Origin of the sequence: Rhodococcus sp. 852002-51564_SCH6189132-a (assembly GCF_001665495.1) — a bacterium.
GTDB classification, from domain to species: domain Bacteria; phylum Actinomycetota; class Actinomycetes; order Mycobacteriales; family Mycobacteriaceae; genus Rhodococcus; species Rhodococcus pyridinivorans.
Map to the genome: position 1 here is coordinate 1 of NZ_LZMJ01000070.1, position 112,469 is coordinate 112,469.

The 112,469-nt window shown below is 67.8% G+C and carries 114 protein-coding genes, 2 pseudogenes and 1 riboswitch; of the genes and pseudogenes, 55 read left to right on the plus strand and 61 right to left on the minus strand.

The genetic code is table 11. From position 1 onward, the window contains the following. The 11 genes from A5767_RS24190 to A5767_RS16605 all read right to left on the minus strand — a co-directional run. The coding region (locus tag A5767_RS24190; protein WP_156665171.1) for an alpha/beta fold hydrolase at window positions 1-376 on the minus strand (376 nt) is incomplete at its 3' end. Next, a complete protein-coding gene (locus A5767_RS16565; protein WP_064852727.1) occupies window positions 373-1,482 on the minus strand; it encodes an alpha/beta fold hydrolase in 1,110 nt (369 codons plus the stop codon). The genes A5767_RS16565 and A5767_RS24190, both read right to left, overlap by 4 nt. After that, window positions 1,482-1,940 (minus strand): 2-oxo acid dehydrogenase subunit E2, encoded by a 459-nt coding sequence (locus A5767_RS23400; protein WP_197483265.1) that lies wholly within the window; start codon window positions 1,938-1,940, stop codon window positions 1,482-1,484. Before A5767_RS23400 ends, A5767_RS16565 begins: the two co-directional genes overlap by 1 nt. 305 nt (window positions 1,941-2,245) lie before the next feature. Further along, a complete protein-coding gene (locus tag A5767_RS23405; protein WP_064852729.1) occupies window positions 2,246-2,467 on the minus strand; it encodes a phosphopantetheine-binding protein in 222 nt (73 codons plus the stop codon). Next, window positions 2,464-4,398 (minus strand): HAD-IIIC family phosphatase, encoded by a 1,935-nt coding sequence (locus tag A5767_RS16580; RefSeq protein WP_082937727.1) that lies wholly within the window; start codon window positions 4,396-4,398, stop codon window positions 2,464-2,466. Before A5767_RS16580 ends, A5767_RS23405 begins: the two co-directional genes overlap by 4 nt. Then, entirely contained in the window at window positions 4,395-5,435 is a 1,041-nt protein-coding gene (locus A5767_RS16585; protein ID WP_064852730.1) for a 3-oxoacyl-ACP synthase III family protein, read from the minus strand. Before A5767_RS16585 ends, A5767_RS16580 begins: the two co-directional genes overlap by 4 nt. Beyond that, window positions 5,432-8,428 (minus strand): type I polyketide synthase, encoded by a 2,997-nt coding sequence (locus A5767_RS16590; protein WP_064852821.1) that lies wholly within the window; start codon window positions 8,426-8,428, stop codon window positions 5,432-5,434. The genes A5767_RS16585 and A5767_RS16590 overlap by 4 nt, the downstream gene beginning before the upstream one ends. A gap of 5 nt (window positions 8,429-8,433) precedes the next feature. After that, on the minus strand, window positions 8,434-8,697 hold the full coding sequence (locus A5767_RS16595; protein WP_064852731.1) for an acyl carrier protein: 264 nt from the start codon (window positions 8,695-8,697) through the stop codon (window positions 8,434-8,436). Between the two features lie 37 nt (window positions 8,698-8,734). Continuing rightward, complete coding sequence (locus A5767_RS16600) at window positions 8,735-10,360, minus strand: acyl-CoA dehydrogenase (protein WP_197483266.1); 1,626 nt, start codon at window positions 10,358-10,360, stop codon at window positions 8,735-8,737. Then, window positions 10,357-12,129, minus strand: coding sequence for an acyl-CoA dehydrogenase family protein (locus A5767_RS22745; RefSeq protein WP_082937730.1), 1,773 nt, complete (start codon window positions 12,127-12,129; stop codon window positions 10,357-10,359). Before A5767_RS22745 ends, A5767_RS16600 begins: the two co-directional genes overlap by 4 nt. Further along, the gene (locus A5767_RS16605; protein ID WP_064852732.1) at window positions 12,126-13,877 is read right to left on the minus strand and encodes a fatty acyl-AMP ligase; all 1,752 of its coding nucleotides are present in this window, start codon (window positions 13,875-13,877) and stop codon (window positions 12,126-12,128) included. The genes A5767_RS22745 and A5767_RS16605 overlap by 4 nt, the downstream gene beginning before the upstream one ends. A 331-nt stretch (window positions 13,878-14,208) precedes the next feature. Between A5767_RS16605 and A5767_RS16610 the strand changes: the two genes are divergently transcribed. Further along, window positions 14,209-14,763: an SRPBCC domain-containing protein gene (locus tag A5767_RS16610; protein WP_064852733.1), complete on the plus strand. Its 555-nt coding sequence runs from the start codon at window positions 14,209-14,211 to the stop codon at window positions 14,761-14,763. 64 nt (window positions 14,764-14,827) lie between these two features. On the opposite strand, the gene A5767_RS16615 is transcribed toward A5767_RS16610, so the two are convergent. Both A5767_RS16615 and A5767_RS16620 read right to left on the minus strand, forming a co-directional pair. Continuing rightward, window positions 14,828-15,826: a ketoacyl-ACP synthase III family protein gene (locus A5767_RS16615; RefSeq protein WP_064852734.1), complete on the minus strand. Its 999-nt coding sequence runs from the start codon at window positions 15,824-15,826 to the stop codon at window positions 14,828-14,830. Continuing rightward, complete coding sequence (locus A5767_RS16620; protein WP_230809775.1) at window positions 15,823-17,139, minus strand: cytochrome P450; 1,317 nt, start codon at window positions 17,137-17,139, stop codon at window positions 15,823-15,825. The genes A5767_RS16615 and A5767_RS16620 overlap by 4 nt, the downstream gene beginning before the upstream one ends. Before the next feature lie 199 nt (window positions 17,140-17,338). Between A5767_RS16620 and A5767_RS16625 the strand changes: the two genes are divergently transcribed. Then, window positions 17,339-18,616, plus strand: coding sequence for an FAD-dependent monooxygenase (locus A5767_RS16625; protein WP_064852735.1), 1,278 nt, complete (start codon window positions 17,339-17,341; stop codon window positions 18,614-18,616). Between the two features lie 53 nt (window positions 18,617-18,669). On the opposite strand, the gene A5767_RS16630 is transcribed toward A5767_RS16625, so the two are convergent. Genes A5767_RS16630 through A5767_RS16640 form a run of 3 tightly spaced genes read right to left on the minus strand, consistent with a single transcriptional unit; the run spans window position 18,670 to window position 20,469 of the window. Then, window positions 18,670-19,350, minus strand: a complete 681-nt coding sequence (locus A5767_RS16630; RefSeq protein ID WP_064852736.1) for a DUF2332 family protein — start codon at window positions 19,348-19,350, stop codon at window positions 18,670-18,672. Window positions 19,351-19,356: 6 nt separating this feature from the next. Beyond that, window positions 19,357-19,566, minus strand: coding sequence for a hypothetical protein (locus A5767_RS16635; protein WP_060652022.1), 210 nt, complete (start codon window positions 19,564-19,566; stop codon window positions 19,357-19,359). A gap of 12 nt (window positions 19,567-19,578) precedes the next feature. Continuing rightward, the gene (locus tag A5767_RS16640) at window positions 19,579-20,469 is read right to left on the minus strand and encodes an SPFH domain-containing protein (protein ID WP_064852737.1); all 891 of its coding nucleotides are present in this window, start codon (window positions 20,467-20,469) and stop codon (window positions 19,579-19,581) included. A gap of 131 nt (window positions 20,470-20,600) precedes the next feature. Here A5767_RS16640 and A5767_RS16645 point away from each other — a divergent pair, with 131 nt between their 5' ends. The 10 genes from A5767_RS16645 to A5767_RS16690 all read left to right on the plus strand — a co-directional run bounded on the left by A5767_RS16645 (window position 20,601) and on the right by A5767_RS16690 (window position 30,933). After that, entirely contained in the window at window positions 20,601-21,731 is a 1,131-nt protein-coding gene (locus A5767_RS16645) for an NAD(P)-binding domain-containing protein (RefSeq protein WP_064852738.1), read from the plus strand. Next, on the plus strand, window positions 21,728-22,801 hold the full coding sequence (locus tag A5767_RS16650) for a S1C family serine protease (RefSeq protein ID WP_033096767.1): 1,074 nt from the start codon (window positions 21,728-21,730) through the stop codon (window positions 22,799-22,801). Before A5767_RS16645 ends, A5767_RS16650 begins: the two co-directional genes overlap by 4 nt. A 117-nt stretch (window positions 22,802-22,918) precedes the next feature. Beyond that, window positions 22,919-24,268, plus strand: coding sequence for an MFS transporter (locus A5767_RS16655; protein WP_064852739.1), 1,350 nt, complete (start codon window positions 22,919-22,921; stop codon window positions 24,266-24,268). A 68-nt stretch (window positions 24,269-24,336) separates the two neighbouring features. Then, on the plus strand, window positions 24,337-25,974 hold the full coding sequence (locus tag A5767_RS16660; protein ID WP_064852740.1) for an ABC-F family ATP-binding cassette domain-containing protein: 1,638 nt from the start codon (window positions 24,337-24,339) through the stop codon (window positions 25,972-25,974). Next, a complete protein-coding gene (locus A5767_RS16665) occupies window positions 25,975-26,352 on the plus strand; it encodes an RNA-binding S4 domain-containing protein (RefSeq protein ID WP_006551630.1) in 378 nt (125 codons plus the stop codon). Window positions 26,353-26,421: 69 nt separating this feature from the next. Continuing rightward, window positions 26,422-26,694 (plus strand): helix-turn-helix transcriptional regulator, encoded by a 273-nt coding sequence (locus A5767_RS16670; RefSeq protein ID WP_033096769.1) that lies wholly within the window; start codon window positions 26,422-26,424, stop codon window positions 26,692-26,694. Between the two features lies 1 nt (window position 26,695). Further along, on the plus strand, window positions 26,696-27,232 hold the full coding sequence (locus A5767_RS16675) for a hypothetical protein (protein WP_064852741.1): 537 nt from the start codon (window positions 26,696-26,698) through the stop codon (window positions 27,230-27,232). Continuing rightward, a complete protein-coding gene (locus tag A5767_RS16680) occupies window positions 27,229-28,119 on the plus strand; it encodes an ABC transporter ATP-binding protein (protein WP_006551633.1) in 891 nt (296 codons plus the stop codon). Before A5767_RS16675 ends, A5767_RS16680 begins: the two co-directional genes overlap by 4 nt. Beyond that, window positions 28,116-29,309 (plus strand): ABC transporter permease, encoded by a 1,194-nt coding sequence (locus tag A5767_RS16685; RefSeq protein WP_039587530.1) that lies wholly within the window; start codon window positions 28,116-28,118, stop codon window positions 29,307-29,309. The genes A5767_RS16680 and A5767_RS16685 overlap by 4 nt, the downstream gene beginning before the upstream one ends. Window positions 29,310-29,427: 118 nt before the next feature. Beyond that, window positions 29,428-30,933, plus strand: coding sequence for a carboxyl transferase domain-containing protein (locus tag A5767_RS16690; RefSeq protein WP_033096773.1), 1,506 nt, complete (start codon window positions 29,428-29,430; stop codon window positions 30,931-30,933). Window positions 30,934-30,949: 16 nt separating this feature from the next. On the opposite strand, the gene A5767_RS16695 is transcribed toward A5767_RS16690, so the two are convergent. Continuing rightward, on the minus strand, window positions 30,950-31,624 hold the full coding sequence (locus A5767_RS16695) for a GOLPH3/VPS74 family protein (protein WP_064852742.1): 675 nt from the start codon (window positions 31,622-31,624) through the stop codon (window positions 30,950-30,952). Window positions 31,625-31,754: 130 nt separating this feature from the next. On the opposite strand from A5767_RS16695, the gene A5767_RS16700 reads away from it, so the two are divergent. Continuing rightward, window positions 31,755-33,647, plus strand: coding sequence for a propionyl-CoA synthetase (locus A5767_RS16700; RefSeq protein ID WP_016694977.1), 1,893 nt, complete (start codon window positions 31,755-31,757; stop codon window positions 33,645-33,647). An 85-nt stretch (window positions 33,648-33,732) separates the two neighbouring features. Here the strand turns inward: A5767_RS16700 and A5767_RS16705 are convergent, their stop codons facing one another. The 3 genes from A5767_RS16705 to A5767_RS16715 are packed head-to-tail and all read right to left on the minus strand — an operon-like array spanning window position 33,733 to window position 35,512. Then, window positions 33,733-33,975: a DUF3618 domain-containing protein gene (locus A5767_RS16705; RefSeq protein WP_064256960.1), complete on the minus strand. Its 243-nt coding sequence runs from the start codon at window positions 33,973-33,975 to the stop codon at window positions 33,733-33,735. Beyond that, the gene (locus A5767_RS16710) at window positions 33,972-34,394 is read right to left on the minus strand and encodes a phage holin family protein (protein WP_006551639.1); all 423 of its coding nucleotides are present in this window, start codon (window positions 34,392-34,394) and stop codon (window positions 33,972-33,974) included. Before A5767_RS16710 ends, A5767_RS16705 begins: the two co-directional genes overlap by 4 nt. Then, window positions 34,391-35,512, minus strand: a complete 1,122-nt coding sequence (locus A5767_RS16715; protein WP_006551640.1) for a YihY/virulence factor BrkB family protein — start codon at window positions 35,510-35,512, stop codon at window positions 34,391-34,393. The genes A5767_RS16710 and A5767_RS16715 overlap by 4 nt, the downstream gene beginning before the upstream one ends. 98 nt (window positions 35,513-35,610) lie before the next feature. On the opposite strand from A5767_RS16715, the gene A5767_RS16720 reads away from it, so the two are divergent. The 4 genes from A5767_RS16720 to A5767_RS16735 are packed head-to-tail and all read left to right on the plus strand — an operon-like array spanning window position 35,611 to window position 37,972. Beyond that, on the plus strand, window positions 35,611-36,120 hold the full coding sequence (locus A5767_RS16720) for a flavin reductase family protein (protein WP_006551641.1): 510 nt from the start codon (window positions 35,611-35,613) through the stop codon (window positions 36,118-36,120). A gap of 37 nt (window positions 36,121-36,157) precedes the next feature. Then, on the plus strand, window positions 36,158-36,934 hold the full coding sequence (locus tag A5767_RS16725; protein WP_024103101.1) for a pyrimidine reductase family protein: 777 nt from the start codon (window positions 36,158-36,160) through the stop codon (window positions 36,932-36,934). Further along, the gene (locus A5767_RS16730; RefSeq protein WP_006551643.1) at window positions 36,924-37,415 is read left to right on the plus strand and encodes a CinA family protein; all 492 of its coding nucleotides are present in this window, start codon (window positions 36,924-36,926) and stop codon (window positions 37,413-37,415) included. The genes A5767_RS16725 and A5767_RS16730 overlap by 11 nt, the downstream gene beginning before the upstream one ends. Before the next feature lie 44 nt (window positions 37,416-37,459). Beyond that, complete coding sequence (locus A5767_RS16735) at window positions 37,460-37,972, plus strand: hypothetical protein (RefSeq protein ID WP_064852823.1); 513 nt, start codon at window positions 37,460-37,462, stop codon at window positions 37,970-37,972. Here the strand turns inward: A5767_RS16735 and A5767_RS16740 are convergent. Next, window positions 37,955-39,754: an acyl-CoA dehydrogenase gene (locus tag A5767_RS16740; RefSeq protein ID WP_064852743.1), complete on the minus strand. Its 1,800-nt coding sequence runs from the start codon at window positions 39,752-39,754 to the stop codon at window positions 37,955-37,957. The genes A5767_RS16735 and A5767_RS16740 overlap by 18 nt on opposite strands. 104 nt (window positions 39,755-39,858) lie before the next feature. On the opposite strand from A5767_RS16740, the gene A5767_RS16745 reads away from it, so the two are divergent. Continuing rightward, window positions 39,859-40,539: a TetR/AcrR family transcriptional regulator gene (locus A5767_RS16745; RefSeq protein WP_052039992.1), complete on the plus strand. Its 681-nt coding sequence runs from the start codon at window positions 39,859-39,861 to the stop codon at window positions 40,537-40,539. Window positions 40,540-40,609: 70 nt separating this feature from the next. Here A5767_RS16745 and A5767_RS23805 read toward each other — a convergent pair whose 3' ends face one another. From A5767_RS23805 to bla, 4 genes and pseudogenes are all read right to left on the minus strand, one after another. Beyond that, the gene (locus A5767_RS23805) at window positions 40,610-40,975 is read right to left on the minus strand and encodes an FKBP-type peptidyl-prolyl cis-trans isomerase (RefSeq protein WP_039958015.1); all 366 of its coding nucleotides are present in this window, start codon (window positions 40,973-40,975) and stop codon (window positions 40,610-40,612) included. 6 nt (window positions 40,976-40,981) lie between these two features. Further along, a pseudogene (locus A5767_RS23810) lies at window positions 40,982-41,332 on the minus strand (FKBP-type peptidyl-prolyl cis-trans isomerase); the annotation flags it as partial. 50 nt (window positions 41,333-41,382) lie between these two features. After that, window positions 41,383-42,681, minus strand: coding sequence for a citrate synthase (locus A5767_RS16755; protein WP_006551650.1), 1,299 nt, complete (start codon window positions 42,679-42,681; stop codon window positions 41,383-41,385). 271 nt (window positions 42,682-42,952) lie between these two features. Then, on the minus strand, window positions 42,953-43,897 hold the full coding sequence (gene bla, locus A5767_RS16760; RefSeq protein WP_064852824.1) for a class A beta-lactamase: 945 nt from the start codon (window positions 43,895-43,897) through the stop codon (window positions 42,953-42,955). A 200-nt stretch (window positions 43,898-44,097) separates the two neighbouring features. On the opposite strand from bla, the gene A5767_RS16765 reads away from it, so the two are divergent. Both A5767_RS16765 and A5767_RS16770 read left to right on the plus strand, forming a co-directional pair. Continuing rightward, complete coding sequence (locus A5767_RS16765) at window positions 44,098-44,973, plus strand: LysR family transcriptional regulator (protein WP_006551653.1); 876 nt, start codon at window positions 44,098-44,100, stop codon at window positions 44,971-44,973. Next, window positions 44,970-45,917 carry a serine hydrolase gene (locus tag A5767_RS16770; RefSeq protein ID WP_019289918.1) on the plus strand — a complete coding sequence of 316 codons (948 nt, stop codon included), beginning with the start codon at window positions 44,970-44,972 and terminating at the stop codon, window positions 45,915-45,917. Before A5767_RS16765 ends, A5767_RS16770 begins: the two co-directional genes overlap by 4 nt. On the opposite strand, the gene A5767_RS16775 is transcribed toward A5767_RS16770, so the two are convergent. Next, window positions 45,900-47,168 (minus strand): MFS transporter, encoded by a 1,269-nt coding sequence (locus A5767_RS16775; RefSeq protein WP_006551656.1) that lies wholly within the window; start codon window positions 47,166-47,168, stop codon window positions 45,900-45,902. The genes A5767_RS16770 and A5767_RS16775 overlap by 18 nt on opposite strands. Then, the gene (gene pdxH / locus A5767_RS16780; RefSeq protein ID WP_197483271.1) at window positions 47,165-47,851 is read right to left on the minus strand and encodes a pyridoxamine 5'-phosphate oxidase; all 687 of its coding nucleotides are present in this window, start codon (window positions 47,849-47,851) and stop codon (window positions 47,165-47,167) included. The genes A5767_RS16775 and pdxH overlap by 4 nt, the downstream gene beginning before the upstream one ends. 184 nt (window positions 47,852-48,035) lie before the next feature. Here pdxH and A5767_RS16785 point away from each other — a divergent pair, with 184 nt between their 5' ends. The 4 genes from A5767_RS16785 (at window position 48,036) to A5767_RS16800 (ending at window position 52,195) form a co-directional block, all read left to right on the plus strand. After that, window positions 48,036-49,163: a citrate synthase 2 gene (locus A5767_RS16785; protein ID WP_019289920.1), complete on the plus strand. Its 1,128-nt coding sequence runs from the start codon at window positions 48,036-48,038 to the stop codon at window positions 49,161-49,163. A gap of 104 nt (window positions 49,164-49,267) precedes the next feature. Then, window positions 49,268-50,389, plus strand: a complete 1,122-nt coding sequence (gene serC, locus A5767_RS16790) for a phosphoserine transaminase (RefSeq protein WP_006551659.1) — start codon at window positions 49,268-49,270, stop codon at window positions 50,387-50,389. A 220-nt stretch (window positions 50,390-50,609) separates the two neighbouring features. Beyond that, window positions 50,610-51,479, plus strand: coding sequence for a septation protein SepH (sepH, locus tag A5767_RS16795; protein ID WP_197483268.1), 870 nt, complete (start codon window positions 50,610-50,612; stop codon window positions 51,477-51,479). 14 nt (window positions 51,480-51,493) lie between these two features. Further along, window positions 51,494-52,195, plus strand: a complete 702-nt coding sequence (locus tag A5767_RS16800) for a DUF6928 family protein (protein ID WP_064852744.1) — start codon at window positions 51,494-51,496, stop codon at window positions 52,193-52,195. Between the two features lie 33 nt (window positions 52,196-52,228). Here A5767_RS16800 and A5767_RS16805 read toward each other — a convergent pair whose 3' ends face one another. From A5767_RS16805 to A5767_RS16840, 8 genes are all read right to left on the minus strand, one after another. Continuing rightward, a complete protein-coding gene (locus A5767_RS16805) occupies window positions 52,229-53,812 on the minus strand; it encodes an alpha/beta hydrolase (RefSeq protein WP_064852826.1) in 1,584 nt (527 codons plus the stop codon). A gap of 127 nt (window positions 53,813-53,939) precedes the next feature. Beyond that, on the minus strand, window positions 53,940-54,365 hold the full coding sequence (locus tag A5767_RS16810; protein WP_019289924.1) for a DUF7144 family membrane protein: 426 nt from the start codon (window positions 54,363-54,365) through the stop codon (window positions 53,940-53,942). 210 nt (window positions 54,366-54,575) lie between these two features. Continuing rightward, window positions 54,576-54,992 carry an SHOCT domain-containing protein gene (locus tag A5767_RS16815; protein WP_019289925.1) on the minus strand — a complete coding sequence of 139 codons (417 nt, stop codon included), beginning with the start codon at window positions 54,990-54,992 and terminating at the stop codon, window positions 54,576-54,578. Between the two features lie 312 nt (window positions 54,993-55,304). After that, a complete protein-coding gene (locus A5767_RS16820) occupies window positions 55,305-55,730 on the minus strand; it encodes a DUF7144 family membrane protein (RefSeq protein ID WP_019289926.1) in 426 nt (141 codons plus the stop codon). A gap of 101 nt (window positions 55,731-55,831) precedes the next feature. Further along, window positions 55,832-56,104 carry a DUF2537 domain-containing protein gene (locus A5767_RS16825; RefSeq protein ID WP_064852745.1) on the minus strand — a complete coding sequence of 91 codons (273 nt, stop codon included), beginning with the start codon at window positions 56,102-56,104 and terminating at the stop codon, window positions 55,832-55,834. Continuing rightward, window positions 56,101-56,907, minus strand: a complete 807-nt coding sequence (locus A5767_RS16830; RefSeq protein ID WP_024103089.1) for a TrmH family RNA methyltransferase — start codon at window positions 56,905-56,907, stop codon at window positions 56,101-56,103. Before A5767_RS16830 ends, A5767_RS16825 begins: the two co-directional genes overlap by 4 nt. 90 nt (window positions 56,908-56,997) lie before the next feature. After that, window positions 56,998-57,429: a MarR family winged helix-turn-helix transcriptional regulator gene (locus A5767_RS16835; RefSeq protein ID WP_006551668.1), complete on the minus strand. Its 432-nt coding sequence runs from the start codon at window positions 57,427-57,429 to the stop codon at window positions 56,998-57,000. 44 nt (window positions 57,430-57,473) lie between these two features. Next, on the minus strand, window positions 57,474-58,943 hold the full coding sequence (locus A5767_RS16840) for an NCS2 family permease (RefSeq protein WP_033096781.1): 1,470 nt from the start codon (window positions 58,941-58,943) through the stop codon (window positions 57,474-57,476). An 80-nt stretch (window positions 58,944-59,023) separates the two neighbouring features. Here A5767_RS16840 and A5767_RS16845 point away from each other — a divergent pair, with 80 nt between their 5' ends. Further along, the gene (locus A5767_RS16845) at window positions 59,024-59,275 is read left to right on the plus strand and encodes a DUF2530 domain-containing protein (protein ID WP_006551670.1); all 252 of its coding nucleotides are present in this window, start codon (window positions 59,024-59,026) and stop codon (window positions 59,273-59,275) included. 39 nt (window positions 59,276-59,314) lie between these two features. Here A5767_RS16845 and A5767_RS16850 read toward each other — a convergent pair whose 3' ends face one another. The 3 genes from A5767_RS16850 to A5767_RS16860 are packed head-to-tail and all read right to left on the minus strand — an operon-like array spanning window position 59,315 to window position 63,589. Beyond that, window positions 59,315-59,854: a phosphatase PAP2 family protein gene (locus A5767_RS16850; RefSeq protein ID WP_064852746.1), complete on the minus strand. Its 540-nt coding sequence runs from the start codon at window positions 59,852-59,854 to the stop codon at window positions 59,315-59,317. After that, window positions 59,851-62,661, minus strand: a complete 2,811-nt coding sequence (locus A5767_RS16855) for a sacsin N-terminal ATP-binding-like domain-containing protein (protein WP_064852747.1) — start codon at window positions 62,659-62,661, stop codon at window positions 59,851-59,853. Before A5767_RS16855 ends, A5767_RS16850 begins: the two co-directional genes overlap by 4 nt. A 1-nt stretch (window position 62,662) precedes the next feature. Beyond that, entirely contained in the window at window positions 62,663-63,589 is a 927-nt protein-coding gene (locus tag A5767_RS16860; RefSeq protein ID WP_064852748.1) for a DUF3027 domain-containing protein, read from the minus strand. 135 nt (window positions 63,590-63,724) lie between these two features. Between A5767_RS16860 and A5767_RS16865 the strand changes: the two genes are divergently transcribed. From A5767_RS16865 to A5767_RS16875, 3 genes are all read left to right on the plus strand, one after another. After that, window positions 63,725-64,540, plus strand: coding sequence for a glutaminyl-peptide cyclotransferase (locus A5767_RS16865; protein WP_006551674.1), 816 nt, complete (start codon window positions 63,725-63,727; stop codon window positions 64,538-64,540). 91 nt (window positions 64,541-64,631) lie between these two features. Further along, window positions 64,632-66,308: an MFS transporter gene (locus A5767_RS16870; protein WP_064852749.1), complete on the plus strand. Its 1,677-nt coding sequence runs from the start codon at window positions 64,632-64,634 to the stop codon at window positions 66,306-66,308. A gap of 1 nt (window position 66,309) precedes the next feature. Beyond that, window positions 66,310-66,798: a DUF2771 domain-containing protein gene (locus A5767_RS16875; RefSeq protein ID WP_064852750.1), complete on the plus strand. Its 489-nt coding sequence runs from the start codon at window positions 66,310-66,312 to the stop codon at window positions 66,796-66,798. 68 nt (window positions 66,799-66,866) lie between these two features. Here A5767_RS16875 and A5767_RS16880 read toward each other — a convergent pair whose 3' ends face one another. After that, window positions 66,867-67,274, minus strand: coding sequence for a cold-shock protein (locus tag A5767_RS16880; protein WP_006551677.1), 408 nt, complete (start codon window positions 67,272-67,274; stop codon window positions 66,867-66,869). A 193-nt stretch (window positions 67,275-67,467) separates the two neighbouring features. Here A5767_RS16880 and A5767_RS16885 point away from each other — a divergent pair, with 193 nt between their 5' ends. The 3 genes from A5767_RS16885 (at window position 67,468) to A5767_RS16895 (ending at window position 69,153) form a co-directional block, all read left to right on the plus strand. Further along, on the plus strand, window positions 67,468-67,710 hold the full coding sequence (locus tag A5767_RS16885; RefSeq protein WP_024103084.1) for a hypothetical protein: 243 nt from the start codon (window positions 67,468-67,470) through the stop codon (window positions 67,708-67,710). After that, the gene (locus A5767_RS16890; protein WP_006551679.1) at window positions 67,707-68,099 is read left to right on the plus strand and encodes a YccF domain-containing protein; all 393 of its coding nucleotides are present in this window, start codon (window positions 67,707-67,709) and stop codon (window positions 68,097-68,099) included. The genes A5767_RS16885 and A5767_RS16890 overlap by 4 nt, the downstream gene beginning before the upstream one ends. 321 nt (window positions 68,100-68,420) lie before the next feature. Continuing rightward, window positions 68,421-68,561, plus strand: a riboswitch (cyclic di-AMP (ydaO/yuaA leader). A 10-nt stretch (window positions 68,562-68,571) separates the two neighbouring features. Beyond that, complete coding sequence (locus tag A5767_RS16895) at window positions 68,572-69,153, plus strand: transglycosylase family protein (RefSeq protein ID WP_006551680.1); 582 nt, start codon at window positions 68,572-68,574, stop codon at window positions 69,151-69,153. A gap of 159 nt (window positions 69,154-69,312) precedes the next feature. Here the strand turns inward: A5767_RS16895 and A5767_RS16900 are convergent, their stop codons facing one another. Continuing rightward, window positions 69,313-69,501 carry a hypothetical protein gene (locus A5767_RS16900; RefSeq protein WP_006551681.1) on the minus strand — a complete coding sequence of 63 codons (189 nt, stop codon included), beginning with the start codon at window positions 69,499-69,501 and terminating at the stop codon, window positions 69,313-69,315. 59 nt (window positions 69,502-69,560) lie between these two features. Here A5767_RS16900 and A5767_RS16905 point away from each other — a divergent pair, with 59 nt between their 5' ends. Next, a complete protein-coding gene (locus tag A5767_RS16905; protein ID WP_006551682.1) occupies window positions 69,561-71,840 on the plus strand; it encodes a helicase-associated domain-containing protein in 2,280 nt (759 codons plus the stop codon). A 70-nt stretch (window positions 71,841-71,910) separates the two neighbouring features. Here A5767_RS16905 and A5767_RS16910 read toward each other — a convergent pair whose 3' ends face one another. The 4 genes from A5767_RS16910 to A5767_RS16925 are packed head-to-tail and all read right to left on the minus strand — an operon-like array spanning window position 71,911 to window position 75,920. Continuing rightward, window positions 71,911-73,266 (minus strand): LLM class flavin-dependent oxidoreductase, encoded by a 1,356-nt coding sequence (locus A5767_RS16910; protein WP_064852751.1) that lies wholly within the window; start codon window positions 73,264-73,266, stop codon window positions 71,911-71,913. A gap of 28 nt (window positions 73,267-73,294) precedes the next feature. Next, window positions 73,295-74,020 (minus strand): ABC transporter ATP-binding protein, encoded by a 726-nt coding sequence (locus tag A5767_RS16915; RefSeq protein WP_064852827.1) that lies wholly within the window; start codon window positions 74,018-74,020, stop codon window positions 73,295-73,297. Beyond that, window positions 73,996-74,859: an ABC transporter permease gene (locus A5767_RS16920; protein WP_064852752.1), complete on the minus strand. Its 864-nt coding sequence runs from the start codon at window positions 74,857-74,859 to the stop codon at window positions 73,996-73,998. The genes A5767_RS16915 and A5767_RS16920 overlap by 25 nt, the downstream gene beginning before the upstream one ends. Next, entirely contained in the window at window positions 74,856-75,920 is a 1,065-nt protein-coding gene (locus A5767_RS16925) for an ABC transporter substrate-binding protein (RefSeq protein WP_064852753.1), read from the minus strand. Before A5767_RS16925 ends, A5767_RS16920 begins: the two co-directional genes overlap by 4 nt. A 188-nt stretch (window positions 75,921-76,108) precedes the next feature. Here A5767_RS16925 and A5767_RS23190 point away from each other — a divergent pair, with 188 nt between their 5' ends. The 4 genes from A5767_RS23190 to A5767_RS16930 all read left to right on the plus strand — a co-directional run bounded on the left by A5767_RS23190 (window position 76,109) and on the right by A5767_RS16930 (window position 78,702). Next, window positions 76,109-76,546: a hypothetical protein gene (locus tag A5767_RS23190; RefSeq protein WP_144376970.1), complete on the plus strand. Its 438-nt coding sequence runs from the start codon at window positions 76,109-76,111 to the stop codon at window positions 76,544-76,546. Between the two features lie 15 nt (window positions 76,547-76,561). Then, window positions 76,562-76,729, plus strand: a complete 168-nt coding sequence (locus A5767_RS23410; RefSeq protein WP_019289942.1) for a hypothetical protein — start codon at window positions 76,562-76,564, stop codon at window positions 76,727-76,729. A gap of 23 nt (window positions 76,730-76,752) precedes the next feature. After that, on the plus strand, window positions 76,753-76,911 hold the full coding sequence (locus A5767_RS23415) for a hypothetical protein (RefSeq protein ID WP_019289943.1): 159 nt from the start codon (window positions 76,753-76,755) through the stop codon (window positions 76,909-76,911). Window positions 76,912-77,043: 132 nt separating this feature from the next. After that, on the plus strand, window positions 77,044-78,702 hold the full coding sequence (locus tag A5767_RS16930; protein WP_064852754.1) for a DNA repair helicase XPB: 1,659 nt from the start codon (window positions 77,044-77,046) through the stop codon (window positions 78,700-78,702). Between the two features lie 40 nt (window positions 78,703-78,742). On the opposite strand, the gene A5767_RS16935 is transcribed toward A5767_RS16930, so the two are convergent. From A5767_RS16935 to A5767_RS16945, 3 genes are read right to left on the minus strand one after another with little or no spacing between them, the layout of a single operon-like run. Then, a complete protein-coding gene (locus tag A5767_RS16935; RefSeq protein WP_006551688.1) occupies window positions 78,743-79,405 on the minus strand; it encodes a response regulator in 663 nt (220 codons plus the stop codon). Then, the gene (locus A5767_RS16940) at window positions 79,387-81,057 is read right to left on the minus strand and encodes an ATP-binding protein (protein WP_064852755.1); all 1,671 of its coding nucleotides are present in this window, start codon (window positions 81,055-81,057) and stop codon (window positions 79,387-79,389) included. Before A5767_RS16940 ends, A5767_RS16935 begins: the two co-directional genes overlap by 19 nt. A 49-nt stretch (window positions 81,058-81,106) precedes the next feature. Continuing rightward, window positions 81,107-82,477: a CitMHS family transporter gene (locus tag A5767_RS16945; protein ID WP_024103076.1), complete on the minus strand. Its 1,371-nt coding sequence runs from the start codon at window positions 82,475-82,477 to the stop codon at window positions 81,107-81,109. Window positions 82,478-82,749: 272 nt separating this feature from the next. On the opposite strand from A5767_RS16945, the gene A5767_RS16950 reads away from it, so the two are divergent. Further along, complete coding sequence (locus A5767_RS16950; RefSeq protein WP_064852756.1) at window positions 82,750-83,418, plus strand: DUF3239 domain-containing protein; 669 nt, start codon at window positions 82,750-82,752, stop codon at window positions 83,416-83,418. 101 nt (window positions 83,419-83,519) lie between these two features. On the opposite strand, the gene A5767_RS16955 is transcribed toward A5767_RS16950, so the two are convergent. Next, window positions 83,520-84,506, minus strand: a complete 987-nt coding sequence (locus tag A5767_RS16955) for an LLM class F420-dependent oxidoreductase (RefSeq protein ID WP_016691292.1) — start codon at window positions 84,504-84,506, stop codon at window positions 83,520-83,522. Window positions 84,507-84,671: 165 nt separating this feature from the next. Between A5767_RS16955 and A5767_RS16960 the strand changes: the two genes are divergently transcribed. Further along, window positions 84,672-85,721: a patatin-like phospholipase family protein gene (locus A5767_RS16960; RefSeq protein WP_037217041.1), complete on the plus strand. Its 1,050-nt coding sequence runs from the start codon at window positions 84,672-84,674 to the stop codon at window positions 85,719-85,721. A 3-nt stretch (window positions 85,722-85,724) separates the two neighbouring features. On the opposite strand, the pseudogene A5767_RS16965 reads toward A5767_RS16960, so the two are convergent. The 3 genes and pseudogenes from A5767_RS16965 to A5767_RS16975 form a co-directional block, all read right to left on the minus strand. Beyond that, window positions 85,725-87,004 (minus strand): annotated as a pseudogene (locus tag A5767_RS16965) (MFS transporter). Window positions 87,005-87,298: 294 nt separating this feature from the next. Beyond that, a complete protein-coding gene (gene trxA / locus A5767_RS16970; RefSeq protein ID WP_016691289.1) occupies window positions 87,299-87,673 on the minus strand; it encodes a thioredoxin in 375 nt (124 codons plus the stop codon). 31 nt (window positions 87,674-87,704) lie between these two features. Continuing rightward, complete coding sequence (locus A5767_RS16975; RefSeq protein ID WP_064852757.1) at window positions 87,705-89,084, minus strand: MBL fold metallo-hydrolase; 1,380 nt, start codon at window positions 89,082-89,084, stop codon at window positions 87,705-87,707. A 139-nt stretch (window positions 89,085-89,223) separates the two neighbouring features. Between A5767_RS16975 and A5767_RS16980 the strand changes: the two genes are divergently transcribed. From A5767_RS16980 to A5767_RS17005, 6 genes are all read left to right on the plus strand, one after another. Further along, window positions 89,224-89,493 carry a metal-sensitive transcriptional regulator gene (locus A5767_RS16980; RefSeq protein WP_064852758.1) on the plus strand — a complete coding sequence of 90 codons (270 nt, stop codon included), beginning with the start codon at window positions 89,224-89,226 and terminating at the stop codon, window positions 89,491-89,493. A gap of 116 nt (window positions 89,494-89,609) precedes the next feature. Further along, a complete protein-coding gene (locus A5767_RS16985) occupies window positions 89,610-90,206 on the plus strand; it encodes a rhodanese-like domain-containing protein (protein ID WP_064852759.1) in 597 nt (198 codons plus the stop codon). 2 nt (window positions 90,207-90,208) lie between these two features. Further along, window positions 90,209-91,087, plus strand: coding sequence for a sulfite exporter TauE/SafE family protein (locus A5767_RS16990; RefSeq protein WP_064852760.1), 879 nt, complete (start codon window positions 90,209-90,211; stop codon window positions 91,085-91,087). 57 nt (window positions 91,088-91,144) lie between these two features. Beyond that, on the plus strand, window positions 91,145-91,459 hold the full coding sequence (locus A5767_RS16995; protein WP_064852828.1) for a rhodanese-like domain-containing protein: 315 nt from the start codon (window positions 91,145-91,147) through the stop codon (window positions 91,457-91,459). Window positions 91,460-91,538: 79 nt separating this feature from the next. Next, the gene (locus tag A5767_RS17000; protein WP_016695659.1) at window positions 91,539-91,808 is read left to right on the plus strand and encodes a metal-sensitive transcriptional regulator; all 270 of its coding nucleotides are present in this window, start codon (window positions 91,539-91,541) and stop codon (window positions 91,806-91,808) included. A 32-nt stretch (window positions 91,809-91,840) separates the two neighbouring features. Further along, window positions 91,841-92,254, plus strand: a complete 414-nt coding sequence (locus A5767_RS17005) for a DUF302 domain-containing protein (RefSeq protein ID WP_019289964.1) — start codon at window positions 91,841-91,843, stop codon at window positions 92,252-92,254. Between the two features lie 54 nt (window positions 92,255-92,308). Here A5767_RS17005 and A5767_RS17010 read toward each other — a convergent pair whose 3' ends face one another. Continuing rightward, complete coding sequence (locus A5767_RS17010) at window positions 92,309-93,535, minus strand: oxygenase MpaB family protein (protein ID WP_064852761.1); 1,227 nt, start codon at window positions 93,533-93,535, stop codon at window positions 92,309-92,311. Between the two features lie 289 nt (window positions 93,536-93,824). On the opposite strand from A5767_RS17010, the gene A5767_RS17015 reads away from it, so the two are divergent. Beyond that, window positions 93,825-94,427 (plus strand): TetR/AcrR family transcriptional regulator, encoded by a 603-nt coding sequence (locus tag A5767_RS17015; protein WP_082937732.1) that lies wholly within the window; start codon window positions 93,825-93,827, stop codon window positions 94,425-94,427. On the opposite strand, the gene A5767_RS17020 is transcribed toward A5767_RS17015, so the two are convergent. Further along, a complete protein-coding gene (locus A5767_RS17020) occupies window positions 94,409-94,903 on the minus strand; it encodes an NUDIX domain-containing protein (RefSeq protein WP_064852762.1) in 495 nt (164 codons plus the stop codon). The two genes, A5767_RS17015 and A5767_RS17020, sit on opposite strands and share 19 nt — an antisense overlap. Then, on the minus strand, window positions 94,903-95,544 hold the full coding sequence (locus A5767_RS17025) for a GyrI-like domain-containing protein (protein WP_006551712.1): 642 nt from the start codon (window positions 95,542-95,544) through the stop codon (window positions 94,903-94,905). Before A5767_RS17025 ends, A5767_RS17020 begins: the two co-directional genes overlap by 1 nt. Before the next feature lie 102 nt (window positions 95,545-95,646). On the opposite strand from A5767_RS17025, the gene A5767_RS17030 reads away from it, so the two are divergent. Further along, window positions 95,647-96,573 (plus strand): sigma-70 family RNA polymerase sigma factor, encoded by a 927-nt coding sequence (locus A5767_RS17030; protein WP_024103063.1) that lies wholly within the window; start codon window positions 95,647-95,649, stop codon window positions 96,571-96,573. A gap of 3 nt (window positions 96,574-96,576) precedes the next feature. Here the strand turns inward: A5767_RS17030 and A5767_RS17035 are convergent, their stop codons facing one another. Beyond that, complete coding sequence (locus A5767_RS17035; RefSeq protein ID WP_006551714.1) at window positions 96,577-97,161, minus strand: carboxymuconolactone decarboxylase family protein; 585 nt, start codon at window positions 97,159-97,161, stop codon at window positions 96,577-96,579. Between the two features lie 112 nt (window positions 97,162-97,273). On the opposite strand from A5767_RS17035, the gene A5767_RS17040 reads away from it, so the two are divergent. From A5767_RS17040 to thpD, 3 genes are all read left to right on the plus strand, one after another. Further along, window positions 97,274-98,467: a pyridoxal phosphate-dependent aminotransferase gene (locus A5767_RS17040; protein WP_064852763.1), complete on the plus strand. Its 1,194-nt coding sequence runs from the start codon at window positions 97,274-97,276 to the stop codon at window positions 98,465-98,467. Beyond that, entirely contained in the window at window positions 98,468-99,472 is a 1,005-nt protein-coding gene (locus A5767_RS17045) for an AraC family transcriptional regulator (protein WP_006551717.1), read from the plus strand. A 193-nt stretch (window positions 99,473-99,665) separates the two neighbouring features. Next, entirely contained in the window at window positions 99,666-100,556 is an 891-nt protein-coding gene (gene thpD / locus A5767_RS17050; protein ID WP_006551718.1) for an ectoine hydroxylase, read from the plus strand. A 64-nt stretch (window positions 100,557-100,620) separates the two neighbouring features. Here the strand turns inward: thpD and A5767_RS17055 are convergent, their stop codons facing one another. The 3 genes from A5767_RS17055 to A5767_RS24195 form a co-directional block, all read right to left on the minus strand. Then, a complete protein-coding gene (locus tag A5767_RS17055; protein ID WP_064060235.1) occupies window positions 100,621-101,505 on the minus strand; it encodes a glycosyltransferase family 2 protein in 885 nt (294 codons plus the stop codon). 81 nt (window positions 101,506-101,586) lie between these two features. After that, a complete protein-coding gene (locus A5767_RS17060) occupies window positions 101,587-102,684 on the minus strand; it encodes a 3-deoxy-7-phosphoheptulonate synthase (protein ID WP_006551720.1) in 1,098 nt (365 codons plus the stop codon). A 233-nt stretch (window positions 102,685-102,917) separates the two neighbouring features. Continuing rightward, window positions 102,918-103,124, minus strand: a complete 207-nt coding sequence (locus A5767_RS24195; protein WP_082937737.1) for a GPR1/FUN34/YaaH family transporter — start codon at window positions 103,122-103,124, stop codon at window positions 102,918-102,920. Between the two features lie 99 nt (window positions 103,125-103,223). On the opposite strand from A5767_RS24195, the gene A5767_RS17065 reads away from it, so the two are divergent. Together A5767_RS17065 and A5767_RS17070 are read left to right on the plus strand one after the other, a co-directional pair. Beyond that, the gene (locus A5767_RS17065; protein WP_064852764.1) at window positions 103,224-103,628 is read left to right on the plus strand and encodes an SRPBCC family protein; all 405 of its coding nucleotides are present in this window, start codon (window positions 103,224-103,226) and stop codon (window positions 103,626-103,628) included. 23 nt (window positions 103,629-103,651) lie between these two features. Then, window positions 103,652-104,113: a PPOX class F420-dependent oxidoreductase gene (locus tag A5767_RS17070; protein ID WP_006551722.1), complete on the plus strand. Its 462-nt coding sequence runs from the start codon at window positions 103,652-103,654 to the stop codon at window positions 104,111-104,113. Here the strand turns inward: A5767_RS17070 and A5767_RS23815 are convergent. Next, on the minus strand, window positions 104,055-104,234 hold the full coding sequence (locus A5767_RS23815) for an ANTAR domain-containing protein (RefSeq protein WP_228044897.1): 180 nt from the start codon (window positions 104,232-104,234) through the stop codon (window positions 104,055-104,057). The genes A5767_RS17070 and A5767_RS23815 overlap by 59 nt on opposite strands. Before the next feature lie 148 nt (window positions 104,235-104,382). Further along, entirely contained in the window at window positions 104,383-105,567 is a 1,185-nt protein-coding gene (locus A5767_RS17075; RefSeq protein ID WP_183079167.1) for an acyl-CoA dehydrogenase family protein, read from the minus strand. A 125-nt stretch (window positions 105,568-105,692) separates the two neighbouring features. On the opposite strand from A5767_RS17075, the gene treS reads away from it, so the two are divergent. Beyond that, window positions 105,693-107,516 carry a maltose alpha-D-glucosyltransferase gene (treS, locus tag A5767_RS17080; protein WP_064852765.1) on the plus strand — a complete coding sequence of 608 codons (1,824 nt, stop codon included), beginning with the start codon at window positions 105,693-105,695 and terminating at the stop codon, window positions 107,514-107,516. Between the two features lie 56 nt (window positions 107,517-107,572). Continuing rightward, on the plus strand, window positions 107,573-108,907 hold the full coding sequence (locus tag A5767_RS17085; RefSeq protein WP_228045099.1) for a maltokinase N-terminal cap-like domain-containing protein: 1,335 nt from the start codon (window positions 107,573-107,575) through the stop codon (window positions 108,905-108,907). A gap of 65 nt (window positions 108,908-108,972) precedes the next feature. On the opposite strand, the gene A5767_RS17090 is transcribed toward A5767_RS17085, so the two are convergent. Then, the gene (locus A5767_RS17090) at window positions 108,973-111,402 is read right to left on the minus strand and encodes an ATP-dependent Clp protease ATP-binding subunit (RefSeq protein ID WP_064852766.1); all 2,430 of its coding nucleotides are present in this window, start codon (window positions 111,400-111,402) and stop codon (window positions 108,973-108,975) included. 150 nt (window positions 111,403-111,552) lie between these two features. On the opposite strand from A5767_RS17090, the gene A5767_RS17095 reads away from it, so the two are divergent. Continuing rightward, entirely contained in the window at window positions 111,553-112,017 is a 465-nt protein-coding gene (locus tag A5767_RS17095) for a MarR family winged helix-turn-helix transcriptional regulator (RefSeq protein WP_064852767.1), read from the plus strand. Next, a complete protein-coding gene (locus A5767_RS17100; RefSeq protein WP_006551727.1) occupies window positions 112,014-112,436 on the plus strand; it encodes an organic hydroperoxide resistance protein in 423 nt (140 codons plus the stop codon). Before A5767_RS17095 ends, A5767_RS17100 begins: the two co-directional genes overlap by 4 nt. Window positions 112,437-112,469 lie beyond the last annotated feature (33 nt).

Sequence of the window (112,469 nt, forward strand, 5' to 3'; positions counted from 1 at the left end):
ACCGGGCTATGTCTCCTGGGGTATTCTGGGGTTGGGTCACCCCGGGGGGGTCCAGTGGGGGGGTATCCCCCCCACCAACTACCACCCCCCGCCCAACCGGGGGGTGGGGGCCACCCCCCCCAACCCCCAACTCGTAAGCGATCGTCCCACCCATGCTGTGCCCGAAGAGGACATGCTCGGTGGCGAGTAGCTCACCGAGCTCGTCGTCGAGTTGCTCGACCAGCGAGTCCATGGACGTCGGCGACGGTTCGTTCCGCCGTCCGTCCCGCCCGGGCAGGCACACCGCATGGATACGGAGGTCGTGCTCGGATCCCCAGTCCCGGTATGCGGCAGCGCTTCCTCCGGCGTGATGGAAACACACCACCGTCGGGGTCATGCCGGCACCCTCCTGCCCAGATCGACGGGCGATACGAGCGAAACCCGTTCACCTGCCATCAGCACTGCAGACAACGTCCGGGCAGACAGGGAGCCGGGACGGATCATCTCGAGCAGCGCGGACAACGAGCGCATCCTCACCGCGTCGGCGTGATGGGGCGATCCGTGCACATCGTCGAAATCGACGACCGCTGCCCGAGCGAGATGGGCGATCAGCACATTCGCGTCCGCTGTCGGCACGATCTCGTCCCGCAGACTTCGGATGTAGTGGACCGGAATCATCAAACGGCCGAGGTGCTGCCGATCGAGCGCAAGTTCCGGCAACAGCGACGGGAGGTCCTGTGCGCCGGTGACCGACTCGAGCGTACGACGGGTGATCGCCGGCATCGCCTTCTGCACCCAGGGATCGACGAAGGTGTACTGCGTGGGAGATCCGACCGCAACAACCCCTCGGATTCTCGGGTCGGCCGCCGCCGCACGAAGCATCACCGTGCCCCCGAAACTCATGGCCAGGCCGTAGACACCGGACAGTCGCATGCGGGTCGCCGCGGCATCGACGACAGCCGAAACGTAGCCTTCGGAGTCCGGTCCGTAGAGCGCGCTCCGGTGTGCGCCCACCCCCGGCAGATCGATCACGACGGCTGCGATGCCGAGTTTCCGGAAATGAGGAAGCAATCGCCCCCACTGCTCTTTGGGACTGACGATGCCCCCGAGTACGACCACCAGAGGGGCCGGTCCGTCGGTGTCCACGGAGCCGAACCATGCGGTCGTCCGGGAGCCGTTGTACTCCACCGCGAGGTTCTCCGCGACCCCGGACGAACGTGCCCATTTCCCGAACTCGAATACTGCACGGGCCGATGCGTTCTCCTGCATTTCCGTCGCTGCGAACGGAAATCGTGCCAGATTGTCGCGAGCGATCGCATCCAGCGCACGTCCCCGCTCACGATACTTCGAGGCCTCGGCCGTCCACCGTGATGCCCAGCCGTGTTCATCGTCCTCGAGCGTTCGGATCGTACCGAGGACCCTGCGACATTCCGCCGCATCGATACCCTGCGCGCGACCGTGGAGCAGGACGTGCGTTTTCACTTCGTCGAGGTAATTCATCATCACACTTCCGATCGGGTGTGGGAGGCGGGTACCGTGCACCGCTCCAAATGCCGAACGAGGTCTCCCAGAATGTCGGCCGCGAGCGCGCCGTCGATGACCCTGTGATCGAAGGTCATCGACAGTGGAAGAACGCTCCGAATCTCGATGCTGTCGTCCTGCACGGTGGGACGCCGATGCGCATGCCCCACCCCCACGGTCACTGTCGTGCCACCATCAGAGAAGAACGTACCGACGCGACGGTGTGCCAGCGACGTCACCGCAATCGTGCCCAGGAAACGATGTCGCACAGGCGCAATCGTCATCGACGCGAACACACTGCGGCCGACGGACCTCGGTAGGGCCGACAGGAGGCGTGTACGCCCACGGCCGTTCTGCATCCGACTGCGCGTGTGCTGCATCCATTCGTGGATCTCGCTCGGCGTCCGCCGATCGGCTCGCATCAGCACGTCGGACTGCACTGTCCGCACACCGTCGACCTCCACGTCGAATGCGACCTTCACCGAGACGTCGCGAGGGCGCGACAGCATGGGGAACGGCAGCCGGTGGAATGTGCAGTTGGCGTCCGGATGCTGCGCCACGGTCTCGGCGATCGCTCGTATCACGTGCGCGGTCGCCGAAGCGGCAGGACGGCGACCGGACCGGTCGAGCAGTCCGCTCACGTCGGCTTCTGTTCCGAGGTGAACGAGAGGCCGCCCTGCCATGGCGGTCGAGAAGTATTCGGTGTGCCTGCGCGGTTTCGGAAAAGGCAGGAGATCCACGCTGTTCATGCGCCCACGAGGTTTCGCAGCTGCCCCAGTGATGCGCATTCGAGCGCGTCCGCCACGTTCAACGAACGACCGGTGCGCGCCTCGACAGCAGTCGCAACCGTGAGCAGATACATCGAGTCCCAGGCAGGAAGGGCGTCGAACGGCAGATCGAGATGATCCGTGCCGACGTGCATTCCGGTTTGTGCGCATACGAGTTCGACGAATTCTTCGGCGTTCATGACGGACTGTCCTCTCGCGTCAGACGGACGTAGGGGGAAGGGGGGACGGAGTCGCCGGCCGTCAGCACGAAGTGCTGCCGGCCCTCGGCATCGGCATCGGCCGAGCAGAACCCGTTCTCGGAGTACAACGTCGCCACGATGCCGTTCTTCGGGGAGGGTCGATACCATCCGACAACGCTGTGCGCGCCCTCCGACCATGCCGCGTCCACCACGGATCCGAGAATCGCCGTTTCGACACCTCGGGCGAGCACCCGGCACGACAATGCGAAGTTGCGGATGTGCAGCTCCGCTCCGTCGCGCTCGAGGAACAGGCATCCGACCATCCCGTGATCACCGAATCGGTCCGAACACCACACCGCAGCAACAGATGTCGACGGACCGTTCATCCATACCGTCACCGCAGCCTCGTCCATCCGCACCGTGGTCAGGTTGAACTGGTTGGTCCGCTGCGTGATCTGGGAAACCCGCGGGATCTCCGTGATGCGCGGCGCCCTGACGACCACGGCGGTGTCGAGCGCAGCGAGGTAGTCCTCGACGCTCCCGGCTGTGGCGCGTAGTTCGTGCCTGCCGATTTCGCGGCGGTACCGGACCGGACGCGCACGGTCTTCCTCGGTCACGTGCGCCGTGGTGAACCAACCGTCGCGGAGTATCCGCGGCACGTGCAGGGCCGGTTCGTCCGCGTCCACCCGAATCACCTCGACCTCCGGTCGGGCGGTACGCATCGACCCGCACTCGGACGCGGAGTCGTCGACGAACACGAACGAATCCGTGCCGATGTTGAGCCGTCCGGCCAATTCACCGAGGTTGAGAGGCTTCGGATCCCAGTTCGCGATTATCGCAACGAAGTCGTCCTCCGTCAGACCCATGGCGTCGTTCGTGGCGAACACTTCGCGGACCGCCGCGTCGTCGTTCTTGCTCAGCGCCGCAACGAGGACGCCCTGGGCAGCCAACTGTCGCACCACGTCGTGGACGGCGTTGAAGGCCGCTCCGCGAGGCCCGTCGCGCAGCACGATGCCGTGTGGTCCCGCCTCGGCGAGAATGCCACCCCAGAGAGTGCCGTCGAGGTCGAGGGCGAGGCACTTTCGCGTCATGCCCCGGGTGCTCCGTACGATGTGCCCGACCTGCCGGGCGACCTCCGCAAGGAACGCGTCACCGAGTTCGACCCGGGCATAGGCTGCCATGCGCTCGTCGGACAACGGACCAGTGACACACAGGATCGACTCCGAATCGACGACGTGCAGTCGAGACCTGTCGAGAGCGAGTTCCGCGAGTGCGGTGTTGAAGCGACGCCATGCCGCGGCCGCACGTCCCCGCGACTCGAGATCGACCAGCATCGCGAGGATTCGTGGTGGGAGCGGCACCGTGTTGACGACCAGAGTCCGGGCGTCGCCGTGCGTGTCGACAGCGACCACCAGGTCCGCATATGCGTCGTCGAGGGCCTCGAGGAGATCGTCGACCGTCCACGGTGCCCGGAGCCGATCGGTGACGATCGACGCGTCCAACAGGCACAGAGTCAGGTGCGGGCCGTGCTCGAAGACCGTTGCGGAGGGATCGCGCAGTTCGAGGCTCCAGCGGCCGAATCCTCCCACCCTCACCGCGGGAACCAGGCCATGGCGGAGCATTTCTGCCGTCAAGGCTCCCGTCACGCCGCGGACCGTCGTACTGCCGAGCACTGCGACACCGACGACGCGGTGCGCCGAGCCTGCGTCGACGGATCGGCCCTCGAACGACGACAACAACCGAGATGCGGCCGGACGGTCGGTCTCAGGAAGAGCCGCGAGGACGGACTGCAGTTCGACGACCTCACTCTCGAGCCGTCCGTCGCGCTTCAGTTCGACAATGCGCTCGAGGCCCGATACATCCGGCGAGGATGGTCGGATGTCGCCGTTCACGTTCTCGTCGGCGATCGGTGTCGACACCAGGTCGGTCACGGATTGACTCCTTCCACTGCGAAGCCACCCTTGATCCAGCGACTCGATTCGATCGCGACCGCAATTGCGCGCTGCCCGGGTTCGATGCACCGGGCGAGACGGTCGAGCTGAAGGAAGGAGAGGGCGTTGCCGCTGTTGCCCGTCTCGGCCACGCAGCTGATCTCTGTTGCACGATCGGCACCCAGCGCAGCCCGGATACGAGGGGACATCTTCCCCGAGAGTTGCGGGGGCAGAACGTAGTCGACCTCTTCGACCTTCCACCTCGCGAGGCGCAGCAGATCGGTGAACATCTCGCCGGCCATGTGCGGCACATACAGTTCGATTGCCTTGTAGTCCTCGGTGACGGCCTGCCGGTCCGTACCTGTCTCGGTGCGAATCCACCGAGACAGGTCCGCATCGCCGAACCACTCGATGACCTGACCGGGCAGACGGTTCCGTCCCTCGAATCGGGAGACGACCCGCCCCAGTCGCATGAGCGCGCCGTCCGGGTCGGCCGAGATGACCACGGCGCCGGCCCCGTCGCCGAAGAGCATGTAGTTGACCAGTTTCGAAGGCGGCATGGCTCCGGCCCCACGATCGAGGACCATGTGCTTGGCACACACATCGGCCCCGATGACGAGACCTGTTCGATGATCGTCGTCGAGCAACCGGCGCCCCACGTCCAACGCCTGGACTGCGCCGGCGCAACCGGATTGCACCTGGTATGCGGGGATGAGGTCGAGACCGAGCCGATCGGCGACCCCGGTGGCGGCGGTCGGCATGAGCGTGTCGGGCGTGGCCGTCGCAAGAACGATGAAGTCCAGATCCACCCGGTCGATCCCGGCCGCACCGATCGCAGCCTCCGCTGCCTCGGTACCGAGGTCGACGACACCGTGGGTCTGCTCACCGGAGTCGAGATCGACACCGAAGTAGCGGGTCCGTGTACCCACGAAATGGTCGACCCACTGCGCATTGATCCCGAAGGTCTCGTGGAGGAGAGTGTTGTCGACGGGATCGTTCGGGAGCGCCGTGCCGGTTCCGAGTATGAACGTATTCATCGTTTCCCTTCCGACCGGCGAACCGCGAACTCGATGAGGGTGTCGACGGTGACCAGACTTTCGACGAACTCGGTGATCTCGGGCGGTTCGTCGAATCGCACACGCTCCGCCAGCCGATCGGCGAGCTGCATCGCGAGGATCGAGTCGAATCCGAGATCCTCGCGCAGTCGCGCGCCCTCCTCGATCACGCTCGTCGCGTATCCGCTGATCTCCCCGATGGTTTCGCGCACGATCAGCGCAATGTCGCGGGTGTCGATCGATACGACACCGACCGGTTCCGGAGAGTCGTCACGAGAGATCCCGGTGGCGGACGGTGGGACTACCTGTTCCACCGAAGTGTCCCGAGCGGAACGATCGTCCTCGGACACCTCCGGTCCGCGGGACTGCGGCAACCGGCCCCCGGGGTAGAGCGGCAGAACGTGCTGGTCGTGGTCGAACTCGTAGACGGGCATGCGCACCGGCACCACATCTTCGGGCCGGTACAGGCCGTCCCATCGAACATCTGCGCCGTCCTCGTAGAGACGTGCAACCGAGTAAGCGAATTCGATGCCGGTCGATCGTTCTCCGTCCAGCGGTGCCAGTCGGGTGATTCTCGCACCGCCTTGTTCGGCGGCAAGCGATGTCAGCACGGCCCGTGGCCCGATCTCGAGCAGATGGGTGGGCTCTGTCGCAAGCAGTTCCGCGAGCGCGGTCCGGAATTGCACCGGCGCGGAGATCTGCTCGCTCCAGTACACGAGGTCGAGTGCCTCCGCGATCTTCGCACCCCGCAACGTCGAGAAGAACGGAATCCCCGGAACCCCTCGGCCGATCCTTCCTTCCATGGAGCGAGCGAACGCAGCCCCTGCCCCCGCCACGAGAGGCGAGTGGAACGCATGGGTGACCGCGAGCCGCCTCGGCGACCTGCCGTCCAGTGCGCGTTCGGCCTCTTCGATCGCGGCCCCCGTCCCGGCCAGCACGACCCGAGCGGGACCGTTGTCTGCGGCGATCACGACGTCGGTGCGCGAACCGATCCACTCCCGGGCGGCATCGACCGACATCTCGACGCTCGACATCGCCCCGGTTTCGGGCAGGTCACGCATCGCGCGTCCGCGGGCCAGGACCAATTCCGCTGCGGCCTCCGGGGGGAGGGCGCCGGTGATCGTCGCGGCGGCGATCTCTCCGATGCTGTGCCCGAGCACAGCGGCGGGCCGGATCCCGAGATCCGAGTACGCCCCGGTCAGGGCATACTGCAGAACGAACATCGCCGGCTGGCTCGACGCGGAATCCGTCTCGACGACACGAACGGTCTCCTCCGTGGGCGGACCGAGGAGAAGTTGCTCGACGGTCGCTGCAACGTCGTCGGGGAACAAGGTCAGTGCTCGGTCCACATGCGTGCGGACGGCGGGAATCGACGATGCGAGGCGCCGGGCGACCCCTGCGGTGAGCGACCCCTGGCCGGTGAACAGGAAGGCGACGCGGGGACGCACCCGATTCGGTGGAAGGCCGGACGCCACATGGTCTCTGAGCCGGGTCCGAAGCTGCGCGACCGCCGTCCGCCGATCCGGAGCAGCCACCGCGAGCCGCACGCGGCGATCCGACTTGACGAGATTCGTGCCTCGGGAAACACGCGCGAAGTCGCTGTCCGACACCCCGTCGAGGTACTCCGCGACACGCGCGATATTCACGGACAGCGCGGCGGGGGTGGCGGCGGAGACGGTGACCACCCCTATCGACGACCCACTCGGTCGTAGTCGCGGGGTGGGCACCCCCCGCAACAGCATGTGCACATCGGTGCCGCCCATGCCGAAGCTGCTCACACCGGCGATCGCACGTGCAGGCAGCCGGGTGGGGCCGGTGGCAAGCGAGAGGCCTTTGTCGGCAAGCCCCAACTTCGGATTCTCGTCGACGGCGAACAGGGACGGGGGCAGAATCCGATGCTCGAGGGCGAGACACGCCTTGATGGCGCCGGCGATGCCGGCGGCGCCTTCGAGGTGCCCCACGTTGCCTTTGACCGAACCCATGAGGCAGGGGGCCGCTCTGCCGGAGAACACTTCGCCCAAGGCATTGGCCTCGATCATGTCACCGAGCGTCGTTCCGGTACCGTGCGCTTCCAGGAAGTCCACGTCGCCTGCACAAACGTCTCCGGCGTCGAGTGCACGACGGAGAACATCGACCTGCGCCCACTTGCTGGGGGCCGTCAGACCGTTGCTGCGACCGTCGTGGCCGACCCGGCCTCCGAGTACTTCCGCATACACCGTCCCGGAGGCCTCGACCTGGTCGTCGAGGACACGGAGCACGACGACACCCACTCCCTCCCCGCGCCCGATCCCGTTCGCGCCGGCCGAGAACGGTTTCGATCGCCCGTCCGGTGCCGACAATCCGGTAGAGCTGTAGAAGGCGGGGAGTGCGGGCGACAGCATGACGTTGACCCCGGCCACCAACGCGACGTCGCAGTCGCCCGCCCGGATCGCCTGCGCGGCCAGGTAGAAGGCCACGAGCGAGGACGAGCACGCGGTATCGACGGACATGCTGGGCCCGCGCAGATCCAGGTGGTAGGACACCCGGTTCGCGATCATGCACTGCCCGCTTCCCGCGCCGAGATGCGGTGACATCGCGGCGGGATCCGCGACGTTCAGGGCCGTCCAATCACTGGACATCACACCGGCATACACGCCGGTGGAGGTTCCGGCGAGACTCGCCGGAGCGATCCCGGCATCCTCGCACGCGCGCCACGCTGCTTCGAGAACGAGTCGCTGCTGCACATCCATTCCCGAAGCTTCGGTGGGGTTGATTCCGAAGAACGAGCAATCGAATCCGGCCGGATCGTCGATGTAACCCGCAGGCGGCACGCTGCCGGGTGCGTCCGGCACCAGCCAGCGCGTGGAGGGGATCTCGGAGATACCGTGTTCGCCTCGGACGAGCAACTCCCAGAACTGTTCCCGCCCGGAAGCCCCGGGGAATACACAGTCGATGCCGACCACACCGACCCGACGATGCCTCGAATGTGTGTCCATCGCGGTCACGATGCCGACGTCCGTGTGGTCTGTGTCTCGAGGAATCGGGCCATCGCGGCGATCGTCGGGTGGTCCCATGCCAGCGTCGGCTCGACCTCGATCTCGAAGGTGTCCTCGATCTCGCCGCAGAGGGTCAGCGCGTAGACGGAATCCAATCCGTACTCGGCCAGGGGTCGGTCGATGTCGATCGAATCGATGTGTCGGTCGAGGAATCCGGCCACCCGCGAGGAGAGCCAGTCGGCGATCTCGACGTGTCCGATGTTGTCCATTGTGTCCTCCGCTGATCGGTGGAGTCGGCTTCAGGTGTTACGGAAGGCGGCGAGCGACCGGCCTGGCGGCCAGGTCGAAAGCCCGGCCGTGTTCGGCACGTCCGAGGAGTTCGGTGAGCACGGTCCCGTCGTCCGGGGCCGGTATGCGCTGTCTGTACAGCCTGGCCACGAGGCGACGTTTCGCACGACGCGCCCACGCGTCCTTCCCGTCGGATGCGAGCGTCACCGCGCCCGCGGCGACGAGCAGCGCGTAGCGCTCGGTCAGGCGCAGAGCGGAAGGGGTGGTGGCGACTCCTGTCGCGGCAGGTCCCAGGGCCCGGGCGCCGTGAGAAAGCTCACCGAGCGCATGTGCGAGAGCTCGATCGATGTCGTCGACCGGATCGAGTCGTGCCCGCAAGCCGAGCAGCATCGGATCCGCCGATCGCCCGACGAGGGCCAACTCGTCGAACCTCACAGGGGGTAGGACATCTGCCGTGTCGGAATCAGGCAGATCCGCACCGTCCAATCTGGTGATCCGTGCCAGTTGTGAGAGGATCGTGAGCTGACAGCTGACGCCTCCGGCGTGTCCGATCGCCAGTGCGGGGATGTCACGGAAGTGCTTGCCGAACATCGCGTACGGTCCGCGGCGCAGATAGAAGCGTGCGCCGAGGAGCACCGACAGCGATCGCATGGTGTCCTCGAGCATGCGCGGGACGAGATACTTCGTCGCTGCGCACAGCGCTCCCGCCCCGGCAGGCGAAGTATGGAGGGCACGTGCCGTTTCGCGAACCATCGCCTCGGCGACGAGCAGATCGACGAAGGCGTCGCCCAGGACGGCGCGGGCATGTGGAAGTTCCACGAGCCGTCGGCCGTAGAGACACCGTTCCCGGGCGAACTTCAGTACGAGGAACAACGCTTCGTCGACGGGTCCCAGTGCAGCGCCCGCTGCGATGCATCGGCTCACCTGGAAGGAACGCAGTGCAATCTCGACCGCCGCCCCACGCGCACCGATGCGGTCGGTATCGAGGAGCGAGACTCCGCCGAAATCGACACCCCCGAGCCGGCAGCCCCTCAAGCCCAGCGTGCGGTAGCGCGTGGTCCGGTCGATCACCGGATCGTCCAGCGGCACGAGGAAGAGCGAGTGTGCACGCGGCCCCTCGACCCGATCGGTCCGAGCGAACACCACAGCGCTGTGTGCGCGCTCGATGTTGTTGATCAACTGCTTTCCACCTCGTAGGCGGAGGATGTCCTCGTCCTGGACGGCGGCGCATTCGTTGGACGTGAAGTCGTTGCCGTGATCGAGTTCGTGATATGCGACCGAAATCTTGTTCCCGGCGAGTACCGAATCAGCGATTTCTCTCTTCTGCCGCCCATCTCCGGCTGCGTAGACGTTGAGCGCCGCCATGAAGGTGGTGATTCCGTAGCCCAGTCCGAGAGCTGCGTCGCGCGCGAACACCGGCCGGAGCGTGTCGACGAGGGCCGGGACCGATTCGAACCTGCCACCCAGGTCCGCCGGAACGAAGTGTGCATCGAAACCGGCTCCGAGAAGAGCATTTTCGGCATCAACGAGTATCTCGTCCCGCTCGTCCGCTTCGACGATGCGGTGGGCACCGAGCGGATTGTCGATGTCGTAGGGATCGCCGAACAGCGATTCGATGTCGCTCGTGGGGTGGGCAATCGTCATGATGCCTCCGCATCCGTCGAGTTCGTGTTCACCCCGTGCCCCGACCCGCCGGGAAGCAGTGTGATCTTGTGTCCGAAGGCCGTCGCGTCCGCGAACACCATGACCGCCTCGTCGGTGAGGTGATCCGGCCTGTCCGTCGGCATGCCGAGTGCGTCCGCCACCGCATGCAGCGCGAGTCGCAACCACAACGCGTTCTGCCACAGCGGGTTGCCGTCCCCTGCCCGGGTATCGCAACCGTGCACCCATACCGCGACCGCTGCAGCGCCGGCGATGCACGCGGCAAGGCGTTCGGCCGCATCGAACGCCTCGACCGAGGTCTCCACCGAGGCGCGTGGCTGCGAATGCACCTGTGCGGTCAATCGGTCCAGCTCGGCGGCGAGTCCGGTGACACCGGTGCGCACTTCGTCGGCGACAGGGCCACTCAGCCCGCGGCCGGCAGAGCCGTCCGTTGCCACCCGGCGCAGGAATCGCAGCACCGACAGCCCGCGTTTCGGCAACAGGGACAGACGTTCCGGACGGAACTCGGGTAGCTCGGCGTTCGGATCGGCCGCGACCCGGAGGGCGTCGTCCTCGCCGGCACCGGCCTCACCTCTCCGCCCCAGCAGAACGGGGAACTGACTCACGAGAGTCGTGAGGTTGACGATGGTGTTGCCGTCGAACAACGAGACGATGCGGTGGTCACGTTCGATCTTCGAGAACGTCCCGTGGTCGGTGGAACCGACGACGAGCGATCGCGCCCCCACCAGACGGCGGACGGAAACCATCGAATTTTCGACGAGCGTCGGCACGAGGTACTTCGCGGCCGCGGCGATCGCGGAGTGCTCCTGCGGCAGCGCGTGGACACTGCGCGCAGCGAAGGTGGTGAAGGCCTCGGCCAGCACGTGGGCTGCCACTGCATCGGCGACGACCGCGCGGGCTGCGGGCAGCTCGAGGAGCGCACGTCCGTAGAGTTCCCTGCCCAGTACGAAACCACCCGCGATCGCCAGCGCATGGTCGGACGCCCCGAGTGAAAGATAGCAGCACATGGTGCGGGTGAGCTGCATGGCCGAGAGCACGATCTCGAGGCCGCGCCCCACACCGCCGACGATCGCGTCGGCGGGGACGGATGCCTGGTCGAAGCGGATCCCGCTGATGTCCGCGCCACGAATACCGTGAGTGAGTTCCTTCGGGAGGGTCTGCCAGCTGTCCGGGGTCAGCTCCGCCTTCTCGACCAGCACCAGGCTGTACGCTCTCGGCCCGGCATCGGACGACGTGCGTGCCAGGACGCAGAGTGCGGCGCCTCGCGTCGCATTGTTGATCAGCCATTTCTCCCCGGTGAGCCGGAAGCGGGTGACGGCGTCGACGTCCGTCGCTTCCGCGACGACCTCTCCGGCGAGGAGATCGCTGCCGTGGCCTCGCTCGGTCAGCGCCCAGGAGACCGCACCGCCCGCGCCCACGATCTCGGCCAGACGGGCCCGTTGGGCGGGAGAACCGGCGATCCACACACAGACCGCGCCGAGATAGGTCTTGCCGTGTGCCACCGCGAGGGTCACGTCGAACGACGCGACTTCGCGCATCAACCTGCCGGTGCGGTCGTAGTCGACGAGCTCACCGCCGTCGGCGACCGGAATGTAGTGGCGCTGCAGGCCGATCGCGTCGAACGCTGCGATGGTCCGCTCGGGGAAGGCATCCCGCGCGTCGAGAGTCTCGCATGCTGCCGGAGACAGTCCGTCGAGCACGGCGCGCAGCGCGACCTCGACGGGAACATCGTTCGACGACCGTGGACTCATGCGTTCACGCGCCCGAGTACCGATCCGATCGCGATCTCGTCGAATGCTCCGTCGAGGAATCGCGTCCGCATCTCTGCGCGGCGGATCTTGCCGCTCGTGGTGCGCGACACAGTTTTCCGTGGCGTCAGGATTATCGCGGCCACGGCGGCTCCGTGGTCGAGTCGAATCCGCTCGCGTATGCAGGACCGGACGTCGGCCCAGTTCGCGTCGCCGCCACCGTCTGCGACTTCCTGCACGACGACGATGCGACCGTCGTTCTCCCCCGTGCCGAACGCGGCTGCCAGTCCCCCGGCCAGGGCCGGGTGCGCTTCCCGCGACGAATGCTCGATGTCCTGGGGGTAGAGGTTGCGCCCGTTGACGATGATGACGTCCTTCGCGCGGCCCGTGACGTACAGCCGTCCGTCCACGAAGGCACCGAGATCACCTGTGCAGAGATAACCTCCCAGACCGTCCACGGTCCGCTCGAAGGTCTCGGCGGTGGCGGCAGCGTTGTTCCAGTATCCGGCAGCGACGCTTGCTCCTCTCACACGGATCTCCCCGATCCGGCCGTCGACCATTCGCGCCTCGGTCCGTGGATCGACGATCGCGACGTCGAGACCCTCCGCGCGGCCACAGCTCACGAGGCTTCTGAGACCATCTGCGACCGCTGGTACCACGCGGTTCTCCGCCAACGCATCCTCGTCCACCTCGAGGACATGGAACGGCTCCGGGTCGTCGGAGGTCACCATGAGCGTGCTCTCCGCCAACCCGTAACAGGGACACAGTGCTTCGACCGCGAGCCCGGCACCGGCGAAACGGTCCGCGAACGCGCGAAGCGTCTGGGCTCGGATCGGTTCCGACCCGTTGAGGACCGTCCGGATCTTGCTCAGATCGAGGTCGCGGATCTGCTCCTCGGTCACCCGCCGCACACACATGTCGAAAGCGAAATTCGGTGCGACCGTGCCGGCCGCACGGAAATCGCTGAGCATCTTCAACCACAGATGGGGACGCTTCAGGAAGGTCGCGGGTGACATGTGCACGCCGCGGTGACCGCCGAACAGCGGGTACAGGATCTGCCCGATCAGACCCATGTCGTGGAAGTGAGGCAGCCAGCCGGCCACCGTCGAGCTGTCGGGCAGACGGCTGGCCCGGTCGATCACGGCAAGGTTGTGGGCCAGGTTGCGACGGGTGACCATCACACCTTTGGGGTCGCTCGTGGAACCGGAGGTGTACTGGAGGAAGGCGATGGCGTCCGGGGAATGGAAGGGCTGGGCATGGGACGGGGATCCCAACGTTTCGTCGGGCACGGCGGTCTCGATCACTCCCACCGACGGGCAGTTGTCGGACATCGACTCGCCGAGCCATCCTTCGACCACAGGAGCGAGATCCGTAGTGGTGATGATCTCGGAGACTCCAGCGTCCGTCACGATGCGGGCGAGCCGGCTCATCCCCTTCTCGTCAGTAGGGAGCGGTGCCGGAACCGCGATCATTCCCGCGTAGAGACATCCGAGGAAGGCGTTGAGGAAGCCGAGCCCGGGGGCCGTCAGGATCAGCACACGATCGCGCGGGTCGTGTCGGGCGAGCAGGTCCGATCCGGTCGCCGACGCCGTGCGATGCAGTTGCGACCAGGTCCGCGTCTGTTCCTCGATCACATGTCCGCGATCGTCGACGTACTCCACGGCGATCGCGTCGGGACGCGTGGTCGCGAAGTACTCCAGCCGCGCGACGAGATCCGGTGTCGTCGGTGCGGCCGCGTGAGTGTCGGGCATATCTCTCCCACCAATCCGGTCATCGATCGAGACGGGGCGCAGCGCTGGCGAAGACCCTGTTCGCGCAACCCTTACGGAACCGAAACTGTACTTCTCGCAGCTTTTTTCGAACTTCGCTGCCGCTAAAGAACCGCCATATGACGGGGCGCACAGTCGGTGCGGCGAATGCACGGGTCACCGTTGCCGTAATGCAGCGTTCTGTCCATGTCGCCGTAACCGACTGCATGTAGCCTCGACGACTCCTGCCCTCGGTGATCGCACCGCGCAGGCGGCCGGATCCGGCGGCCCGACAATCACGGGCAGGTACCTCGGAACAGAAAGGGCACGACATATGACGGCCGGTTCCCTCATGGCCACCCGACGGGGGCGCGTACTCAAATGGGTCGGGATAACACTCGCAGTAGTCTTCGTTCCGCTCGCGGTCTACGCGGCATGGGCGTCCACCAAGGAATACACGCTCGTCGCACGCACCGAGATCGACGGTACGGCCGACGAGGTGTGGGCCGTGCTCACCGACCGTGAGTCGTATCCGTCGTGGAATCCGTTCATCGTGTCCTCGGTGGGCGAGCTCGCAGTCGACGGCACGATCACCAACGTCCTCGTCGGAGCCGGCGGCGGAGAATCCACCTTCACGCCGAAGCTCCTCACCGTCGATCCAGGCGAAGAGCTGCGATGGAAGGGAACCGTGGGCGTTCCGGGAATCTTCGACGGCGAGCACTACTTCAGGATCGAGGACACCGGCAACGGCCGCGTCGTGCTCGAGCACGGTGAGATCTTCTCGGGGATCGCGGTACCGCCGATGATGGGTTACCTGCGCGACGACACCTATCCTCAGTTCGTTCTCATGAACGAGGCTCTGGCCGAGCAGGTTTCACTACGGCGCTAGAAGTCGGCGGCACACAGGTGCGGCCCGGACGGAATGTCCGGGCCGCAACCGTTCGTTCCTCTTCTCAACCTCGGAATTCGAGGACCGCAGATGTGCACGTGAAGCCTGCACCGCCCCCGACGAGCAGGATCCGGTCCCCCGGCTCGAGACCGCCCTCGGCGCACATGCGCTCGAGGCCCACGAATTGGTCTCCGGCCCCCAGATGCCCCATCTGCCTGGCGAACCGCCAGTTCGTACGATTGATGTCGACAGGTATGAGAGCCTGAAGTTGCCAGTCCAGCTTGGTTTTCCCCACCGCAGGGACGATCACCCGAGTCATATCGCCGATCTCCGATTCGGCGTCCGCCAGGGCCCGGCCGACGGAAGTCGTCACCGCGTCGACGAGTCTGCCTGCCGCCGCACGCATCCCACCCGTCGAGATGAAGTAGTCGAAGCGCGCACCGATGTCGATCGTCGTCGTGCTCGGACACGTCGCGAACTGCGGTCCGCGCACCACCTTCTCGAGATCGTTGGCTGCTTCCGTGTGCGTCGAGACGAGTTCGAACTTCCCACCGGTCGACGACAGCACCACAGCACCTGCACCGTCCCCGTAGACGACACCGGATTCGGTTCGCCACCGGTCGACGGGGCCACCATCGAAGCGGTCGGCCGTCGTGAGCAGGATGTGGCCGTTCACAGAGGGCAACAGAGCGGCGGCGAGTTCGAGCCCACTCAGTCCGACATTGCACTGCTGTTGCAGGTCGAAGGCACGTGCACCCGGACGGGCGGCGTGCGCTGCCACGTAGGAGGCCGCGGGCCACATGTCGACACCCTGGAACCAGATACCGCTGTGGAAGACGATGTCGATGTCGTTCGAATCGATCCCGGCATCGGTGACAGCCTTCCCGGCGGCCTCGACTGCCATCTGCGGCGGGACCAGCTCGCGCTCGATGCTCGCACCCTCGAAACCGTCGGCCTCACGCGATTCCTCGCTGTAGAGCCCCTGGTCGACCGCAGAGGAGGTCGTCACGGAGCTCGGCACGTACGCTCCGACACCGGCGACGAACGTGTTGTTCCATTTCATGGGGCTTCTCCTGAAGTCGAACGGGTGGATTCCGATAGCGGTCGGGAGGGCACTGCTCGGGCAGCATCGGCATCCCAGGTCACCGGAAGAGACGACACGCCGTTGACGAGCAGCCCTTCCGGTCGGGGCACGTCGGCCGCGGGGATCGCGAGCGCCAGTCCGGGAAGACGACGCAGGATCTCGTTGAAGGACACCCGAAGCTCGGCGCGGGCAAGCGCCGCGCCGATGCAGAAGTGCGGACCGTGGCTGAAGGACAGATGCGGGACGTCCTTTCTTTCCAGATCGAGGTGTTCCGCTCCGGGATATCGATTCTCATCGCGGTTCGCTGCGATGAGGCTCGGCAGAACAGCACTTCCCGCAGGGATCCTCACGCCCGAGAGTTCCACATCCTCCGCCGCGATCCGGAGCAACCCTTCCGTTCCCGGACCGAACAAGCGGAGGAGTTCCTCGACCGCGGTGTCGACGATTTCGGGTCGGGAACGGAGCAGTTCCGCAGCGGCAGGATCCAACATGAGCGCGAACACACCGTTGGCGATCATGTTGACGGTGGTCTCGTGTCCGGCGACCAGGAGACTGACCCCGAGGAAGGTCAGTTCAAGTTCCGAGATCGCACCTTTCGCGTCGTTCTGCACGACCAGGTCGCTGAGGATGTCGTCCTGCGGGTTTGCACGCTTGCTCGCGATGAGCTCGGTGAGGTAGACGAACAACGCCCCCTGCGCTTGTTGAACTTGCTCTGCGGTGTATTCCGCGGTTGTGGTGGCGAGGAATGCGCGCGACCATGCTCCGAACTGTTCCCGATCGCTCATCGGCACACCGAGCAGTTCGCAGATTACCTGGACGGGCAGTCGACTTGCGAACATCTCGACGAGATCCGCGGTCGGACCGGCTTCGATCATCTCGTCGAGGTACTGCTCGACGAGACCGGTGACGTGCGGCTCGAGTACGGCGACGCGGCGGGAGGTGAACGTCCCCGAAATCATCTTGCGTACCCGGTTGTGGTCGGGAGGGTCCATATTGAGGAGGGTCGGGAAGTTCTGCGGGGCCGGCCCGAGGCGAGGCGCTCCTTCGGCCAGGGTGGCGGCACGTGAGAAGCGGGGATCGGACAGAACCGTCCTCACGTCGTCGTATCGCGTGACGAGGTAGGCGCGATCACCCGACGGCATCTGCACCCGTCCGACCGCCTCATGTTCCTGGATCTCGCGGTATTCACGCGCGACACCCATCGCCGACGGGCGATCGAACGGATAGCTGTACGGACATCGCCCCGTATGCTCGCTCGTGTCGCCGGTCGATTCTGCTGCTGTCGAAGTCACTGGTTCCCTTTCCTGCATGCTGCGGCGATCGGAACTCGACGGTAAAGAGAGACAGTCTGTGGGACAACCGGATTCAGCAATACTTTAGGAATTCCCACAGCGGTTCGAAACGGTCGCTTCAGACGCGTGCCCCCCAGGAGTTTCGGGCGTATTCCTAGGCTTCTCACCGAACGTGTCGATCACACCGAAAGAGCAGCCGATGACGGAAATCTCCGAACGCCCCGAGCAGTACGACGTGGTCGTCGCCGGTGCAGGTCCGGCCGGAATGATGACAGGATTGTGCCTGGCGCTCCAAGGCGTCGCGGTTGCGGTTCTCGAGACAGCTCCCTCTGCCGCCCGCACGTTCCGTGGTGAGTCGATCTCCCCCGACTCGGTGACCGCGCTCCGGCGCCTCGGGGTACTCGATCAGCTGCCGGCCGATCGCACGATGCCGGTGTCGGGCATACGAATTGTCGATGCCGGCCAGGAGGTACTCACCGTCCGCTTCTCCGAACTCGCAGACGCTGAGGAGAGCCCTCTGGAGATCCCGCAGGATTCGCTACTCGACGCCATCGACGCTGCCGCTGCACGGTTTCCGTCATTTCGGCTGATTCGAGGCGCATCGGTTCAGGAGCTGATTCGTCGCGGACCACGCATCGTGGGGGTGCGCTACCGGATCGGAGAGGACGAGAACACGATCACCGCACGGGTGGTGGTCGCCGCGGACGGACGGTACGGCAAGCTGGGTGCTGCGGCCGGCCTCGTATCCCGTAAGCAGCCGATGCGCCGGGATTTCTTGTGGTTCAAGGTGGACCCACCTGCGGGATGGGATCTGACCCGCTACCAGGTCCACCTCGCCGACGACGCCCACGTGATGTGCATACCGACAGTTCCGGGGATCCTCCGGCTCGGCGTGAACATCCCTCCCGGAGGCCTGAGCAGGATCCGCAAGGCCGGTCTGCCGTCCTTGTACAGCAGCGTCGCCCGGATAGTCCCGGACCTCGGCGAGGCAACAGAACACTCCGTCCGAACGTGGCGTGATACGTCGATGCTCGAGATCTTCAGCAGCCGATGCCCCCGATGGAGCATCCCCGGCCTGGTCCTCGTCGGCGACGCGGCGCACACCCTCACACCGGTCCTGGCCCAGGGGGTCAATCACGCGATTCTCGATGCGGTCGTTCTGGGGGATCAGCTCGGGCCGGCACTCCGCGCCGAGGAGTCCGACATCTTCGTCGACGAGCGGTGCAGAATCTTCCAGGAACTGCGCGAACCCCACGTGGATCAGGCACGAGCACTGCAGTTCCGGCAGGAGAGTGCGTTCGCGCAGTCCGGCGCATTACCCACACTTGCCCGGCGTTCGCTGTACCGCACGATCGACCGGCTACCCGTCACGAAGAATGCCATCTGGGGTCGCTTGTACTACAGCCTGGCCGGCGGCCGAAATCCCGCCGCAGAGGCCTTGGACCGCCTGGTCGCGCGGATACCGCAAACGGTGTGACGCCGCACCGCCGAACGGCGTTCGCGGCATACGAATCGGCGGCACCACAAGAATCAGGGGAACCAATCGAGCATCCGTCCCCGCGACCAGCAGCGGCCGACTGCATCCACGTGCTGCTCGGATCCGCGGTACACGGCCACGCCCACGATGCTGTGGCCGGAGGCCGGACGGTCACCGAGCGTCGGGACCGACGGTGCGGCGCCGACCCCCTCGGCCGACACCCACGCGACCGTCCGTCCCGCGGCCGCCTCGCGAAGACTGTCGACGAACGACGGGCGCCGCGGAATTGCCAGGCGCGACAACGCCCAGGTCGTCGTCACGACGGGCAGAGCACCCTCGGGTACCGCCGCGATCCCCTCGGGCAGCAGTTCCACGACGTCGCCGCAGAACCGGACGGGCGGATCCTCGGCGAGCAGGGCGTCCTCGACGTCGGGCCGGCGCCGCGTCACGGCGACGCGCGCGACCACCGGAGGCATCGCCCGGTCGGGAACCGTCCCGCCGTGGACGATCGAACAGCTCTCCTGCACAGGAGAATCCGGGTCACCCAGGAACACCCCGTCGCTGTAGGTAATGCCCACGCGGTCGACGCACAGGTTCAGCGCCGCGGGGCGCCCCACGTCGATCAGGCCGATCGCGGTCGCCCCCGCGCGGTGGGCCGCTTCGGCGATCGCCGGGTGGAGCACTGCGTAGCGTCCCGCCTCGTCGACGGCGGCCCTCCTCGGAGGATCTGCCATGTCAGCTCACTCCTCGTCGTCGGCATCGGCGCGCGGACGACCGGGCCCGCGTATGCGCCCCACCTCGCGCGGCATCCGGCCGGCCTCGGTGAGGGCCCGCCGGAGCAGGAACTCGATCTGGGCGTTGGTGCTGCGCAACTCGTCGGCAGCCCACCGCGCGAGCGCGTCGTGGACTGCCGGGTCGAGGCGCAGCAGCACCTTCTTACGTTCGGCCATGCCGCATGATCCCTACTGGTACAGCGATCCCGTGTTGAGGACGGGCTGAGCACTCTGGTCTCCACACAACACGACGAGGAGATTCGAGACCATCGCGGCCTTGCGTTCCTCGTCGAGCTCGACGGTGTGCTCGGCCTCGAGGCGGGCCAGGGCGGTGCCGACCATCGAGACGGCGCCTTTGACGATCTGCTCGCGGGCGGCGATGACGGCGCCGGCCTGCTGACGTCGCAGCATCGCCTGGGCGATCTCGGGTGCGTAGGCGAGCTGGTTGATGCGGGTCTCGATGACGCGGATACCGGCGGACTGCACGCGGTCGTGGACCTCGGCCGAGAGCTTGGTGGTGATCTCGTCGGCGTTCTGACGCAGCGACATCACTTCCGGCGCAGCGTCGTACGGGTACGAGCCGGCGATGTGACGGACCGCGGCCTCGGTCTGCACGGCGACGAACTCCTCGAAGTCGTCGACGTCGAAGACGGCGCGCGCGGTGTCCTCGACCTGCCACACGATGACCGCCGATATCTCGATGGGGTTGCCGTCGGCGTCGTTGACCTTGGCTCTGCCCGTCTCGTGGTTGCGGATGCGGGTGGAGATCTTGCGGCGGGTGTTGAGCGGGTTCATCCAGCGCAGACCGGGTTCGCGCAGGGTGCCGGTGTACGAGCTGCCGAGGAGCTGGAGGACGCGGGCCTCGTTCGGTTCGACGAGGACGAGTCCGGCGAGCGGCACGAGGGCGAGCACCACGATGACGGCGCCGACGATGATCAGCGGGACCGTGACATCCACCGCTCCCCAGCCGATCAGCCCGGCGCCGACGGCGATTGCGACCAGAGCGGCGATCAGCACCGGCCAGCCGTTGGACGAGGGGCCCGGCCGCTCGACGGTCACGGGCGACTGCACGACATCCATGTTACTACCTCCCAGAGTCAAAGCGATATTAAAGTGATATCACATTTCTACGGCTGCGGACAGCGTTCCTTCCGCGCACCGGCCGCGATCGCGGCATGATGAAGGACAACGATCCGAGAGGGAGGCTCGCGATGCTCGCCGACGAGGCACTCGATGCGGCCGAGGTACAGACCGCCGATGCGACGCCGGTCGACATCGTCGTGATCGGCGCCGGGCAGGCCGGCCTGTCGACCGCCTACTTCCTCACCCGCTTCGGAGTCGCACCCGAAACAGGATTCGTCGTCCTCGACCGCTCATTCGGCCCCGGCGGGGCATGGCAGGACCGCTGGCCATCACTGACACTGAGCACCGTCAACGGCGTCCACGACCTGCCCGGCCTCGCGTTCGCGGACGTCGTCGACACCTCCGCGGGCGAGGTTCCGGCAGCCTCTGCGGTACCGCAGTACTACGCCGCCTACGAGAAGGAGTTCGACCTTCCCGTCCACCGCCCCACCACCGTGCGGGTCGTGTGCGACCGCGGCGAGCGACTGCGGGTCGAGACCGAATCGGCCGTCTACGCGGCACGCGGCATCATCAACGCGACCGGCACCTGGGAGCGCCCCTTCGTCCCCTGGTATCCCGGCGCCGCGCGGTTCACCGGACGGCAGCTGCACACCAAGGACTACCGAACGGCCGAGGAGTTCACCGGGCAGCACGTGCTCGTCGTCGGTGGCGGCATCTCCGCGGTCCAGCTCCTCGACGAGATCTCCCGCGTCACCGAGACCACCTGGGTGACGCGACGCGAACCTGCTTGGAGCGAGGAACCTTTCACGGCCGAGCGCGGTCACGCCGCCGTCGCTCTCGTGGAGGATCGGGTACGACGCGGACTGCCACCCGGATCGGTCGTCTCCGTCACCGCGCTCCCGCTCACCCCGGCGCTTCGGGCCGCGCGCGAACGCGGCGCGCTGGAGCGGTCCCCGATGTTCTCCGAGATCACCGAGACCGGCGTCCGCTGGAGCGACGGCCGGACACTCGACGTCGATGTCATCCTGTGGTGCACCGGATTCCGGAGTTCCCTCGACCATCTCGCACCGCTGTCGTTGCGCAACGCCGGTGGCGGCATCACGATGGACGGCCGGCTCGCGACCCGCGTCGCGAAGGATCCGCGCATCCATCTCGTCGGCTACGGCCCGTCGGCGTCCACGATCGGAGCGAACCGCGCCGGTCGCGCCGCGGCCCGGGAACTGGTCGACCATCTCACCGGCGAGGTGCCGCAGCAGTGAGCGGGCGGGGCGGATCGGTGCTGCTGGTCGCGCTCGCGACCACCGCCAGTCTCGTCGCATCGGCACCGGCCCTGGTCGACGTCGCACTCCCTCCCCCACCGCCGGCGCCGGTCGCTCCTTCCCCGACACCGCTGACCGCCGACGAACTCACCGCGCGCACCCTGCCGGTCGTCGTGACGATCGACGCGAGCGCGGGATGGACGGGCATGACGGGCACCGGGATCGTGATCACCCCCGACGGCACGGTCGTCACGAACCATCATGTGGTGAGCGGAGCCACCGATATCAGCGCGGTGAGCGGCGCGGACGGTCTGATCTACGACGCGGAGGTCCTCGGCTACGACCGCGAGCGCGATCTCGCCGTCCTGCGGCTCGGCACCGCGAGCGATCTTCCGGCCGCCGCGATCGCCGAGGACCTGCCGCCGGTGGGCAGCCGGGTCACGGCCTTCGGCAATTCCCAGGGCGGTGGGGTCGTCGTGGCGACCCCCGGCACCATCGTCGAGTTCGACCGCAATGTGGTGGTGCGCGACGCCACGGACGGTTCACGTCACCGCCTCACCGGGATGATCCGCACCGATGCCCCGATCCGGCCGGGTGATTCCGGCGGGCCGCTCGTCGACGAGTACGGAACGGTCGTGGGGATCAACACCGCGGGTGCGGTGCAGCGGAACATCGACACCTCGCCCGATACGACCCCCGAGGCGTACGCCGTGCCCATCACCGAGGCGATCACCGTCGTCGAGCAGGTGCGGACGGGAGTGAGCGAAGGGTCGGTGCACGTGGGCCCGACGCCCCGGCTGGGCGCGAGCGTCACCACCGCCCGCAAGGACGGGCAGGATCTCGGGGCCGAGGTGCTGTGGGTGTCCTACGACAGTCCCGCCTATCACGCCGGTCTCGACGCCGGCGACGTCGTGGTGTCGTTCGACGGGGAGCGCGTCTCGTCGACCGGAGAACTCGAGGAACGTCTGCTCCGTCACCGTCCCGGCGACGTCGTGTCGATCGAGTGGACCACCGAGAACGACGAAAGGCGTTCCGCAGACATCGTTCTCGAAGTCGGACCCGCACGCTGACGGCGACGCTCACGGAAAAATCGGTTGATCGGTCACCCGGGGGGCGAAGACACTTGACCTCGAGTCGCCTCGAGGTCGCAAGATCTCATCGGACCGTCCGACGACCGGGGGAACGCGATGAGCAACCACACCGCATCACCGACGCACCGGCGTCCGCGCCTGGCGCGCGGACCCGTGCGGCCGTTCGCTCATCCGCAGTACCGCCTGCTGATCCTGGCGCTCGCCGCGGGACTGCTGTCCGTGGGCACCTGGCTCATCGCGGTGGTGTGGCAGGTCGTCGAGATGGGTGGCGGTCCGGCCGAACTGTCCTCGGTCGCAGTGGGGCCTGCCGTGGGCATGCTCCTCGTCGCACTTCTCGGGGGTGTGCTCGCCGATCGGATCCCGCAGCGCACCCTGCTCCTCGCGACGTACATCGTCCGGGCGGTGCTGGTCGCGGTGACGGCTGCGCTCGCCGTGAACGGATCGATCGCCTTCTGGCATCTCACCGTCGTGGGCTTCGCACTCGGGTTCGCCAACGGCGTCCAGTTCCCGGCCTATTCGGCGCTGTTGCCGTCCATCGTCCCGCCGCAGGACCTGCTCGCCGCCAACGGTGTCGAGGGTGTGCTCCGGCCGACGCTCGTGCAGGCGGCCGGTCCGGCGGCGGCGAGCGCCGTCGTGGCGGCCTCGTCCCCCGCCGTCGCCATGTGCACCGTCGCGCTCCTCGAGGTGGTCGGGGCATTGTGCATCCTCGCGATGCACCCGACCGTGGTCCGCTGCGACGACACGCGGACCGGAGGGTCGAGCGGATTCCGTTCCGTGCTCGACGATCTCGCGGAGGGTGTGCGGTTCACCGTGCGCACGCGATGGTTGCTCGGAACGCTCCTGTTCGGGTCCGTCGCGGTCTTCTGCGTGCTGGGACCGATCGAGGTGCTGATCCCGTTCGCGATCCGCGAGGCGACCGGGGGCGGGCCGTTGCAGCACGCGATGGTGATGGCCGGTTTCGGTGTCGGTGGGGCAGTCGGGTCGATGCTCGTGGCGTCGCTGCGGCTGCCGAGGCGCTATCTCACCGTCCCGCTTCTGATGTGGGGGCTGGGCTGCGTCCCCCTCGCCGTCATCGGGGTCTCCGGGTCGGTACCAATCATGATCGCCGCGGTGTTCGTCGTCGGCGCGCTGTTCAACGCCGGATCCGTCGTGTGGGGAACGCTGCTGCAACGGCGGGTGCCCGCGCACCTGCTCGGTCGGGTCTCGAGTCTCGACTTCTTCGTCTCGATCGTGTTCATGCCGCTGTCCATGGCCGTGGCCGGGCCGCTGGCCCTCACGGTCGGGCTCGCGCCGACCTTCGCGATCGCCGGGTTGGTGCCGGCCGTCGCCGCGGTGATCGTGATCGTCGCGGCCCGGACGGCGCGCGACGAGATCGACAATCCGCTCGATCTCGTCCCGGTGGACGGGCAGGACGAGGAGATCGTCCCCGCGGAGTGCCGGAGCTGACGAGTGGTTCCGTGGCACGGAGGACCCGCGCCGGAACCCGGCTCCACCTCGCCCGGGATACTCGGAGCGTGAGCGCAACACTTCGTATCAACGGCCTGTCGGCCTCCCGCGGGGAACGTGTCCTGTTCGACGGACTCGATCTCACCGTCGCACCCGGCGATGTGATCGGCCTCGTGGGGGCCAACGGCGCCGGGAAATCGACGCTGCTCACGACCCTCGCGGAGATCGGTGACGCCGATGTCACCGGCTCGGTGGTCCTCAGCCCGCCCGACGCCACCATCGGCTATCTCGCCCAGGAACCCGAACGGGTGCCGGGCGAGACGATCCTCGGTTTCCTCGCACGTCGCACGGGTGTCGCGGCGGCAGAACACGTCATGAACGCCGCTGCCGAGCGACTCGGCGACTCCGACGAGGACGAGTACACCCCGGCGCTCGAACGGTGGCTGGCGCTCGGCGGGGCCGACCTCGCCGAGCGCGCCGAGAAGGTGATCGACGACCTCGGCCTGGAAGCGGGCCTCGACGCTCCGATGACGGCGCTCTCCGGTGGCCAGGCCGCCCGCGCCGGGCTGGCGGCACTGCTGCTGTCGCGCTACGACGTGCTCCTGCTCGACGAACCGACGAACGACCTGGATCTGGCCGGCCTCGAACGACTCGAACGCTTCGTGGACGAGACACGCACGGCATTGGTGGTCGTCAGCCACGACCGCGAATTCCTCGCGCGCACGGTGACGGGCATCGTCGAACTCGATCCCGTGCAGCAGCAGATCTCGGTCTACGAGGGCGGGTACGAGGCGTATCTCGTCGAGCGCGAGGTGGCGCGCCGACACGCGCGCGAACAGTACGAGGAGTTCGCCGACACCAAGTCGCAGCTCGAGGAACGCGCCCGGATGCAACGCAACTGGCTCGAACACGGCGTCCGCAACGCGCGCCGCAAGTCCAAGGACAACGACAAGATCGGACGCAAGCACCGCGCGGAGGCCACCGAGAAGCAGGCGGCGAAGGCGCGTCAGACGCAGCGGCGCATCGAGCGGCTCGACGTCGTCGAGGAGCCGCGCAAGGAATGGGAACTGCGCATGTGCATCGCCGCCGCCCCGCGCAGCGGCACGGTGGTCGCGACCCTCGGCGAGGCCGTCGTCCAGCGGGGCGACTTCGTCCTCGGGCCGATCACCACGCAGGTCGAGTGGGGCGACCGCATCGTCGTCACCGGCCCGAACGGCGCCGGGAAGTCTACGCTGCTCCGGTTGCTGCTCGGCACGATCGAACCGGATACCGGTCGCGCGTCGCTGGGGTCGGGTGTTCTCGTCGGCGAGATCGATCAGGCCCGCAGCCTGTTCGAGGGGGACGAACCGCTGGTCGAGGCGTTCGGGCGCAACGTGCCCGACTGGCCGGACGCCGACGTGCGGACCCTGCTGGCGAAGTTCGCCCTCAAAGGGCACCACGTCCTGCGGACGGCGTCGTCGCTGTCGCCGGGCGAACGCACCCGCGCGGGACTCGCACTGCTGCAGGCACGCGGCGTCAATCTGCTGGTGCTCGACGAACCCACCAACCACCTGGATCTGCCGGCGATCGAGCAACTCGAGCAGGCCGTCGACAGTTTCGAGGGAACCCTGCTGCTGATCACGCACGATCGCCGCATGCTGGAGACCACACGGACGACACGTCGGTGGATGCTCGACGACGGGAAGCTGAGCGAGGAGTTGATGTAGATGGGTGGAAGCGTGCGCGTGGACAGCTGGACGTGGTCGGTCCGGCTGTTCAAGACCCGGTCCGCCGCGGCGAGCGCGTGCCGCGCCGGGCACGTCCGCGTCGACGGTGTGACGGCCAAGCCGTCGACGCCGGTGACGATCGGAGCCGAGGTCCGCGTACGCGCGCACGGAACGGAGAAGATCGTCGAGGTCACCCAGCTCGTGAACAAGCGCGTGGGTGCACCGATCGCCGCGACCGCCTACATCGATCACAGTCCCCCGCCTCCACCGAAGGAGATCCTCGCGGCGCTCCCCCGCCGCGACCGCGGGGCGGGCCGCCCGACGAAGAAGGAACGCCGCGAACTCGACCGTCTCCGCGGTTTCGCCGACGACGACTGACAACACTACGACATATCGATCCATCCTCACCCATTGACAAAGCGTTGGGTTTTCACAACACTTTGTTACATGAGTCCGGTACGTCGTGGGGAAGCTCTCCCCATCTACAACCGCATCCGCGTCCTGCGCGCGGAGCGTGGCATGAGCCGCGCACAACTGGCCGCGCTCATCGATGTGAACCCGCAGACCGTCGGAGCACTCGAACGCGGCGACCACTATCCGAGCCTCGATCTCGCCTTCCGCATCTGCGATGTCTTCGGACTACCGGTTGAAGCCGTCTTCTCCCGTACCGAGTTCACGCCGTTGTCGACCGAGCTGTACAAGCCTCGAAAGGAGGCCTGACGTGTCCACCGCCTCGCTGCTCGACCGTTACGAGCACTACCGCACCCGCCGGTTCCTCGAGAACGAGAAGCTCACCTCCGGGTGGCTGCCGAACTGGCGCACGCAACATCGCCGGCGCATCCTCGCCGGCACAGTCGTCGCACTCATCGGCGCCATGTTCGTGACCGCCGTCGCGTCGTACTTCACGATCGTGGCCTCCCTGGTGTGGCTGCCGATCGTTCTCGCGTTCCTTCCCGCGTGGACCTGCCTGCAGATCGTCTCGGGAAGGCAGTCCGACGCGCCCCGCCACGCCCTCGATGAACGCGAGATCGCCGAGCGCAACAGCGCCCGCTCGATCGGTCTGTCCGTGGCGCAGGGCCTGCTGATGATCCCGATTTTCGCGTTGCTGTGGAGCCCGGCGATCGACTCGATCGACCATCGGGCACTCGCCTATTCCGCAGGCGGATTCGCTCTCGCCTCGATACTGTTCAGCGGTTGCCTGCCCGCCGTTCTGCTCGCCTGGACCCGCCCCGACGACGATCCGGAGGACCTGCTGTGACACTGACGATCGACAATCTCTCGAAGCGCTACGGCGACACGGTCGCTCTCGACGGCGTGAGTTTCGAAGTCCGCCCCGGCGAATTGTTCGGTTTCGTCGGCAGCAACGGCGCCGGCAAGACCACCACTATGCGGATCACCCTCGGCGTCCTGGCCGCCGACTCCGGCGAGGTCCGCATCGACGGGAAGCCGGTCGACCTCGAGATGCGCCGCAACATCGGGTACATGCCCGAGGAACGCGGCCTGTATCCGAAGATGAAGGTCGGCAAGCAACTGTCCTATCTCGCTCGGCTGCACGGCCTTTCGAAGTCGGAGGCGTCGGAGGCGGTGCAACGGTGGACCGAACGGCTCGGCATCGCCGAACGTCTCGGCGACACCGTCGACGCCCTGTCGCTCGGCAACCAGCAGCGCGTGCAGCTCGCCGCGGCTCTCGTGCACGACCCGAAGGTCCTCGTCCTCGACGAGCCGTTCTCCGGCCTCGACCCGGTAGCCGTCGACGTCATGAGCGACGTCCTGCTCGAGAAGGCGAAAGATGGCGTGCCGGTGGTGTTCTCGAGCCACCAGCTCGACCTCGTCCAGCGCCTGTGCGACCGCGTGGGCATCATCGGCGCAGGTCGGATGCGCGCCGTGGGCACCGTCGACGACCTGCGGTCCAAGGGCGACGCGCTCCTCGTCGTCCACGCGCCGCAGGCACCCCGAGGCTGGGCGCACGGTCTGCCGGGCGTCACGCACGCCGAGTACGAGGACGAGCGCACCGTACTCACCGTCACCCCCGGCGCCGACGACCAGCTGATCCTCAAGGCGGCCCTGGCCACCGGCCCGGTCCACGAGTTCTCGCTCCGACGCCCATCCCTGACCGAGCTGTTCCGAGAGGTGGTTTCCGCATGAGCGCCCCGTTGAGCAACGCCCGCGCGGTCGGTCTCGTCGCGTCGCGCGAGTTCGTCACGCAGGTTCAGAAGAAGAGCTTCCTGATCAGCAACGCGATCATCCTCGTCGCGATCGTCGTCGGTATCGTCGCCACCTCGATCCTGTCCGGCGGCGACGACGACCGCCCCACCGTCGGAGTCGTGGGGGCGCCCGCGCTGCAGACGACGATCGAGTCGCTCGGCGAGACCGTCGGCACTCCGCTCGAGGTCTCCGACGTTCCCGACGCCGCCACCGCCCGCGAGCAGGTGTCCTCCGGCGATCTCGACGTCGCGCTCGTCCCCGGCGACGGCGCATCCGTCACAGCGATCACCGAATCGGAACTCGACACCGACGTCCGCGCGGTCGTCGAGGCCGCTGTCGTGCAGCAGGCCCAGGTCGCCGCGCTGACCGACCGCGGCGTCGATCCCGCCGCGGTCGCGGCCGACGTCTCGGCGGCGACCGTGACCGTCGACGCCCTCGACCCGCCGGACCCCGAACAGGGACAACGCATCATCCTCTCGATCATCGCGGTGATCCTGCTGTACATGCAGATCCTGATGTTCGGCATGTACGTCGCGATGGGTGTCGTCGAGGAGAAGTCCTCGCGTGTCGTCGAACTGCTGCTGTCCACGCTGCGTCCGCTGCAACTGCTGTGGGGCAAGATCCTCGGCATCGGCGCGGTCGGGCTCCTGCAACTCACCGCCTACGGCGCGGTCGGTGTCGGCACGGCGCTCGCCACCGACACCCTCACGATCACCGGCACCGCCCTCGGCGTGCTCGCCGGCACCCTCGGCTGGTTCGTCCTCGGCTTCGCGTTCTTCGCCGTCCTCTACGCGGCGGCGGGGTCGATGGTGTCGCGGCAGGAGGACGTCAATTCCACCTCGGGTCCGCTGGTGATGCTGATTCTCGCGATGTTCTTCGCGGCGTTCTCGTCGGTCGACGACCCCGAGGCCGGATGGAGCACCACGCTGAGCTGGATCCCGCCGTTCTCCGCGATCCTCATGCCGCTGCGCATCGCGGCGGGCGTGGCCACGCCGGTGCAGATCGTCGGCACCATCGTGCTGATGGTCGCCGCGATCGCGATGCTCAGTGTGATCGCCGCGCGCATCTACCAGCGGTCGATCCTGCGCATCGGCCGGACGGTCACGTGGAAGGAAGCGCTCGGCCGATAGCCGATCCCACAACGAGGGGGAGGATAGATGCGGTGTGTCGCAAGAACACGCACATGTCCTCCCCCTCGTTCGCGCCGGTATAGGTTGACCGCGACGGACGAGGACAGGTGGAGGCGACGTGGCCGGTAGCAGGATCTCGGCGCAGGAGTTCATCGACAAGGTGCTCGACCCGGGAAGCTTCGTCTCCTGGGACGTTCCGCCGATCGATGTCGGGGCCGGCGAGAAGTACCTCGCCGATCTGGACAGGGCCGCCGAGAAGTCCGGGGTCGACGAATCCGTGCTCACCGGTTCGGGCACCGTCCACGGCCGCCGGGTCGCTCTGATCGTGTGCGAATTCTCCTTCCTCGCAGGCTCGATCGGTGTCGCCGCCGCCGAACGCATCGTCACCGCCGTCGAACGCGCGACCGCCGAGGGACTGCCCCTGCTCGCGTCGCCCACCTCGGGTGGCACCCGCATGCAGGAGGGCACCCTCGCCTTCGTGCAGATGGTGAAGATCGCCGCCGCCGTCGCTGCGCACAAGGCCGCACATCTCGGTTATCTCGTGTACCTGCGCAATCCGACGACGGGCGGGGTGTTCGCGTCGTGGGGGTCGCTCGGGCACGTCACTGCCGCCGAACCGGGCGCGCTCGTCGGGTTCCTCGGTCCGCGCGTCTACAAGGCGCTCTACCAGGAGAACTTCCCCGAGGACGTCCAGACCGCGGAGAACCTGTACCGCAAGGGCGTGATCGACGGGGTCGTGCCCCTCGGCGGTGTGCGTCAGGTCGTGCACCGGCTGCTGCGCGTACTCGTCGAGGGCAACCGGCCCGAGGTGACGTCGAGTCCGGCGATCACCACCGTCGACGACGTGCCCGACATCCCGGCCTGGCATTCGGTAATGCTCAGCCGACGGCCCGAACGGCCCGGTATCCGGCAGTTGCTGCGTCACGCCGCCTCCGCGCAGGTCCCCCTGTCCGGGACCGGTGAGGGCGAATCCGATCGCACCGTCCTGCTCTCCCTCGCCCGGTTCCGCGGCGTGTCGTGTGTGATGTTCGGCCAGGACCGTGCGGGACAGTCACCCGAACGCACGATGGGGCCGGGAGCACTGCGCGAGGCCCGCCGCGCGATGCGTCTCGCCGACGAACTGCGCCTGCCGCTCGTGCTCGTCATCGACACCCTCGGCGCGTCGCTGTCGAAGGAGGCAGAGGAACGCGGGCTCGCACCCGAGATCGCCCGCTGCCTCGCCGATCTCGTCACTCTGCCCACCCCGACGGTGTCGGTGCTGCTCGGTCAGGGAACCGGAGGCGGCGCGCTCGCCCTGCTGCCCGCCGACCGCGTGTTGTGCGCGCAGCACGGCTGGCTCGCCCCGCTCCCGCCCGAAGGCGCGAGTGCGATCGTGCACCGCGACACCACCCACGCACCGGCCATGGCGCAGGATCAGGGGATCCGCTCCCGCGACCTGCTGCGCAACGGTGTCGTCGACGCGATCGTCCCCGAGCACCCCGATGCCACCGAGGAACCCGTCTCGTTCGTCAAGCGGGTCGGTGCTGCGGTCGCCCGCGAACTCGCGATCCTCACCGACGAGCCCGCGGAGGACCGCTACCGGCGACGGATCGAGCGGTACCGCAAGCTCGGCGTGCACTCCTGACCCGGCGCGATCCGGATCAGCTCGAACCCGCCACAGCCCCGCCGGCCGCGACGGCGGCCATCATGGCCGCGTTGACGGATGTGACGGCGTCGCGCACCGCCTCGGCCGCCCACTCGCCCTGCGCGATCTCCTTCGCTCGTTTCTTCACTGCCCGCTTGTCGGCGTCCGGGAACACCTTCGGCGCCGCATCCGCCGCCGACAGCAGCGCGATCAGCGCCGCGGTGCGCGGCTCCGGGGTCAGGCCGTCGATCAACGCCGCGCGGATCAGGTCGCGGACGCGCTGCTCGTGGGTGGAATCGATCGCGGGCCACTTCTTCGTCGGGAACACGCCGAGGATCCTCCCGCGCTCCTCCGAGACCCAGCCCTGCTCGACGACCCGCGCGAGAAGCTTCTCCTGCAGGTCCTTCTGCAGTTTCTCGATGGCCGACGTCGGCTTCAGCGGCCTGCCCGAGCCGAGACGCTCGACTGCCTCGGCAAGGATCGGATCGGCGGGTCGTGCCTCGGTGCGTATCGCGATCCGCCCCTTCTTCACCTGCTCCCCCTCGGTGTCGACCGCCACCACGTCGTCGAGGGCGAGTTCGAGGAGCACCGCACCCGCGAGAACGCGGGGCAGTTTCACTCCGTCGACGAGAGGCTTTCCCGATTCGTCGTCCAGAAGCAGGAGCAGCAGGTCTTCCGCGATCGAGGTCATGCGGCTCAGGGTAGGCACTTCGTCCGTTCGTCGCCTGGTCGTGTCCGTCCGACGCAGACCTGCAGCCACCCCCTTGCAGGTCACATAGAGTGGTTCGGGCCACAACCGCCGTCGAGGAAGGACACGAACGATGGGCTCGTACGAGGAGGCGTTCCGTCGGAGCACCGAGGATCCGGAGGGATTCTGGCTCGAGGCCGCCCGCGCGGTCGAGTGGGAGAGCGCGCCGACGCGAGCTCTCGACGACTCGGCGGCACCGTCGTACAAGTGGTTCCCGGACGGCACCCTGAACACCAGCGTCAACGCACTCGACCGGCACGTGGACGCCGGCAACGGCGACCGCCCGGCCCTGATCTGGGATTCGGCGATGGTTCCGGCCAAGCGCACCTACACCTACGCCGAACTGCTCGACGAGGTCGCGAAGTTCGCCGGTGTGCTGCGCGACCAGGGTGTCGCCGCCGGCGACCGCGTCATCGTCTACATGCCGATGATCCCCGAGGCCGCCATCGCGATGCTCGCCTGCGCCCGCATCGGGGCGGTGCACTCGGTGGTGTTCGGCGGGTTCGCCGCGAAGGAACTCGCGACCCGCATCGACGATGCCACGCCGGTCGTGCTCGTCACCGCCTCCGGTGGTCTCGAACCCGGCCGCACCGTCGAGTACCTGCCGATCGTCGAGCAGGCGATCGGCCTGTCGCCGACCCCGCCGCATACCGTGATCGTGAAGAACCGCGAGCAGATCCCCGGATCGGCGGCCGACTACCAGACGTCCTCGGCGGCGTGGTTCGACTGGGACGAACTGTGCGCCGACGCGTCCCCTGCGGAGCCCGTGACGGTCGCGGCGACCGACCCGCTCTACATCCTCTACACCTCCGGCACCACCGGGAAGCCCAAGGGCGTGGTCCGCGACAACGGTGGGCACGCCGTGGCCCTGACGTGGTCGATGCGCAACATCTACGACATCGATCCGGGCGACGTGTGGTGGACCGCGTCCGATGTGGGCTGGGTGGTCGGCCACTCCTACATCGTCTACGGCCCGCTGCTGGTCGGAGCAACGACGGTGATGTACGAGGGCAAGCCCGTCGGCACCCCCGATGCGGGTGCGTTCTGGCGGATCATCGCCGAGAACGGCGTCAAGGCGCTGTTCACCGCTCCCACGGCGATTCGCGCTGTGCGCAAGGCGGATCCGAACGCCGAGGAACTGAAGAAGTACCCCATCGACTCGCTGCAGACGCTCTTCGCCGCCGGTGAGCGCCTCGACCCCGACACCTACCACTGGGCGACGAAGGTGCTCGACCGCCCGGTGGTCGACCACTGGTGGCAGACCGAGACGGGCTGGGCGATCGCGGCGAATCTGCGCGGGCTCGAGGCGATGCCGCTCAAGGCCGGCTCCCCCACCGTCCCCGTGCCGGGCTACCGGGTCGAGATCGTCGACGGAGAGGGCAAGCCCGTCGATCCGAACACCGAGGGCAACATCGTCATCCGCCTGCCGTTGCCGCCGGGCACACTGGCCGGCCTGTGGCAGGACGACGACCGGTACCGCCGGTCGTACCTCGACACCTTCCCCGGTTACTACCTCACCGGCGACTCGGGCTATGTCGACGAGGACGGCTACGTCTTCGTCCTCGGCCGGTCCGACGACGTGATCAACGTTGCCGGGCACCGGCTCTCGACCGGCAGCATGGAGGCCGTGGTGGCCTCGCATCCCGCTGTCGCCGAATGCGCCGTGGTGGGCATCCGCGACGAATTGAAGGGCCAGCGCCCCTCGGGTTACGTGGTGCTCAAGGCCGGTGTGGAGATCGAGCCCGAGACCCTGCGTCAGGAACTCGTCACGATGGTCCGCGACCAGATCGGTGCGGTCGCGACCTTCCGCGACGTGACCGTGGTCCAGGCCCTGCCGAAGACGCGCTCCGGCAAGATCCTCCGCAAGACCATGCGGCAGATTGCCGACCACGAGGAGTACACCGTGCCGTCGACGATCGAGGACCCGGCCGTGCTCGACGCGCTGAAGGAACAGCTCGGCGGCTGACGGCACGCCCTGCTGAGCCTGCACACAGCAGCGGACGGATACTCGGTGCAGAACACGAGTATCCGTCCGCTGGAGTACGCCTACGTCACTTCCGTCGTCGGCGCCTCACGACCATCAGCACGAGCACGGCCGCGATGACCCCGCCGGCCACCGCGATCAGATCGGGCCGGTTGCGGACTTCCTGGGCCCGTTCGGCCGCGGACTGCTTGACCCGGGTGGGCACGTCGAGTCTGTCGGTGAGTTCGCCGACGGTCGCGGCGAGTTCGGCCCGTTGACGTTCGATGTCGGCCACCTCGTCCGGACGACCACCGTTGTCGGATGCGGTCACTTCGTTGCTCCCTTCGCGGCGTCGATGTCGGCGCGGACACTGGCGACCGTGCGTTCCGGCACGGGCGGTGCGGCGTTCTTCGCCTTCGAGGCACCGACCGCGGCGAGGATGCCACCGACCGCGAGCACCACGAGCGCGACGATGAGGGCCGCGAGCCACGGTTCGACGGCGGTGGCGAGGCCGAGCACGGCCGTCGCGATCAGGGTCGCCAGACCGAGGAACAACAGGATCGCTCCCGCACCCGAGATCCCCACGCCCACACCGATGCGGGTGCCTTTGGACTTGACTTCCTCGAGCGCGTGCGAGACCTCGGTCCGCACCAGGGTCGAGACCTGTTCGGTGAGCCGCTCGGTGAGTTCGACAGTGGACAGGTTCTTCGGTTGTTCGGCTACGGGGCGCGCATTGCCGGGTGTCGTCATCGCGGATTCCTTTCCGTCGTGGGCCCGGTAGGGCCCACGGGGTCGGCCGCCTCTCCGGAGGAGCCGTCGGCGTTGTGGGCTTCGCGCAGCTTCCGCCCGTGCTCGACGAGTTCCTCCAGCTTGGCGGCGTTCTTCTCGCTCGCGCGCGAATCACGTTCGGGCAGTTGCAATGTCTTCTCGGCAGGCATACCGGCCTGCAGCTGGCGGCCACGTTCCATCTCGGCGTCGAACTCGGCACCGAACAACAAGGCCAGATTGGTGATCCACAACCACAACAGGAAGATCACCGCACCGGCGAGTGAGCCGTAGGTCTTGTTGTAGCTGCCGAAATTCGAGACGTAGAAGGCGAATGCCACCGAAGCCACGATCCACACGACGATCGCGATGAGCGATCCGAGGCTGACCCAGCGGAACTTCGGCTGGGACACGTTGGGCGTCGCGTAGTACAGCACCGCGACGATCATGACCACCAGCGCAAGCATCACGGGCCACTTGACGATGTTCCACACCGTCACGGCGGTGTCGCCGAGGCCGATGACGTCGCCGATCGTGCGTGCGACCGGGCCGCTGATCACGAGCATCAGGGCGGTCGTCCCGGCGGCCACCAGGGCCACAGCGGTGATCAGCAGCATCAGCGGACGCAGCTTCCAGACGGGCCGGCCCTCTTCGATCTCGTAGATCCGGTTCATGGCGCGGCCGAAGGCGCCGACATATCCCGAGGCCGACCACAGCGCGCCGAGAATACCGACGATCAGGGCGAATCCGGCTGTCGGTGCGGACACGAGCTGTTCGATCGGTCCTCGCAGGGTGTCGACGGCGGAGGACGGGCCGAGGTCCTCGACCATGCCGAGCACGGTGTCGACCGTCGTCTGTCCCTGGCCGAACACGCCGAGCAACGAGACCACGACGAGCAGCGCAGGGAACAGCGACAGGACGGCGTAGTACGTCAGTGCGGCTGCGAGATCGGTGCACTGGTCCCGACTGAACTCCCGAATCGTCCTGCGCAGCACATATTTCCACGACGGCGTGGACAGATCGGTCGGTGAGTCGGGTTTGCGCGGGTCATCGGGGGCGAGGGTGGCACCCGACGATCCATCACCTCTGTGCTCGGCGTCCATACTGCGGCGGGTACCCCACCTCGCACACCGACCAAACTCACAGCCGCACCGCGGCCGAACCACCGCCGCATCGGTGTGACGGCCGTACGATTCCGCTCATGGCCGGCACCCCACTCGAAGGATCCGCCGACGGTTTCGCGGGCATCGCCTCGCAGCTCGACTACCCGATGTTCATCGTCACCGCATTCGACGGCGAGGAACGCAGCGGTTGCCTGATCGGTTTCGCGACCCAGTCCGCGATCGATCCGGCCCGCTTCCTGGTGGCGCTGTCGAACAAGAACCGGACCTACCGGGTGGCGTCGAAGGCGAAGCACCTCGCCGTGCACGTCCTGACCCCGGCAGACCGCGAACTGGCAGCGCTGTTCGGCGAGCACACCGGCGACGACATCGACAAGTTCGACCGCTGCTCGTGGCACGAGGGACCCCACGCATTACCCGTGCTGGACGGCCCGCGCGCGTGGTTCGTCGGCCGGATCCTCGAGACCTTCACGACCGGCGACCACGGCGGTTTCCTCCTCGAACCCGAACGCGGTGAGCTCCGTGGCGACCTGGACCGCCTCATGACCTTCAAGTCCGTGGGTGATCTCGACGCCGGGCACGGCGCGTGACGTGCATCCGGCGGGCGGGAGTGGTCTGATCGGCGTCATGCGACGACTCGACGGCACCGATGCGACGCAGCACGTGGACGACACGGCGCTGCGCGCTCTCTACGCCTATCCCGACGACCTGTCCCGGCCGTGGATGCGGATCAATTTCGTGTCCTCCCTCGACGGAGCCGTGGCGGTCGAGGGACGATCGGGCGCCCTCGGCTCGCCCGCCGACAAGAAGGTCTTCGGGCTGCTGCGCGAACTCGCCGATGTGATCCTCGTGGGCGCAGGCACCGTGCGGGCCGAGAACTACGGCGGCGCGAGGACCAGCGAGGCCCTGCGCGTGCGCCGCGAGGAGGCCGGACTCGCTCCGATACCGCCGGTCGCGGTGGTGACCGCCTCGTGCGACCTGCCGCCCGACCTGCGTCTGTTCACCGACACGACGATCCCGCCCGTGGTCTTCACGACCGCACGGGCCCCCGAGACCGCCCGGCGCGCGGTGGAGGCCGCCGGAGGCGACGTCCGCGTCATCGCCGACGCAGTGATCGACGGCCCCTCCCTGCTCGCGGCGATCGGCGAGGCGGGATGGCTCCGGGTGCTGTGCGAGGGCGGACCGAATCTGTTCGGCCGCATGATCGAGGACGGCGTCGTCGACGAGCTGTGCCTGACCTGGGCTCCGGTCCTGGCCGCCGGCAGCGCCGCGCGTATCGCGCATTCGCCGACGGCCGCTCTGACACCCCTGCAACGTGCGCACCTGGTGTGCGACGACGACGGCACCCTGCTCACCCGCTGGGTGCGACCCGATGCTCTGGAAGGAGATACGCATGGCCGATGACGACGTGGTGGAGGGGACGGACACCTCCGACGAGTTGATCGAGCAGCTGGCACAGCTCGCCTCCGACAAGGAGCTGACGCTCGGCTGCGCGGAGTCGCTCACCGCGGGCACGCTCGCAGCCCGCCTGGGTGCCGCGAAGGGCAGCTCCGACTGGTTCCGCGGCGGCATCGTCGCGTACTCGCGCGAGGTCAAGTACGGCCTGCTCGAGGTTCCGGAGGGCCCCGTCGTGTCCGAGAGCGCGGCCCGCACGATGGCGGAGAGCACCTCCCGCCTCCTGGGCGCGGACATCGTCGTCGCCGTGAGCGGAGCCGGTGGGCCCGACCCGCAGGACGGCCGCCCGCCGGGCACGGTGTGCTTCGCGACGACCGGTCCGGACGGCACCCGCAGCGAGGAGCAGCGCTTCGACGGTGATCCCCAGGACGTGCTCGCGAGGACGGTGCGTCACGCCCTGTCGTTGCTCGTCGAGCGCGCATCCGCCTGAAAATCGGATGCGATCTTCCACCCGCGGGGCCTAACGTGACGAACATGCGCGTCGTCTTCACGAAGGGTCCCGGGATCGGGTACGAGATCGCGGTGCACCGCGACATCGGTCCGGAGCTCGCTCCGCGCAACGGCCCGGGCGGTCACCCCTATCTCCCCCACGACCTCGTGCACCTGCTGGTCGAGAACGAGGCGGGTATCGAACTCGGTGTCTTCGGGCAGTTGGCCGCGGGCGACAACGGCATGTTCTGGCCCGTCGACAATGCGGAGCGGACCAGAGCGGGTCGGCGTCGGCGCTCGAAGAAGCATGCGATGCCGCCGCGCGCGGAGGCCGACATGATCAGGTCGGAGACACTGGCGCGCATCGCCGTTCCCGTCTGGGAGGCGCGACGCGGCCTGGCGTCGGGCCTTCCGGCATATGTGTCCGCGCACGATGTCACCCCGGTGGTCGACCGGATCGTCGACACCTTCGACGACTACGCCGACCGGTGGCATGCGCTACCGGTCGGCGGGTCGGTGACGGTCATCTGGAAGGTGTCGTTACAGAACCGACGGTGACACGTCGAGGGTCGTGCGGTCGAGGCTTGCGAGCAGATCGAACTGCGGACCGGTCCTGGGCAGTTCGAAACGGAAGAAATACCGTGCGGCGGCGCGCTTCCCGTCGAAGAAGTCGCCCTCGCGGTCGCCCACCGCGAGAAGCTGCTCGAGCCACATCCACGCCACCACCACGTGCCCGACGGCTTCGAGGTAGACCGACGAGTTGGCCAGGGCCACAGCGGGATCGCCGGTGGACCACAGCGTCGCGGTCGTCTCCGCGACGCGCGCCACGGCCGCGCCCAACTGCTGGGCGTAGGCGGCGGCGTCGCCCCCGGCCTGCGTCGCCCGCGCGATCGTCTCGCCCACCGCTTCGCCGAGCAGCGCGAGAGCGGCACCGCCCTGCATGATCACCTTGCGGCCGAGTAGGTCGAGGCCCTGGATGCCGTGCGTGCCTTCGTGAATGGGGTTGAGTCGGTTGTCGCGGTAGAACTGCTCGACGTCGAACTCGCGAGTGTAGCCGTAGCCGCCGAGCACCTGGATCGCGAGGCTGTTGGCTTCGAGGCACCACTGCGACGGCCAGGACTTCGCGATGGGCGTGAGCAGGTCCAGCAGCAGACCGGCGCGGGTGCGCTCGTCGTCGCTCTCGGCGGTGCGCTGCACGTCGACGAGCTTCGAGCAGTACAACCCCAGCGCGAGAGCGCCTTCGACATAGGACTTCTGCGCCAACAACATTCGTCGCACATCGGCGTGTTCGACGAGCGGCACCTGCGGCGAGGCCGGATCCTTGGCGCCGAGCGGCCGGCCCTGCGTGCGGGTACGGGCGTAGTCGAGCGACTGCAGGTACCCGGCGTAGCCGAGGGAGGTGGCGAGGAAGCCGACGCCGATCCGGGCCTCGTTCATCATGTGGAACATGTACGACAGGCCCTCGTGCGGCTCACCGAGCAGGTAGCCGACCGCACCGGCCTCGCCGCCGGGGGTGTGGACGCCCTCGCCGAAGTTGAGCAGGGTGTTGGTGGTGCCGCGGTTGCCCATCTTGTGGTTGAGGCCGACGAGCGCGACGTCGTTGCGTTCGCCGAGCGTGCCGTCGGCCTCGACGAGGAATTTCGGGACGATGAACAGCGAGATGCCCTTCACCCCGTCCGGCCCGCCGGGGATCTTGGCGAGGACGAGGTGGACGATGTTCTCGGTGAGTTCGTGGTCGCCGCCGGAGATCCACATCTTGGTGCCGGTCAGCCGGTAGGTGCCGTCGGCGGCGGGCACGGCCCTGGTGGTGATGTCGGCGAGCGACGAACCGGCCTGCGGTTCGGACAGGCACATGGTGCCGAAGAAGCGGCCCTCGAGCATCGGCGGCACGAACATCTCGATCTGCTCGTCGCTGCCGTGGGTGACCAGCAGGTTCGCGTTGGCTGCGGTGAGGAAGGGATACGCCGAGGTGCCGGCGTTCGCGGCCTGGAACCACGCCATCGAGGCACGTTGCACGGCGACCGGCAGTTGCATGCCGCCGTGCTCCTCGTCGAACCCGCCGGCGAGTAGTCCCGCCTTGCAGAACAGGTCGAGCGCGTCCTTGACCTCGGGGATGATCTCGACGCGACCGTCCTCGCCGATGCGAGGCTCCTGAGCGTCGCCCTTCTTGTTGTGGGTAGCGAAGTGCTTGGTGGCGATGTCGGCGCTCAGGTCGAGTACGGCGTCGAAGGTCTCCCGTGAATGCTCGGCGAAGCGGTCGCGAGCGGTGAGGGACTCGATGTCGAGCCAGTCGTACAGGAGGAAGTCCAGGTCGCGGCGGGACAGGACTGGAGAAGGCATCGAGGATCCTTTCGGGCGACTCGGATATCGGCCGTAGCAGGAGCGAACTCAGCAGAACGAACTCAGCAGAACGAACTAAGCGCTCACTCAGTAGACCAACGACGGTGCATGATGTCAACGACGCCTTCTCCGCGACCCGCAGGACGGACCCCGTGACCGACACACCCGAGCAGACCCCCGAGGCCTCTCTTGTCGCAGCGCTCCCGAGCGGTGGATCCGAGGTCGCGCGCCGGCTGGTCGCCTCCGCGGTGGAGTCCTTCGCACGCCGCGGCTACCACGCGACCACCACCCGAGACATCTCCGTCGGCGCAGGATTGAGCCCCGCAGCGCTCTATGTGCACTTCCCGTCCAAGGAGGCCGTGCTCTTCGAGGCCGGCCGCAACGGGCACCTCCACGTCCTCGAGGAGGTCGAGAGCGCCGCCACGAGTTCCACCGACCCGATCGAGCGGATCCGCGCCATCGTCGACCGTTTCGTGCGGATCCACGCCGTGCACCACACCACCTGCCGGGTCGCGCAGTACGAACTGCATGCGCTCTCGGAGGAGCACTACCGCGAGATCGCGGAGATCCGCAGGCGCACCGACGCGGTGGTCCGTGAGGTCATCTCCTCGGGGGTCGACATCGGCGCGTTCCGGGTCGGCGACGTGCCCACCGCAGCACTGGCGATCCTGTCGCTGGGGATCGACGTCGCCCGCTGGTACCGGCCCGGCCGCGTGGACGTCGACGATCTGGCCCGCAACTACGTCGGCCTCGCATTGTCGATGCTCGGGGCGCCCCGTAACTGAACGAAGACGAGGCCCGCAACCCCGGTGGTCTCACCGGTGTTGCGGGCCTCGGATGTCGTTGCGGGTCCGGCTATCCGACGCCGAGCAGATCGATTACGAAGACCAGCGTCTTGCCTCCGAGCGGATGCCCGGAACCGGCCGGTCCGTACGCGAGCTGCGGGGGCACCGTGAGCTTGCGGCGTCCACCGACGCGCATGCCCGGAATGCCTTCCTGCCAGCCCGGGATCAGTCGTCCGAGCGGGAAGCGGACGGAGTCGCCGCGAGCGAACGACGAGTCGAACACATCGTTGGTGTCGTACTCCACGCCGTGGTAGTGCACGTCGACCACGCCGCCGGGCTGCGCTTCGTCGCCGTCACCGATGGTGATGTCCTCGATGACGAGATCGGCGGGCGCCGGGCCGGTCGCCGGCTCGACCGTCGGAACCTCCGGCGGCACCTGCACGGCGAGCAGGTCGATGATGAACACGAGCGTCTTGCCCGACAGGCGGTGGCCCGACCCGGCGGGACCGTAGGCGAGCTCCGGCGGGATGGTCAGCTGGCGACGGCCGCCGACCTTCATACCCGGGATGCCCTCCTGCCAGCCGGCGATCAGACCGGACAGCGGGAAGGTGATGGACTCACCACGGCTCCACGACGAGTCGAACTCTTCACCGGTATCGAACTCGACCCCGACGTAGTGGACTTCGACCTTCGATCCGGGCTCCGCTTCGGCACCTTCGCCGACCACCAGGTCCTTGATGACCAACTGGGTGGGGGCGGGACCCTCCTGGAACTCGATTTCAGGCTTTGTCATGCGTGTCTCCTCGTCGGGATTCGGTCGATCTTTCCGGTCGCTCCGAGGGTTCAGCGCTCCTCGAGGGACGTGTACGGGCGCTCGGTGTAACCGGTGTAGATCTGACGCGGACGGCCGATCTTCAGGGTCGGGTCCGAGTGCATCTCACGCCAGTGCGCGATCCAGCCGGGCAGGCGACCCAGGGCGAACAGCACGGTGAACATGCGGTCCGGGAAGCCCATCGCACGGTAGATCAGGCCCGTGTAGAAGTCGACGTTCGGGTACAGCTTGCGCTCGATGAAGTAGTCGTCCGTGAGGGCGGCCTCTTCGAGCTTCATGGCGATCTCGAGCAGTTCGTCGCCCGCACCGAGCTTCTTGAGGATGCGGTCGGCGGTCTTCTTGACGATCGCGGCCCGCGGGTCGTAGTTGCGGTAGACGCGGTGCCCGAAGCCCATGAGCTTCACGCCGTCTTCCTTGTTCTTGACCTTGCGGACGAAGTCCTTGACGTCGCCGTCGGACTTGTGGATGCCGTCGAGCATCTCGAGCACGGCCTGGTTGGCGCCGCCGTGCAGCGGGCCCCACAGTGCGTTGATGCCGCCCGAGATGGACGTGAAGAGATTGGCGTCCGAGGAACCGACGAGGCGCACCGTCGACGTCGAGCAGTTCTGCTCGTGATCGGCGTGCAGGATGAGCAGCATGTCGAGCGCCTGAGCGATCTCGGGATCGATCTCGTAGGGCTCGGCCGGGAAGCCGAAGGTCATGCGCAGGAAGTTCTCGACCAGCGACAGCGAGTTGTCGGGGTAGAGGAAGGGCTGACCGACCGACTTCTTGTAGGCGTAGGCCGCGATGGTCGGCAGCTTGGCGAGCAGACGGATCGTCGACAGCTCGACCTGCTCGGAGTCGTCCGGATCGAGGGAGTCGGGGTAGTACGCCGACAGGGCGTTGACCGCGCTCGACACGACGGGCATCGGGTGCGCGTTGCGCGGGAAGCCGTCGAAGAACCGCTTGAGATCCTCGTGCAGGAGGGTGTGGCGGCGGATCTTGTCGGTGAAGACCTCGAGCTGCTCCGCAGTCGGCAGCTCACCGTAGATCAGCAGGTAGCTGACCTCGATGAACGTCGACTTCTCGGCGAGCTGCTCGATCGGGTATCCGCGGTACCGCAGAATGCCCTTCTCGCCGTCGATGTACGTGATCGCCGACTTCGTGGAGGCGGTGTTGACGAAACCCGGGTCGAGGGTGGTGTACCCGGTCGCCGCGAGGAGCTTGCCCAGCTCGATACCGTCATTGCCTTCCGTCGCCTTGGCGATCGACATCGTGTGTTCGCCACCGGGGTAGCTGAGGGTGGGGTTGGTGTCATTCTCAGCGGGCACGAAGGATCCCTCTCAAGCTCAGACCTACGAGAAACTTCCGGACATTCACGTAGAACCTAGCCGTAGCGCGGGGTATGCGCTGCGGCAGGGTCCGCCGAAGGTCCCCGATCGGTATGTCGTCCATGTGGGTTCCGAACGCTCGCCCGCACCCTCCGCGACTGCGCCGCAAGGCCGGCACACGCCGATAACCTGCGGCAATACTACCCGGGTCTCACCAAGGTCGTTACGCGGGGATCTGCGCGTATCCGGCGCCCCACGCCGGACACTGTACTCACGGCACAGCGAAGAGTGCGTCGACCAGCACGGCGGTGGTCTCCGCGACGGGCGCGCCCTCGAGGGGTGCGTCGGGGTCGCCGGTGGTCGAGTCCGACAGGATCGCCAGCAGCAGCGGTTGCCCGTCCGGCGACCACACCACCCCGGCGTCGTTCACCGTCCCGTGATTGCCCCCGCCCGTCTTGTCCGCCGACGTCCATCCCGGCGGCAATCCCCCGCGGATCCGGGTGTCCGAGGTGGTGGTGGCGCGCATCCAGCCGAGCAGTGTCCGCTGTTGCGGCGCGGGCAACTCCGCGCCGAGGAGCACCTCCCGGAAGCCGCGAGCGAGTCCGGCAGCGGTGGTGGTGTCGCGCTCGTCGCCCCGTGCCGCCTCGTTGAGTTCGGGTTCCCAGCGGTCGAGCCGGGTGGTCTCGTCCCCGACGGAACGGGCGAAGGCGGTGACGGCCCCGGGTCCGCCGATCCGTTGGAGCATCAGGTTTCCGGCAGTGTTGTCGCTGCGGGTGAGCGCGGCCTCGCACAGCCGGTCGATCGGCAGTACGCGCCCCTGATGTTCCGAGGTCACCGGCGAATTGACGACGATGTCCTCCGGGTCGATCGGGAGGGTCTCGTCGAGACGGAGGGATCCTTCCGCCTCGAGTCGCAGGATCGCGGCGGCGGCGTAAACCTTGAACGGAGAACAGATCGCGAACCGTTCGTCGGCCCGATAGGTGTGGACGCGCCCGGTCACCGGCGACTGCGCGACCACACCGAGCCGCACGGCGTAGCGGTCCTCGATCTCCCGGAGACGCTCGTCGACACCGGCGGCGAGCAGATGTGTGCCGGGTACCGAATCGGCCGTCGTCGACGGCCCCCTGGCGACCGGACCGTCCGGCGACCCGCAGGCCGCCGCGGCGGCGACGGAGGACAGGGCGAGGGCGGAGTGGAGAAAACCCCTGCGCGACAATCCTTTCCGGAGCAGTGAATCGGTGGAAGTCATGCCGACAGGACACCACCGACGGGAGTCGCCCCGCCAATACCCACCCGCCGTCCGCACGAGTCGGAAGAACTATCGCCGCTGTTGGAGGCGGGGACGACGGACGGGATCCGGCCGCGCGACACGCCGGGTCGGTGAATCGTCCGCCCGTGCTGATTGAATCCCCTGCCATGGACCTGATCCGCCACCTCCGGTTCTTCGTCACCGTCGCGGAGGAAGGACACTTCGGCCGGGCCGCGGCGGTGCTCGACATGACGCAACCTCCTCTGTCACAAGGACTTCGGAAACTCGAGCAGCATCTCGGTTCCGAACTCGTGCATCGCACCAGGCAGGGAGCGGTCCTCACGCCCGCCGGAGCGGAGCTGCTCCCCCGCGCTCGTCTCCTCGTCGACGACGCCGATCGTTTCCTCGCCGAGGCCGGGCGCGTCGCCCGCGCCCGGGGTCTTCTGCACTGGGGTGCCACCCGCGTACTACCCGATCGCCTGGTCACCCTGTGCGTCACCGTTCTGAGCAGACGCGGTGAGGCGACGGTGGCGACGCGTTCCGCGAGCACGGTCGAACTCGTCGACGCCGTCCGCTCGGGCATGTGCGATCTCGCCGTCGTCGAGCATCCGGCTCTGACCGAAGGACTCGAGGCCGGCCCGGTGGTCAAACTCCGGCGATGGCTGGTCGTGCCGGCCGACCACCGCAGCGCCCGCTCCGACCGGCCCCGTCTGCCGATGCTCTCCGACCTGACGTTCGCCGCGCCGCCGCGGACGGGGAACCCGGCGGCCTTCGACGCGGCGCAGGATCTGCTGCGCGAACGCGGACTCGATGTCGAGACCACCCCGGCGGCGGACGACCGCGCGGTGCTCGCCGCCGTGGCCGCCGGTACCCACTTCGGGATGTCGACCTCACCGCCCGGCTCGGTGCCCGGCGTGGCCTGGCTGGACTGGGCTCCGTCCGCGCTGGCCCTGCGGGTGCGCATCGTGCGACGTGCCGACGCCGACGTCGGTGCGCACGTCGACGCCCTCGACCGCGTGCTGTTCAAGGAACGCGTCCGGTGAAAGGCGGAGAACGGCGAGACACGGCGGTCGACCGGATCCGCGCGGTGTTCGCGGATGCCGGGTGCACGGGATGGCTGCACGCCCGCCGGTGTTCGGATCCACGTGCGGCGACGCTGTCGGTGCGCGGGGACGAACGCGTGGTCCTCGCGTCGGTGTACAAGCTTCCGCTGTTCCTCGCGTTCTGCGCGGAGGTGGACGCCGGCCGACTCGACGCATCCGGGCAGCTGCGGATCGTGCCGTCGGACTGCACCCCCGGCCCGACCGGGATCGCGAGCTTCCGGGATCCGGTGACGATGAGCCGACGCGACGTGGCCGCATCGATGATGACGGTGTCCGACAACGCGGCGGCCGATGTGCTGCTCGGCGAGATCGGCACGACCACCGTCGAGGAACTCCTCGCGCGCCTCGGACTCACGCGGACCCGGATCATCGGTGGCACGGCGGACGTCTATCAGCGCCTCGTCGAGGAGACGGACACCCGCACCACCGTTGAGGCGTTCCGGGCGCTCACCGACATCGACGCGGCCTGGACGGTCTCGGCGTACGACCCGGCCTACACGAGCGCGACCATCCCGGAGGAGATGACCCGGCTGCTCGAGGCCGTGTGGTCGGGCTCGGTGCTCTCGCCCGAGAGCACCGCCTTCGCGCAGCAGGTGATGCGCGCCCAGGTCTGGCCGCACCGCATCGCGTCGGGCTTCCCGCATCGCGGGGTCGCGATCGCCGGCAAGACCGGCACGATCGGCATCATCCGCAACGAGGTGGCGGTCGTCGAGTTCCCCGGCGAGTATCCGATCGCCGTCGCGGTGTTCACCCGCGCCGCCCGCGCGGATCCCGTACTGCCGGTCGTCGATGCAGCGATCGGTGAGGCCGCGCGCATCGCCGTCACGGAGTTGCGTGCTCCCTTGCCGTGCGACTCCGCAGGCGCGTCATCCGAGAGTGCGTGAGACCCGGTAGCGTACGAAGGCAGGGAAGGCGACGACGCACACGAGCGTGCCGACGATGACGAGGACGCCGCCACCGGCAGCCGCGACGGCCGTGCCTGCGGCCGCTGCGGCGGCGCCGTGGAGCACGTCGCCGATGCGCGGTCCGCCCGCGACGACGACGATGAACACGCCCTGCAAGCGGCCACGCATCTCGTCGGTGGCGACGGTCTGCAGCATCGTCGAGCGGAAGGCCGCGGACACCATGTCGACCGCCCCGCCGAACGCCAGGAAGAACAGGGCGACCCACAGCAGCAGACCGCTGCCGTCGGGCTCGGCCCACCACACCGCGACACCGAAGCCGACCATCGCCACGCCCCACAGGACGATGCACACGATCACGGCGAGACCCTGGCGCTGCACCCGCGGCAGCCATCCGGAGAAGACGCCGCCGATCACCGCGCCGACCGACATGGCCGCGAACAGCAGACCGAGGGCGAAGCCGCCCTGCGCCGGATCGCCGAACGACTCGTGGGCGATCTGCGGGAACAGGGCGCGCGGCATCCCGAACACCATGGCGACGATGTCGACGACGAACGACGCCAGCAGGATCTTCTGGCCCGACAGGTACCGGAAACCGTCGAAGACCGCGCGCAATCCGGCCTTGGTGACCTCACCGAGCGGCGGGATCGCCGGGAGTCGGACCACCGCCCACAGCGTGGCGAGCAGGAAGATCGCGTCCAGCAGGTAGAGGGTGGACAGACCCACGACGGGAATGAGAGCGCCGGCGAACAACGGACCGGCGATCGCCCCGAACTGCACGACCGTCATGTTCAGCGAGGTGGCCGCCGCGATCTGCCCGACCGGCAGCAACCGCGGGATCACCGCCGCCCGGGTGGGCTGGTTGACGGCGAAGAACGCCTGCTGCACCGAGAAGAGACAGAGCAGTACCCACACGTTGTTCAGACCGATCGCGGCCTGCGCCCACAACAACAGCGACGTGACACCGAGACCGGTGGAGGTGACGATGAGCAGTTTCCGGCGGTCCATCGCATCGGCGAGCGCTCCACCCCACAGGCCGAACACCACGAGCGGCACGAGCCCGAACACGCCGGTCAACCCCACATAAGCGGAGTTCCGGGTGATCTCGTAGATCTGCTGGGGTACGGCGACGACCGCCATCTGCGCACCGATGACGGTGACGATCCCGGCCCACCACAGCCGGGCGTAGTCCTTGTTGCGCAGCGGTGTGGTGTCGGCGAGCAGGCGCCTCACGGTTGCAGACGCTCGGCGATCCAGCGACCGTCCACCAGGCGGGTCCGGATCCGGTTGTGCAACCGGTTGGGCCGGCCCTGCCAGAACTCGACGGACTCGGGCACGATGCGAAATCCACCCCAGAACGGCGGCACCGGGATGTCGTCGTCGACCTCGTAGCGCGCGGCGGCCTCGACGAGGGCGTGCTCGAGATCGGCGCGTTCGGCCACGGGACGCGACTGCTGCGACGCCCATGCGCCCAGGCGGGATCCGCGCGGCCGCGTCTGCCAGTACGCGAGGGTCTCCTCGTCTGGCACGCGCACGACCGGTCCGCGGACGGTCACCTGCCGGTAGACCGGTAGCCAGAGGAAGGTCGCCGACGCGTAGGGGTGCCCGGCCAGATGGCGGCCCTTGTCGGACTCGAAGTTGGTGAAGAAGGTCAGGCCGTCGGCGTCGATCTTCTTGCACAGCACGGTGCGGGTCGCCGGGTGGCCGCGCTCGTCGACGGTCGCGAGCACCATCGCGTTCGGCTCGGGCACCGCGGTGGCGACCGCGTTCGCAAACCACGTACGCACCAGCGGAAGCCAGCCCTCGGCGACATCGCCGGGGGTGAGATCGCGGTCGGTCGAGGACTCGTCGGTCGGCCCGGACGGGCTGTAGTCGACACGCATACGCGCGAGGTCGTCACCCTCGGGGCGCGGCAACGGGAAATCGGACGGCACGAACGACGACGGTACTCCCGGCATCCGGGCAGCGACGCTCGGACCACGGACGCTACAGTTTTCACGACGACCCGAGTGGGGCGCCGATCACACCTGACGGTGACCTCATTCCACCGGCAGCGCGGCTCGGACCGGGCCGTGCTCGAACGAGGAGAGCCCAACCGTCATGGCAGCGCGCGCGTCAGTTCCCGAGGATTTCGTCGCAGGACTCGAAGGCGTGGTCGCCTTCACGAGCGACATCGCCGAGCCCGACAAGGACGGTGGCGCATTGCGCTATCGCGGCGTCGACATCGAAGAGCTCGTCGAGAAGGGAGTGACCTTCGGCGACGTGTGGGCCCTGCTCGTCGACGGCGAGTTCGGTCGCGGCCTGTACCCGGCCGAGCCGTTCCCCCTGCCGATCCACACCGGCGACGTGCGTGTCGACGTCCAGGCCGGTCTGGCGATGCTCGCACCCATCTGGGGCTTCCGTCCGCTGCTCGACATCGACGACGCCACGGCCCGCGACAATCTCGCCCGCGCCGCGGTGATGGCCCTGTCCTATGTGGCGCAGTCCGCCCGCGGCATCTACCAGCCCGCCGTGCCGCAGCAGCGCATCGACGAGGCGAGCACCGTCACCGAGCGCTTCATGGTGCGGTGGAAGGGCGACCCGGATCCCAAGCACGTCGAGGCGATCGACGCCTACTGGGTCTCGGCGGCCGAGCACGGCATGAACGCCTCGACGTTCACTGCCCGGGTCATCGCCTCGACCGGCGCGGACGCGGCCGCCTCGCTTTCCGGCGCGGTCGGCGCGATGTCCGGCCCGCTGCACGGCGGTGCGCCGGCCCGCGTGCTGCCGATGATCGAGGAGACCGAACGCACCGGCGATCCGCGCGGTCTGGTCAAGGGCATCCTCGACCGCAAGGAGAAGCTCATGGGCTTCGGTCACCGCGTCTACCGCGCCGAGGACCCCCGCGCCCGGGTGCTGCGCAGCACCGCCCAGCGGCTCGACGCTCCGCGCTTCGAGGCGGCGGCCGCGCTCGAGCAGGCCGCCCTCACCGAGCTGCGCGAGCGTCGTCCCGACCGGGCGATCGAGACCAACGTCGAGTTCTGGGCTGCGGTGATCCTCGATTTCGCCGAGGTCCCCGCCGCAATGATGCCCGCGATGTTCACCTGCGGACGGACCGCCGGCTGGTGCGCCCACATCCTCGAGCAGAAGCGTCTGGGCAAGCTCGTGCGTCCCGCGGCGATCTACACCGGCCCCGATCCACGCCCTGCCTCCGAGGTCACGGGCTGGGATTCGATCACGCATCGCTGATGCCTCTTCCTCGGCCGGGCCGACCAGCGCCCGGCGGAGGCTCCGAGGGGGCGGTCTAGACTGCCTGTGCACCATGTCCCTCGACTCTTAGGACACGCATTCCGATGGCAGACGCGTCACCGATCATTCCCGCCGACCTCAAGCCCGCAGACGGCCGCTTCGGCTGCGGCCCGTCCAAGGTTCGTCCCGAGCAGCTGCAGTCGCTGGTCGATGTCGGCGCTTCGGTGTTCGGCACCAGCCACCGGCAGAAGCCGGTCAAGGACGTCGTCGCCCGTGTCCGCTCGGGTCTGCGCGACCTGTTCTCCCTGCCCGAGGGCTACGAGGTCGTTCTCGGCAACGGCGGCACCACCGCCTTCTGGGACGCTGCGGCCTTCGGTCTGATCCGGGAGCGCTCGCAGCACTTCACCTACGGCGAGTTCTCGTCGAAGTTCGCGACGGTCGCGAAGAAGAACCCGTTCATCGGCGATCCGATCGTCGTGGGTTCGGAGCCGGGCTCGGCTCCGGAGATCGTCGCCGACGCATCGGCCGACCTCATCGGCTGGGCGCACAACGAGACCTCCACGGGTGTCGCGGTTCCGGTACAGCGTCCCGCCGGTTCCGACAACACCCTGATCGCGATCGACGCGACCTCGGGTGCCGGCGGCCTGCCGGTGAACATCTCCGACACCGACGTGTACTACTTCGCCCCGCAGAAGTGCTTCGCCGCCGACGGTGGCCTGTGGATCGCGCTGATGAGCCCGGCCGCGCTCGAGCGTGTCGCCGAGATCAAGGAATCGGGTCGCTTCACCCCCGAGTTCCTGTCGCTGCCGATCGCCGTCGACAACAGCAGCAAGGACCAGACCTACAACACCCCGGCACTGGCCACCCTGCTGATGTTCGCGAACCAGATCGAGTGGCTCAACGGCAACGGCGGTCTCGACTGGGCCGTGGCGCGCACGAAGGATTCGTCCTCGCGCCTGTACGAGTGGGCCGAGGCCTCCGAGTACGCGACGCCGTTCGTCGCCGATCCGTCGCTGCGTTCGCAGGTCGTCGGCACCGTCGACTTCGCCGACTCCGTCGACGCGGCGAAAGTCGCGAAGATCCTGCGGGCCAACGGCATCGTCGACACCGAGCCGTACCGCAAGCTCGGCCGCAACCAGCTGCGCATCGGTATGTTCCCGGCCATCGATCCCGAGGACGTCACGCAGCTGACCAAGTGCATCGACTGGGTCGTCTCCCAGCTCTGAGTACGCCGCACAGCGGGGCCGGGTCCGATGTCGGATCCGGCCCCGTTGATGTCATAGTCTCGACCTCGCATCGAGACATTTCGGCGAACCCTGGACGATAACGCGCCGCGTCGGATTTCTTGCGATGTCGCTCGGCGTGGCGCGGCGTGTCCGGCCACGAAAAATATCCAGGTCGGTTACAGTCGGGCGGGTCAATCGCGATCGGCGCGAGGAGGTCAAGGTGCGAGAGCTTCGAGTGGTCGGTCTCGAGCCCGATGCTAAGCATGTGGTGCTCGCCGATCCCACGACGGGGGACAAGTTCCGCATTCCCGTCGACGACACCCTGCGCGCGGCCGCTCGCGGAGATCTGGCCCGTCTCGGCCAGATCCAGATCGAGACGACCAGCCAGCTCCGCCCTCGCGAGATCCAGGCCCGCATCCGCGGCGGCGCCTCGGTCGAACAGGTGGCCGACGAGGCCGGCGTCCCGGTCGCCAAGGTCGAACGGTTCGCCTATCCCGTCCTGCTCGAGCGGTCCCGGGCCGCCGACATGGCCAAGAAAGGCCATCCCGTCCGCCCCGACGGTCCCGCCGTCGAGACCCTCCACGAGATCGTCACGCAGGCCTTCCGCGCTCGCGGGCACAGCCTCGACGAAGCCGAGTGGGACGCCTGGCGCGACGACGAGGGCTTCTGGGTCGCGCAGTTGCGGTGGCACGCCGGTCGTTCCACGAACCGCGCGCATTGGCGCTACCAGCCCGACGCTCACGGCGGCACGATCACCGCGCTCGACGACATTGCCGCCGATCTCGTCGATCCCGATTGCGGCCGTCCCCTGCGCTACCTGACCCCGGTCTACTCGGCGCGCGACGTCGACGATTCCACTGAGGTGGAGAACGCCGACCATCACGCCCCGATCGCGCTGGAGGCTCCCGCTTCCGACGAACCGGCTCCGGAGCCGGTCGCCGACGAGGAGACCACCGTCGCCGTCACGGTGCCCGACGACGCCGATGCATCGCGCGCGTCGCAGGCTCCCGCGAAGGACAAGCGCGGCAAGCCCGCGCTCCCCTCGTGGGACGACGTGCTGCTCGGTGTGCGCAGTAACGGACGCGTCTGAGGAAGTCGTCGACGATGTCGGCGACAGTGTCGACGCTCTGGTACGTCGACGCACCCGATCCCGTAGCGGTGCTGCGCGAGTTCTCTCCGGACCGCGATGCGGCGCGAGCACTTCTGTCGCGTCTGTTCCCGGAGTTCCAGGTCGATCCCGGCGCGCGGGTACCGCTCGCCGACGCCGGGGGCACCGGCGAGGACGATGGCGCCGAACAGTTCCGGGTCGGTAGCTATCCCGGTGTGACGGTGGTGTCGAGCCCCCGATTCGCACTACGCCACCCCTCGGAGCTGCCCACGATGTGGTTGCGCACGCCCGCCGCCGAACGCACGTGCCTGCTGGCATCCGATCCGGCCGGTGCGTGGGGATCGTTCGCCGTGTGGGAGTGCGGCCGGCTGCGCCGCGGCTTCGGAGCGAACACCGTCGAGTTCTTCGAGGACCAGGGAATCCCGTTCGTATGGGAGCGGCCGTTCTGGGCGGGCGAGCATCCGCTCCGCTGGCCGCCGAACGTACCCCTTCCCCCGGAGTCCCTGCCCTTCCACCCTCGCAAGCTCGTCGAGGAGGCCCACGGGGCGTGGCTCGGGTTCCGCTATGTCGGGCGCCGCGACGACGAACTCGACCCGCGGAACATCGACACCTGGAGTTTCACGCTGCGCACCCCGGTCCCGCAGATCTCCGTCCCCGCACCGAAGACCTCCTGGTGGCGGCGACTCGCGGCGCACTGACGTGCCGTCGAGCGACGCTCCCGGTCGGACTCGTCACTCCTCTGCTCCGACAATGAATTTCACCTCGTCGATGTCGTCGGGTGTGATCTCCGGGGATTGCAGGACGAGAGCCCAGGCGTCGACGTACTCGGTGCTGTACTTGTGGCCGTGCCCGGCCGGGACACCCGTGGAGAAGGGCAGATCGGCCGTGACCTGCCAGAAGGTCACGAACGGGATCCACACCATGTCCTCGAGCACGTCGCGGCCGGGGGCTTCGCCGATCCAGTCCGGCTCACTCGTGATCAGGTGCGGACTCCACCAGACGATCGGGTCCGACGGGTGCATCAGATACAGCATCCGACTCCCCTCCCACGGCTCGTCCGTCGGCGGGATCTCCGCCTGTGGGTCGTTCGTGAACCGCACCGTGCGGCCGTCCCGGAAGACCGGTTCGATCTCGGGGCTGCCGGCCTCCCGGCGATCGCTGAACTCCCGGAAGAGGACGTTGAAGTTCGGAGGTCCGGCGAAGACCGTGCCCGACGTGCGATTGCGCAGGTCGTACTCGCCGCTGAAGGCGGTCTCCCCGCCGAACGAACCGAGGCTCTCCCCAGCCACGAGCAGTCGGGGGCGGGCGTCCTGGGGAAGCTTCGACCAGACGTCGTAGACCGCGTCGAACAGGTCGCGTCCGGCTTCCCGCGCCTTCGACTGATCGACGAGATAGGAGATCCACGAGGGCAGATAGGAGTACTGGATCGCGACCGTCGCGACGTCGCCGCCGGTGAGGTACTCGACGGAGTCCACCAGGGCCGGGTCCACCCAGCCGCTCCCCGTCGTCGTCACGACGACCAGGTTGCTCCGCTCGAATCCTCCTGCCCGGGTGAGGTCCTCGACAGCGAGGGACGCGCGATCCTCGGTGTCGTCCGCCGATGCCAGGCCGGCGTAGATCCGGATCGGTTCGAGGGCAGGACCTTCGGTGAACTCACCGAGTTGTTCGGTGGTCGGCCCCTGCCCGACGAAGATCCGCCCCTGCCACCCGAGAGAATCCCACGGAACGACCGAATCCGGTCCACCGGAGCGGAGTGCGGTCGTCGGTTGCTGCACACCTTCCTCGGTTCTCGTGTCCCGCGCCGAGAACGCCGCATTGGCGGCGTCGATGAAGCCGGCGAGGAGCACTCCGGAGACGATCGCGTACACGAGTCCCGCGACGAGAACCCACCCCACGACGTTCGCGGCCCGCTGCCCGATCCACCGGTCGAGTGTCCGTGCCGCCCAGTGGTACAGGGCGCGGATACCACGTCCGATCGCCAGCAGCACAGCGAACATCACGACCGCGACGAGCGGGGAGAGAACCGCAAGTGCCAGGTTGTACTCGGAAACCCCCATCAGAGTACGGATCTCGTGCTGCCAGTACTGGCCGAGCCCGAAGAAGACCGCGAAGAGGACCGCCCCGCAGGCGCCGAAGATCCACCACGACGCAGCCTTGGGAGACCGAGGAGGCCGGTCGGCGAAGGCGCGCCACACGAACGCGAGGAGCACGCCGAGGCCGTATCCGATCGCGGCAGTGATCCCGCAGATCATCCCCTGCAGGATCCCGCCGCGCGGAAGCAACGACGGGGTGAACGACAGGCACGCGAAAAGCACTGCACCCCAACACCCGGGAAGTGTGAGGTGCAGTGCCCACCGCCGTGCCCGCGATCGGGGAACTTCGGTCGCGACGTTCGCGCCCGGATCACCCCGGACGTTGCGGCCGTTTTCTTGCACGGTCGCGTCAGTAGTAGTCGGAGCGTGGCTGCCAGGTCGAGATCGCCCAGATCACGACCGCGTCCAACGCGATGATCAGGATCGACCACCACGGGTAGTACGGCAACCACAGGAAGTTCGCGATGATCGACAACGCGGCGATGATGATGGCCGTGACGCGAGCCCACGTGGCACCGCTCATCAACGCGAGACCGGCGACCAGCATCACGACACCGAGGACGATGTGAATCCATCCCCACGTGGTGAAGTCGAACTTGAACGTGTATTCCACGCCCCGCACGAACACTTCGTCCTCGGCCACCGCAGCGATGCCCTGGAAGATCTGGACGATGCCGACAGTTGCCAGGATGATCGCTGCTCCGATCGAGGTGCCTGCGGCGATGCCCTGTTTGACACTGACCCCGCCCCGGTCGGGGCGTACATCCTGTGACATGACAATCCTCTCGTGTACGAAGGAGACATCGACCGTGCGCCGATCCTCGCGAGGAACGGTCACGGTCCGATTCTCAGGAACAAGGGTGCCTGCAGGTTATGCTGCCACCCTTACACTTTCGACCGCCGGCTCCTCGACGCGACGAGGCGTCGAACGCACGAGCCGACCACGGGAGGACTCCGTCCGCAGCGCCCTCCCCGCGACGACGATTCACGCGATGGGCACGCCGTCACGTCCGGTCGTGGCGTTGCCGAGCGCCTGCGCCTTGAGGTGTTCGTACTCCGCGGGCGTGATCGCACCGGAGTCGAGCAGGGCCTTGGCATCGGCGATCTGTTGAGCCGGGGATTTCCCGACCGCCACGGTCCGGATGTATTCGTCGGTGGCCTGCTTCGCCTCGGCCTGGGCCTGTTGTGCCCGCAGAGCCATTCCCCGACCGCGAACGATCAGGTAGACCAGCGCTGTCAGGTACGGAAGGAGCACCAGACCGATGACCCACATCGCTTTGACCCAACCGGACACGGAGTGATCCCGGAAGAGGTCGACGATGATTTGGAACAGGACGATCAGGTATGCCACGAAGGCGAATACGACGACGGTGTACCACACGTAGTCCCAGAATGAATCCATAGCCGAACCTCCTCGGCCGAACCGATGGCGGGACGATGCCCCCATGAAACCACCGGAGAATGAAGATCTCGAATCCTGTTTCCCCCTGCGGTGTGCCGCTACGGCACTGCCACTACTCGCGGCCCCCGGTCCACTCATCGATACCGGCGTCGAATCGTGACGACTGTCCGATTCGGGCTTCGGCAGGTCCATCTTCAGTCATGACGACCTCCGTCCCTCTGATCGGGGAGGGCCGGATATACCATACGCCCGTTCATGGGTGGAGGACATCGGTTTGCGCAATCGGCGCGATTCGGTACCGGCTCGAGTCGGTCAGGAGTACACCGCGCGGGGGTTCCAGGTCGCGATCGCCCAGATGACCACTACATCGAGGGCGATGATCGCAAGCGCCCACCCTGGGTAGTAGGGAAGCCACATGAAATTCACCAGGATCGACAGCGCGGCGATGACCATTGCGGAGACGCGCGCCCATGTCGCCCCGGAAATCAACGCGATGCCCACGATCACCATCACGACACCGACAACGATGTGGACCCACCCCCACGTGGTGAGATCGAACGTGAACAGATACTCCTGGCCGGCGACGAAGACTTCGTCCTCGGCGACCGCAGCAATTCCCTGCAACAGTTGCAGAGCACCGATCAAGGTCATGATGATTGCGGCACCGACCGACGTTCCCGCGGCGAGACCCTGCTTGACCGACATTTCCTCCCGCTCGGCATGCACATTGCGTGACATGATGCTCCTTCCGGATGACCCGACATCTCGAGTGTGCGCTTCGTCGGAATTCTCCAATGGAGGTTGGGGGTTTTCCGCCGGCAATCGCACCCAGAACTCGTTCAGGACACGAGCAGCGCGAGCCAGCCGAACGGCACACCGGCCAGGAAACCGGCGGCGAGCCAGCGCAGTACCTGCACCCGGAGCCACGACCACACGGTCGGCGCGACTCCCGCGACCGTCACGACATTGACGACGACGGCGAGGACCGGATGGATCCGGCCGAGCACCTGCCCGCAGGCGACGACGGTGATGACGGTGGCGACGAAGGATAAAGCCGTCAGCGTGAGCCCCGTCGCCCAGGGAGTGGGCGCAGGACCGCGAGCCTGGCTCATCGCGGAAGCCGCACCCGCTCGTAGAACGCCATCGCAGCCGCGGTGGCCACGTTCAGCGAATCCGTGCCGACAGCCATGGGAATCCGGGCACGCACGTCGGTCGCCCGCATTGCATGTTCGGTCAGGCCCGGCCCCTCGGCGCCGAGCAGGAGCGCGACTTTTTCCCCCGTCATCGCTTCGGCGAGCGGGATCGCCCGTGGGTCCGGGGTCAGGGAGATCAGTTGGAATCCTCTGCTGCGCAACAGATCCAGGTCGTACGGCCACCGGTCGACGTGCGCGAAGGGGACCCGGAGGACGTGCCCCATCGACACGCGCACCGCACGCCGGTACAGAGCGTCGGCGCATCCTTTCCCGAAGAGCACACCGTCGACGCCGAGTCCGGCGGCGTTGCGGAACATCGAGCCGACGTTCTCGTGGTCGTTGACCCCTTCGAGCACCGCGACCGTGGTCGCCTTGTCGAGGACGTCGTCGAGCGAGAGCGGTTCGGGCCGGTGCGCGACGGCGAGCACCCCGCGGTTGAGGTGGAAGCCGACGACCTCCGCCATGGTCGCCGCATCGGTGCGGTAGAACGGCACGTCGACGTCACGCAGGTCGTCGGCGAGTTCGTCCAGCCGCCGACTCACCCCGAGCAGGCTCGTCGCAGCGAACCGGGAGTCGAGCATGCGCTGGACCACCAGCACACCCTCTGCGATCACCAGGCCCTTGCCACCGGGAAGGTCGGGTCGACGGTCCGCGGAGTTGAGATCGCGGAAGTCGTCCACCCGAGGGTCGGAAGGATCGTCGATGTCGATGACGTGAACCACCGGGTCATTCTCCCAGCGGCCCTGCACCCTCCCGCACCGGGTCGGTCGTCACGACCGCGGTGCGGTCGGTCGTCATCGACCGCGGTGCGGTCAGTCGTCTTCAGCGACGAGCGCCGTGAGGATTCCGACGGCGTCGCGCAACGTGGCGAGCGAGTCGGGATCGAGTTTGTCGAGCCGTTCGGTCAGCCACACTTCGCGTGCCTGCGCCTCGTCGGCGAGCAATTCCCTCCCGGCTTCGGACAGCGTCACGATGATCTGTCGTCCGTCCGTCGGGTGCGGCGTCCGCTCGACGAGACCGAGTTCGTGCAGAGACGCGATGACCCTGGTCATCGAGGGTGGTTGGACGCGTTCGCGCGCTGCCAGTGCCCCCGGGGTCATCGCACCTTCCTGCGCGAGGGTGGCCATTGCCGAGATCTGGGTCAGAGAAACTCGGGAATCGGTGCGTCTCCCCCGCAGATGACGCGTCAGACGCACAACGGCGAGTGAGAGGTCACCGGCGAGTGCGCGTGTATCCGAGATCATGGCGTGCAGAATACGTCACATCGCCCGAAACACGCGTCGGCTGCCTAGGTGAGCAGTTCCGTGAGCGGATCGACCGAGAAGTACAGGGCGAACAGCACTGCGACGATCCACATCAGCGGATGGATGGTGCGGATTTTGCCGCTCGCGGCGTGCAGGATCACCCAGGTGATGAAGCCGACGCCGATGCCGTTGGCGATCGAGTAGGTGAACGGCATGACCATGATGGTCAGGAAGGCCGGCAGCGCCACAGCGAACACCGAGAAGTCGATGTCGCGGACCTGGCCGATCATCAGGGCACCGACCACGACGAGAGCCGGAGCGGCCGCTTCGATCGGGACTACCTCGTACAGCGGGGTCAGGAACATCGCGAGCAGGAACATCACACCGGTGACCACGTTGGCCAGGCCCGTGCGGGCTCCTTCCGCGATACCCGAGGCCGATTCGACGAACACCGTGTTCGACGAGGCGGAAGCGCCACCACCGACGATGGCGCCGGTGCCCTCGACGACGAGGGCCTTGCCGATGCCGGGCAGGGTGCCGTTCTTGTCGGCCAGGCCGGCTTCCTTGCCGAGGCCGGTCATGGTGCCCATGGCGTCGAAGAAGTTCGCGAGGACGAGCGTGAACACGAGCAGGGTCGCGGCGATCACGCCGATGCGGGTGAACGCGCCGAACAGGTCGACGTTGCCGACGAGGCTCAGGTTCGGGATGCCGAAGAAGGAGTCGGGGGCGTCGGGGGTGCTGAGATTCCAGCCCTTGGGGTTGGTGCCCAGCGACGGGCCGACGTCGGCGATGGCCTCGATGATCATCGACAGGATCGTCGTGGCGACGATGCCGATCAGCAGTCCGCCGCGCACCTTGCGTGCGACGAGCACACCCATGAGCAGCACACCGACGACGAAGACGAAGGTCGGCCACGACGCGATGGAGCCGTCGATGCCCAGGCCGACAGGGACGGTGGTGCCGGCGGCGTCGGGGATGCGGCGGACGAAGCCGGCGTCGACGAGGCCGATCATGGCGATGAAGGCGCCGATACCGGCAGCGATGGCGGCCTTGAGTTCTGCCGGGATCGCGTTGAAGACCGCGGTGCGGAAACCGGTCAGGGCCAGCACGACGATGATGATGCCGTCGATGACCACCAGGCCCATCGCTTCGGGCCAGGTGACCTGCGGCGCGATGGTCACCGCCAGCAGGCTGTTGATGCCGAGGCCGGCGGCGATGGCGAACGGATAGTTGGCGACCACACCGAAGACGATGCTCATGAAGCCGGCGACCAGCGCGGTGACGGCGGCGACCTGGTTGATGGGCAGGATGTTGCCCATCACGTCGATCTTCGCGCTCGCGTCCTCGGCGGAGAAGCTACCGAGGATCAGCGGGTTGAGGACCACGATGTACGACATCGCGAAGAACGTGACGATGCCGCCACGCACCTCTCGGGACACGGTGGAACCGCGTTCGGTGATCTTGAAATAGGTGTCCAGGAAGGACGTTCGCTTGGAGTCGGTGCCTACGGCCATGTCCACAAATCCGCTCGTCGAGTACGGGGCGTCGCAACGGGAACCGATTATTGCAGCGCGAAGGAACTAATCTGCAAACCGTGGAACCCGCCCAGCTCGTCGCAGCCCGCATCCGACGCCTCGCCGACCCTCGCCCCGCGCTTGCCGTGGGAACCGGTCTGTGGGTGGTGGCGACCGTCGTCGTGGCGGTGGTGGGCGGCGAACTCCGGGACGATGTGCTTCCGGTCTGCGTGGCGGGAATCGTGGTGGGGCTGCTGGGAACTGCGCTCTTCCTGTTGCAGCGTCGCGCCGCCCGACGCGGTGACCGGGGTGCCCAGGCGGGGCTGGACTGACCCTCGCCCACGGCCGTCCGCGACAAGCCCACAGCGGTGTCAGCGACGGATCCGCACCCGAGTGATCAACCACACCCACAGCAGGGCCCATGTGATCCCGAAGATCCAGCCTGCGACGACATCGGTGAACCAGTGCGCCGCGAGGTAGACGCGAGAGAGCCCGATCACGAGGGTGTAACCGGCGAGCGCGATCGTCGCGGCGGTCCGGCGGCGATCGCCGCGCGGCCACGTGCGCACGACGACCGCGACGAGCACCGTGGCCAGAACTGCGCTGGTCATCGCGTGTCCGGACGGGAACGACTCGGTGCGCAGGGCCAGGAGCCGTTCGGGTTCCGGTGGCCGGACACGGCCGAACAGATTCTTGAGCAACACCATCAACGGCCAGCCCGTGAGGACCGCTCCGGCGACGAGGACGGCGTCGGACAGATGATCGGCCCGCACCAGCAGCAGCGTCGTCGCCGCGGCGATCAGGCTCGTCGCGACTCCCCCGCCCGTGTGGGTGAGTGCGGTCACCGCGGTGGTCAGCCACGGCTCGCGGAGCGACACCATCCAGTCGAGCACCGCGGTATCGAGCGTCACGGTTCGGTTCTCACGTCCGGAGCCGTGAGCGCGGTGAGTGCCGCGGCCAGGCCGATCGGTGTGCTGTGGACGGTGCCGGCCGCGTCGACCCACCACGGGACCTCGACCTCACCGGTCAGGGCTCCGGAGCAGCGGAGGACGAGTCGGTCGTGCAGCGCGAGTACGCCGCGCGGAAGCGGCACCCCGGCGACGATTCCGGCCAGGACCGCGGCCGGTTCGCGCTCCCACGTCGAACTCCTCCCCTGCTCGACGGGTTCGGCGTCGACCACCGCGGACGCCACGGCGATGTCGAGCACGTCCGCGAGCGCGTGGGCGGTTCCCCTGCCACCGGTGACGAGGCGGTCGTGCGGGATCGCGGCCGCGAACCACGGACGGTCGGGTACGAGAGCGTCGGCCGCGTCGACGACGACACCCGACAGGCTGCGCACCCCGTCGGGCAGAGTGACCGACTCGGGATCGAGACCACCCGACGAGAACGCCGCGGCGAGCGCGTCGTGCGCGGCGACGATCGCGGCCGGCCCCGGCGACCTGCTGTCGTCCGCGAGCCGGTCGAGCAGTGTCTGTGCCAGTTCGATGTCGTCGATCCGCGTTCCGGCGAGGGCGCTGCGGAAGGCCGATGCGTCGGGGTGGGTACAGGGATCGAGCAGACCTTCGAAGAGGGTGTCGTCGGCGAACCGGTAGTGGCCCAGAGGCCGGCCGTCGAGCGACGCGCGGGTGCGCAGATACCACGCCGTATATCCGGCGGGGTCGGCGATCGCTTCGGCCGTCGCGGGCTCGGCGGCCAGCAGGGTCAACGCCCGCGACCAGCGGCGATCGTCGACGAGATCGAGGTCGCGCACCGCGACGAGCACCTCGGGATCGTCGTCGAGCCGCTCCCACCACAGGTGTTCGTCGGGCAGATCGTGGTCGGGGCCGGTCGGCAGTTCCGCACGCAGGACCGTGAATCCCCAGCCCACACCGATCGCCCGCAGGGCGTCGGCCCCGTACCGGTCGACGACGGACGCGTCGACGGTGCCGAAGGGCGCGTCCTCGACGAGTACTTCTGCGAGCGGTGCACCGGGAAGCAGGAGTTCGTCGGCGGGGACGAGGTCGCCGTGGGTGTCGGGCAGCAGCAGTGCCCCGAGTTCGCGGGGCACGGCCGCGGGCGACACGAGCGGCACCAGTCGCAGCACGACGTCGGCGAGCTCACCGGCCGGGAGGTCGCCCTCCGGGTGGAGGTCGTCGGGATCGGTGTCCTCGACGGCCGCGACGAGCGCCGGGTCGGCGAGCAGGTTCTCGACCGTCACGGTGCCGGCTCCGAGCCGGGCGAGCAGCGGATGCGCGGCGTCGGGATGGACGAGACGCACCCACGGCATGGACACCGGGCCGATATCCTGCAGTTGCGTTGCGAGAACCGCCGTACGCGGGCCGGTCACGGTCCGTCCGTCCGACAGCGGAACCGGCAGCGATGCGAGTTCCTCGGCCGCGACCGCGTCGACGACGAGCGGAGTGAGCGCCTCGTACAGGCGGTTCCACCACTTCGGATCGCGTTCGTGCCCGGAGAGCAGTTCGGCCAGTCGCGCGAGACCGAGCCGGTGCACGCCGACGGCGGACAGCGCGGACGCATGTCGCGGCCCGCACAACTCGGGGATCACGAGCCCCGGGACCACCTCGCCGAGGACGTCGGCGAGGTCGTCGGTGAGACCGGGAAGTGCGACGGCCCGGTCGGGCACCAGATCGGCGCTGCGGTCGGCGGCGGGAAGCCACGCGCCGGCAGCCAACTCGTCGAGGATCGCCTCGCGGATGCGTTCGTCGACCTCGCTGCGCGCGAAACCCGGCAGGGGCACGAGGTCGAGTCGCTGCTCGGCGGGCAGAGCCGCGACGAACCGCGCGTATCCGCGGGCGACGTTCTCGACGTGGGCTCCGGGAAGCACGCGCCTCCGGTCGGGTTGCATGGCGACGTCGGCGACGACGATCGCGGGAAGTGACAGCTCCTCGTCGGAGCGGGTGGGGGCACGCAGGACATCGCTGCGGACCGGGTCGACCCGCCCGTCGACGACGGGCACCAGCCATCGCGCCGACGCTCCGGTGAACTCCCACCAGGTGCGATCGCCGATCCGCACCTCCCACAGGCCGCTGTCGAGTTCGCGCCGGTGACGGGTGAATTCGTCGTCGGCGACGAGGACGGTGTGCAAGCCCGGGAGTTCGAGCAGGATGTCGTGGGCCTCGGATCGGAAGGCGTCGAGCAGTGCGACCGGGTCCACCCCGGGGCGCAGGATCAGCACGACCTCGGTGTCGCTGCCGGTCGCCGGCGGGGCCTCCGTCGGCCACACGAGGCGCAGCGCCGGGACACCCGACTCCGGCTCGGGCAGGTTCCGCTCGGCCAGCACCGCGCGGGTGCGCTCGGCCGAGAAGTGGAGCGAACCGGTGCGCGAACGCACCTCGATGTCGTCGGAGACCGACAGCACCGCCGTGAAGCCGACACCGAACCGCCCTACGGTGGATCCGGCGCCGGTCTTGTTCGACGAGCGCAGTGCGGTCAGCGCGTGGACACCGCCCTCGTGGAGCGGCTCACCGATGTTCGCGACGTGGAGACGGCCGTCGGCGAACCAGACACGCAGCTCACCCGGTACATCGGCACGCGCGGCGGCGTCGGCGGCGTTCTGGGCGAGCTCGGTCAACACGCGGTCGCGGTAACCCGCGCGGACATGATCGGCCTCGGTCGCCGCGTCCTCGCGCAGACGGGTGGGCGACGACGACCAGGCCGCGAGGATCCCTTCGCGTAACGCCGCGGTCCCGAACGGATCCGCGGGGTCCGGCCGGGTCACGTCAGTCGGTCTGTTCCGACTCGGACGGGGACGGCTCGGACGACTCGGGGGCAGACGACTCGGGGGCGAGCTCGTCCGTGGAATCGGTCGGCGTGGACTCGGCGCTCACGACCTCGGCGCTCACGACCTCGGCGCTCACGACCTCGGTGCTCACGACCTCGGTGGTCGCGGACTCCGCAGGCGCCGAGCCGGCCGGTCCGACCTCGACGACCTCCACTGCCGAATCGTCGAACGCCTCGTAGATCGGCGAACCGGCGCCGGTGGGCAGGGTCGTGTCGGAATGCGCGCCGCATCCGTACTCGGCGTGCACGACGTGACCGTCGGCGGCGAACTCGTTGCCGCAGACGCCGAAGGCCGCACGCAGCGATCCGGCGAGCGGAAGATAGAAACCACACAGGCGGCACGAGGACGGAGCGGCCTTCGCCATCTCCGAGTCGGGACCGTATTCGCTGTCGAACCAGCGCTGCGCTGCCTCGAGGCGACCTTCCAGACTCATGACCTGCTTGCGGCCCAGCCCGATCTCGAGGGCGGTCTCATCGACCTCGGGGTCGCCGGACAGCATGTAGCCGGGAACCAGGCGCACGTCGTCGGGAGCGGGAGCCAGCAGGTCGCCGGGACCCAGATCGCCGGGACGGATCCGCTCGCTCCACGGCACCCACGCGGGGGCGACGAGCGCGTCGGGACCGGGCAGGAGCACGAGTTCGCTCACAGTCACCCGATCCGAATCCGGGGCGGCGGCCACGACGACGGCCCACTGCCAACCGCGGTAACCCGGCAGCTCCGAGGCGAAACGATGGGTGGCCGAGCACTCGTCCTCGCGCGTCACGCCCAGATAGGCGCCGACTCCACCGTCTCCAAGTTCGTCGAGTGCGGCCCGAGCGAGGTCGACGGCGTCGGCGAGCACGGAACGCACCGCCGGATCGACCACGGGGTTCGTTCCTCGGGAAGTGGAAGCAGAGGCAACACTCACGACCCCCATTCTGCCTGACCTGTCTGCTCCGGCGCCTGCGGGTCGCGGAAGGTCGTACAGGCACCGTTCACACGCGAGGTGCAGGATGGGCGCGTGCCCCGTCTTCTCCTCTCGGCCGCGGTCGCGACGGTCGTCTGCGTCACCACCGCCGGATGCGGCGACGATCTCGTCGCCGAACCCGGTCCACCCGCCACCGAACTCGGTGTGGAAGTCGTCGCCACGCACCCCCACGATCCGGAGGCGTTCACCCAGGGCCTCGAGATCGACGAGGGCGAACTGCTCGAAGGCACCGGCCGGGCCGGGCGCTCGTGGGTGTCGGCCCGAGAGGTCGACCTCGACGGCGGGACCGTCACCCTCGCCGAGACCGAGCGCACCCGCGAACCCGTCCTCGACGACCTCTTCGGTGAGGGCATCACCGTGGTCGGCGACGAGGTGTGGCAGCTGACCTGGAAGGACGGCACGGCCGTCCTCCGCGACCGCGACACCCTGCTCGAGAAGCGCCGGGTCGACTACGACGGCGAGGGTTGGGGGCTGTGCGCGCAACCCGGCCGTCTGGTGATGAGCGACGGCTCGGCCGAGCTTATCTTCCGCGACCCCGTCACCTTCGACGAACTCGGGCGCGTCACCGTGCACCGGGACGGACGTGCCGTGTCGAAGCTCAACGAACTCGAGTGCGCCGAGGACGGCAGGGTCTGGGCGAACGTGTGGCAGACGGACGAGATCGTGCTGATCGATCCGGCCTCGGGCCGTGTGGAGGCCCGGGTCGACGCGGCTCCGCTGCGTGATCGGCTGCCCGCGGGAGCCGATGTGGATGTCCTCAACGGCATCGCACGGATCCCCGGGACCGATCGGTTCCTGGTGACGGGCAAGTACTGGCCGACGCTGTTCGAAGTGCGTTTCGTGGAGTGATCCGGGTGGCATACCGATCGCGGCACGCGTCACTCGGGCCACGTGCCGCCCTTGTGTTACAGCCGCTATCGCGTGGGGAAGAATCGAAGACGTGACCGAACCGGACGAGCGACCCGCCCCCGAGGGAGGAGACGGCCGTGTCCCGGGTTCGCAGCATCCGGGGTACAGCAACTATCCGCCTCCGCGCCGCGTCTCGGGCCGTCGCACTCCCCTGCCGCCCCTGCATCCCGTCGACCATCCGCGCCGACCGCCGGGTGCGTCGGCGGCCGGTCGGGCGGAGTCCTCGTCCGAGACCGACTCACCGCGCGCTCCGCGCATGCCGCGGAAACTGACGGTGACGCGGGTGGCGGCCCTGCGCAGCCGCGAACTCACCTCGAAGGGCATCGCGACCTTCCGCCGAGCGGCCACGGCCGACGGCGCCGACAAGTCGGGCCTGACGGCGCTCACCTACGCGACGATGGCGAACTTCGCCTCCGACGCGGCCATCGCCGTCGCGCTCGCGAACACCCTGTTCTTCTCGGCGGCCACCGGTGAGGACAGGACGAAGGTCGCGTTGTATCTGCTCATCACGATCGCGCCGTTCGCGATCATCGCCCCGCTCATCGGGCCGCTGCTCGACAGGTTGCAGCACGGTCGTCGCGTCGCGCTGGCGACGTCCTTCGCGCTGCGCACGGTGCTCGCGGTAGTGCTGGTGTTCAACTTCGACAGCTGGCTGTTGTATCCGGCGGCGCTCGGCATGATGGTGCTGAGCAAATCGTTCGCGGTGCTCAAATCCGCGGTGACACCCAGAGTCCTGCCACCGGAGATCGATCTGGTGCGGGTGAACTCCCGGTTGACGGTCTTCGGCCTGGTCGGCGGCACGATCGGTGCCGGCGCGATCGCGGCGGCCGCGGCATGGGCATTCGGTTCGTCGGGCGCACTGTGGCTGTGCGCCGGGATTACCGCATTCGGCGCCTATCTGAGCATGCGTATCCCCGCCTGGGTCGAGGTCACCGAGGGTGAGGTGCCGGCGACGCTGTCGTACCACCGCTCCGACGCGCGCACCGAGGTGCTGAACGCCGACACCGTGACCGAGGTGATCGTCACCAAGTCCGGGAAACGGAAGCAGCCGCTGGGACGGGCGGTGGTGACCGGACTGTGGGGCAACGGCACGATCCGCATCCTCACCGGCTTCCTGACCTTGTTCATGGCGTTCGTCGCGAAGAACACCACCGGACAGGATCCGCTCATGCAGGCCGCGATGCTCGGTGGTGTCGGTGCCGCCGCCGCGGTCGGCAACTTCGCGGGCAACGCGACCGGAGCGCGACTCGCGCTCGGACGGCCCGCTCTCATCGTCGTGCGGTGCACCGCCGCGGTCGTCGTCGTGTCCGCCGTCGTCGCTGCGACCGGCAACGTCCTGGCCGCCGCGCTGGCGGCGCTCGTGGCGGCGTGCGCCAGCGCGCTGGCCAAGGTCTCGCTCGACGCATCGCTCCAGCAGGACCTTCCCGAGGAGTCCATCGCGTCCGGATTCGGCAGGTCCGAGACGGTTCTCCAGCTCAGCTGGGTGTTCGGCGGAGCGATGGGTGTGCTGTTGCCGACCGAACTGTGGCTCGGGTTCGCTGTGGTCTCCGTCGTGCTGGTTCTCGGATTCGCGCAGACGGTGCTGACATACCGTGGGGGGACATTGCTGCCGGGATTCGGCGGCCGTCGACCCGAACGCGTCTCCACCGAGACGGCTGCCGGGCGGAGGCGCGCCGGTGGATCCCCCACCGAAGATTGGAACAGTTGAGTTGCAGGCCCGGACGAAGAAGACTCTCGCGCTGCTGCTGGTGGCCCTGGTGGTCGTGGTAGCGGGAGTCGCCGCCACGGTGTGGAAACTGGTCGATTCGGCCGAGCCCACGCTCCCCACCATCACCGCGTACGCACGGGGAAAGACCGTGACGGTCGATCCCGCGCAGCACTGCAATCTCTATCTCGAGGACTGCGTGGAGAACCCGATCGGTCAGCTCGACGTGCCGGCCGGCTACCCGCTGCAGCTGTCGCTTCCGAACGAGATCGCCGATGCTCCGTGGCGCATCCTCACCGTCTACGGCGACACGCAGACCGGGCAGACCTACATCGACGGCGCGATGTTCGAGGCCGGTGCACGCCGCACCCACACCGTGGAGAGCTCCCCGGAGCTGCAGTTGCTCGGAGTGGAGATCCAGCTGCCGTCGGCCGTCGTCGACGAGGCCGGTGAACCGATCGCGCACGCCGTGTGGGCCGTCAAGACGTTCTGAGTCCCGACCCCGCATACGACGACGGGCCGTCCTCGCCGTGTGCGAGGACGGCCCGTCGTGGTTCGTCCCTAGTGATCGAGCTCGCGCGCGATCGCCCGCATGACCTCGGAGATGCGCTGCCCGGTCTTGCGGTCGGGGTAACGCCCGCGCCGCAGATCGGGCTGGACCGCTGCTTCGAGCAGCTTGATCATGTCCTCGACCATGCCGTGCAGTTCGTCCGGCGCGCGGCGCTTCTGCTGGGCGGGAGCCTCGCGGCGACCCTGCCGCAACGTGGGCTGCTCGAGGAGCTCGACCTTCAGCGCCTGCGGACCCCGGCGGCCCACCGCCATACCGAACTCGACGCGCTGACCGGGCTTGAGCGCTTCCACTCCCTCCGGCAGTGCCGAGGCGCGGACGTAGACGTCCTCACCCTCGTCCTGGGACAGGAAGCCGAAGCCCTTCTCGACGTCGTACCACTTCACCTTGCCGGTCGGCACCGCGCTCACCTGCTCCTCGAAAGCTGTGCCCCACAGTGGGGCAACCCGTTTACCATGCAAAACAACGCGCCCCGCTCGGTCGAGCGGGACGCGTAGACACCTGTCAGTGTACCCGCAGAGGTGGGTCCGCCCCCGAATCGTCTTCCCGCTCCCGGACGTCACCGTCCGTCCTTGCGGCGACTACCGTGGTCACGTGGGTACTTCATCTTCGGATTCGTCTGCCGCCCCGCGTAACGGCCTCCTGAAGGCCGCGATCGCCTGCTTCGTCGTCGGTGTGGTGGCGGTCGTCGCCATCTTCCTCATTCCGGCGGTCACCGACGGCACGCCCGGACTCGCGCTGTATCTGTTGACCCTCGCATGGCCGTTGGGTTTCGCCCTCGCCATCGCCTTCGCGCTGCGCTCGGGCCGGCGCGCTCGGAACGGAGACCGGACATGAGGATCCTGCTCAACATCATCTGGTTGATCTTCGGCGGGCTGTGGCTCGCGCTCGGCTACTTCGCGGCAGGTCTGATCTGCTGCATCCTCATCATCACCATCCCGTTCGGCATCGCGTCGTTCCGGATCGGTATCTACGCGCTCTGGCCGTTCGGCAAGACGACGGTCGACAAGCCGACGGCCGGCACCATGTCGCTGATCGGCAACGTCATCTGGATCCTGGTGGCCGGTATCTGGCTGGCCCTCGGCCACATCGCCACCGCGCTCGCCATGGCCGTCACGATCATCGGCATCCCGCTCGCCGTCGCCAACCTGAAGATGATCCCGATCTCCCTGATGCCCCTGGGGAAGGAGATCGTTCATGTGGATGCCCGCCCGAGTTACATGTGATCTTTCTCACATAACGAGCCGATAACGAGCAGGACTCGAAACGAAATTTCGGGTACCCGGACCCCACTACCTGGGACTTCATTCCCCGGTCCGCGCCACACACGTCTGTCGCCACACGAATCGGCGCGTTATCAATTGGTGACACTTCGCCCTCGGAACCGTTACCGTCATGTCCGGTCGAACCGCCTGGCTCGACCGGTCCGGAACCGCCGCGCCAAATTCCTGTCCCGTGGTTCCGGAAGTCCCGACGAACGATCCACAGGGGACAGGAAACGGGGGACCCACCGGTCTCCCAGGAACCGATCGGCCCACAGCCGGACGGTGTCCAGGAGGCCCGGGCCGACGCAAGTGCGACGGTCCTCGGGGTGAAGCCGAAGGCGCTCCCAACGGAGCGACACGGCCGGGCGACCTCTTCAGCCCGAACCCGACAGCTGACCTCGTAGGTGCGTACGGAGAGGAACACGGAACCGACATGAGCGGACGCCATCGCAAGCCCACCAATACCGGTCGTACCGTCGCGAAGTTCGCGCTGACGGGCGCAGTCCTCGGCGTCACGGGTGTCGCGTTCAGCGGCACGGCCGCTGCCGCCCCCGACTCCGACTGGGACCGCCTCGCACAGTGCGAGTCCGGCGGCAACTGGGGAATCAACACCGGCAACGGCTACCACGGTGGCCTGCAGTTCTCGCCGAGCACCTGGAACGCCTACGGCGGCCAGGAATACGCCGCCTCGGCCAGCCAGGCCAGCCGCGAGCAGCAGATCGCCGTCGCCGAGCGTGTCCTCGCCGGCCAGGGCTGGGGCGCATGGCCCTCCTGCTCGTCGAGCCTCGGCCTGTCGAGCGCGCCCACGCAGCGCTCCGTCGACGCAGCGCCCGCCGAGACCCCTGCGCCGGCCATCCAGAACGCTGTCCCGCAGCTTCCGGAGACCCCCGCTGTCCCCGCCGAGGTCCAGGGCATCCTGGCCGGCTTCGAGCAGGGCGTCACCGCACTCCAGGACGCCGGTGTCGAGCTCGACCCGAACATCCTGGACGCCGTTCGCGCGGTGCTCCCGCAGTAACACCCCGAACATCCCGGAAGGGCCTCGCACCGTGAACGGTGCGAGGCCCTTCCGCATATGCGGACGACCTTCGTTCATCCCTCACACACGACGACGCCCGGCCCCCACGAAGGGACCGGGCGCCGTACGGAAGAGTCTGTTCGGTGATCCGCGATCGGATCAGCGGTTGATCACCGTCTTCGGATGCGTGTAGGGCAGGTCCTCGACCGGCAACGGGAACACGGTGTCCTCACCGTACGGGGAGAGCGGACCGGAACGCGTGGACGACAGTTCGGTGACAGCGTGCTCACCGTCGGCCAGCTCGGGCCATCCGTGGTCGACGTAATGCTTTTTCGAAGAGGTAGCCATGCGCTCATTTTGGCAGGTGAGTTCGGGGCCTGCTACCGCAGGTCTCTAATCTGGAGGGGATGTCCCCGACCACGCCCGCTCCCGACACCGCCTCGGACTCCCTCGCCCGCTGGCTGGCAGGTCGACGCGACACGGATCTGGCCGCCACGCTGCGCGCCCGTCCGGATCTCGTAGTGCCGCCACCGGCGAGCATGAACGTGCTCGCGAGCCGGGCTCAGCAACGCGCCTCGGTGTTCCGTGCGGCCGACGAACTCGACACCGCCGCCTTCGGGATCATCGAGGTGCTGGCCCGTCTCGGAGCGGTGGACACCCCCGTCTCCCGCGCCGCCGTGCTCGACGAGGTCTCCGGCCGCATCAGCGCGAGGAATCTCGACCGGATCCTGTCCACCCTGCGCTCGCTGCTGCTCGTGTGGGGGTCCACCGACGAACTGCGTCTCGTCGCCGCCGCCGTGGACGCCGTTCCGTGGCGCGTCGGACGCACCGGCGACGTCACCGGACCGTCCCGGCAGGAGCTCGACGACCTCCTCGCGGCTCTTCCGCCCGAGCAGCGCAGCATCCTCGACACCCTGTCGCGTACGTCCCCGATCGGTCGGACCCGCGACGCCGCACCGGACACCCCCGCCGACCGGCCCGTGCAGAAACTGCTCGCCGCCGGACTGCTCTTCCGCATCGACGACGAGACCGTCGAACTCCCCCACCGGGTGGGCCAGGCACTGCGCGACGACGCTCCCTTCGATCCGGCGGCGCTCGCTCCCCCGCGCGCACCGAAACCCACCCGATCGACCGCCGACGTCAATGCGACCGCCGGCGGCGCCGCCCTCGAACTGCTGCGGCACTGCGAAGACGTTCTCGACACCCTCGGTGCGCAAGCCGCCCCCGTCCTCAAGGCCGGTGGGCTCGGTGTCCGCGAACTGCATCGCATCGGGAAGGCGGTCGGACTCGACGACGACGAGACGGCGCTCGTCGTCGAGGTCCTCGCGGGTGCCGGTCTGATCGCGCGGGGCCTCCCCGATCCGCCGACACCGGGGGACGACGATCACTGGGCACCGACCACCGCCACCGACGCGTGGCTCGCGTCCTCCCCCGCCTACCGCTGGGCCGTGCTCGCCGGTGCCTGGCTCGATCTGCCGCGCCGGCCCTGGCTGATCGGCCGGCGCGACCAGAACGACAAGCCGGTCGCCGCGCTGTCCGACGAGGTGAAGTCCCCTACTGCCGCCCGCGACCGACGGTTGCTGCTCGACGCCCTCTCCGACGTGCCGGCGGCGGGCACGGACGTCGCCGACCTGCGTACCGCTGCGGCGTGGCGTCGTCCTCGCTGGGCGAGTCGCTTCGACACGACGAGCGTCGTGGAGACCGTGCGCGAGGCGACGACACTCGGTCTCGTCGCGCACGGCATGCTCGCGTCGCCGGGCAAGGCGCTGCTGCACGGCGGCGACGCCGAGGCCGAGATGGCAGCGGTGCTCCCCGAACCCGTCGACTACGTGCTCGTCCAGGCCGACCTCACGGTCGTCGCCCCCGGACCGCTCGTCCCCGAACTCGGCGAGCGGATCGCGCTCGTCGCCGACGTCGAATCGGCCGGTGCCGCGACCGTCTACCGGATCGGCGAGAGCAGTATCCGGCGCGCGCTCGACGCCGGGCTCGGCGCGAGCGACCTGCACGGCCTGTTCGCGACGCATTCGCGCACCCCGGTGCCGCAGTCGCTCACCTACCTGATCGACGACGTCGCGCGTCGCCACGGACGCCTGCGGGCCGGTGTGGCGACGTCCTTCGTCCGCGCCGACGATCCGGCTCTGCTCACCGAGGTACTGTCCGCCCCGGTCGCCGCCACGCTCGCCCTGCGCGCGGTCGCCCCGACCGTCGCGATCTCGCAGGCGCCTCTTGCCGAGGTGCTCACCGAGCTGCGCGCCGCTGGTTTCGCTCCCGCCGGGGAGGACGCATCGGGAGCGATCGTGGATCTACGGCCCCGGGGTGCCCGCGTCGCGATGCCGCGTGCCCGGGCCCGCTATGCCGGGCCCACCGCGCCGAGCGACGAGCAGCTCGACACCCTCGTGCGCACGCTGCGCGCCGGCGACCGTGCGGAGTCCGCGACACCGACGGCCTCGGCACGTGGTGACGGCAGCCGGTCCGGCGGTGCGGCGACGCTCGCGCTGCTGCAACTGGCCGTGCACGGCAAGCGCAGCGTCACCCTCGGCTACGTCGACGCTCAGGGTGTGGCGACGCGCCGCATCGTCGATCCGGTGTCGGTGGGCGGCGGGCAGGTGCAGGCCTTCGACCCGGCGACCGGCTCGGTGCGCAGCTTCGTCCTGCACCGCGTCACGTCGGTGGCGCTGGTCGACTGACGACGGACCCGGGTGCGGTTGATCGAGCATCGCCTGGAACCGCCCACCACCGGCCCGTGGGCGGAGAGGCTCAGCGTTGCGTCGCGAACCCCACGAACGCCCCGCCGACGGTGAACTGGTTCTCCGGCCGTGGGAGCCCGTAGTGCCCACGCAGGGTGGATTCGGTGTACTCGGTGCGGAACAGACCGCGCTCCTGCAGGATCGGCACCACACCGTCGACGAACTTCTCGAGCCCCGACGGCAGCACGGCGGGCATGATGTTGAAGCCGTCGGCCGCGCCGCTGTGGAACCAGTGCTCGATCGTGTCGGCCACCTGCTCGGCCGTGCCCGCGAAGGTTCGATGGCCGCGACCGCCGCCGAGTCGTTCGATGAGCTGCCGCACCGTGAGGTTCTCCCGTCGCGCGAGCTGCACGATGAGCGTGTACCGGCTCTTGGCTCCCTCGATCTCGTCCTCGGACGGCAGGTTCTCCGGCAGCGGCTCGTCGAGCGGAAGCTGCTCCGGCCGCAACCCGAACCGGTCGGCGAGCTGGTGGCGCGCGTACTCGGGCGAGATCAGCCGGGCCAGTTCGGCGTCGAGTTCGCGTGCCTCATTCTCCGTATCGCCGATGACGGGCACGATGCCCGGGAGGATCAGCACCTGCCGCGGGTCGCGGCCGACCTTGCCGACCCGATCCTTCACGTCGTCGTAGAACGCCTTGCCCTCCTCGAAGGTGGGCTGAGCAGTGAAGATCGCCTCGGCGTACAGCGCGGCGAAGTCCTTGCCGTTCTCCGACGAGCCCGCCTGCACGAGCAGCGGATAGCCCTGCGGCGACCGCGGCACGTTGAGCGGCCCGGCCACCGAGAAGAACTCTCCCTCGTGTTCGAAGGTGTGGACCTTCGCGGAGTCGGCGTGGATCGCCGCCTCCTTGTCGGCGACGATCGCGTCGTCCTCCCAGCTGTCCCACAGCTTGGTCGACACCTCGACGAACTCGGCGGCCCGCGCGTAGCGGCTCTTGTGCGCCGGCACGCCGTCGAGACCGAAATTGCGAGCGGCGTCGTCACCGGCGGTAGTGACGATGTTCCAGCCGGCCCGTCCCCCGCTGACGAAATCCAGCGATGCGAATCGACGCGCGAGGTTGTAGGGCTCGTTGTAGGTCGTCGACGCGGTCCCGATGAGACCGATCCGCTCGGTGGCCGTCGCGATCGCGGTGAGGATGATCGTGGGTTCGAGCTTGCCGCTCGGACGCCGTTCGGGATTCGCGAACAGCACGGGGCTGTCGGCGAGGAACACCGAATCGAACCTGCCACGCTCGGCGGTGCGGGCGAGCGAGATGTAGTGCTGGATGTCGAGATTCGCGTTCGGGTCGCTCTCCGGCAGACGCCAGGCCGCTTCGTGATGGCCGACGGGCATGAGGAAGGCGTTGAGGTGCAATCGACGATCGGTCATGCCTTCTCCTGTCGTGAAAGGTCTTTCGTCACAGTTGCGTGATGACACCGAGGGCGGTGAGGAGGTCTTCACGGATGTCCCGGAAACCGGGATCTGTGATGGAACGGGGCTTGTCGAGATCCACGTGGCAGTCGACGGCGATGCGCCCTTCGTCCAGCACGACGATCCGGTCGGCGAGCACTATCGCCTCGTCGACGTCGTGAGTCACGAGCAGCACGGTGGGACGGTGCGCGCGGACGAGATCGTCGAGCAGTCCGTGCATCCTGATGCGGGTCAGGGCGTCGAGCGCGCCGAACGGCTCGTCGGCGAGCAGCAACTGCGGCTCCCGCACCAGGGCCCGGGCCAGCGCGACACGCTGTTGCTCCCCGCCGGAGAGTTCGAGCGGCCAGGCGTCCTCGCGCCCGGCCAGGCCGACCTCGGCCAGCATCTCGGATCCCCGGCTCCTGCCCTGCCTGTCGAGCCCGAGCGTGACGTTGTCGAGCACGCGCAGCCAGGGCAGCAGGCGGGAGTCCTGGAAGGCGACGGAGACCTTCTCCGGTACCGCGAGGGCGCCGCCGCGGATCTCCACGTCGTAGTCGAGGCCGGCGAGCGCACGCAGCAGGGTGGACTTCCCGGATCCGCTCCTGCCGAGCAGGGCGACGAACTGTCCGTCGGGGATCTCGAGGTCGAGCCCGTCGAGCACGTTCCGGTCGCCGAAGCCGCGGGTCAGGCCGCGGATGCGTACGGCGCTCATCCGCCCAGCGTCTTCCGCCAGGCGAGCGCCCGACGCTCGACCAACCGGAGACCGGCGTCGGATGCCAGACCGAAGATGCCGTAGACGAGCAATCCGACGAGGATGACGTCCGGCTGACCGTAGTTCTGGGCGTTGAACATCATCTTGCCCAGGCCGCTCACGGCGTTGATGCTCTCGACCACGATCAGGGTGAGCCACGCACCGGTCACCGCCAGGCGCAGACCGAGGAAGAATCCGGGCAGCGCTCCTCGCAGCACCACCTTCCACACGAACTGTGCGCGAGTGAGAGCGAGGACCTCGGCGAGTTCGACGTAGCGCTGTTCGAGGGCCGTGAGAGCGTTGTGCGTCTGGATGTAGATGGTCACGACCGTCCCGAGTGCGATCACCGTGATCTTGAAGGTCTCGCCGATGCCGGGCCACAGGATCAGCAGCGGGATGAGACCCAGCGTCGGGATCGCACGCTTGAACTGCACGGGGCCGTCGATCAGTGCTTCACCGGTGCGCGTCAGGCCGGATGCGAGCGCGAGCGCGGTGCCGATGACACATCCGATCACGAAGCCCAGCACGGCACGGCTCAACGATGCCAGGATGTGTTGTTGCAGAGTTCCTTCCGAGACGAGTTCGACCGCGCTGGTCACCACTGTCCAGGGAGCGGAGAGCTTGCGGTCGTCGATCCATCCGGCACCCGACCCGATCGCCCACACGACGAGCAGCAGAACCACGCCGGTCATGCGCGAGAACGGGACGGCCTTGCGGAGACCGAGCCGCCGGAGCGGCCTGATCCCCTCCGTCGGTGGCTGATCGGTGGGGTCCGGTGGGCGGGCGCCGACCTCCACCGGCCGTGTCAGTGTGCCGGTCACGAGTCCGACCCCTTCCGGTACTCCTGCGGAACCGACTCCGCGGCAATAGTTTCGAATCTGCGATCGAAGATCTGCTCGACGTCGAACTCGTCGAACCATCCGGCCTCGTCGAGCAGTTCCGAGGTCTCCTGCGTCCATTCGATCGCGGAGTCCCAGTCGATGGGATATGCCGGTTTCTGGCCGACGGTTTCGACGATCCGCCTGCCGTCCTCGTACGACACCCCCTCGCTCTCGACGTAGTACTTCCGGATCCACTCGTCCCGGTTCTCCCACGCCCAGACGTCACCCTGTGCCCACAACGGGATGAATTCCTTGATCGCCGCGACCTTCGCAGGATCCTCGAGCACGGACACCGGAGCCCACAGAACACTCAACGCGTCGACCTCGGGCGTGAACACCCCTCGCGCGCCCTCGGTTTCGTACTGGTTCAGGTACTTCGTGAGGGTAGGTTCCGCCAGCGGTGCGACGTCGACCTGTTTCGCCTGGAGCGCCGTGAGGAACTGCGTGCTCGGTAGTTCGACGAATTCCACCTCGTCGAGACCGATTCCGGCCGACTTCAGCGTCCGGAGCACGACGACACCCTGGGCCTGCCCCGGCGACAACGCGATCTTCCTGCCGCGCAGGTCGTCCAACGAATCGATGTCTGTACCGGGTGCCGTCGCGAGCGAGTACTGCGGCGAATCCTTCTCGCGTACGGCGACGATCCTGGCGTCGAGCCCGGTGGCACGGGCCTGGATGGGAGGAATCGCCGCATTGACCGCGAGGTCGACGGCGTCGCCGCGGAACGCCTGGATGACGTCGGGACCGGCCGAGACGTCGGGCCAGTCCGACACCGTGAACGGCAACTCGTCGATACGACCGGTCGCTTCGAGCTGGATACGGGTGGGCTTGACGGCAATGCTCAACGACGTCCCCGGTGGAATCTCCTCGGGGATTTCGGCGTCGGCGGCCAATCCCCCGGTCGAACCGCCGGCGCACCCGGTGAGCACGACGCTCAGTGCGGCCGCGACGACGATCGGAGCGCGCGATCTTCGAGAGCGCACGAGTGAGGACACGATCATGAGAACTCCTTGCGAAGATGAGGGGCGCGACATCGCGCGAATACGCCGACGTGCGCCACCGGAAGACGAGCGGGAACCCGAGCGCGGGCCCGACCGCGAGGACAGCAGTCCCGGAAACCGCAGTCCCGAAATCAGCGGTCACGGTACGGAGAACAGCGACCGTGCGGACAGCCACGGAACCGCGATCGGTGGACGACACGACACGCACGGTGTTCGCGACGCGAGGCACTGCGGCCTGCGATCACGGTCCGGCCCATCGCTCTCCCCCGTCCGCCCGGGCTGTGGACGTCCTCTGTCTGCACAGCATCGCCGGTGACGGTATCGGCCGCGCGGAACTTCCCGACAGGGATCAGCGCACGGTGAAATCAACTCCGGACACCGGAGTACGGAACATTTCAGCGCCGTGTTCGGATGGCGCACAGAATAATTCGAGCGACTGGCTTTTTCCGGGAAATGACGTATGGTGTGGTCTTGTCGAGTGGTTGTTCATCGAAGATGGAGTGACAATGGCCGACAAGGGCAAGAATTCGAAGAAGCCAGCGAAGTCCCTGAAGGAACGTCGTCAGGAGAAGCGGCAGAAGGCCGCCGAAGCCGGCGAGTTCATTCGTAAGCGGAAGCGGAGCTGAATCCGGTTGCAGGCCATGGATCTCGAAATCGCAGCGCTCGAAGCGCTGTACGACAAGATAAGTGGATTGTCCGGTCGGGAAACGGGCACCGACGCACAGCGGCACGGATATCGCGCCGCCTTGGCGCGTGCACGGGTGTTCGTTCTCGACGAGCGTGCCGGCGCGATGAAACAGCCGGCCTGAGAAAAGAGAAAATCGGTACTGGAATGAAGCGGACGCTGCATGCCCTGGACAAGATCCAGGAACGACTCGAATCGGAACTGGATTCGAGACCTCCCACCTCCGAGAAAGACGCCGGCTACCGGTCCGGTATCTCCGAGGCGCTGGTGTGCGTGATGGAGGTGCGGCAGTCGCTCGCACGGTGAGTACGCCGTGAAACCGGTCGGCCGTGCGTTCCCCCGTGGCGGGAACGCACGGCCGTACACCGTCGTGGTGGCGCGGTACGGCCCGAACCTGGAGAATGGGAAAGTTCTACTTTCCATCCACAGGAGGCACTCGTGGCCGACGGACCGCTCATCGTCCAGTCCGACAAGACCGTGCTCCTCGAGGTCGATCACGACGGGGCGAACGAGGCGCGGCAGGCGATCGCACCGTTCGCCGAGCTCGAACGCGCCCCCGAGCACATCCACACCTACCGGGTGACGCCGCTGGCATTGTGGAACGCCCGTGCCGCCGGTCACGACGCCGAGCAGGTCGTCGACGCGCTGGTCTCGCATTCCCGGTTCGCCGTCCCGCAGGCGCTGCTCGTCGACATCGTCGACACCATGAGCCGCTACGGGCGCCTCCAGCTGGTCAAGAACCCCGCCCACGGCCTGACCCTGGTCAGCCTCGACCGGGCGGTGCTCGCCGAGGTCCTGAGAAACAAGAAGATCGCCCCGATGCTCGGTGCGCGCATCGACGACGACACCGTGATCGTGCATCCGAGCGAGCGCGGACGCGTCAAGCAGATGCTGCTGAAGATCGGCTGGCCGGCCGAGGACCTAGCGGGGTACGTCGACGGCGAGGCCCATTCGATCTCGCTGGACTTCGAGACGAACCCCTGGCACCTGCGCGACTACCAGGAACTGGCCGCCGACTCGTTCTGGTCGGGCGGCTCGGGTGTCGTGGTGCTGCCGTGCGGTGCCGGTAAGACGATGGTCGGCGCGGCCGCGATGGCGAAGGCCGGCGCGACGACGCTCATCCTCGTGACGAACACGGTCGCCGGGCGCCAGTGGAAGCGCGAGCTGATCGCCCGCACCTCCCTCACCGAGGACGAGATCGGCGAGTACTCGGGCGAGAAGAAGGAGATCCGCCCGGTCACCATCGCCACCTACCAGGTGATCACCCGCAAGTCGAAGGGTGAATACCGCAATCTCGAGTTGTTCGACTCCCGCGACTGGGGGCTGATGATCTACGACGAGGTGCACCTGCTGCCGGCGCCGGTCTTCCGTATGACCGCAGACCTGCAGTCCCGCCGCCGCCTCGGTCTCACCGCGACCCTCGTGCGCGAGGACGGACGCGAAGGCGACGTCTTCTCGCTCATCGGCCCGAAGCGGTTCGACGCGCCGTGGAAGGACATCGAAGCCCAGGGCTGGATCGCCCCCGCCGACTGCGTGGAGGTCCGCGTGACCCTCACCGACGCCGAGCGCATGGCGTACGCGGTCGCCGAGCCCGAGGAACGGTACAAGCTGTGCTCGACCGCGCGCACCAAGATCCCGGTCGTGAAGTCGATCCTCGAGCAGCACCAGGACGCCCCGACACTGATCATCGGTGCCTACATCGATCAGCTCGACGAGCTCGGTGAAGCGCTCGACGCCCCGGTCATCAAGGGTTCGACGAAGACGAAGGAACGCGAGGCGCTGTTCGACCGGTTCCGGTCGGGCGAGCTGAAGGTGCTCGTCGTGTCGAAGGTCGCGAACTTCTCCATCGACCTGCCGGAGGCCTCGGTCGCGATCCAGGTGTCGGGCACCTTCGGCTCGCGTCAGGAGGAGGCCCAGCGTCTCGGGCGGCTGCTGCGTCCGAAGCACGACGGCGGGCAGGCCCACTTCTACTCCGTGGTCTCGCGCGACACCCTCGACGCCGAATACGCCGCGCATCGCCAGCGGTTCCTCGCCGAGCAGGGTTACGCGTACCGGATCACCGACGCCGACGACCTGCTCGGACCGCAGATCGGCTGACGCGGAGCGTCCCTGCGCGACGCGTCACAGGGACTTCGTGTCACTGCGGCCGGTATTCCTGTTCGGGGCGGCCGGTGGTGCCGTAGCGCAACTGCATCCGCAGGCGTTTCTTCGCGACGAGCGCCGCGAGATAGCGCTGTGCGGTCGCGCGCGACACCCCGATCGTCACGGCCACCTCCCCAGCCGACATCGGTTCCGGTGATTCCCGGAGCGCCTGCATCACGAGCTCTTCGGTCATCGAACGCGAGGGTGCCGGGCGGGCGGCCGGCAACACCGGCCGCAGTGCGGCCAGCGCCGTGTCGATCTCCGTCTGGGTGAGCTCCTCCCCCGCGACGACCCTGCGGTACTGCGCGTAGGCCGCCAGCCGCCGGGCCAGTTCGGTGCTTGCGAACGGCTTGACCAGATACACCAGCGCACCGGCGGTGAGTGCCGCGCGCACCGTCGTGCCCTCGCCGGCGGCACCGAGCACGAAACTGTCGCATTCGAGGCTCCGGATCAGGTCGATCCCGGAGCCGTCCGGTAGGTACACGTCCACGAGGGCGAGATCGACGGGACCGGCCCGAACGGCGTCCCGGGCCGCCGCGATGCTCCCGGCGACCGCGCAGACCTCGAATCCCGCCACACCCGAGACCACGGAGGCGTGGAGTTCGGCGACCCGGAAGTCGTCGTCGACGACGAGGACCTTCAGATCCGTTCCGCCCATCCCGTGTCCCTTTCGTCGAGCATCCCGGGCAGCGTCGCCAGGAAGACCGCACCCCCGGTCGGATTCTCCGGCGTGCGCTGCCCGCCACGGTCCGCCAGCACGACGTCGCCGCCGTGCAGCCGCGCGATGCGCCGTGCCAGCGCCAGCCCCATTCCCCGGCCACCGGGCACCGTCGGATCGCTGCGGGTCGTTGCGCCCTCGGCGAAGACGTCGGGCAGCGCGGGATCGACGCCGTCGCCGGTGTCCGCGACACTCACGTGCAGGTCGGCACCGTCCTCCATCAGTTCCACCTCGACCTCGGCCGGAGCGCGCCCGCTCGTGCGTGCCGCCTCGATCGCATTGTCGAGCAGGTTGCCGAGCACCGTCGTGACGTCGACGGGTGCCCGCACGGTGGCGTGCGCCCACGTGTTCTCGCCGAGCACGAGCGTGACTCCCTGCTCGCGCGCATGCGCGGCCTTCGCGACGAGGAAGGCGTGCAGGTACGGGTCGGTGATCGCGTCGATGCCCTCGAGCTGTTCACCGAGCGGACCCGAACCGAGGATCTGTTCGATGTACTCGAGCGCCTGCTCCGCATGCCCCCGGCGGAGCAGTCCGTCGAGCAGGTGGAGCCGGTTCGCGAACTCGTGCCGTTGGGCCCGCAGTGCCGTACTCATCGCCTTGACCGCGTCGAGTTCGCGCGTGAGCGTCTCGATGTCGGTCCGGTCCCGCACCGACATCACCGTGCCGAGATCCCGGCCGTCGCGCACCACACGCCGCGAAACGGCGACGACGACCCGGTCGCCGGTGGTCGCCGCGACCGGGATGCCCTCCGCGGAGCGCAGCACGTCGAGCAACCGCGGGGTCATTCCGAGGGTGTCGACACTGCGACCGATTCCGTCGTCGAGATCGAGCAGGCGACGCGCCTCGGCGTTGACGACGGTGACGTTGCCGCGCGCGTCGGTGCCGACGACCCCGTCGGAGATCCCGTGCAGCACGACCTCCTGTTCGCGGACCAGCTCGGTGAGCTGTTCGGGTTCGAGTCCCAGAGTGAGCCGCTTCCAGCGGTTGGCGAGCAGCAACGATCCGACAGCACCGCACACGAGTGCTGCGAGCGCGATCAGGACGGCATCGGCGAGGTCGCTGCGCAGGTCGGCGCGCACCCGGTCGGTGGCGATGCCGACGCTCACCTCCCCGACCACCCTGCCCGAGACGGGATCGGTCACCGGCACCTTGGCCCGGACCGAATCGCCGAGCGTGCCCGACTCGCTGGTCACGACCTCCCGTCCGGCGAGTGCCTCGGTGGGGTCGGTGCTCACCCTCCGGCCGAGCTGCTCCGGATCGGGATGCGCGAGCCGGAGTCCCTGGTCGTCGGTGACCACGACGAACAACGCTCCGGTGGCGGTGCGGACGGCCTCGGCGGCCTCCTGCACCGCACCGGATGCGAGTTCCGGGTTGTCCGGGGAAACCACCCCGTCGTCGGCGGCCGAATAGCGTGCGACCTCGTCCCGCACGGTCGGGTCCGCGGACACCGACCGTGCGATCGCGAGCGCCCGCTGACCGTGCTCGTCGGTGACTCGGTCCTCGGTGGTGGTGGCGAACACCGTGAATCCGATGCCGAGTGCCACCGCCACCACCGCGGACTGGAGCAGAAGTACCTGGGTGCGAAGTTTCACGGCGTCGCTCCCGTTCGTCCCATCCGTCCAGTGTGGCCCGGGGCCGATCTCATCCGAACGGAATCTGCCCGAGTACCACCCCGACGACGAGCATCACGACCGACACCACTCCGGCGCGCCACAGCACCTTGCGGTGATGGTCGGCCAGTGGCACCCCGGCGAGGGTCACCAGCAGCAGAATCGCCGGGACCAGCGGGCTCTGCATGTGGACGGGCTGTCCGGTGATCGATGCGCGCGCCATCTCGACCGGTTCGATGCCGTACTGCGCTGCCGTCTCCGCCAGCACCGGGAGCACCCCGAAGTAGAAGGCGTCGTTGGTCATGAAGAAGGTCATCGGGATGCTGAGCAGGCCGGTGATGACGGCGAGGAACGGGCCGAGTGCGTCGGGGACGACGCCGGTGAGCCACAACGCCATCGATTCGACCATGCCGGTGCCTTGGAACACGCCGGTCAGGACGGCGGCGGCGAACACCATCGCGACGACCGACACGATGCTCGACGAATGGCGTGCGATCGCGGCGGACTGATCGACGACGCGAGGGAAATTCACGGCCAGCGCGATACCGGCGGCGATCATGAACAGCACGGGGATCGGCAGGATGTCGAGGCCGAGGACGACGAGCAGCGCCACCGTGAGGATCGCGTTGAAGGGCAGCAGACGCGGACGCAGGGTCGGACGGTCGGGGTCGAGTCCGGCAGCCAACCGACCGACCTCCCCGTCGGTCGTATCGGTGCCCTTTCCGACCGTCGTACCCACTCCGGACGGACCAGCGCCGAGCGGCATCAGGTCGGGCTTCCACGTGAGCTTTCCGAGACGGCGACGTTCGACGAAGCCCAGGTGAGCAGCGAAGCCCAGCACGACCACGAGTCCGACGACGAGCGACGGGATCATCGGGACGAACACGTCGGACGGGGACAACCCGAGCGCGCTGGCTGCACGGACCGTCGGCCCGCCCCACGGGATGATGTTCATCGTGGCGTTCGCCAGGCCCGCGACGACGGTGAGGACGACCGGGCTGACCTTCAGTTTCAGGTAGAGCGGCAACAGTGCGGAGGTGGTGATGATGAACGTCGTGGACCCGTCCCCGTCGAGGGAGACGACCATCGCCAGCACAGCGGTTCCGATCACCAGTCGTGCCGGGTCGTCGCGCACGAGCCGCAGGATGAGCCGCACGAGGGGGTCGAACAGGCCGACGTCGATCATGATGCCGAAGAAGATGATCGCGAAGAACAGCAGCGCCGCTGTGGGGGCGAGACTTTCGACGCCGTCGACGATCATGTCGCCGATGTCGGTGCCGGCTCCGGCGATCAGGCCGAACGCGACCGGGATCAGGATCAGGCCGACGACCGGGGTGGCCCGTTTCGACATGATCAGGTACATGAACGTGGCGACCATCAGGAAGCCGAGGACGACGAGCATGGCGGTGCCCACTTTCTGACGTGATCGGGGCCGGTCCGGGCACACGTCGACCACGGGTCGCGGGCGCGACCGGAGGTCTGGTGTGGGGGTCCGGCTCGAAGCCGTGAGGGTTGTGTGATCTCTGCTACAGCAGAGTGTGTGGCCACGTCCCTCACCGAGTCACCGTTGCGCGCGAAAGCGCCGTTGTGCGCATTCTGCTCGAGCCCGTCGTGGTCGGGCTCGCCGCCGGAGGCCGACAGTGGTCGGCCCAAGGGCTCCAATAAGCTGGTGGCGTGCGCCGCTTCGACTTCCCTGTGGACCTGCCCCATGCCAAGGCCGTGAACCAGACCCTCGCGGATGTCCGTCGTCTGCGGTGGTCGGCGATATTCGTCGGCCTGGTGTGCGTCGCGGGTGCGGTGGGTCTGTTCCTGCTCGGCGAAGCCTGGGCGTACATCGTCGCCGCCGTGCTGGCGGTTGCGGCCGCGACGTCGGTGTGGGTGGCGCTGTGGGCGCCGCGCAAGGTGGGGACCATCGAACAGCTCTACCGCGACAGCCCTCTCGTCCCGGCCGTCGTCGCCGCCGAGCGTGCCCGCGGGCTGACGCTGCTCGCGCTCGTCGACATCGCCAAGCCCGAGACGTCCGGTCGGCACTTCGCCCTGGTCACCCGCAACGTGGAGGCGGTGCCGGGTCACCGGATCGCGATCGGTGAGCGGGTGCCGTGTGCCGCGGTCCTGTCCGACCGCACGACCCGCAACGACTCGGGGGTCTGGCAGATGGTGGGCCCCATGCCGATCGCCTGGGGTACCCGTGATCAGAAGATCATTGCCGACGCGGTCGCGCAGATCCCCGAGGTGGAGTGGCGCGTGCTGAAGGACAAGCTGAAGATGGTGGACCAGATCGACGCCACCGACGAGCGTCGCCTCGAACTGGCGAGCAAGGAACTGCCGCCCGAACTGCGGTGACGGGGGCGTGCCCCGGGACGTTGTGGGTCGCCGGATTGTCGGCCGACGACCCACACGGCCCGTGACCGGCTGGCCCCTCCAGCTCTCAGGGGTCGTGTGCATCACGCGAGGTGCGGGAGCACTTCCTTCTCGAGCAGTTCCAGCCCCGAGGTGTCGTAGGCGGCCTCGGGAACGTAGAAGATCGCGTACTCGAGCCCCTGCTTCTTCAGCGCGGTGAGGTTCTCGACGATCTGCTCGGGGGTGCCGACGGCGGGCATCCCCCGGAAGGCGTCGAGCGCCCCGTCGGCCTTCTCCGCTCCGACGATCGGTTCGAGACGGGCCCGCAGTGCCTCGAGCCGGTCCTGCACCTCGGCTTCGGTGCGGCCGATCGCCACGTTGTAGTTGGCCGATCGCACGATGGCGTCGAAGTCGGTGCCGACCTCGGCGCAGTGCTCGCGCAGGATCTCCGACTTGCGCGCGAATCCTTCGGGTGTGCCGTCGAAGTTGGTGTACTGCGCGTACTTCGCGGCGATCTTCAGGGTCACCTTCTCGCCGCCGCCGGCGATCCACAGCGGAATACCGCCGTCCTGCAGCGGAAGCGGACGGACGATGGCTCCGTCGACGGTGTAATGCCTACCCGAGAACGTCGCGGAACCCGTGGTCCACGCCTGTCGGAAGATCTGCACGCCCTCGTCGAGTCGGCGCAGCCGCTCACCCGGCGACGGGAATCCGTAACCGTATGCGCGCCATTCGTGTTCGTACCATCCGCCACCGATCCCCATCTCGATGCGCCCACCGGAGATGATGTCGGCGGTGGCCGCGACCTTCGCGAGATAGGCGGGGTTGCGGTAGGCCATGGCGGTACACATCTGGCCGATGCGCACGCGCTCGGTGACGGCGGCGAAGGCCGACACGAGGCTCCATGCCTCGTGGGTGGCCTCGTCGGTGGGTTCAGGGACGGTGTGGAAGTGGTCGTACACCCAGATCGACTCCCACGGGCCGCGATCGGCGCGGACCGCTAGGTCGCGCATCACCTGCCACTGATCGGAGGGCTCGATGCCGACGAGGTCCAGGCGCCAACCCTGGGGAACGAACAGTCCGAAACGCATGCGGCTCCTTCGCTGATAGGTACGGGGCGCGATGTCGTCCATCCACCCACAGGCTCCAGTGTGCAGTGCGACCGCCGAACATTCTTCCGAACTCCGGCGCTGTGCGCGACACGACGACTGCGCTCCCGTCGGATATCGGTGAGGGTGCTGCGTACCATCGGACCCATGGCCGGACGGACACGCGTGGCACTCGCCCTCGGCAGTGGCGGTGCCCGCGGATACGCCCATATCGGCGCCATCCGGGCGATCGAGGAACGTGGCCTCGAAATTGTCGGAGTCTCAGGCGCTTCGATGGGCGCGCTGGTCGGTGGCGTCTACGCGGCAGGCGCGATGGACTCGTACACCGAATGGGCCACGGGTCTGTCCCAGATGGATGTGGTGCGCCTTCTCGACCTGTCGGTCTCGGCCCCCGGCGCGATCCGCGCCGAACGAATCCTGTCCAAGATGCGGGAGATCCTCGGCGATGCGGTGATCGAGGAACTCCCGATTCCGTTCACCGCAGTAGCCACCGACCTCGCAGCAGGTCGCGCCGTCTGGTTCCAGCGAGGTCCCGTCCACGCTGCGATCCGGGCGTCCATCGCGATACCCGGTGTCATCACGCCGGTGATACTCAACGGCCGCGTCCTCACCGACGGCGGCACCCTGTCGCCCCTACCGATCGCACCGACGGTCGGCATGCCCGCCGACCTCACGATCGGAGTCAGCCTCGGTGGGGAGGAGCAGGGCTCGGCACGATCACCCGAGAACGCCAGCTCCGAGGCACGGCCCATCGAGGAATGGAAGGCACGTTTCCGGCGCAGCGCCAACCAGATGCTCGACACCGACATCGTGCGGTCGGTGGTCAACCGGTTCTCGACCAATGCGGCGAACGACGAGCCGCCGGAGGAGGACACCGAGGACACTGGCGACGTCGACGCCGACGATGCGCTCATCCCGAAGTTCGGACGCGTCGCGGTGATGAACCGGTCGCTCGACATCATGCAGTCGGCGCTGTCCCGGTTCCAGCTGGCGGCCTATCCGCCCGACATCCTCGTGGAGGTCCCGCGCACCGCGTGCCGAAGTCTCGACTTCCACAAGGCGGCCGAGATGATCGCGCTGGGGCGCGCACTCGCCGAGGACGCCCTCGATCGTGCCGGTATCGCGGCCTCCGCCCCCACCGGTCCGGGGCCCGAGATCTCTGTCGACTCGTCACCGGACGAGCCCGGCTCGCCTTGACTGCTACCGAGCAGCGGCGACCGGCCGGTGTGTTTCGTACATCCGGAGAGCGACGATCAGCGCGGAGGTTGCGCTGACGGCCGCAGCGACTCCGACGGCGGCGTGCAGACCCATCAGGTCGGCGACGATCCCGCCGAGGACTGCCCCGACCGCGTAGCCGAGATCGCGCCAGACGCGGTAGACGCCGACGGCCCTGCCTCGCCAGACCGGGTGGGCGACGTCGCCGATCACGGCCAGCAGGGCGGGATAGACCATGGCGGTGCCCGCGCCCAGCAGTACGGTGCCGGTCGCCCAGCCCGCGAATGCGTCGCTCAGCGCGATGACCGCCAGGGCGGCGGCCTGTGCGGCCATTCCCGCGGTGATCAGGTGCTTCCGGCCGATCCGGTCCGAAAAGGCTCCGGTGACCAATTGTCCCGCGCCCCACACTCCTGGATAAAGGGCGAACAGCAGGCCGATCTGTGCAACGGCGAGATCCGCGGTGGCGAACAACAGGGGAACAATCCCCATGAGAGACCGAAATTGAGGTTGTTGACCAGTCCCGCCTGACTCGCCGAGGACAGAGCGGGTTCCCGAAGACTGGTCTGGGCCACGATCTCACGGTCGGTCAGGTCGGCGTGAAGGTGATCGTGGATCCCGTCGGCGCGGGCCACATGTTGCCCGGCGTCGAGCAGTGCGTGATCCCGAGTTTCCTTCACGAAGAAACCCGACAACACCAACGCCAGGGCTGTGTACGCGAGCCCCAACAGGAAGGGTGCCGGGCGCAGACCGAATTGCTCGGCCAGGTGACCGGCGAACAGTGATGTCACGGCGACAGCGCCGTAACCTGCAGCTTCGTTGAGTCCCATGGCCAGACCGCGCCGGGCCGGACCGACCAGATCGATCTTCATCACCACGGTCGTCGACCAGGTGAGCCCCTGGTTGATACCCAACAGTACGTTCGCGGCTACCACCCACCACCAGTCGGTGGCGAGAATCAGCATGAGAGGTACCGGCAGGGCGAACAACCATCCCACCAGCAGCACGGGTTTGCGTCCGTAGCGGTCGGAGAAGGTCCCGGCAAAGTAGTTCGCGGCGGCCTTGGTGATCCCGAAGGCGGTCACGTAGGTGAAAATGAATGTGTAACCGCTCAGCCCGAATTCGTTCTCGGCAAGCAGCGGCAGCACGGCCTGTTGCTGACCGACCATGCCTCCCACCAGGGCGTTGACCACCACCAACAGGGTGAACTGCGCGGCGTTGGCCCGCAGGCCCAGCACCGGAGGCCGGGGCGTGGCCCTGGGGCTCACGTCCCGGCCTCCGGGTCGGGGCCGACGGCTACGGCCGGTTCCGGTTCGGACACCGTCTCCATGGTTGTGACCGAGGTCAGCGACGGAAGAGCGAACGCACGCTTCGACGCTCGGCGCGGGCCGGGACGGTGTCCTGACCGCAGGTGCAGCGATCGGCGGCGGGCACGGAACGCAAGACGGCGTCGACATGCTGTCCGCATCCGCCCCATCCGGTCTTTCCGCAGTTCGGGCAGGCGACGGGGTAACACATGAGAGTCCTCCTCGATGAGAGTTCGCTACGGACCCGGCGAAGGGTCAGGAGCGGGAGGCTGCGCGTTGTTCGGCAACCTGGTCGTGGATCTCGGTCATATCGAGGGCCTCGATCCGGGTGATCAGGTCCTCGAGAGCCGGTGCCGGCAACGCGCCGGGCTGTGAGTAGACGAGCACACCTTCTCGGAATGCCATGATCGTCGGAATCGAGCGGATGTTCGCCATGGCGGCGAGCTGCTGCTCGGCCTCGGTGTCGACCTTGGCATGCACGATCTCGGGGTGTACCTGCGACGACTTGTCGAAGACCGGGGCGAAGGCACGGCACGGGCCGCACCACGACGCCCAGAAGTCGACGAGCACGATATCGTTGCCGACGATGGTGGATTCGAAGTCCGCCATCGTGAGGTTCTTCGTCGTCATCGTTTCCGTTCCTTTCTCCGGGCCGGAATGATCAGGCAGGGACGTGAGATTCGGCCCACGCGTTGTAGCCGCCGAGCAGGTCCGTGACGTTCTCGAAGCCCTGGGCCCGCAGCAGCGAAGCCGCCACGCTCGAACGCCATCCACCGGCACAGTGCACCACGATCGGCTTGCCGGCGGGAACCTGGTCCAGACGGGCCCGCAACTGCGCCAACGGGATCGGCACCGCGCCCGGGATCGTCCCGAACTCGCGCTCACCGGGGTTGCGGATGTCGACGAGGGTGACCGCGTCGGCGGCGAGCAAGCGGTCGAGTTCCTCGACGGTCGTCCGGGGTGCGGCCTCGATCAGGCCGGCCAGCTCCGCGGGGAAGGTCCCGTCCCGATCGACGTTCAGATAGCCTGCGGCACCGTCGGATCCGATTCGCGCCAGGCGCACCGCGGCGTCCTGCTCGTCACCGGGATAGGTGATCAGCACGATCTTCTCGCCGACCTCGGCGACCATGCCGCCGGTCTCGGCGAAACGCCCGTCGAACCCGACGTTGACCGATCCGCGCAGATGCCCAGCGGCGAAATCGTCGACGCTTCTCGCATCGAGAACACGCGTGCCGGCCTCGAGTTCGGCCTTCACCTGCTCGGGGTTCAGCTCGGGAATGGTGCGGTCCTGCAGCAGAAGCGGGTGCATCCGCTTGTTCATCGCGGCGTCGACCGAGAAGTACGACGGGGCGGCCGGCTGCCCTTCGGTGACCAGGGCGACGAAGTCGTCCTCGCTCATCGGTTGCACGGACGGATTCGTGGCGCGCTGCTCCCCGATGGTCGAGGTGAGTTCGGTCGACAGGTTCTTTCCGCACGACGAACCGGCGCCGTGAGCGGGCATGACGACGACCTCGTCGGGCAGCGTCAGCAACTTCTCGTGCACGGTGTGGTACATGGCCCGCGCCAGATCGCTGGTCGAGCCGTCTCCGAGGTTGACCAGGTCGGGACGGCCGACGTCGCCGATGAACAGGGAGTCGCCGGTGAGCACCGCGGTCGGGACGGCGCCGGGGTGTTCGCGCACCAACACCGAGATCGATTCCCAGGTGTGGCCCGGGGTGGACAGGATTTCGAGTTCGACCTCGCCGAGGGAGAGCTTCTCGCCGTCGCTCAGCCGGCGGATCGGGTAGTCGGTCTCGGCGGCTTCACCGAATCCGATCCACGCACCTGTGGCGTCGACCAGTTCGAGGTGGCCGGAGACGAAGTCGGCGTGGAAGTGGGTGTTGATCACACCTTCGATGGTCAGCCCGTACTTCTTTGCGTCGGACAGGTATTCGGTGATGTCGCGGCGGGGGTCGACCACGACCGCCCTGCCGGTGCTCTCGTCGCCGATGAGGTAGGACGCGTGGGAGAGGCACTCGATGTAGTACTGCTCGAGAATCATGGATTCCTCCGTTGCTGGATCCGGGTGATGTTCCGGCGATGTAGACATCGTGGCATATACCCCCTAGGGTATGTCAAGTACCCCCTGGGGTATCTGGGTTCGATTTCCCGGCAGCGCAGGATCGAGCAGGGAGTTACCGATGGAGAATCCGGAAGCCGATACCGCCGCCCTGCGACGCCTGCGCCGAGCACAAGGCCAGCTCACCGCGGTTATCACGATGCTCGAAACCGACCGCGATCTGCGCGAGGTGGTCATCCAGCTCGCAGCGACATCCCACGCGCTGCATCGCGCCGGATTCAAGATCATCTCGGACCGGCTCCGCCGATGCATCCTCGACGAACAGGACGCCGCCTGCGACGACCGCATCACCGAGAAGGAACTCGAGGAGTTGCTCCTCGGCCTCGCCTGAGATCACACGACAACACTCCTTGTGTATACCCCTGGGGGTATGTGTACGATAGTTGAAGAATACCCCCTGGGGCACTTCTATCAGCCCCATCCGATTCCCCGATCGAAAGGCCATTCATGATCGAGTCTGCTGTCACCGTCGACCCGAACTCCTTGCACGCGTCGATCGACTCCGGCAAGAACGTACGGATCATCGACGTCCGCACTCCGGGCGAGTTCGAGTCCGTGCACATTCCCGGCGCCTACAACGTCCCCCTGGACCTGCTGCGCGAGCACCGCGACGAGTTCTGTGCCCATTTCGACGAGAACGTCGTGCTGGTATGCAGATCCGGACAGCGTGCCGGTCAAGCCGAAGAGACCCTGCGCGGGGCAGGATTGTTCAACCTCCACATCCTCGCCGGCGGCATGCTCGGCTGGGAATCGGCCGGCCTGCCCGTCAACCGCGGCGCCGAACGCTGGGATCTCGAACGCCAGGTCCGGCTCGTCGCCGGTTCGCTCGTGCTGAGCTCGGTTCTCGGCAGCATCGCCGTGCCGAAGCTCAAGTGGCTCGCCGCCGGAATCGGCGGTGGGTTGACCTTCGCCGCACTGTCGAACACCTGCGCGATGGGCATGCTGCTGTCCAAGCTGCCCTACAACCGCGGCGCCTCGTGTGATGCCCAGAGCATCGTCGCGCAGCTGGTCCGGTCGAATACAGAACGCGCCGAGAGGAACTGATCATGATCGCGTTGACCGTAGCTCTGGCAGTCCTCGTCGGCGTCACCCTCGGACTGCTCGGTGGCGGAGGCTCGATTCTCACCGTCCCGCTACTCGCTTACGTCGCAGGCATGGACGCCAAGGAAGCGATTGCCACTTCGCTGCTGGTCGTGGGTGTCACGAGCGCGGTCGGCGCGATCTCCCACGCACGCGCCGGCCGCGTGCAGTGGCGCACCGGAATCCTGTTCGGCCTGGCCGGCATGGTCGGCGCCTACAGCGGTGGTCTGCTCTCACGCTTCATCCCCGGCACCGTCCTGTTGCTCGGCTTCGCCGTGATGATGATCGCCACGGCGATCGCCATGCTCCGTGGCCGTAAGAACAAAGCCGCGGCCGACGAGGGCGAGCGCGCGATGCCCGTGGGCAAGATCCTGCTCGACGGTGTGGTCGTCGGTCTGGTCACCGGCCTCGTCGGCGCCGGCGGCGGCTTCCTCGTCGTCCCGGCTCTGGCGCTGTTCGGTGGTCTGCCGATGCCGGTCGCGGTCGGTACCTCGCTGATCGTGATCGCCATGAAGTCCTTCGCCGGACTCGGCGGTTACCTGTCCACAGTGCAGATCGACTGGCGTCTGGCGGCGATGGTCACCGGTGCCGCCGTCGTGGGCAGCCTCATCGGCGGCCGCCTGACCTCACTGGTCGATCCGGACACCCTGCGCAAGAGCTTCGGCTGGTTCGTCCTGATCATGTCCTCCGTCATCCTCGCGCAGGAGATCCATCCCGGCGTCGGCATCGCCGCGGCGGCACTCACCGTCGTTGCCGCCGGCGCTACCTATGCCTGCAACCGCAGGGAGCACTGCCCGCTGCAACGACTCGGAGGACGCCCTCGCGCCGCCGTGGCGGCGGGCTGAGCGGAAGACTCGGAAGTGCTCACCCATTCTCGACGGACCCGATCCGAGGAGTTCACCATGCACGAAGTCGACACTGCCGCTCTGATCCAGGCGTGGGAGTCCGGAGCTCCGGTGCTCGATGTCCGCGAGGACTACGAGTACATCCAGGGCCACGTTCCCGGCGCCCAGTTGATCCCCCTCCCCGAACTGTCCGCCCGTGTGAGCGAGGTATCTCCGGGAGAGACCGTCTACGTCATCTGCGCATCGGGAAACCGGAGCAAGCGCGGAGCCGAGATCCTCGAATCGGCCGGACGGCCCGCGGTGTCCGTTGCCGGCGGGACGAGAGCGTGGGTGACTGCGGGCCGAGAGGTCCGGCGCGGCCCCACCGCCTGAGCATCGGTCGCACAACTCACACTCCGACCAGATACCCCCGGGGGTACACTGGTCTACAGAACTAGGAAAGGACGCCTCCATGGTCGGCGACGAAGACAGCATCGCACTGGTACTCAACCGGCTGCGCCGCGCACAGGGTCAGCTCGGCGGAGTGATCGCGATGATCGAACAGGGTCGTGACTGCAAGGATGTCGTAACCCAGCTCGCCGCGGTCTCCCGCGCTCTGGACCGCGCCGGATTCAAGATTGTGGCGAGCGGTTTGCGGGAATGCCTCACCGAGACGGCCCAGGACGGCAAGGAGCCGATGACCGAGGCCGAACTCGAGAAGCTCTTCCTCGCCCTGGCTTGACACCTCCCCATCCGAGAGAAAGCAGGACACCCATGACACTCGCACTCTCGACCACCCTGCACACCTCGTTCGACGATGCGGTCGAACGCACCCGCAAGGCACTGGCCGGGCAGGGATTCGGCGTGCTCACCGAGATCGACATGAAAGCCACCCTGAAGGCCAAGCTCGGCGAGGACATGGAGGACTACGTGATCCTCGGTGCATGCAATCCGCCGCTCGCCCACCGGGCGGTGACGGTCGATCGGCAGATCGGGCTCTTGCTCCCCTGCAACGTCGTGGTCCGCACCGACCCCGAGGATCCCGACACCGTGGTGGTCGACGCGATGAACCCACAGATGATGGTGCAGGTCGCCGATCAGCCGGGACTCGCGGAGGTCGCCGACGACGCCACCACCGCTTTGCAGGCCGCCATCGATTCCTTGAAGGCGGATACGGCACAGAACTGAAGCGACACCACGAGGGCCGGCACAGCGACTGTGCCGGCCCTCGCCCCGAACGGGTCAGGGATAGTTGGGATTGTTGTATTCGGGGATCTCGATGCTGATCGGGCGCAGTTCCGACATGTACAGCAGGACGAACTGGCGCAGCAGTTCGTCGAACGTCCAGTAGGCATCCGGCGCCAGCGGAAGCGGCAGCAGGCCTTCGCGTACCGCGATGAACGGACCCCACGCGACGTCGAGCAGTGTGCCCCAGACCGGTTCGCGCGGAATATTGAGCCAGTTGGCGACCTCGTCGCCGAGCGCGAACCGTGTCAGCGCACCGAGGATCGGGCGGGTCAACAGCGAGAAGTCCAGACCCTTACCGAGATCGAGCAGCATGTCGGCGAGTTTCACACCCTCGGGTGTGGGCGCCAGGATCGGATCGAGCACCTCCTGCGCCTGGGATTCGGCGTCGTCCCAGGTCGCCGGGATGTACTGGTCCTCGATGCCGAGCATATGCGCGCTGACCTGCCACGAGTGCAGGAATCCCTCGGCCTCCGGAGCCGGGATGGGAACCTTCCACTCCTCGAGAGTGCGCATCACGCTGGTGGGCAGGCTGTGCCAGGTGACCATCATGTCGTGCTGGCTGATCGGCACGTCCTCAGGTGCCATATTGGCCCAGTGTGAGGACTGCGGAAGCAGATGCCGCACGCCGGCATGGACGAGTCTGGTCTTCACCGACGTGACGATCATCTCGCCGTCGCCGAGATATGCATTGCGAGAACCGATGTCGTAACCCAGCTTCGCCGTCTTCGAGATACGGCCCTTCATGTTGGCGCCGCCCTTGGAGTAGTAGACGGCCAGCGCTTCCTTCGGGATGACCGTGCTCATCATCCCGCTCACGAATCCGTACAGGACACCGAGATACAGCCCGCGCTTCTCGTTGAAACGAACGGCCGTCTCGAGTTTCGCCGGATCGGCCCAGGACGGAAGCTGCCGGGCGTGTTCCATGAAATCGCGCAGGTCGTTCGGAAGCCCTTCGGGCAACGGCTGGGAGTTCTTCTTCCAGGTGCGCAGCAACTCGTTGACCCTCGGTACGTCGCCACGCTCGAGCAACGAGGCGACGAGCGGGTCGGCCTCGTTGTCCCACACCTGTCGTGGATCGGCACCGCTCCCCGTACCCGGTATCGATCCTGCCGGCGACCACCTCCAGGGCCGGGCCTGGGCCGGTGTCGCCACCGCGAACGCCCCCAATGCGCCCAGGAGGCCACCGGTTTTCAGAACGTCGCGCCTGCTCGGATTATCCATACTGTCGCTCCCCTACGACTCGTGGATGTAGCAATGAAACATTCGGAGTTTCTCTGTAACATCGAACCACACTGTGGCTCGGGTCACAATGGATCGTGAAATGTCACTGCTCGGGATGGTCGGCGACAGGACCGGGACGGTAAACTCTGGACTTCGAGGAGGACATGTGGATTCTGCGTCGCCGATTTCCCGAGCGGTCTCACCCGCCTCCCCACCGCCCCCTGCCGAATCGACATCGTTGCTGGAACGTGCTTTTCAGGACGCACTTCTCCTTCCGGACGAATCCGTCATGGGTATCGAGATCGACGAAACTCGTGTGCGTCTGCTCGATGCCGCCTACGACCAGTTCTGCCGGACCGGCATCCAACGCTCCTCGATGGAGGAGATCGCCCGCCGCGCGAAGCTGTCGCGAATCACCCTGTACCGCAAGTTCGAATCGAAGGATGCCCTCGTCGACGAGGTCATCATGCGCGAGTTCCGCCGCTACTTCCTGCGTTTCCTCGAAGACATCGCCCAGGCCGACACCGTGGCCGACCGCGTGGTCCTCGGATTCGTCAGCGCGCTGCGCGTCATCCGCACGAACAGACTGATCGGCAATCTGCTCGAGACCGAACCGGGGCTGTTCGCCGGCGCGATCGGTGGCGACGACGGAACGATGCTCGCCGCTGTCCGCCGTTTCGTCGCGGGGCAGTTGCAGCGCGAACAACGCGCCGGAACGGTCGCTGCCGACCTGAACACCGACCTGGTGGCAGAGATGCTCGTCCGTATGTCGGCGTCGTTCCTCACCACGCCGAGCCAGGTCGTCGACATCGACGACGACGAGGCCCTCGCGTCGATCGCCCGGCAGTTCCTCGTTCCGATGGTGCTGCCGGACTACGGCTCGACGCGGTAGTACCGGCCTTCGTCGTCCAATCGCGCACGCAGCGCTTCCAATACCTGCCGCTGCCCCTTGTGCAGCTTCGTCTCGGCGTCCGCGGCGACGACCCACCGGGCATCGTCGACCTCCGGGATCGTGATCCGCTTACCGGACTTCGGCGGCCATTCGACCTCGCACGTGTTGCTTTCGACGAACTGCAACTCGTCCGTCGTCTCTCCCGCGTAAATGCTGACGATCTTGCCGGACGACTGCCGGTAGCGACCCAGCAACGACAACGGCACATCCGGGGGCTCGATCCCGCATTCCTCTGTGAACTCGCGCAGGGCGACCTCCCGGGGATCCTCCTCGGGACCGTACTCGCCCTTCGGTACCGACCAGGCCGCTTCGTCCTTCCCCTTCCAGAACGGACCACCGGGGTGGACGAGCCACACGCTGAGCAGACCGGTGTCGTCGACGCGGTAGAACATCAGACCTGCGCTGGTGACGGCCATCATTGCTCCTGTATGCCTGCGACAGGTTGACGCAGAATGGTTTTCAGCTTCTCGGGGGCCGTGCGGCGAGGGTCGGACAGATAGATCTCGTGGTGGTCGCCGGCGAACGTCACCCCTCGTTCGGGCATCACCTGCGTGTGCAGGCACTGCAGGACGGGGCCTTCGTCGTCGTACGGCCCGACGTGCAGGATCTGCAGCGCCCTGCCCTCCGCCAGCCGGAACGGCCGCACACGCGGCAGGGACGGGAGCGGATTCTTCTTCGCCCGGGCCTTGTCGCCCGCCGTCTCGATCGCGTCGTTCATCATGTCGTCGGTGATCCAGGGCGGCTGCGCGATGAGCATGCGCCACGACCAGGAGTCCTTGTCCCGCGTGAGGAAGGTGGTCATGTCCTCACTCCACCACAGGCCTTCGAGAGGTCCGACGACGAAATCCCGCCCGAGTTCCTTCTTGGAGGTGAACTTCAGGGTGTACGCCACCGAGTAGAGGGCCTCGACGGCATCGGCGTACTCCTCGGAACCGTTCGGATCACCCTTGCCGTCCACGGCGAGGTAGTCGAACTCGGGAGCGTGCACCTCGGCGAAATCCTCGGCCGAGCACGAGTACAGCTCGCGGTGCTCACGCTTGATGTCGTATTTGTCCACGGCGCCCCTTCCGTTCGAGGACGAGAATAGGCGCCCGACAGCATCCGTACGCGCGATCGACACCCCTTCGCCCCGCAGCCGATCGCGTCTAGCATCGTCCCCATGCTCGACGAGAGCACCCAGAAGACATTCGAGGAGAACCGCACCCACCTGCTGTCGGTGGCGTACCGCCTCACCGGCAGCATCGCCGACGCCGAGGACGCCGTGCAGGACGCATGGCTGCGACTCGTGGGCGCGGATGTCTCCGAGGTGCGCGACCTGCGTGCCTGGCTGACGACAGTCGTAGGACGGTTGTGCCTCGACAGACTGCGCTCGGCCGCGGTGCGCCGCGAGACCTACGTGGGCCAGTGGCTGCCCGAACCCGTCGTGGCGCCCCTCGGCTCCCTCGCTCCCCCGGACCCGCTCGACGAGATCGTGCGCGACGAGGACAACCGCCTGGCCGCGCTCGTCGTCCTCGACAGCCTGACACCGGCACAGCGCGTGGCGTTCGTGCTCCACGACGCGTTCGACATCTCGTTCGACGACATCGCCCGCATCCTCGGCGTCGCCACCCCGACCGCCCGCCAGCTGGCCTCCCGCGCCCGCCGTACGGTCTCGGCCGTTCCACCGCCGAGTTCACCGGCCGAACACGAGGAGGCCGTCGGGCGGCTCGTCGCGGCCTTCGCGGGCGCCGACCTCGACGCCGTCGTCGCTGCGCTCCATCCCGACGCCCGCATGATCGGCGACGCCGGCGGCACGACCCGTACGGCGCTGAACGTCGTGGTCGGAGCCGAGAAGGTCGCGCGGTTCATCCTCGGACTGCTGCGGCTCTACGGAGCCGAGGCGTTGACGGCCTTCGAACCGGTCCTCGTCAACGGCGAGATGGGTCTGTTGAACCGCGGTCGCCCGGCCGAGGACGGTCGGCCGGGCTTCCCTCCGCGCGTGACGGCGTGGACCGTGCGGGACGGACGGATCTGGGCGGCCTACGACATCGCGAACCCCGAGAAGCTCGGACGCGGAGTGCTCCTGCCCGACAGCATCTTCGACTAGGCGTCATGCGTTCCCGGCTTCGTCGGCCCAGGGTACCCGGCAGGCGTCCGTGCTGAATCCCTGATCGTGGATGCCCAGCGCCGAGTTCATGCGCGCACGCATGTTCTCGAGCGCGATCTGATAGGTGAGTTCGACGACGCCCGCCGGCCCGAAACGACGCTCGAGGTCGGCGACCTGTTCGTCGGTGACCTCCTTCGCCACGTCGCCGGTCATCGCATCGGCATAGGCGATCGCGGCTTTCTCGTCGTCGCTGTAGAGATCGGAGGTCTCGTACTCGGCGATGTGGGCGAGTCGTTCGGTGTCGAGTCCGTCCAGTCGCTGCAGCATCGTCCCGAAGTCGATGCACCACGAGCATCCGACGGTCCACGCCACGCGGTAGACGGCGATCTCCCGGACCGCGGCGGGCAGGACGGTGGAGGCGCGTTGGGCGAGCATCTCGTGGACTCCGCTCGTACGCATCAACCGCGGATGGTGCGCGGCCACCGCGAAGGGTTCGGGGACCGAACCGAACCTGCGGCGGGCGAGCGCATACATCGCACGGGTCATCGGACCGGTGCGGTCGGGAGCGACGGCTTCGAGTCGTGCCATGACGGTGTCCTTCCGGTGCGACCGACGGATACTCCGCCGGTTCGAGGTGGCCTACATCATGGAGACGAGGCAGACCTCACGGATGTGACACCGCGGGCGCTACGCTGCAGGAATGGCTGATTCGACGACTTCGGGACGAGTTCGTACGGTCTCCCGGTTACGACCGTTCGCCTCGACGATCTTCGCCGAGATGACCGAACTCGCCGTCCGGCACGGCGCGATCAACCTCGGGCAGGGATTTCCCGACGTCGACGGCCCGCCCGCAATGCTCGAGATCGCCCGCCGCGCCATCACCGAGGGGGTCAACCAGTACCCGCCCGGGTCCGGCATGCCGGTCCTGCGCGAGGCGATCGCCGCCGACCGTGCCGCACGGTACGGCCTGCACCACGACCCCGAATCCGAGGTGCTCGTCACCGTCGGTGCCACCGAGGCGATCAGCGCCGCCATCCTCGGGCTCGTCGAACCCGGAGAGGAGGTGCTCCTCACGGAGCCGTACTACGACTCGTATGCGGCCTCGGTGGCGCTCGCCGGCGCGACGCGACGGACCGTGCCGCTGACCCGTTCCGGGAACGGTTTCGTGCTCGACGTCGACGCCCTGCGCGCCGCCGTCACCGACCGGACACGGATGCTGGTCGTCAACAGCCCGCACAATCCCACCAGCACCGTCTACGACCGTGAAGCGCTGACCGCCCTGGCCGAGCTCGCCTGCGAACGCGAACTGCTGGTGCTGTCCGACGAGGTGTACGAGCATCTGGTCTTCGACGGCCGCACGCACATCCCGCTCGCATCGTTGCCCGGCATGGCCGAACGGACGATCACGGTCTCGAGTGCCGCCAAGACCTTCAACGTCACCGGATGGAAGATCGGGTGGGCGATGGGCCGGCGCGAGCTGATCGACGGGGTGCGCGCCGCGAAACAGTTCATGACGTTCGTCGGTGGGGCGCCCTTCCAACCGGCGGTCGCACATGCGTTGACGCACGAGCAGGAATGGATCGCGTCGATGCGCGCCGACCTCGAGCGCAAGCGAACGTTCCTGTCCCACGCACTCTCCGAGGCCGGCCTGAGAGTGTTCGGCTCCGCCGGAACGTATTTCGTGTGCGCCGATCTGACACCCCTCGGCCGGACCGACGCGGTGGCCTTCTGCCGGGAACTTCCGGGCCGCATCGGGGTGGCCGCGGTACCGGTGAGCGTCTTCGTGGACGACACCGCGTCATGGAACCATCTGGTGCGCTTCGCGTTCTGCAAACGGGACGAGGTGCTCACCGAAGCGGTGGCACGTCTGAACGGATTGCAGGAGGCGCGCTAGATGTTGCGACCGACCATCCCGTCGGACTTCGTGTCGCGAGCGGTACAGGTGGGAGCCGAGGAGGGCATCGATCTGCAACCGGCCCTCGAGGCAGCACGCATCAGCCGCGCGGTGCTCACCCATCCCCATGCCCGGCTCACGCCCGCCCAGGTCAGTCGTTTCACGCAGGTGGTCTGGCAGATCACCGACGACGAACTCTTCGGCATCGCAGCGGCTCCCGTGCCCCGCGGCACCTTCCGGGTTATGTGCCTGACCCTCATCCACCGACCCGATCTCGACCACGCTCTGCAACGGATGATCGAGGTGAACCATGTCATCCGGTCCCTGCCGCAGTTGAGCCTGACCCCGGGTGCGTCCACCACCTTCCTGGACGTGGAACTGCCGGAGGTCGTGGACGACAAGACCCGCGTGGTGGTGGATTTCCTTCTCATGCTGCTGCACCGCTTCGCCGCGTGGCTGGTGGGTGGGCGTGTCCCCCTCGGGTCGGTGTTCCTGCCGTACACCGAACCCGATCCCGTCCTGGCCCGCAGTTACGACGCGATCTTCGGCGTGCCGGTGACCTTCGGTGCGGGACGGGCCGCGCTCGAGATCGACAATGCTGCACTGAAGTCGCCACTCGTGCAGACCGAGGAATCACTCGAGGAGTACCTGCGGGATTCTCCGAATCTCATTCTCTCCGAACGTGAATACGAGTCGACGGTGTCGTCCCAGGTGCGGCGGATCTTCGAATCGGGCATCGACGGCCGGACGGCGACCGCCGAGGACATCGCCGGCAGGCTCGCGGTGAGCCCTCCCCATCTGCGACGCCTGCTCCGCCAGGAGGGCACGTCGCTGGGGCAGTTGCGCGAGGAGGTCCTCCGCGACCTCGCGATCGCGGGCCTGAGACGCGGTGAAGCGGTCGACGATCTGTCGTCCCGGCTCGGTTTCTCCGAGCCGAGCGCCTTCCGCCGTGCGTTCAAGAGGTGGACCGGGAACACCCCTCGCGCATACCGAGAGCACCGCTGACGCGCATCGGCTGCCGACCGTCGCGACGCCGCCGGATACCCGGCCGGTTCCGGAACGAAACTCGATTCGACCAGGAGTTATGGGCGAGGAGTCGGTACGCGGACATGTCGGGGCCCGGCTTGCATTCCTGCATTTTCAGTGGGAACGTCGGAAGCGAACCGTCATCGACTTTCGAGAGGGTGATCTACGAGCTATGCGCACGACCGTTCGCGACGACTATCCGACCCGCGGTCGCACCGCCTGCGAGTCCGTCGAGAGGAAGGATCCCGTCGTCTGGGGTTCGGCTGCCGGCGGGCCGCTCGACGCCGAGGCCGTGATCGAGTACGACCGCCGCGGGTTCCACACCGCCGAAGGACTTCTCGCCGCCCACGACGTCGGGAACCTTCTGGAGGAGACCTCACGACTCGGCCGGGAACTCGGCGACGACGACCGTGTGGTCCGCGAAAAGGGCAGCGGCGACGTCCGCTCGGTCTTCGACGTGCACCGGCTCAGCGATCTTGTGGACTCGATCGTCCGCAGGCCCGAAATCGCCGGAATCGCACGGCAACTGCTGGGATCCGAGGTGTACGTCCACCAGTCGCGGCTCAACGTCAAGCCCGGCTTCCGCGGTGGACCGTTCTACTGGCATTCGGACTTCGAGACGTGGCACGCAGAGGACGGCATGCCCAAGCCGCGTGCTCTGAGCATCTCGATCGCCCTCACCGAGAATTACGGCTACAACGGCGGTCTGATGATCATGCCGGGTTCGCACAAGACGTATGTTTCGTGTGCCGGTGAGACGCCCGACGACTACTACCGGGAGTCGCTGGTCACCCACGTTCCGCCGACAGGTTCGCCGGACGAGGACACCCTCACCCGTTTGGCCGCCGAGCACGGTATCGCGACCTTCACCGGCCCGGCGGGGTCGGCGACGGTCTTCGATTCGAACTGTATGCACGGTTCCAACGGGAACATCACGCCGTTCCCGCGCTCGAATCTGTTCGTTGTGTTCAACAGCGTCGAGAACACGCTCGTCGAGCCGTTCGCCGCCTCGAGGCCGCGTCCGCCCTATCTCGGCAGCCGCGATTTCACGCCGCTGAGGTGACCTGAGGCGAGAAGATCCCACGATGGTGGCCGGGACGGTCCTGCGGCGTCCCGGCCACCCGTCGTCAGGGGGACGGCGTGCGGCCCTTCGTGTCGATCGGCATCGCACGTCCGCCGGAGCCGAAGATCGCTCGCCGGAGGGTGAATCTGCCCAGGTCGGGGTCGTAGGGCCGGTATGCCGCATACACCAGGACGTGGAGACGTGACTGTAGACGGATGAGCCTGAGGATCTCCGGCGTCAGGCGGCCGTGCAGTTCGAAGGTGTCGATTCCCGACTGGATATAGGCCGCGTACTCACGGGGCGGGGTGTAGGCCCGACGCGGCGACAGGTCGGCGTACAGATCGGTCAGCTGGGCGATCTCGATGTCCATCTCACGCAGACACAGTGCCAGATCCAGATCCTCGTGGATTCTCGGGTCCGTACTGACGACCTCCCGGACACGCTCCCACGCCGAGCGTCGCAGTGCCATGTTCGCGCCGTGCAGATTGTCGATCCGCCGTTCCCCGCCGAATGTTCCTTGCGCGACCCGTTTGTCGATGTACCACTGTTTGAGCCTGCGGTAGGGGGAATCGTAGGAGTTGCTGAGTCCGCTGATCGCTCCCACCTCGGCGGTGTCGTCGCGGGCGAAAAAACTGCGGACGGTGTGCGCCCAATCGGGACGAACCCGCGTGTCCGCATCGATCCGTCCGATGAGATCTCCTGTGGCCGCGTCGTATCCGGCATTGCGCGCGAATGCGACACCCGGTCTTGGCTCGACGATCCGTCGCACGAGGGGCTCGCCGGCGGCGATGGCTTCGATGATCTGCGCGGTGCGATCGGTCGAATTGTTGTCAACGACCAGGATTTCGTGGATCTCCGACTTCTGGGCGAGCAGCGCCGCAAGGCATTTCGCGATGTAACGCTCCTCGTTGTGGGCCGGCACGACGATCGACAACCTGTTCGTAGTCATGGAAACGACGCTACCGAACCGACGAGGGCCGGCGGTTCGTCATCGCTGACGACTCCGCCGGCCCTTCGCGCCGCAGACGGTTCAGCCGCGACGGGTGCGCACGGCCTGCGCGAGGCGGTCGAGCTGCGCGGCGGTGGTGTCCCAGTCGATGCACGCGTCGGTGATCGACTTGCCGTAGTCGAGCTTGTCGGCCTCGCCGAGGGTCAGGTCCTGACGTCCCGCCTCGATGAAGCTCTCGAGCATCAGTCCGACTATGCCCTTCTCGCCGGCCTCGATGCGCTCGGCGACATCGGTGACGACGTCGACCTGCTTGTTGTGGTCCTTGCGGCTGTTGCCGTGGCTTGCGTCGATGACGACACGCTCGGGCAGACCGGCCTTGCGCAGGCGGGCCATCGTGTCGGCCACGGTCTCGGCGTCGTAGTTCGGCCCCGCGCTGCCACCGCGCAGGATGACGTGGCAGTCCGGGTTGCCTACGGTCTCGATCAGCGCGGCCTGACCGTCGAGGTCGGTGCCGGGGAAGACGTGGCTGGCCGCTGCGGCACGGGTGCCGTCGACCGCGACCTGCACGTCACCTTCGGTGGAGTTCTTGATGCCGACGGGCATGGACAGCGCGCTGCACAGCTGGCGGTGAACCTGACTCGCGGCGGTGCGGGCGCCGATGGCTCCGTAGGTGACCAGGTCGGCGTAGTACTGCGGAAGGATCGGGTCGAGGAACTCGCAGCCGACGGGCAGGCCGAGACCGGAGACGTCGAGCAGCAGCTTGCGGCCGATGCGCAGACCGGTGTTGATATCGAAGGTGCCGTCGAGGTGCGGGTCGTTGAGCAGGCCCTTCCACCCGAGCGTGGTGCGCGGCTTCTCGAAGTACACACGCATCACGACGTGCAGGTCGTCGCGCAGCTCCTCGGCCTTGGCGGCCAGACGGCGCGCGTAGTCCATCGCAGCGGCGGGGTCGTGCACGGAGCAGGGGCCGACCACGACGACGAGACGGTCGTCGGTGCCGTTCAGGATGTCGACGGTGCCGGCGCGGCCCGAACGGACGGTCGCTGCGACGACGGCGTCGGGTGCGTACTCGGCACGGATCTCGGAGGGTGCGACGAGAGGGCTGACCTTGACGGTGCGCTGTTCGTCGAGATTCGACGTGGAGATTCCGGTGGTCGCGGTTCCGGTGCTGGGGCTCATCGATGGTTCCTGTTCTCGGTGGTTCGGATTCCGACCCGAGAGAACCTGAGATTCCGACGAGCCGGTCTGGATCCGGCTCGTAGGTGAAGAAGTCAGCGCGCGGTCACGCCGACCGACCCACCCCGGGCCGGCCTGCTAAACCAGAAATATGCACGCTGCATAGTCCCGGACTGTACCAGGACGGCCGATGCGCCTGTCAAATCGCCCCCGCACGGGAACGAAGAGGTGCCCCGTCAGCGTGGGCCCGTGGGCAGGACGACACGCCCGAAGGTCGTGCTCAGCACCCCGGCAGCGGAGGTGTACCAGGCGCCGGCGGCAGCGGCGAGCCCGAAATAACCCCCGACCCTCGTCGGACCGGTCTGCTCCAGTAGCGCTCCGAGGGCGAGGAAGACGAAGACGGCGAGGAGTACCGAGAAGGTGACGAAGAGGGCCGCGCCGATCCGGGTACCGGCTGAACGCCGTCGCTCCGAAGACGTTGTGCTTCAGGAACTCCCACATTCCGGCGGCGATCGACCTCCCGAACTTCTAATGTGGCGAGCATGAGCACGGACGTCGTCCGCAGCCGCCATGTCGCTCGGGTCGTCCGATGCCCACCGCGCCGGGTCTACGAGTTCGCCGCGGATCCCGACAACCTGCCGAAGTGGGCGGCCGGTCTGGCACAAAGCGAGGTGCGGCGGATCGGCGACGCCCTCGTCGCGGACTCCCCGATGGGCGAGGTCACCGTGCGGTTCGTCGGCGCCAACGATTACGGGGTGCTCGACCACGAGGTGACACTGCCGTCGGGTACGACGGTGCACAACCCGATGCGGGTACTCCCCCATCCGGACGGTGCCGAAGTCGTCCTCACCGTCCGGCAGATCGAACTGACCGACGACGAGTTCGACCGCGACACGCGCATGGTGGAAGAGGACCTCGCGCGACTCGCGGCGCTCCTCGAGTCGTGACCCTTCGGAACAGGAGAACGTGAATGGCCCGCAAGATCGCCACCAACACCGCAGTCGGCCTGCAGGAACTGCTGGACTTCGTCCGGCCCCGGCACCGAATGATCCTCATGACGCAACGCGACGACGGCACACCGCAGGCCTCCCCCGTCACCGGCGGCGTCGACGACCGCGGACGCATCGTGATCGCGACCTATCCCCGGCGCGCCAAGACCCGCAACGCCCGCAGCCGGCCCGAGGTCGGTGTCGTCGTGCTGTCCGACGACTGGAACGACGCGTGGGTGCAGGTCGACGGAACCGCGGAGGTGATCGATGCCCACGACGACGTCGAACCGCTCGTCGAGTACTTCCGCAACATCGCCGGGGAACATTCGGACTGGGACGAGTACCGGCAGGCCATGCGCGATCAGCGCAAGTCGCTGATCCGGATCACCCCGACCCGCTGGAGCCCGGTGGCCACGGGAGGCTTCCCACCCGAACTGGCATAGATACCTCACCGCCCGCGTCGACCACGTGCCCCGCGATCCGTCGCAGGGGCACGTTGCGTTCCTCGGACAACTTCCGGAGCAGGACGAACGCATCGTCGGCACCCACCGCGAAGCGTTCCATGAGATCACCCTTCGGACCGCGCGCCGCTCGACCGCTCCCTGTTGCCGACCTCCCCCGATGCCACGCCACATACTTGCATCGACCTCCCGGCGTGCCGAAGAACCCTAGTGCGAAGAGCAGGTCGCATTGGTCACGAGCGGCCGGCGGTCTACCGCCACGGCACGCGTTCCGGGTCGCGCAGCATCCGCCGTGCCGTGGACATCCGGTGCACCTCGTCGGGGCCGTCGTAGATACGGGCGTAGCGCGCCCGCCGGTACATCCCCTCGAGCGGCGTGTCGGCGGTGAGACCGAGCGCCCCGTACACCTGGATCGCACGGTCGACGACATCGTGCAGCATCTGCGCGCCGCGGAACTTGATGAGCCCGATCCGGACCCGGGCGTCCTCCCCCGCATCCATCACCCGCGCGGCGTCCAGCGTCATCAGACGGGCGGCCTGGATGTCGGCGGCGGATTCGGCGATGTAGCGCTGGATCTCACCCTTCTCGGCGAGCAGCGATCCGTGGGCGAAGCGGGAGTTGGCGCGCGCACACATGAGTTCGAAGGCCCGTTGGGCCTGCCCGAGCCACCGCATGCAGTGGAAGATCCGTCCCGGCCCGAGCCGGTCCTGCGCGACGACGAAGCCGTTGCCGCGTTCACCGAGCACGTTCTCCTCGGGAACGCGCGCACCGTCGTACCGCACCTCGTAGTGATCGCTCGGGTCGTGCCCCATCGTGGGGATCGCCCGCACGATCTCGAGTCCGGGGGTGTCGATGGGCACGATGATCGCGCTGATGCTGCGGTGCAGCGGAGTCGACTCGGGTTCGGTCCGGGCGAAGACCGTGCAGTAGCCGGCCTGCGCGGCGCCGGTGGTGAACCACTTGTGCCCGTCGATCACCCATTCGCCGTTCTCGAGCCGGGCGGTGGTCTGCACGAGCACGGGGTCGGATCCCGCCACCTCCGGCTCGGTCATGCCGACAGAGGGCAGGATGTCGCCGGAGACGAGCCCTGGGATCCAGCGCTCGCGTTGTTCGGCGGTGCCGTGCCGCTGGATCATCAGGGCGTCCTGCATGGACACCGATCCCACCGCGAGCTGACCGTACTCGGAGCGACCGATGATCTCGTTGAGGTAGACGAAGTCCAGGAAGGGAACCCCGCCCCCTCCCATCTCCTCGGGATGCCCCAGAGCCCACAGCCCGAGTTCCTTCGCCCTGGCCTTCAGCCCGACGAGCGCCTCGGCGGCCTTGTCGTCGTGACGGCTCAGGACGGGTTCGAGAGGAATCACCTCGTCGTCGATGAACGAACGCATGCGGGTGCACAGTTCGGCCACCCGCCCTTCGGGCCGGTTCGCAGTCATGCCCGCCAATCTATCGGCGCACACGTGCACTCACATAGCGTTCCGTCCTGTCCGGGTGTGGAAATCCGTCCGCCGGGGCATTCTGGGGCGAGTCCATCCTGCGACGCGACGAGCACGGAGGTGCCATGCCGGATCCGTCCGACCGAGTACCCGAATACGAACACACCGAAGACGGTCATCTCGTCGAGAGCCGGGCGGAGGACTTCGCCCATGCGCGCAGCCTGCCCGTCGACCCGGACTGGTTCAAGACCGCGGTGTTCTACGAGGTTCTCGCCCGCGCTTTCAACGACTCGAACAACGACGGCACCGGCGACCTACTGGGGCTGACCGAGAAACTCGACTACATCGCATGGCTCGGCGCCGACTGCATCTGGCTGCCGCCCTTCTACGATTCACCGCTCCGCGACGGCGGCTACGACATCCGCGACTTCCGGTCGGTGCTACCGGAATTCGGCACGGTCGAGGACTTCGTCATCTTCCTCGACGAGGCGCACAAACGCGGTATCCGCGTCATCACCGACCTCGTCATGAACCACACGTCCGACACGCACGCGTGGTTCCAGGAATCCCGGAGCGACCCCGACGGGCCGTACGGCGACTTCTACGTGTGGTCGGATGTCGACGACCGATACCAGGAAGCCCGCATCATCTTCGTCGACACCGAGACGTCCAACTGGACGTGGGATCCGGTGCGCAAGCAGTACTACTGGCACCGGTTCTTCTCGCACCAGCCCGACCTGAACTACGACAACCCCGAAGTACAGGACGCGATGCTCGACGTCCTGCGGTTCTGGCTCGATCTCGGCATCGACGGGTTCCGCCTCGACGCGGTCCCCTATCTGTTCGAGCGTGAGGGGACCAACTGCGAGAACCTCCCCGAGACGCACGCCTTCCTCAAGAAGTGCCGTGCGGTGATGGATGCCGAATATCCCGGCCGGGTGATGCTGGCGGAGGCGAACCAGTGGCCCACCGACGTCGTCGAGTACTTCGGCGAACCCGAGATCGGCGACGAGTGCCACATGGCTTTCCACTTCCCGCTGATGCCGCGCATCTTCATGGCGGTGCGGCGACAGAACCGTTTCCCGATCTCGGAGATCCTCGCCCAGACCCCGCCGATCCCGAAGACCGCCCAGTGGGGCATCTTCCTCCGCAACCACGACGAGCTGACCCTCGAGATGGTGACGGACGAGGAACGCGACTACATGTACGCCGAGTACGTCACCGACCCGCGGATGCGCGCGAACATCGGCATCCGCCGTCGTCTGGCGCCGTTGCTGGAGAACGACCGCAACCAGCTCGAGCTCTTCACCGCTCTGTTGCTGAGCCTGCCGGGCTCCCCCGTCCTGTACTACGGCGACGAGATCGGCATGGGCGACAACATCTGGCTCGGCGACCGCGACGCGGTGCGGACCCCGATGCAGTGGACCCCCGACCGCAACGCGGGCTTCTCCCGCGCCGATCCGGGCCGGTTGTACCTGCCGGTGATCATGGATCCCACCTACGGGTACCAGGCGGTGAACGTCGAATCGCAGATGAACTCGACGAACTCGCTGTTGCACTGGACGCGGCGGATGATCCAGGTCCGCAAGCAGCATCCGGCCTTCGGTGAGGCCTCGTTCACCGAACTCGGCAGCGCGAATCCCGCGATCCTGTCCTATCTGCGCGAGATGTCGCCCGGCCCGGAACGCAACTACAGCGACGTCATCCTGTGCGTGAACAACCTGTCGCGCTATCCGCAGGCGGTCGTCCTCGATCTGTCGCGCTTCGCCGGGTGGATCCCGGTGGAGCTGACCGGGTCCGTCCCGTTCCCGACGATCACGGAGGAGGGTTACATGATCACCCTGCCCGGTCACGGATTCTTCTGGTTCGCCCTGCAACCCGATCCGTCCAAGGAGGGACCGGGCGAACACCCGGTGAGCAGCGAAGCGGAAGCGGCGGTGCAGCCGTGACGACCAACAACGAGCTCTACCCGGACGAACGGCTCGTCGAGGATCTGCGCGAATGGATGCCGCACCAGCGATGGTTCGCGGCCAAGGGCCACACCATCACCGGGATCGGTGTCGTCCTGCGTCATCCGCTCGTGGAGGAGTCCGGTTTCGGGGCCGACCATCTGATCGTGAAGGTCTCGTTCGACTCGACCGCGGACCAGATCTATCAAGTGCCCCTCGGTTTCCGTTCCCATCTCCCCGAGGAACTGCAGTCGTGGAGCGTGGTCGGCCCCGACGACTCCCACGACCACGGCCTGCACGTCTACGACGGCCTCCGCGATCAGGAGATCCTCGACCGGTATTCGCGCAATCTGGCGAGCGGCACCCCCGCCGGCCCGGTGGACCTCCACACCGTGCCGGGTGCGGTCATCGAACCGGGCCTGCGTGGGCGTGCGCTGAGCGCGGAGCAGTCCAACACCTCCGTGGTCCTCGGAGAGAAGTTGCTGCTCAAGATGTTTCGTCGGCTCACGCTCGGCATCAATCCGGACGTCGAACTGCCGCTCGCGCTCGGCGAGGACGGATGTCGGTCGATCGCCCCGATCCGGGCATGGATCGAAGCGGAGGTCGACGGGGTCCGCACCACGCTGGCGATGGTGCAGGACTTCGCGGCGAACTCGGCCGACGGCTGGTCGATGGCACTCGGCAGTGTCCGGGACCTGCTCCTGGAAGGAGACCTGCGCGCCGACGAGGTGGGCACCGACTTCGCCGGGGAATCCCATCGCATCGGTGCGGCCGTGGCGGATGTGCACGCCCATCTCGGCTCCGCGCTCGGCACCGACGAGCGCGCCGCCGCCGAACTGGCCGAGGGCATGATCCGCCGGCTCGAGGGTGCGGCGGCCGAGGTCCCCGAGCTCGCCGAACTCACCGACGCGGTCCGGGCCCGGTTCGATGAGGTTGCGGCGCTGGGTCAGGTTCCGGTGCACCGCATCCACGGCGACCTGCATCTCGGGCAGGTGCTGCGTACCCCCGAGCGCTGGTTGCTCATCGACTTCGAGGGCGAACCCGCGAAGTCGCTCGAGGAGCGCCGCAAGCCCGACAGTCCGTTCCGGGACGTGGCGGGAATGCTGCGGTCGTTCGACTACGCCGCGCATCATTCGATCCGTGAATCCGAACAAGGCACGGCGGTGGAGTCGCAGCGGGAGTTCCGGGCCCGGGAGTGGGCCGAACGCAACTGTGCCGCCTTCTGCGACGGCTACGCAGCTGCCTCGGGCACGGATCCACGGGGCTCCGACGTCCTGCTGCGTGGTTACGAGCTCGACAAGGCGGTCTACGAGGTGGTCTACGAGGCTCGGCACCGTCCCTCGTGGCTTCATCTGCCGCTCGAGGCGATCCGTCGTCTCACCGCCCGCTGACCACCCCCCCGAACGCGGGAAGGGGAGAGATGCCGTGGCATCTCTCCCCTTCCTCGTCGTGCGGGTCAGCTCACCTGGAGCAGCAGTTCGTCTTCCACGACGTCCGCCGTGACCCGGTTGCCCTCGGCGAGCGCGTCGTCGAGCAGCATGTCGGCGATGCGGTCGTCGACCACCCGGGAGATCGAGCGGCGCAACGGACGGGCACCGAACTCGGGCTGGTGACCGTTGCGGGCGATCCACGCCACCGCGTCGGCGGTGAACTCGAGGTCGATCCCCCTGCTCTGCAGCCGCTTCCGGCTGTCGTCGAGCAGCAGCTCGGTGATCCGGTGCAGCTGGTCGTCGTCGAGCTTGCGGAACATCACGATCTCGTCGATGCGGTTGAGGAACTCCGGCCGCATCGATTCGCGCAGCCGTCCCATGACCCGGTCACGCAGCGGCTTCTCGGCCGCCTCGGCGTCACCGGTGGTGAAGCCGAGCGCGCCTCCGCGGCTCGAGATGATGTCCGAACCGAGGTTGCTGGTCATGATGACGACGGTATTGGTGAAGTCCACCGTGCGTCCCTCACCGTCAGTGAGGCGACCGTCGTCGAGGACCTGCAGCAGTGTGTTGAACACGTCCGGGTGCGCCTTCTCGATCTCGTCGAGCAGCACCACCGAGTAGGGGTGGCGACGCACCTGTTCGGTGAGCTGTCCGGCCTCGCCGTAACCGACGTAACCGGGAGGGGCGCCGACGAGACGGCTCACGGTGTGGCGTTCGCCGAACTCGCTCATATCGATGCGCAGCATGGTGCGCTCGTCACCGAAGAGCACCTCGGCGAGGGCCTTCGCGAGCTCGGTCTTGCCGACGCCGGTGGGACCGAGGAACAGGAAGCTGCCCACCGGACGACGCGGGTCGCTCATGCCGGAGCGGCTGCGCCGCACGGCACGTGCCACGGCGTGGACGGCTTCGTCCTGTCCGACGACGCGCTTGTGCAGCTCGTCCTCGAGAGTGCGCAGCCTCTCCTTCTCGGCGCGGGTCATCCGCGATGCGGGGACTCCGGTGGCCCGCGAGACGATCTCGGCGATCAGCTCCGGGTCGACGGTCGGAGTTCCCTCTCCGTTGCCCTCGCTGTCGCCACCGTCGATCCGAGCCTGGACGCGAAGGATCTCGTCGCGGATGCGCGAGGCATCCTCGTACTGTTCGGCCTCGACGGCGCGATCCTTCTCCGCTTCGAGTTCGTCCAGCCTCGAACGCAGTTCGGTCACGTCGGTGCGCGGCACCCGCAGGCGCAGTCGTGCACCGGCCTGGTCGACGAGGTCGATCGCCTTGTCCGGCAGGTGCCGGTCGGGCAGGTACCGCATCGACAGGTCGACGGCCGCTTCGAGCGCTTCGTCGGTGTACCGGACCTTGTGGAACTCGGCGTACCGATCGGCGAGACCCTTCAGGATCGCGACGGCGTCGTCGCGTGCTGGCTCGTCGACCGTGACGGGCTGGAAACGGCGTTCGAGCGCCGGATCCTTCTCGATGTGCTTGCGGTACTCGTCGAGGGTGGTCGCACCGACGACATGCAGTTCACCGCGGGCGAGCTTCGGCTTGAGGATGTTCGCCGCGTCCATCGCGCCCTCGTTGCCGGCGCCTGCGCCGACGACGGTGTGGATCTCGTCGATGAAGACGATGAGCTTGCCCTGCTGGGCGGTGATCTCGTCGAGCGCTGTGGTGAGACGTTCCTCGAAGTCGCCCCGGTATCGGGTTCCGGCGACCATCGCCGTCAGGTCGAGCTGGACGATCCGCTTGTCCTGCAGGATGTCCGGGACGTCCCCGTCGACGATGCGCTGGGCGAGTCCTTCGACGATGGCGGTCTTGCCGACGCCGGCCTCACCGACGAGCACCGGGTTGTTCTTGGTGCGTCGCGCGAGGATCTCGATCGTCTGCTCGATCTCGTCGGTACGGCCGATGACGGGGTCGATGCCGCCGCCGCGCGCCCGCTCGGTGAGGTCGACGCCGAATTTGTCGAGCGTCGGCGTCGGGGTCTCCTCCGCGGCGGGAGCTGCGGGGGTGGGCTGCAGTGCGGTCTGCAACGCCTGCGGGGTCACGCCCAGGGACGCCAGCAGGCGTCCGGGAGCGCGGGTCTGGTCGGCCGCGAGCGTGAAGAACAGGTGCTCGGGGTCGATGTAGGTGGAGCCGAGCGCACGCGAGAGCTGGTGCGCTTCGAGGAGTGCGGTCTTCACGGCACCGGTCAGTGCGGGTGCGGAGACGGCCTCACCGGGGCGGCTCTGCGGCAGCCGCTGGTCGACGGCGGCAGCGACGTCGGCGGGGTCGGCTCCGGCGCGCGTCATGACCGTGCGGGACGGATCCTGCTCCGCCATCGCGCGGAGGAGGTGCAGCACGTCGAGTTCCGCGTCACCACGGTCGGTGGCGTAGCGCGCTGCGTGGGCGAGGAGGTCCTGGGTACCGCGGCTCATGAAACGTGTGATGTCCATTCGGCCGGGGCCACCAGGCCCGAAGAATGCCGGCATTCCGAAGCCTTTCTGTCGAACTTGAGCCATTCTCACTCAACTAACGTGCCCAGAGCGCTCTCAATTCCCACATGGAAGTGATCCGGAACACCTATCGAGTTGTGGCCATTAATGTTGTGCACAACAAAACGGGGCGCTACATTCATTCCCGTGCCGTCTCCACTCGAACTCGACCAGCAGGTGTGCTTCGCGCTCTACCGCGCCTCCCGCACCATCACGGCCGCATATCGGCCACATCTCGATCGGCTGGGCATCACCTACCCGCAGTACCTGGTGCTCCTGGCGCTGTGGGAACGCGATGCGCGAGGCGTGCAGGATCTGTGCGACTCGCTCGATCTCGACACAGGCACACTCTCCCCCCTGCTCAAACGGCTCGAGGCCGCCGGATACGTCGAACGACGCCGGCAGCAGACCGACGAACGTCGTGTCGTCGTCCACCTCACCGAATCGGGAGATGCACTCCGGACAGAGGCCACGGACATCCCCGGCTGCGTGACGCGGGACAGCCGGTTCGACGTCGACGAACTGGTCGCGCTGCGCGAGACGCTCCACCGCCTGACCGCCGCGTTGCAGGAAGCATCCGGCGCACTCTCGAAGAAAGGCAGGACATCGTGAACATCATCTACACCGCCGAAGCACTCGCCACCGGAGCAGGCCGCGACGGCCACGCCCGCACCAGCGACGGCAAGCTCGACCTCGACCTGTCCATCCCCACCGAGATGGGCGGCAGCGGCAAGGGCACCAACCCCGAACAACTCTTCGCCGCCGGATACGCCGCGTGCTTCCACTCGGCACTGCAGATGATCGCCCGACAGGAGAAGGCGGACGTCAGCGACTCCGCGGTCGGCGCCCGCGTCGGCATCGGCCCGACCGACGGCGGCGGATTCGGTCTCGCCGTCACCCTCGAGGTGACTCTTCCGAACCTCCCCCGCGAGCAGGCGCTCGAGCTCACCGAGAAGGCCCATCAGGTGTGCCCGTACTCCAACGCGACCCGCGGCAACATCGACGTCACCCTCGAGGTGACGGAGGACTGAGTCACCCTCGAGGTGACGGAGGACTGAGTCACC

What these genes read in the sequence shown, in the direction of transcription:
- A5767_RS16900 (WP_006551681.1), bottom strand. Translation starts at nt 69,501, where the DNA reads ATGGCTACCTCTTCGAAAAAGCATTACGTCGACCACGGATGGCCCGAG.
- A5767_RS16835 (WP_006551668.1), bottom strand. Translation starts at nt 57,429, where the DNA reads ATGATCTCGGATACACGCGCACTCGCCGGTGACCTCTCACTCGCCGTT.
- A5767_RS16640 (WP_064852737.1), bottom strand. Translation starts at nt 20,469, where the DNA reads ATGGATGTCGTGCAGTCGCCCGTGACCGTCGAGCGGCCGGGCCCCTCG.
- thpD (WP_006551718.1), top strand. Translation starts at nt 99,666, where the DNA reads ATGCGCACGACCGTTCGCGACGACTATCCGACCCGCGGTCGCACCGCC.
- A5767_RS16935 (WP_006551688.1), bottom strand. Translation starts at nt 79,405, where the DNA reads ATGGGCGGAACGGATCTGAAGGTCCTCGTCGTCGACGACGACTTCCGG.
- A5767_RS23815 (WP_228044897.1), bottom strand. Translation starts at nt 104,234, where the DNA reads ATGGAACGCTTCGCGGTGGGTGCCGACGATGCGTTCGTCCTGCTCCGG.
- A5767_RS16975 (WP_064852757.1), bottom strand. Translation starts at nt 89,084, where the DNA reads ATGATTCTCGAGCAGTACTACATCGAGTGCCTCTCCCACGCGTCCTAC.
- A5767_RS16590 (WP_064852821.1), bottom strand. Translation starts at nt 8,428, where the DNA reads ATGGACACACATTCGAGGCATCGTCGGGTCGGTGTGGTCGGCATCGAC.
- A5767_RS16800 (WP_064852744.1), top strand. Translation starts at nt 51,494, where the DNA reads ATGTCGGCGACAGTGTCGACGCTCTGGTACGTCGACGCACCCGATCCC.
- A5767_RS16840 (WP_033096781.1), bottom strand. Translation starts at nt 58,943, where the DNA reads ATGGCCGTAGGCACCGACTCCAAGCGAACGTCCTTCCTGGACACCTAT.
- A5767_RS17000 (WP_016695659.1), top strand. Translation starts at nt 91,539, where the DNA reads ATGGTCGGCGACGAAGACAGCATCGCACTGGTACTCAACCGGCTGCGC.
- A5767_RS16725 (WP_024103101.1), top strand. Translation starts at nt 36,158, where the DNA reads ATGCGACGACTCGACGGCACCGATGCGACGCAGCACGTGGACGACACG.
- A5767_RS16910 (WP_064852751.1), bottom strand. Translation starts at nt 73,266, where the DNA reads ATGACCGATCGTCGATTGCACCTCAACGCCTTCCTCATGCCCGTCGGC.
- A5767_RS16945 (WP_024103076.1), bottom strand. Translation starts at nt 82,477, where the DNA reads ATGCTCGTCGTCCTCGGCTTCCTGATGGTCGCCACGTTCATGTACCTG.
- A5767_RS16630 (WP_064852736.1), bottom strand. Translation starts at nt 19,350, where the DNA reads ATGGCAGATCCTCCGAGGAGGGCCGCCGTCGACGAGGCGGGACGCTAC.
- A5767_RS16905 (WP_006551682.1), top strand. Translation starts at nt 69,561, where the DNA reads ATGTCCCCGACCACGCCCGCTCCCGACACCGCCTCGGACTCCCTCGCC.
- A5767_RS16700 (WP_016694977.1), top strand. Translation starts at nt 31,755, where the DNA reads ATGGGCTCGTACGAGGAGGCGTTCCGTCGGAGCACCGAGGATCCGGAG.
- A5767_RS16720 (WP_006551641.1), top strand. Translation starts at nt 35,611, where the DNA reads ATGGCCGGCACCCCACTCGAAGGATCCGCCGACGGTTTCGCGGGCATC.
- A5767_RS23405 (WP_064852729.1), bottom strand. Translation starts at nt 2,467, where the DNA reads ATGAACGCCGAAGAATTCGTCGAACTCGTATGCGCACAAACCGGAATG.
- A5767_RS16695 (WP_064852742.1), bottom strand. Translation starts at nt 31,624, where the DNA reads ATGACCTCGATCGCGGAAGACCTGCTGCTCCTGCTTCTGGACGACGAA.
- A5767_RS16990 (WP_064852760.1), top strand. Translation starts at nt 90,209, where the DNA reads ATGATCGCGTTGACCGTAGCTCTGGCAGTCCTCGTCGGCGTCACCCTC.
- A5767_RS17015 (WP_082937732.1), top strand. Translation starts at nt 93,825, where the DNA reads ATGGGTATCGAGATCGACGAAACTCGTGTGCGTCTGCTCGATGCCGCC.
- A5767_RS17065 (WP_064852764.1), top strand. Translation starts at nt 103,224, where the DNA reads ATGAGCACGGACGTCGTCCGCAGCCGCCATGTCGCTCGGGTCGTCCGA.
- A5767_RS16985 (WP_064852759.1), top strand. Translation starts at nt 89,610, where the DNA reads ATGATCGAGTCTGCTGTCACCGTCGACCCGAACTCCTTGCACGCGTCG.
- A5767_RS16895 (WP_006551680.1), top strand. Translation starts at nt 68,572, where the DNA reads ATGAGCGGACGCCATCGCAAGCCCACCAATACCGGTCGTACCGTCGCG.
- A5767_RS16740 (WP_064852743.1), bottom strand. Translation starts at nt 39,754, where the DNA reads ATGCCTTCTCCAGTCCTGTCCCGCCGCGACCTGGACTTCCTCCTGTAC.
- A5767_RS16815 (WP_019289925.1), bottom strand. Translation starts at nt 54,992, where the DNA reads ATGGATTCATTCTGGGACTACGTGTGGTACACCGTCGTCGTATTCGCC.
- A5767_RS16765 (WP_006551653.1), top strand. Translation starts at nt 44,098, where the DNA reads ATGGACCTGATCCGCCACCTCCGGTTCTTCGTCACCGTCGCGGAGGAA.
- trxA (WP_016691289.1), bottom strand. Translation starts at nt 87,673, where the DNA reads ATGACGACGAAGAACCTCACGATGGCGGACTTCGAATCCACCATCGTC.
- A5767_RS16710 (WP_006551639.1), bottom strand. Translation starts at nt 34,394, where the DNA reads ATGACGACACCCGGCAATGCGCGCCCCGTAGCCGAACAACCGAAGAAC.
- A5767_RS16980 (WP_064852758.1), top strand. Translation starts at nt 89,224, where the DNA reads ATGGAGAATCCGGAAGCCGATACCGCCGCCCTGCGACGCCTGCGCCGA.
- A5767_RS17010 (WP_064852761.1), bottom strand. Translation starts at nt 93,535, where the DNA reads ATGGATAATCCGAGCAGGCGCGACGTTCTGAAAACCGGTGGCCTCCTG.
- A5767_RS16730 (WP_006551643.1), top strand. Translation starts at nt 36,924, where the DNA reads ATGGCCGATGACGACGTGGTGGAGGGGACGGACACCTCCGACGAGTTG.
- A5767_RS16955 (WP_016691292.1), bottom strand. Translation starts at nt 84,506, where the DNA reads ATGCGTTTCGGACTGTTCGTTCCCCAGGGTTGGCGCCTGGACCTCGTC.
- A5767_RS16645 (WP_064852738.1), top strand. Translation starts at nt 20,601, where the DNA reads ATGCTCGCCGACGAGGCACTCGATGCGGCCGAGGTACAGACCGCCGAT.
- serC (WP_006551659.1), top strand. Translation starts at nt 49,268, where the DNA reads ATGGCAGACGCGTCACCGATCATTCCCGCCGACCTCAAGCCCGCAGAC.
- A5767_RS16785 (WP_019289920.1), top strand. Translation starts at nt 48,036, where the DNA reads ATGGCAGCGCGCGCGTCAGTTCCCGAGGATTTCGTCGCAGGACTCGAA.
- A5767_RS16960 (WP_037217041.1), top strand. Translation starts at nt 84,672, where the DNA reads ATGGCCGGACGGACACGCGTGGCACTCGCCCTCGGCAGTGGCGGTGCC.
- A5767_RS17020 (WP_064852762.1), bottom strand. Translation starts at nt 94,903, where the DNA reads ATGGCCGTCACCAGCGCAGGTCTGATGTTCTACCGCGTCGACGACACC.
- A5767_RS16925 (WP_064852753.1), bottom strand. Translation starts at nt 75,920, where the DNA reads ATGATCGTGTCCTCACTCGTGCGCTCTCGAAGATCGCGCGCTCCGATC.
- A5767_RS17005 (WP_019289964.1), top strand. Translation starts at nt 91,841, where the DNA reads ATGACACTCGCACTCTCGACCACCCTGCACACCTCGTTCGACGATGCG.
- A5767_RS16820 (WP_019289926.1), bottom strand. Translation starts at nt 55,730, where the DNA reads ATGTCACGCAATGTGCATGCCGAGCGGGAGGAAATGTCGGTCAAGCAG.
- A5767_RS16600 (WP_197483266.1), bottom strand. Translation starts at nt 10,360, where the DNA reads ATGACGATTGCCCACCCCACGAGCGACATCGAATCGCTGTTCGGCGAT.
- A5767_RS16665 (WP_006551630.1), top strand. Translation starts at nt 25,975, where the DNA reads ATGGGTGGAAGCGTGCGCGTGGACAGCTGGACGTGGTCGGTCCGGCTG.
- A5767_RS16565 (WP_064852727.1), bottom strand. Translation starts at nt 1,482, where the DNA reads ATGATGAATTACCTCGACGAAGTGAAAACGCACGTCCTGCTCCACGGT.
- A5767_RS17045 (WP_006551717.1), top strand. Translation starts at nt 98,468, where the DNA reads ATGTTGCGACCGACCATCCCGTCGGACTTCGTGTCGCGAGCGGTACAG.
- A5767_RS16610 (WP_064852733.1), top strand. Translation starts at nt 14,209, where the DNA reads ATGACGGCCGGTTCCCTCATGGCCACCCGACGGGGGCGCGTACTCAAA.
- A5767_RS16655 (WP_064852739.1), top strand. Translation starts at nt 22,919, where the DNA reads ATGAGCAACCACACCGCATCACCGACGCACCGGCGTCCGCGCCTGGCG.
- A5767_RS17070 (WP_006551722.1), top strand. Translation starts at nt 103,652, where the DNA reads ATGGCCCGCAAGATCGCCACCAACACCGCAGTCGGCCTGCAGGAACTG.
- A5767_RS16595 (WP_064852731.1), bottom strand. Translation starts at nt 8,697, where the DNA reads ATGGACAACATCGGACACGTCGAGATCGCCGACTGGCTCTCCTCGCGG.
- A5767_RS17055 (WP_064060235.1), bottom strand. Translation starts at nt 101,505, where the DNA reads ATGACTACGAACAGGTTGTCGATCGTCGTGCCGGCCCACAACGAGGAG.
- A5767_RS16715 (WP_006551640.1), bottom strand. Translation starts at nt 35,512, where the DNA reads ATGGACGCCGAGCACAGAGGTGATGGATCGTCGGGTGCCACCCTCGCC.
- A5767_RS16615 (WP_064852734.1), bottom strand. Translation starts at nt 15,826, where the DNA reads ATGAAATGGAACAACACGTTCGTCGCCGGTGTCGGAGCGTACGTGCCG.
- A5767_RS16585 (WP_064852730.1), bottom strand. Translation starts at nt 5,435, where the DNA reads ATGAATACGTTCATACTCGGAACCGGCACGGCGCTCCCGAACGATCCC.
- A5767_RS17030 (WP_024103063.1), top strand. Translation starts at nt 95,647, where the DNA reads ATGCTCGACGAGAGCACCCAGAAGACATTCGAGGAGAACCGCACCCAC.
- A5767_RS16670 (WP_033096769.1), top strand. Translation starts at nt 26,422, where the DNA reads ATGAGTCCGGTACGTCGTGGGGAAGCTCTCCCCATCTACAACCGCATC.
- A5767_RS16635 (WP_060652022.1), bottom strand. Translation starts at nt 19,566, where the DNA reads ATGGCCGAACGTAAGAAGGTGCTGCTGCGCCTCGACCCGGCAGTCCAC.
- A5767_RS17075 (WP_183079167.1), bottom strand. Translation starts at nt 105,567, where the DNA reads ATGACTGCGAACCGGCCCGAAGGGCGGGTGGCCGAACTGTGCACCCGC.
- A5767_RS16810 (WP_019289924.1), bottom strand. Translation starts at nt 54,365, where the DNA reads ATGTCACAGGATGTACGCCCCGACCGGGGCGGGGTCAGTGTCAAACAG.
- A5767_RS17035 (WP_006551714.1), bottom strand. Translation starts at nt 97,161, where the DNA reads ATGGCACGACTCGAAGCCGTCGCTCCCGACCGCACCGGTCCGATGACC.
- A5767_RS16625 (WP_064852735.1), top strand. Translation starts at nt 17,339, where the DNA reads ATGACGGAAATCTCCGAACGCCCCGAGCAGTACGACGTGGTCGTCGCC.
- A5767_RS16825 (WP_064852745.1), bottom strand. Translation starts at nt 56,104, where the DNA reads ATGAGCCAGGCTCGCGGTCCTGCGCCCACTCCCTGGGCGACGGGGCTC.
- A5767_RS17085 (WP_228045099.1), top strand. Translation starts at nt 107,573, where the DNA reads ATGCCGCACCAGCGATGGTTCGCGGCCAAGGGCCACACCATCACCGGG.
- A5767_RS17060 (WP_006551720.1), bottom strand. Translation starts at nt 102,684, where the DNA reads ATGAGCCCCAGCACCGGAACCGCGACCACCGGAATCTCCACGTCGAAT.
- A5767_RS22745 (WP_082937730.1), bottom strand. Translation starts at nt 12,129, where the DNA reads ATGAGTCCACGGTCGTCGAACGATGTTCCCGTCGAGGTCGCGCTGCGC.
- A5767_RS17040 (WP_064852763.1), top strand. Translation starts at nt 97,274, where the DNA reads ATGGCTGATTCGACGACTTCGGGACGAGTTCGTACGGTCTCCCGGTTA.
- A5767_RS23410 (WP_019289942.1), top strand. Translation starts at nt 76,562, where the DNA reads ATGGATCTCGAAATCGCAGCGCTCGAAGCGCTGTACGACAAGATAAGT.
- A5767_RS16995 (WP_064852828.1), top strand. Translation starts at nt 91,145, where the DNA reads ATGCACGAAGTCGACACTGCCGCTCTGATCCAGGCGTGGGAGTCCGGA.
- A5767_RS16685 (WP_039587530.1), top strand. Translation starts at nt 28,116, where the DNA reads ATGAGCGCCCCGTTGAGCAACGCCCGCGCGGTCGGTCTCGTCGCGTCG.
- treS (WP_064852765.1), top strand. Translation starts at nt 105,693, where the DNA reads ATGCCGGATCCGTCCGACCGAGTACCCGAATACGAACACACCGAAGAC.
- A5767_RS16605 (WP_064852732.1), bottom strand. Translation starts at nt 13,877, where the DNA reads ATGCCCGACACTCACGCGGCCGCACCGACGACACCGGATCTCGTCGCG.
- A5767_RS16735 (WP_064852823.1), top strand. Translation starts at nt 37,460, where the DNA reads ATGCGCGTCGTCTTCACGAAGGGTCCCGGGATCGGGTACGAGATCGCG.
- A5767_RS16890 (WP_006551679.1), top strand. Translation starts at nt 67,707, where the DNA reads ATGAGGATCCTGCTCAACATCATCTGGTTGATCTTCGGCGGGCTGTGG.
- A5767_RS17090 (WP_064852766.1), bottom strand. Translation starts at nt 111,402, where the DNA reads ATGCCGGCATTCTTCGGGCCTGGTGGCCCCGGCCGAATGGACATCACA.
- A5767_RS23415 (WP_019289943.1), top strand. Translation starts at nt 76,753, where the DNA reads ATGAAGCGGACGCTGCATGCCCTGGACAAGATCCAGGAACGACTCGAA.